This is a genomic window from Rhodomicrobium sp. R_RK_3 (assembly GCF_002198715.1).
Lineage (GTDB): Bacteria > Pseudomonadota > Alphaproteobacteria > Rhizobiales > Rhodomicrobiaceae > R-RK-3.
On record NZ_MWLK01000036.1, the window covers coordinates 115,344 to 226,918 of the forward strand.

Annotated in this window: 109 protein-coding genes, 1 tRNA gene and 1 pseudogene (2 of these 111 cut by a window edge); 54 read left to right on the forward strand and 57 right to left on the reverse strand. The window is 65.1% G+C overall.

The features are described from left to right. Together ssuC and ssuD are read right to left on the reverse strand one after the other, a co-directional pair. Positions 1-536: the 5' portion of an aliphatic sulfonate ABC transporter permease SsuC gene (ssuC, locus tag BLEFHOIH_RS22200; RefSeq protein ID WP_088348227.1), read on the reverse strand. 253 nt of this gene lie to the left of the window's left edge; only the first 536 of its 789 coding nucleotides appear in the window; its start codon is at positions 534-536; its stop codon lies beyond the left edge, outside the window. Next, a complete protein-coding gene (gene ssuD / locus BLEFHOIH_RS22205) occupies positions 533-1,708 on the reverse strand; it encodes an FMNH2-dependent alkanesulfonate monooxygenase (RefSeq protein ID WP_088348228.1) in 1,176 nt (391 codons plus the stop codon). Before ssuD ends, ssuC begins: the two co-directional genes overlap by 4 nt. A 217-nt stretch (positions 1,709-1,925) precedes the next feature. Between ssuD and BLEFHOIH_RS22210 the strand changes: the two genes are divergently transcribed. The 6 genes from BLEFHOIH_RS22210 to BLEFHOIH_RS22235 all read left to right on the forward strand — a co-directional run bounded on the left by BLEFHOIH_RS22210 (position 1,926) and on the right by BLEFHOIH_RS22235 (position 7,540). Further along, positions 1,926-2,921 carry an ABC transporter substrate-binding protein gene (locus tag BLEFHOIH_RS22210; protein WP_245297150.1) on the forward strand — a complete coding sequence of 332 codons (996 nt, stop codon included), beginning with the start codon at positions 1,926-1,928 and terminating at the stop codon, positions 2,919-2,921. Positions 2,922-2,927: 6 nt separating this feature from the next. Continuing rightward, positions 2,928-3,752, forward strand: coding sequence for an ABC transporter ATP-binding protein (locus BLEFHOIH_RS22215; protein ID WP_088348230.1), 825 nt, complete (start codon positions 2,928-2,930; stop codon positions 3,750-3,752). Beyond that, positions 3,745-4,563, forward strand: a complete 819-nt coding sequence (locus tag BLEFHOIH_RS22220; protein WP_088348231.1) for an ABC transporter permease — start codon at positions 3,745-3,747, stop codon at positions 4,561-4,563. Before BLEFHOIH_RS22215 ends, BLEFHOIH_RS22220 begins: the two co-directional genes overlap by 8 nt. 283 nt (positions 4,564-4,846) lie before the next feature. Then, positions 4,847-5,713 (forward strand): TauD/TfdA family dioxygenase, encoded by an 867-nt coding sequence (locus tag BLEFHOIH_RS22225; protein WP_088348475.1) that lies wholly within the window; start codon positions 4,847-4,849, stop codon positions 5,711-5,713. A gap of 8 nt (positions 5,714-5,721) precedes the next feature. Then, positions 5,722-7,131 carry an FAD/NAD(P)-binding protein gene (locus tag BLEFHOIH_RS22230; RefSeq protein ID WP_088348232.1) on the forward strand — a complete coding sequence of 470 codons (1,410 nt, stop codon included), beginning with the start codon at positions 5,722-5,724 and terminating at the stop codon, positions 7,129-7,131. Between the two features lie 109 nt (positions 7,132-7,240). Then, positions 7,241-7,540 (forward strand): hypothetical protein, encoded by a 300-nt coding sequence (locus BLEFHOIH_RS22235; RefSeq protein ID WP_088348233.1) that lies wholly within the window; start codon positions 7,241-7,243, stop codon positions 7,538-7,540. A 98-nt stretch (positions 7,541-7,638) separates the two neighbouring features. Here the strand turns inward: BLEFHOIH_RS22235 and typA are convergent, their stop codons facing one another. Continuing rightward, positions 7,639-9,456, reverse strand: a complete 1,818-nt coding sequence (gene typA, locus BLEFHOIH_RS22240; protein ID WP_088348234.1) for a translational GTPase TypA — start codon at positions 9,454-9,456, stop codon at positions 7,639-7,641. After that, positions 9,453-10,082, reverse strand: a complete 630-nt coding sequence (locus BLEFHOIH_RS22245) for a hypothetical protein (protein WP_125461861.1) — start codon at positions 10,080-10,082, stop codon at positions 9,453-9,455. Before BLEFHOIH_RS22245 ends, typA begins: the two co-directional genes overlap by 4 nt. A gap of 367 nt (positions 10,083-10,449) precedes the next feature. Between BLEFHOIH_RS22245 and BLEFHOIH_RS27580 the strand changes: the two genes are divergently transcribed. Then, on the forward strand, positions 10,450-10,917 hold the full coding sequence (locus tag BLEFHOIH_RS27580) for a papain-like cysteine protease family protein (protein WP_280950402.1): 468 nt from the start codon (positions 10,450-10,452) through the stop codon (positions 10,915-10,917). Between the two features lie 78 nt (positions 10,918-10,995). Here BLEFHOIH_RS27580 and BLEFHOIH_RS22255 read toward each other — a convergent pair whose 3' ends face one another. Both BLEFHOIH_RS22255 and BLEFHOIH_RS22260 read right to left on the reverse strand, forming a co-directional pair. Then, on the reverse strand, positions 10,996-11,349 hold the full coding sequence (locus BLEFHOIH_RS22255) for a DUF1428 domain-containing protein (protein WP_088348237.1): 354 nt from the start codon (positions 11,347-11,349) through the stop codon (positions 10,996-10,998). Between the two features lie 119 nt (positions 11,350-11,468). Further along, positions 11,469-12,965, reverse strand: a complete 1,497-nt coding sequence (locus BLEFHOIH_RS22260; RefSeq protein WP_088348238.1) for a diguanylate cyclase — start codon at positions 12,963-12,965, stop codon at positions 11,469-11,471. Between the two features lie 248 nt (positions 12,966-13,213). Between BLEFHOIH_RS22260 and BLEFHOIH_RS22265 the strand changes: the two genes are divergently transcribed. From BLEFHOIH_RS22265 to BLEFHOIH_RS22300, 8 genes are all read left to right on the forward strand, one after another. Further along, entirely contained in the window at positions 13,214-14,044 is an 831-nt protein-coding gene (locus BLEFHOIH_RS22265) for a DUF2059 domain-containing protein (protein ID WP_088348239.1), read from the forward strand. Between the two features lie 323 nt (positions 14,045-14,367). Next, complete coding sequence (locus BLEFHOIH_RS22270) at positions 14,368-15,351, forward strand: sulfate ABC transporter substrate-binding protein (RefSeq protein WP_210191752.1); 984 nt, start codon at positions 14,368-14,370, stop codon at positions 15,349-15,351. A 105-nt stretch (positions 15,352-15,456) separates the two neighbouring features. Further along, positions 15,457-16,023: an alpha/beta hydrolase gene (locus tag BLEFHOIH_RS22275; RefSeq protein ID WP_088348241.1), complete on the forward strand. Its 567-nt coding sequence runs from the start codon at positions 15,457-15,459 to the stop codon at positions 16,021-16,023. Positions 16,024-16,152: 129 nt separating this feature from the next. Beyond that, complete coding sequence (locus BLEFHOIH_RS22280; RefSeq protein ID WP_088348242.1) at positions 16,153-17,154, forward strand: sulfate ABC transporter substrate-binding protein; 1,002 nt, start codon at positions 16,153-16,155, stop codon at positions 17,152-17,154. 1 nt (position 17,155) lies between these two features. Then, positions 17,156-17,992, forward strand: coding sequence for a sulfate ABC transporter permease subunit CysT (cysT, locus tag BLEFHOIH_RS22285; RefSeq protein WP_088348243.1), 837 nt, complete (start codon positions 17,156-17,158; stop codon positions 17,990-17,992). Beyond that, positions 17,992-18,879 (forward strand): sulfate ABC transporter permease subunit CysW, encoded by an 888-nt coding sequence (gene cysW / locus BLEFHOIH_RS22290; protein WP_088348244.1) that lies wholly within the window; start codon positions 17,992-17,994, stop codon positions 18,877-18,879. Before cysT ends, cysW begins: the two co-directional genes overlap by 1 nt. A 103-nt stretch (positions 18,880-18,982) precedes the next feature. Further along, positions 18,983-20,080 (forward strand): sulfate ABC transporter ATP-binding protein, encoded by a 1,098-nt coding sequence (locus BLEFHOIH_RS22295; protein WP_088348245.1) that lies wholly within the window; start codon positions 18,983-18,985, stop codon positions 20,078-20,080. Beyond that, on the forward strand, positions 20,077-21,021 hold the full coding sequence (locus BLEFHOIH_RS22300) for a CysB family HTH-type transcriptional regulator (RefSeq protein ID WP_088348246.1): 945 nt from the start codon (positions 20,077-20,079) through the stop codon (positions 21,019-21,021). Before BLEFHOIH_RS22295 ends, BLEFHOIH_RS22300 begins: the two co-directional genes overlap by 4 nt. 103 nt (positions 21,022-21,124) lie before the next feature. On the opposite strand, the gene BLEFHOIH_RS22305 is transcribed toward BLEFHOIH_RS22300, so the two are convergent. Then, entirely contained in the window at positions 21,125-22,513 is a 1,389-nt protein-coding gene (locus BLEFHOIH_RS22305; protein ID WP_088348247.1) for an aminotransferase, read from the reverse strand. 398 nt (positions 22,514-22,911) lie between these two features. Here BLEFHOIH_RS22305 and BLEFHOIH_RS27440 point away from each other — a divergent pair. After that, a pseudogene (locus tag BLEFHOIH_RS27440) lies at positions 22,912-23,373 on the forward strand (DUF1499 domain-containing protein); the annotation flags it as partial. A 169-nt stretch (positions 23,374-23,542) separates the two neighbouring features. On the opposite strand, the gene BLEFHOIH_RS22315 reads toward BLEFHOIH_RS27440, so the two are convergent. Together BLEFHOIH_RS22315 and BLEFHOIH_RS22320 are read right to left on the reverse strand one after the other, a co-directional pair. After that, positions 23,543-24,469 carry an MBL fold metallo-hydrolase gene (locus BLEFHOIH_RS22315; RefSeq protein ID WP_088348249.1) on the reverse strand — a complete coding sequence of 309 codons (927 nt, stop codon included), beginning with the start codon at positions 24,467-24,469 and terminating at the stop codon, positions 23,543-23,545. Positions 24,470-24,654: 185 nt separating this feature from the next. Then, on the reverse strand, positions 24,655-25,245 hold the full coding sequence (locus BLEFHOIH_RS22320; RefSeq protein ID WP_245297151.1) for an XRE family transcriptional regulator: 591 nt from the start codon (positions 25,243-25,245) through the stop codon (positions 24,655-24,657). A 269-nt stretch (positions 25,246-25,514) separates the two neighbouring features. Here BLEFHOIH_RS22320 and BLEFHOIH_RS22325 point away from each other — a divergent pair, with 269 nt between their 5' ends. Genes BLEFHOIH_RS22325 through BLEFHOIH_RS22340 form a run of 4 tightly spaced genes read left to right on the forward strand, consistent with a single transcriptional unit; the run spans position 25,515 to position 28,342 of the window. Continuing rightward, positions 25,515-25,829: a 2Fe-2S iron-sulfur cluster-binding protein gene (locus BLEFHOIH_RS22325; protein ID WP_088348251.1), complete on the forward strand. Its 315-nt coding sequence runs from the start codon at positions 25,515-25,517 to the stop codon at positions 25,827-25,829. Between the two features lie 24 nt (positions 25,830-25,853). After that, positions 25,854-26,210, forward strand: coding sequence for a DUF2849 domain-containing protein (locus BLEFHOIH_RS22330; protein ID WP_088348252.1), 357 nt, complete (start codon positions 25,854-25,856; stop codon positions 26,208-26,210). Beyond that, entirely contained in the window at positions 26,197-27,852 is a 1,656-nt protein-coding gene (locus tag BLEFHOIH_RS22335; RefSeq protein ID WP_088348253.1) for a nitrite/sulfite reductase, read from the forward strand. Before BLEFHOIH_RS22330 ends, BLEFHOIH_RS22335 begins: the two co-directional genes overlap by 14 nt. Further along, entirely contained in the window at positions 27,839-28,342 is a 504-nt protein-coding gene (locus tag BLEFHOIH_RS22340) for a DUF934 domain-containing protein (protein WP_088348254.1), read from the forward strand. The genes BLEFHOIH_RS22335 and BLEFHOIH_RS22340 overlap by 14 nt, the downstream gene beginning before the upstream one ends. A 154-nt stretch (positions 28,343-28,496) precedes the next feature. Here the strand turns inward: BLEFHOIH_RS22340 and BLEFHOIH_RS22345 are convergent, their stop codons facing one another. Then, a complete protein-coding gene (locus BLEFHOIH_RS22345) occupies positions 28,497-29,276 on the reverse strand; it encodes a YdcF family protein (protein WP_088348255.1) in 780 nt (259 codons plus the stop codon). Between the two features lie 222 nt (positions 29,277-29,498). On the opposite strand from BLEFHOIH_RS22345, the gene BLEFHOIH_RS22350 reads away from it, so the two are divergent. The 3 genes from BLEFHOIH_RS22350 to BLEFHOIH_RS22360 all read left to right on the forward strand — a co-directional run bounded on the left by BLEFHOIH_RS22350 (position 29,499) and on the right by BLEFHOIH_RS22360 (position 31,525). Then, positions 29,499-29,918, forward strand: coding sequence for an Hsp20 family protein (locus BLEFHOIH_RS22350; protein ID WP_088348256.1), 420 nt, complete (start codon positions 29,499-29,501; stop codon positions 29,916-29,918). Positions 29,919-30,031: 113 nt separating this feature from the next. Continuing rightward, entirely contained in the window at positions 30,032-30,262 is a 231-nt protein-coding gene (locus BLEFHOIH_RS22355) for a DUF1150 domain-containing protein (protein ID WP_088348257.1), read from the forward strand. Positions 30,263-30,610: 348 nt separating this feature from the next. After that, entirely contained in the window at positions 30,611-31,525 is a 915-nt protein-coding gene (locus tag BLEFHOIH_RS22360) for an aliphatic sulfonate ABC transporter substrate-binding protein (protein WP_245297163.1), read from the forward strand. A gap of 88 nt (positions 31,526-31,613) precedes the next feature. Here the strand turns inward: BLEFHOIH_RS22360 and BLEFHOIH_RS22365 are convergent, their stop codons facing one another. Together BLEFHOIH_RS22365 and BLEFHOIH_RS22370 are read right to left on the reverse strand one after the other, a co-directional pair. Continuing rightward, the gene (locus BLEFHOIH_RS22365; RefSeq protein ID WP_088348259.1) at positions 31,614-33,146 is read right to left on the reverse strand and encodes a L,D-transpeptidase; all 1,533 of its coding nucleotides are present in this window, start codon (positions 33,144-33,146) and stop codon (positions 31,614-31,616) included. A 439-nt stretch (positions 33,147-33,585) separates the two neighbouring features. Beyond that, the gene (locus BLEFHOIH_RS22370) at positions 33,586-34,269 is read right to left on the reverse strand and encodes an alpha/beta hydrolase (RefSeq protein WP_088348260.1); all 684 of its coding nucleotides are present in this window, start codon (positions 34,267-34,269) and stop codon (positions 33,586-33,588) included. 268 nt (positions 34,270-34,537) lie between these two features. Here BLEFHOIH_RS22370 and BLEFHOIH_RS22375 point away from each other — a divergent pair, with 268 nt between their 5' ends. The 11 genes from BLEFHOIH_RS22375 to BLEFHOIH_RS22425 all read left to right on the forward strand — a co-directional run bounded on the left by BLEFHOIH_RS22375 (position 34,538) and on the right by BLEFHOIH_RS22425 (position 44,060). After that, a complete protein-coding gene (locus tag BLEFHOIH_RS22375) occupies positions 34,538-35,008 on the forward strand; it encodes an Rrf2 family transcriptional regulator (protein WP_088348261.1) in 471 nt (156 codons plus the stop codon). 3 nt (positions 35,009-35,011) lie between these two features. Next, a complete protein-coding gene (locus BLEFHOIH_RS22380; protein WP_088348262.1) occupies positions 35,012-36,160 on the forward strand; it encodes a cysteine desulfurase family protein in 1,149 nt (382 codons plus the stop codon). Positions 36,161-36,219: 59 nt separating this feature from the next. Beyond that, positions 36,220-37,692: a Fe-S cluster assembly protein SufB gene (gene sufB / locus BLEFHOIH_RS22385; protein WP_088348263.1), complete on the forward strand. Its 1,473-nt coding sequence runs from the start codon at positions 36,220-36,222 to the stop codon at positions 37,690-37,692. A 92-nt stretch (positions 37,693-37,784) separates the two neighbouring features. Next, complete coding sequence (locus BLEFHOIH_RS22390) at positions 37,785-38,141, forward strand: DUF559 domain-containing protein (RefSeq protein WP_088348264.1); 357 nt, start codon at positions 37,785-37,787, stop codon at positions 38,139-38,141. Between the two features lie 150 nt (positions 38,142-38,291). After that, the gene (locus BLEFHOIH_RS27445; RefSeq protein ID WP_088348265.1) at positions 38,292-38,609 is read left to right on the forward strand and encodes an antibiotic biosynthesis monooxygenase; all 318 of its coding nucleotides are present in this window, start codon (positions 38,292-38,294) and stop codon (positions 38,607-38,609) included. Positions 38,610-38,647: 38 nt separating this feature from the next. Continuing rightward, the gene (sufC, locus tag BLEFHOIH_RS22400) at positions 38,648-39,397 is read left to right on the forward strand and encodes a Fe-S cluster assembly ATPase SufC (RefSeq protein ID WP_088348266.1); all 750 of its coding nucleotides are present in this window, start codon (positions 38,648-38,650) and stop codon (positions 39,395-39,397) included. Positions 39,398-39,408: 11 nt separating this feature from the next. Continuing rightward, positions 39,409-40,767, forward strand: coding sequence for a Fe-S cluster assembly protein SufD (sufD, locus tag BLEFHOIH_RS22405; protein WP_125461862.1), 1,359 nt, complete (start codon positions 39,409-39,411; stop codon positions 40,765-40,767). A gap of 70 nt (positions 40,768-40,837) precedes the next feature. Then, positions 40,838-41,176: a rhodanese-like domain-containing protein gene (locus BLEFHOIH_RS22410; protein WP_170937332.1), complete on the forward strand. Its 339-nt coding sequence runs from the start codon at positions 40,838-40,840 to the stop codon at positions 41,174-41,176. Between the two features lie 11 nt (positions 41,177-41,187). After that, complete coding sequence (locus tag BLEFHOIH_RS22415) at positions 41,188-42,456, forward strand: cysteine desulfurase (protein WP_245297152.1); 1,269 nt, start codon at positions 41,188-41,190, stop codon at positions 42,454-42,456. 7 nt (positions 42,457-42,463) lie between these two features. Further along, entirely contained in the window at positions 42,464-42,883 is a 420-nt protein-coding gene (locus BLEFHOIH_RS22420; RefSeq protein ID WP_088348270.1) for an SUF system Fe-S cluster assembly protein, read from the forward strand. Between the two features lie 337 nt (positions 42,884-43,220). Further along, entirely contained in the window at positions 43,221-44,060 is an 840-nt protein-coding gene (locus BLEFHOIH_RS22425) for a PPK2 family polyphosphate kinase (RefSeq protein WP_088348271.1), read from the forward strand. A 28-nt stretch (positions 44,061-44,088) separates the two neighbouring features. On the opposite strand, the gene BLEFHOIH_RS22430 is transcribed toward BLEFHOIH_RS22425, so the two are convergent. The 4 genes from BLEFHOIH_RS22430 to argH all read right to left on the reverse strand — a co-directional run bounded on the left by BLEFHOIH_RS22430 (position 44,089) and on the right by argH (position 48,223). Continuing rightward, on the reverse strand, positions 44,089-45,381 hold the full coding sequence (locus tag BLEFHOIH_RS22430) for a HAMP domain-containing sensor histidine kinase (protein ID WP_088348272.1): 1,293 nt from the start codon (positions 45,379-45,381) through the stop codon (positions 44,089-44,091). After that, the gene (locus BLEFHOIH_RS22435; RefSeq protein ID WP_088348273.1) at positions 45,381-46,085 is read right to left on the reverse strand and encodes a response regulator transcription factor; all 705 of its coding nucleotides are present in this window, start codon (positions 46,083-46,085) and stop codon (positions 45,381-45,383) included. The genes BLEFHOIH_RS22430 and BLEFHOIH_RS22435 overlap by 1 nt, the downstream gene beginning before the upstream one ends. 380 nt (positions 46,086-46,465) lie before the next feature. Then, positions 46,466-46,672 (reverse strand): hypothetical protein, encoded by a 207-nt coding sequence (locus BLEFHOIH_RS22440; protein WP_125461863.1) that lies wholly within the window; start codon positions 46,670-46,672, stop codon positions 46,466-46,468. A 162-nt stretch (positions 46,673-46,834) separates the two neighbouring features. Continuing rightward, entirely contained in the window at positions 46,835-48,223 is a 1,389-nt protein-coding gene (gene argH, locus BLEFHOIH_RS22445) for an argininosuccinate lyase (protein WP_088348275.1), read from the reverse strand. Positions 48,224-48,248: 25 nt separating this feature from the next. Here argH and BLEFHOIH_RS22450 point away from each other — a divergent pair, with 25 nt between their 5' ends. From BLEFHOIH_RS22450 to BLEFHOIH_RS22475, 6 genes are all read left to right on the forward strand, one after another. After that, positions 48,249-48,902: a TlpA disulfide reductase family protein gene (locus BLEFHOIH_RS22450; protein WP_088348276.1), complete on the forward strand. Its 654-nt coding sequence runs from the start codon at positions 48,249-48,251 to the stop codon at positions 48,900-48,902. A gap of 3 nt (positions 48,903-48,905) precedes the next feature. Beyond that, positions 48,906-49,439, forward strand: a complete 534-nt coding sequence (locus BLEFHOIH_RS22455; RefSeq protein ID WP_088348277.1) for a metallophosphoesterase family protein — start codon at positions 48,906-48,908, stop codon at positions 49,437-49,439. 339 nt (positions 49,440-49,778) lie between these two features. After that, positions 49,779-50,492: a ribonuclease PH gene (gene rph / locus BLEFHOIH_RS22460; RefSeq protein WP_088348278.1), complete on the forward strand. Its 714-nt coding sequence runs from the start codon at positions 49,779-49,781 to the stop codon at positions 50,490-50,492. After that, positions 50,492-51,109, forward strand: a complete 618-nt coding sequence (gene rdgB / locus BLEFHOIH_RS22465) for an RdgB/HAM1 family non-canonical purine NTP pyrophosphatase (protein WP_088348279.1) — start codon at positions 50,492-50,494, stop codon at positions 51,107-51,109. The genes rph and rdgB overlap by 1 nt, the downstream gene beginning before the upstream one ends. A gap of 5 nt (positions 51,110-51,114) precedes the next feature. Beyond that, a complete protein-coding gene (gene hemW / locus BLEFHOIH_RS22470; RefSeq protein WP_088348280.1) occupies positions 51,115-52,302 on the forward strand; it encodes a radical SAM family heme chaperone HemW in 1,188 nt (395 codons plus the stop codon). A 276-nt stretch (positions 52,303-52,578) separates the two neighbouring features. Continuing rightward, positions 52,579-53,625 (forward strand): SGNH/GDSL hydrolase family protein, encoded by a 1,047-nt coding sequence (locus BLEFHOIH_RS22475; protein WP_170937333.1) that lies wholly within the window; start codon positions 52,579-52,581, stop codon positions 53,623-53,625. 302 nt (positions 53,626-53,927) lie between these two features. On the opposite strand, the gene BLEFHOIH_RS22480 is transcribed toward BLEFHOIH_RS22475, so the two are convergent. After that, positions 53,928-54,467, reverse strand: a complete 540-nt coding sequence (locus BLEFHOIH_RS22480) for a carbon monoxide dehydrogenase subunit G (protein WP_088348282.1) — start codon at positions 54,465-54,467, stop codon at positions 53,928-53,930. A gap of 93 nt (positions 54,468-54,560) precedes the next feature. After that, the gene (locus tag BLEFHOIH_RS22485; RefSeq protein WP_210191745.1) at positions 54,561-55,157 is read right to left on the reverse strand and encodes a flavin reductase family protein; all 597 of its coding nucleotides are present in this window, start codon (positions 55,155-55,157) and stop codon (positions 54,561-54,563) included. Between the two features lie 376 nt (positions 55,158-55,533). Here BLEFHOIH_RS22485 and BLEFHOIH_RS22490 point away from each other — a divergent pair, with 376 nt between their 5' ends. Continuing rightward, positions 55,534-56,985 carry an MFS transporter gene (locus BLEFHOIH_RS22490; RefSeq protein WP_088348284.1) on the forward strand — a complete coding sequence of 484 codons (1,452 nt, stop codon included), beginning with the start codon at positions 55,534-55,536 and terminating at the stop codon, positions 56,983-56,985. A 32-nt stretch (positions 56,986-57,017) separates the two neighbouring features. On the opposite strand, the gene BLEFHOIH_RS22495 is transcribed toward BLEFHOIH_RS22490, so the two are convergent. Further along, the gene (locus tag BLEFHOIH_RS22495) at positions 57,018-57,272 is read right to left on the reverse strand and encodes a hypothetical protein (protein WP_088348285.1); all 255 of its coding nucleotides are present in this window, start codon (positions 57,270-57,272) and stop codon (positions 57,018-57,020) included. A 148-nt stretch (positions 57,273-57,420) separates the two neighbouring features. Here BLEFHOIH_RS22495 and BLEFHOIH_RS22500 point away from each other — a divergent pair, with 148 nt between their 5' ends. Then, a complete protein-coding gene (locus BLEFHOIH_RS22500) occupies positions 57,421-58,545 on the forward strand; it encodes a DNA repair exonuclease (RefSeq protein ID WP_088348286.1) in 1,125 nt (374 codons plus the stop codon). A 4-nt stretch (positions 58,546-58,549) separates the two neighbouring features. Beyond that, entirely contained in the window at positions 58,550-61,180 is a 2,631-nt protein-coding gene (locus tag BLEFHOIH_RS22505; protein ID WP_170937334.1) for an AAA family ATPase, read from the forward strand. Positions 61,181-61,189: 9 nt separating this feature from the next. Here BLEFHOIH_RS22505 and rlmH read toward each other — a convergent pair whose 3' ends face one another. The 5 genes from rlmH to BLEFHOIH_RS22530 form a co-directional block, all read right to left on the reverse strand. Continuing rightward, positions 61,190-61,672, reverse strand: a complete 483-nt coding sequence (gene rlmH, locus BLEFHOIH_RS22510) for a 23S rRNA (pseudouridine(1915)-N(3))-methyltransferase RlmH (RefSeq protein ID WP_088348288.1) — start codon at positions 61,670-61,672, stop codon at positions 61,190-61,192. A gap of 61 nt (positions 61,673-61,733) precedes the next feature. After that, the gene (gene rsfS / locus BLEFHOIH_RS22515) at positions 61,734-62,144 is read right to left on the reverse strand and encodes a ribosome silencing factor (protein ID WP_088348289.1); all 411 of its coding nucleotides are present in this window, start codon (positions 62,142-62,144) and stop codon (positions 61,734-61,736) included. A 189-nt stretch (positions 62,145-62,333) separates the two neighbouring features. Next, positions 62,334-62,954: a nicotinate-nucleotide adenylyltransferase gene (locus tag BLEFHOIH_RS22520; RefSeq protein WP_088348290.1), complete on the reverse strand. Its 621-nt coding sequence runs from the start codon at positions 62,952-62,954 to the stop codon at positions 62,334-62,336. A gap of 13 nt (positions 62,955-62,967) precedes the next feature. Continuing rightward, positions 62,968-64,284: a histidinol dehydrogenase gene (gene hisD, locus BLEFHOIH_RS22525; protein WP_088348291.1), complete on the reverse strand. Its 1,317-nt coding sequence runs from the start codon at positions 64,282-64,284 to the stop codon at positions 62,968-62,970. Positions 64,285-64,289: 5 nt separating this feature from the next. Continuing rightward, positions 64,290-64,763, reverse strand: a complete 474-nt coding sequence (locus BLEFHOIH_RS22530) for a DUF2948 family protein (protein WP_088348292.1) — start codon at positions 64,761-64,763, stop codon at positions 64,290-64,292. Positions 64,764-64,919: 156 nt separating this feature from the next. Between BLEFHOIH_RS22530 and BLEFHOIH_RS22535 the strand changes: the two genes are divergently transcribed. Further along, positions 64,920-65,180, forward strand: coding sequence for a PepSY domain-containing protein (locus BLEFHOIH_RS22535; protein ID WP_088348293.1), 261 nt, complete (start codon positions 64,920-64,922; stop codon positions 65,178-65,180). 293 nt (positions 65,181-65,473) lie between these two features. On the opposite strand, the gene murA is transcribed toward BLEFHOIH_RS22535, so the two are convergent. Then, positions 65,474-66,763 carry a UDP-N-acetylglucosamine 1-carboxyvinyltransferase gene (gene murA, locus BLEFHOIH_RS22540; RefSeq protein ID WP_088348294.1) on the reverse strand — a complete coding sequence of 430 codons (1,290 nt, stop codon included), beginning with the start codon at positions 66,761-66,763 and terminating at the stop codon, positions 65,474-65,476. 110 nt (positions 66,764-66,873) lie between these two features. After that, entirely contained in the window at positions 66,874-67,023 is a 150-nt protein-coding gene (locus tag BLEFHOIH_RS26930; RefSeq protein WP_170937319.1) for a hypothetical protein, read from the reverse strand. A 674-nt stretch (positions 67,024-67,697) separates the two neighbouring features. Here BLEFHOIH_RS26930 and BLEFHOIH_RS22545 point away from each other — a divergent pair. Continuing rightward, positions 67,698-67,772, forward strand: a tRNA-Thr gene (locus tag BLEFHOIH_RS22545). Positions 67,773-67,830: 58 nt separating this feature from the next. Here the strand turns inward: BLEFHOIH_RS22545 and BLEFHOIH_RS22550 are convergent. Genes BLEFHOIH_RS22550 through BLEFHOIH_RS22560 form a run of 3 tightly spaced genes read right to left on the reverse strand, consistent with a single transcriptional unit; the run spans position 67,831 to position 69,925 of the window. After that, on the reverse strand, positions 67,831-68,490 hold the full coding sequence (locus BLEFHOIH_RS22550) for a response regulator transcription factor (protein WP_088348295.1): 660 nt from the start codon (positions 68,488-68,490) through the stop codon (positions 67,831-67,833). Next, complete coding sequence (locus tag BLEFHOIH_RS26935; RefSeq protein ID WP_245297164.1) at positions 68,490-69,149, reverse strand: histidine kinase; 660 nt, start codon at positions 69,147-69,149, stop codon at positions 68,490-68,492. The genes BLEFHOIH_RS22550 and BLEFHOIH_RS26935 overlap by 1 nt, the downstream gene beginning before the upstream one ends. Next, positions 69,125-69,925: a LapD/MoxY N-terminal periplasmic domain-containing protein gene (locus tag BLEFHOIH_RS22560; RefSeq protein WP_170937335.1), complete on the reverse strand. Its 801-nt coding sequence runs from the start codon at positions 69,923-69,925 to the stop codon at positions 69,125-69,127. The genes BLEFHOIH_RS26935 and BLEFHOIH_RS22560 overlap by 25 nt, the downstream gene beginning before the upstream one ends. Before the next feature lie 396 nt (positions 69,926-70,321). On the opposite strand from BLEFHOIH_RS22560, the gene BLEFHOIH_RS22565 reads away from it, so the two are divergent. Beyond that, positions 70,322-72,781: a TonB-dependent receptor gene (locus BLEFHOIH_RS22565; RefSeq protein ID WP_088348298.1), complete on the forward strand. Its 2,460-nt coding sequence runs from the start codon at positions 70,322-70,324 to the stop codon at positions 72,779-72,781. A gap of 207 nt (positions 72,782-72,988) precedes the next feature. On the opposite strand, the gene BLEFHOIH_RS22570 is transcribed toward BLEFHOIH_RS22565, so the two are convergent. The 14 genes from BLEFHOIH_RS22570 to BLEFHOIH_RS22635 all read right to left on the reverse strand — a co-directional run bounded on the left by BLEFHOIH_RS22570 (position 72,989) and on the right by BLEFHOIH_RS22635 (position 86,299). After that, positions 72,989-73,693 carry an energy transducer TonB gene (locus BLEFHOIH_RS22570; protein ID WP_088348299.1) on the reverse strand — a complete coding sequence of 235 codons (705 nt, stop codon included), beginning with the start codon at positions 73,691-73,693 and terminating at the stop codon, positions 72,989-72,991. 5 nt (positions 73,694-73,698) lie between these two features. After that, positions 73,699-74,154 (reverse strand): biopolymer transporter ExbD, encoded by a 456-nt coding sequence (locus BLEFHOIH_RS22575; protein WP_088348300.1) that lies wholly within the window; start codon positions 74,152-74,154, stop codon positions 73,699-73,701. A 12-nt stretch (positions 74,155-74,166) separates the two neighbouring features. Next, the gene (locus BLEFHOIH_RS22580) at positions 74,167-74,841 is read right to left on the reverse strand and encodes a MotA/TolQ/ExbB proton channel family protein (protein WP_088348301.1); all 675 of its coding nucleotides are present in this window, start codon (positions 74,839-74,841) and stop codon (positions 74,167-74,169) included. Positions 74,842-74,853: 12 nt separating this feature from the next. Next, entirely contained in the window at positions 74,854-75,297 is a 444-nt protein-coding gene (locus tag BLEFHOIH_RS22585) for a hypothetical protein (protein ID WP_088348302.1), read from the reverse strand. 125 nt (positions 75,298-75,422) lie between these two features. Next, entirely contained in the window at positions 75,423-76,910 is a 1,488-nt protein-coding gene (gene xylB, locus BLEFHOIH_RS22590) for a xylulokinase (protein WP_088348303.1), read from the reverse strand. A gap of 14 nt (positions 76,911-76,924) precedes the next feature. Further along, complete coding sequence (gene ugpC / locus BLEFHOIH_RS22595; RefSeq protein WP_088348304.1) at positions 76,925-78,013, reverse strand: sn-glycerol-3-phosphate ABC transporter ATP-binding protein UgpC; 1,089 nt, start codon at positions 78,011-78,013, stop codon at positions 76,925-76,927. Next, positions 78,013-79,626 (reverse strand): FGGY-family carbohydrate kinase, encoded by a 1,614-nt coding sequence (locus tag BLEFHOIH_RS22600; protein ID WP_088348305.1) that lies wholly within the window; start codon positions 79,624-79,626, stop codon positions 78,013-78,015. The genes ugpC and BLEFHOIH_RS22600 overlap by 1 nt, the downstream gene beginning before the upstream one ends. Beyond that, a complete protein-coding gene (locus BLEFHOIH_RS22605; RefSeq protein WP_088348476.1) occupies positions 79,623-80,597 on the reverse strand; it encodes a sugar-binding transcriptional regulator in 975 nt (324 codons plus the stop codon). Before BLEFHOIH_RS22605 ends, BLEFHOIH_RS22600 begins: the two co-directional genes overlap by 4 nt. 11 nt (positions 80,598-80,608) lie before the next feature. Then, positions 80,609-81,511, reverse strand: coding sequence for a TIM barrel protein (locus tag BLEFHOIH_RS22610; RefSeq protein ID WP_088348306.1), 903 nt, complete (start codon positions 81,509-81,511; stop codon positions 80,609-80,611). Further along, entirely contained in the window at positions 81,508-82,332 is an 825-nt protein-coding gene (locus BLEFHOIH_RS22615) for a carbohydrate ABC transporter permease (protein ID WP_088348307.1), read from the reverse strand. The genes BLEFHOIH_RS22610 and BLEFHOIH_RS22615 overlap by 4 nt, the downstream gene beginning before the upstream one ends. After that, positions 82,329-83,249 carry a sugar ABC transporter permease gene (locus tag BLEFHOIH_RS22620; RefSeq protein ID WP_088348308.1) on the reverse strand — a complete coding sequence of 307 codons (921 nt, stop codon included), beginning with the start codon at positions 83,247-83,249 and terminating at the stop codon, positions 82,329-82,331. The genes BLEFHOIH_RS22615 and BLEFHOIH_RS22620 overlap by 4 nt, the downstream gene beginning before the upstream one ends. A gap of 4 nt (positions 83,250-83,253) precedes the next feature. Beyond that, positions 83,254-83,805, reverse strand: a complete 552-nt coding sequence (locus tag BLEFHOIH_RS22625) for an SIS domain-containing protein (RefSeq protein WP_088348309.1) — start codon at positions 83,803-83,805, stop codon at positions 83,254-83,256. Between the two features lie 86 nt (positions 83,806-83,891). Continuing rightward, entirely contained in the window at positions 83,892-85,196 is a 1,305-nt protein-coding gene (locus BLEFHOIH_RS22630) for a sugar ABC transporter substrate-binding protein (protein WP_245297153.1), read from the reverse strand. A gap of 80 nt (positions 85,197-85,276) precedes the next feature. After that, the gene (locus tag BLEFHOIH_RS22635; RefSeq protein ID WP_088348477.1) at positions 85,277-86,299 is read right to left on the reverse strand and encodes an alcohol dehydrogenase catalytic domain-containing protein; all 1,023 of its coding nucleotides are present in this window, start codon (positions 86,297-86,299) and stop codon (positions 85,277-85,279) included. Positions 86,300-86,426: 127 nt separating this feature from the next. Here BLEFHOIH_RS22635 and BLEFHOIH_RS22640 point away from each other — a divergent pair, with 127 nt between their 5' ends. Then, positions 86,427-87,215 carry an inositol monophosphatase family protein gene (locus BLEFHOIH_RS22640; protein ID WP_088348478.1) on the forward strand — a complete coding sequence of 263 codons (789 nt, stop codon included), beginning with the start codon at positions 86,427-86,429 and terminating at the stop codon, positions 87,213-87,215. A gap of 24 nt (positions 87,216-87,239) precedes the next feature. Here the strand turns inward: BLEFHOIH_RS22640 and BLEFHOIH_RS22645 are convergent, their stop codons facing one another. The 8 genes from BLEFHOIH_RS22645 to BLEFHOIH_RS26440 form a co-directional block, all read right to left on the reverse strand. Then, positions 87,240-88,280: a hypothetical protein gene (locus BLEFHOIH_RS22645; protein WP_088348479.1), complete on the reverse strand. Its 1,041-nt coding sequence runs from the start codon at positions 88,278-88,280 to the stop codon at positions 87,240-87,242. Positions 88,281-88,294: 14 nt separating this feature from the next. Then, entirely contained in the window at positions 88,295-89,947 is a 1,653-nt protein-coding gene (locus BLEFHOIH_RS26435) for a hypothetical protein (protein WP_125461864.1), read from the reverse strand. A gap of 176 nt (positions 89,948-90,123) precedes the next feature. Beyond that, on the reverse strand, positions 90,124-91,011 hold the full coding sequence (rfbA, locus tag BLEFHOIH_RS22650) for a glucose-1-phosphate thymidylyltransferase RfbA (protein WP_088348311.1): 888 nt from the start codon (positions 91,009-91,011) through the stop codon (positions 90,124-90,126). Continuing rightward, on the reverse strand, positions 91,008-91,895 hold the full coding sequence (gene rfbD, locus BLEFHOIH_RS22655) for a dTDP-4-dehydrorhamnose reductase (RefSeq protein WP_088348312.1): 888 nt from the start codon (positions 91,893-91,895) through the stop codon (positions 91,008-91,010). The genes rfbA and rfbD overlap by 4 nt, the downstream gene beginning before the upstream one ends. A gap of 15 nt (positions 91,896-91,910) precedes the next feature. After that, the gene (rfbB, locus tag BLEFHOIH_RS22660) at positions 91,911-92,972 is read right to left on the reverse strand and encodes a dTDP-glucose 4,6-dehydratase (RefSeq protein ID WP_088348480.1); all 1,062 of its coding nucleotides are present in this window, start codon (positions 92,970-92,972) and stop codon (positions 91,911-91,913) included. Between the two features lie 66 nt (positions 92,973-93,038). Next, a complete protein-coding gene (gene rfbC, locus BLEFHOIH_RS22665; protein ID WP_088348313.1) occupies positions 93,039-93,656 on the reverse strand; it encodes a dTDP-4-dehydrorhamnose 3,5-epimerase in 618 nt (205 codons plus the stop codon). Continuing rightward, positions 93,607-94,578 carry a glycosyltransferase family 2 protein gene (locus tag BLEFHOIH_RS22670; protein ID WP_088348314.1) on the reverse strand — a complete coding sequence of 324 codons (972 nt, stop codon included), beginning with the start codon at positions 94,576-94,578 and terminating at the stop codon, positions 93,607-93,609. Before BLEFHOIH_RS22670 ends, rfbC begins: the two co-directional genes overlap by 50 nt. Next, on the reverse strand, positions 94,575-94,901 hold the full coding sequence (locus BLEFHOIH_RS26440; protein ID WP_125461865.1) for a hypothetical protein: 327 nt from the start codon (positions 94,899-94,901) through the stop codon (positions 94,575-94,577). The genes BLEFHOIH_RS22670 and BLEFHOIH_RS26440 overlap by 4 nt, the downstream gene beginning before the upstream one ends. A 490-nt stretch (positions 94,902-95,391) precedes the next feature. On the opposite strand from BLEFHOIH_RS26440, the gene BLEFHOIH_RS22675 reads away from it, so the two are divergent. Both BLEFHOIH_RS22675 and chrA read left to right on the forward strand, forming a co-directional pair. Then, complete coding sequence (locus tag BLEFHOIH_RS22675; protein ID WP_088348315.1) at positions 95,392-95,796, forward strand: hypothetical protein; 405 nt, start codon at positions 95,392-95,394, stop codon at positions 95,794-95,796. A 139-nt stretch (positions 95,797-95,935) separates the two neighbouring features. Beyond that, positions 95,936-97,270 carry a chromate efflux transporter gene (chrA, locus tag BLEFHOIH_RS22680; protein WP_088348316.1) on the forward strand — a complete coding sequence of 445 codons (1,335 nt, stop codon included), beginning with the start codon at positions 95,936-95,938 and terminating at the stop codon, positions 97,268-97,270. Between the two features lie 61 nt (positions 97,271-97,331). Here the strand turns inward: chrA and BLEFHOIH_RS22685 are convergent, their stop codons facing one another. From BLEFHOIH_RS22685 to BLEFHOIH_RS22695, 3 genes are all read right to left on the reverse strand, one after another. After that, on the reverse strand, positions 97,332-98,837 hold the full coding sequence (locus BLEFHOIH_RS22685; protein WP_088348317.1) for a tripartite tricarboxylate transporter permease: 1,506 nt from the start codon (positions 98,835-98,837) through the stop codon (positions 97,332-97,334). Position 98,838: 1 nt separating this feature from the next. After that, complete coding sequence (locus tag BLEFHOIH_RS22690; RefSeq protein ID WP_088348318.1) at positions 98,839-99,309, reverse strand: tripartite tricarboxylate transporter TctB family protein; 471 nt, start codon at positions 99,307-99,309, stop codon at positions 98,839-98,841. Positions 99,310-99,413: 104 nt separating this feature from the next. After that, a complete protein-coding gene (locus BLEFHOIH_RS22695) occupies positions 99,414-100,397 on the reverse strand; it encodes a tripartite tricarboxylate transporter substrate-binding protein (RefSeq protein ID WP_088348481.1) in 984 nt (327 codons plus the stop codon). Positions 100,398-100,900: 503 nt separating this feature from the next. Between BLEFHOIH_RS22695 and BLEFHOIH_RS22700 the strand changes: the two genes are divergently transcribed. After that, entirely contained in the window at positions 100,901-101,674 is a 774-nt protein-coding gene (locus BLEFHOIH_RS22700) for a ferredoxin--NADP reductase (RefSeq protein ID WP_088348319.1), read from the forward strand. A gap of 51 nt (positions 101,675-101,725) precedes the next feature. Here the strand turns inward: BLEFHOIH_RS22700 and BLEFHOIH_RS22705 are convergent. After that, positions 101,726-103,057: glycoside hydrolase family 3 N-terminal domain-containing protein (locus BLEFHOIH_RS22705; protein ID WP_210191747.1), on the reverse strand; the 1,332-nt coding region annotated here is incomplete at its 5' end. A 733-nt stretch (positions 103,058-103,790) separates the two neighbouring features. Here BLEFHOIH_RS22705 and BLEFHOIH_RS22710 point away from each other — a divergent pair. The 3 genes from BLEFHOIH_RS22710 (at position 103,791) to BLEFHOIH_RS22720 (ending at position 108,476) form a co-directional block, all read left to right on the forward strand. After that, positions 103,791-105,452 (forward strand): tetratricopeptide repeat protein, encoded by a 1,662-nt coding sequence (locus tag BLEFHOIH_RS22710; RefSeq protein ID WP_088348321.1) that lies wholly within the window; start codon positions 103,791-103,793, stop codon positions 105,450-105,452. A gap of 12 nt (positions 105,453-105,464) precedes the next feature. Continuing rightward, positions 105,465-106,541, forward strand: coding sequence for a poly(3-hydroxybutyrate) depolymerase (locus tag BLEFHOIH_RS22715; RefSeq protein WP_245297154.1), 1,077 nt, complete (start codon positions 105,465-105,467; stop codon positions 106,539-106,541). 345 nt (positions 106,542-106,886) lie between these two features. Beyond that, the gene (locus tag BLEFHOIH_RS22720; protein ID WP_088348322.1) at positions 106,887-108,476 is read left to right on the forward strand and encodes a 2-isopropylmalate synthase; all 1,590 of its coding nucleotides are present in this window, start codon (positions 106,887-106,889) and stop codon (positions 108,474-108,476) included. Between the two features lie 57 nt (positions 108,477-108,533). Here the strand turns inward: BLEFHOIH_RS22720 and BLEFHOIH_RS22725 are convergent, their stop codons facing one another. Beyond that, a complete protein-coding gene (locus tag BLEFHOIH_RS22725) occupies positions 108,534-109,271 on the reverse strand; it encodes an enoyl-CoA hydratase-related protein (protein WP_088348323.1) in 738 nt (245 codons plus the stop codon). Continuing rightward, positions 109,268-109,699 carry a MarR family transcriptional regulator gene (locus BLEFHOIH_RS22730; protein WP_088348324.1) on the reverse strand — a complete coding sequence of 144 codons (432 nt, stop codon included), beginning with the start codon at positions 109,697-109,699 and terminating at the stop codon, positions 109,268-109,270. The genes BLEFHOIH_RS22725 and BLEFHOIH_RS22730 overlap by 4 nt, the downstream gene beginning before the upstream one ends. A 206-nt stretch (positions 109,700-109,905) precedes the next feature. Between BLEFHOIH_RS22730 and BLEFHOIH_RS22735 the strand changes: the two genes are divergently transcribed. After that, positions 109,906-111,575, forward strand: the 5' end (the start) of a protein-coding gene (locus BLEFHOIH_RS22735; protein WP_088348325.1) for a hydantoinase B/oxoprolinase family protein. Its footprint extends 1,984 nt past the window's final position; 1,670 of the gene's 3,654 nt are visible here — the first part of the coding sequence; its start codon is at positions 109,906-109,908; its stop codon lies off the right edge, out of view.

Sequence of the window (111,575 nt, forward strand, 5' to 3'; positions counted from 1 at the left end):
GAGGGCAGCGCGCCGGGCAGGATCACCCGCCGGAACAGCGCCCAGTTCGACAGGCCGTAGACCCTCGCCATCTCGATCAGACCGGCATCGACGGTGCGGATGCCGTGGAAGGTGTTGAGGTAGATCGGGAAGGCGACGCCGATGGCGACCAGGAAGATTTTCGCCGTCTCGTCGATGCCGAACCACAGAATGACCAGCGGGATGATCGCCAGATGCGGCACGTTGCGCAGCATCTGCAGCGAAGAGTCGAGGAGGGTTTCGGCGGGTTTCGAGACGCCGTTCAGCACGCCGAGCAGGAAGCCGATGGTGCCGCCGATCAGCAAGCCTTCGAAGGCGCGCCAGGCGCTGATCGCCATATGGTGGAAGAGCAGCCCGCTCTTGGCGTTATCCCAGAAGGCGATGGCAACCGCGCTCGGCGCGGGCAGCAGGCGCGGCGTAATCAGCCCGAATTGCGCGGCGGCTTCCCAGACGATCAGCACCGCCACCGGGAAGGCCCAGGGCGCGAGGGTTCGGCCGATGGACCGCGTGACGCTCACGATTGCGCCCTCGCCTTTTCCTCCGGCCGGTAGTCATTGGCGATGGTCTCGCCGAATGGGCCGGTATTGACGGACGCCGCATCGCGTCGCTTGCCATGCGCCAGCGGCAGGAGCGGAAACACCAGTTCGGCGAAGCGGTAGGCTTCCTCCAGATGCGGATAGCCGGAGAGAATGAAGCTGTCGATGCCGAGCGCCATATATTCCTTGATACGCGCCGCGACCGTCTGCGGATCGCCGACCAGCGCCGTGCCCGCGCCCCCCCGCACCAGCCCGACGCCCGCCCAAAGGTTCGGACTGATTTCGAGCTTGTCGCGCCGCCCGCCATGCAGGGCCTGCATCCGCTGCTGGCCGACCGAATCCATGCGGTTGAAGATCGCCTGCGCCTGTTCGATGGTCTTGTCGTCGAGGTGCTTGATGAGAGCGTTCGCCGCCGCCCAAGCCTCGGCATTGGTCTCGCGCACGATCACGTGCAGGCGGATGCCATAGCTGAACCTGCGGCCCTTCGCCTTCGCCGCCGCGTCGGCGACAGCCAGCTTCTCGGCGACCTGCGCGGGCGGCTCGCCCCACGTCAGATATTTATCGACGGTCTCCGCCGCGACATCCATGCCAGCGCCGGACGAGCCGCCGAAATAGAGCGGGGGATGCGGCGTCTGTACCGGCTTGAACAGCAGGCGGCCATCCTCGATGCGGATGTGCTTGCCGGTGAAATTCACGGTCTCGCCGGCCAGCAGCGCCTTATAGACGGTGAGGAATTCATGGGTGACGGCATAGCGCTCGTCGTGAGGCAGGAAGACGCCGTCACCCTTGTTCTCGACCGGATCGCCCCCCGTGACGACATTGATCAAAAGCCGTCCATCAGAGATCCGGTCGAGAGTTGCCGTCATCCGTGCGGCGACCGAAGGAGATAACAATCCCGGGCGGATGGCGACAAGGTAGCGAAGCTGGCTGGTCAGCGGCGCCAGGGAGGAAGCCACCACCCAGCTATCTTCGCAGGAGCGCCCTGTCGGCAACAGGACGCCGTAGTAACCCAGATCGTCGGCAGCCTGCGCGATCTGCCTCAGATAGTTGAAGCTGACATCGCGTCCACCGGTCGAGGTGCCGAGATAGCGGCCGTCGCCATGCGTCGGGAGAAACCAGAGGACGTTCGCTTCATGCGCTGCCGGTATGGTCATTAGGAGCTTGCCTTCTCAATGGCACGAGTATTTCGAGGGTAGGTCTTGGCCTCGGCGGGACAAACCAAAAAGATCAGATAAGCTTATTCCCCCGGCTTTGCCCATTGCCGCTTCCGCTGATAAGCTTTCCATATTTTCTTCGTTCGCCCGGCCCCCGCGCCGGGCCGATACTGCCGCGCTGGCCGCTCAGGCCAGAACGCCGCGAAGGAGCACCCGCGTGAAACACCTCTCAAAAATCCTAGCCGCCGCGCTTATCTTCGCGGGCGCGGGCGCTGCCCATGCCGAGACGGCGCAATTGCGCATCGCGCAGCAATTCGGCGTCTCCTACCTCCCGGTGATCGTGGCCAAGGAAAAAGGGCTGATCGAGAAGGCGGTCGAGAAGGCCGGGCTGCCGGCGCCGAAGATCGAATGGCTGCAACTGAGCGGCGCGGCGGCCATGAACGAGGCGCTGATTTCAGGTTCGCTCGACTTCGCCTCCGCCGGCATCGCCCCGCTGATCACCACCTGGGCCAAAACCAAGGGCACGGCGAATGTGATCGGCGTCGCCGCGCTCGGCTCGGTGCCGAATGTGCTGACCAGTTCGAACCCTGACGTCAAGACCATCAAGGATTTCACCGACAAGGACCGCATCGCGCTGCCCGCCGTGAAGATCGGCTTCCAGCCGCAGGTGCTGCAAATGGCGGCCGAGAAGGCGTTCGGCCAGTTCGACAAGCTCGACTCGCTGACCGTCAGCATGCCGCATCCGGATGCGACGGCGGCGCTGCTGTCGGGCAAGTCCGAGATCACGGCGCATTTCACCTCGCCGCCCTTCGTGCAGCAGCAATTGAAGGACCCGCGCATCCATAAGGTGCTGAGCAGCTACGACGTGCTCGGCGGCCCGCATACGTTCAATGTCCTGTACACCACCGCCGCCTTCGCCGACGCCAATCCGAAGACCATCGCCGCCATCATCGCCGCGCTCGACGAGGCCAGCGCCTGGATCATCGCCAATCCGGCCGATGCGGCGCAGCTCTATATCAAGGCGGAAGGCTCGAAGCTGGCGCCCGATTTCGTCGAGGCGATCATCCGCGATCCCGACATCCGCTTCACCACCGTGCCGGAAAAGGCCGAGGCCTTCGCCGATTTCCAGTACCGCGTCGGCACCATCAAGGTGAAGCCGGCCTCCTGGAAGGATCTGTTCGTCGCCCCGCTGCATGACCGCGCCGGAAGCTGAGCGCCCATGACCCTCCAGCCGAGCCCATCGCAACAGCCGCGTCCCGCCCCGCCCGTGCTCTCGCTGGCGCATGTGACGCTGCGCTATGCGACGCCGAAGGGACCGGTGACGGCGGCCGAGGACATCTCCTTTAGCCTCGCGCAGGGCGAGCGGCTGGCGCTTGTCGGCCCGAGCGGCTGCGGGAAGTCCTCGCTGCTGAGGGCCATCGGCGGTTTTCTCGCGCCCGCCTCCGGCCGCATCACGCTGACCGGCGGCCGAACGGCGTCGCAGCCCGACGCGAGCCGGATGATGGTGTTCCAGGAATTCGAGCAATTGCTGCCCTGGCGCACCGTGCTGGGCAATGTGACCTTCGCGCTGAAGGTGGCGCGCAAGCTCGGACGCGCCGACGCGGAGCGGATCGCGCGCGACTGGCTCGGCCGGGTCGGGCTCGGCGCGTTCACCAATGCCTATCCGCATACGCTGTCGGGCGGCATGAAGCAGCGCGTCGCCATCGCCCGCGCCTTCGCGCTGGCACCGGAAATCCTCCTGATGGACGAGCCTTTCGCCGCGCTCGATGCCATCACCCGCCGCAAGATGCAGGACGAACTTCTCGGCCTGTGCAAGGAGACCGGCGCCACGCTGGTCTTCGTCACGCATGACATCGACGAGGCCGTCCGCATCGCCACGCGGATCATTGCGCTCAGCCCGCATCCCGGCCGTATCGCCGGGGAATTCGCGGCGGGCGGTGTTAGCCATGGCGCTGGCGGCGGCCCGGACGCGCTGGAGACGGCGATCAGGGCTGCGTTTTCGAAAGCCCCTCCCCTGCAGGTCCAGGAGGCGCAGCATGACTGAAACCCTCCTCGCTCCCGCCGAAACGCGCAGCCTCGCCAGCCTCGGCGATTATGGCTGGTTCCGCCGCGCCGTGATCCTGATCGCCCTCGCCGCGATCTGGGAAGGCTATGCGCGCTATCTCGGCAATGCGCTGCTGCTGCCGAGCTTCAGCGCCACCTTGCAGGCGCTCTATGAAGGCATCGCCAGCGGCGAACTGATCGCCCGCACCGCCGCGACGCTCACCGTGCTTGGCAAAGGCTATGCGCTCGGCATCCTCGTGTCGGCGGTGCTGGCGCTGTTCGCCATCACCAATCGCTGGGGCGGCGAATTGCTGAATGTGCTGACCGCCATGTTCAACCCGCTGCCGGCCGTCGCGCTGCTGCCGATCGCGCTGCTCTGGTTCGGCCTCGGCGAGCCGAGCCTTGTCTTCGTCATCATCCACGCCGTTACCTGGCCGCTCTCGCTGAACGTGCTGACCGGCTTCCGCGCCGTGCCGCCGACCCTGCGCATGGCCGGACGCAATCTCGGCCTCGGCGGCGTGCGTTTCGCCATCTTCATCCTGATCCCGGCAGCCTTCCCGTCGATCCTCGCTGGCCTCAAGATCGCCTGGGCCTTTGCCTGGCGCACGCTGATCGCGGCGGAGCTGGTGTTCGGCGTCGGATCGCGCTCGGGGGGCCTGGGCTGGTTCATCTACGTCAACCGCAACCAACTCGAAACCGCCAACGTTTTCGCAGGGTTGCTGGTCATCACGCTGATCGGCCTGATCGTCGAGAGCCTATTATTCCGCTCCATCACCCGCCTCACCGTCGAGCGCTGGGGCCAGCAGGACTAAGGGATCGCATGAGATGGAATCAGCGCCCGAATTGGCCGCAGCCCAGCCCTCTCCCTTGGGGAGAGGGTAACGCGCGTCAGCGTGCCGGGTGAGGGGTTGTTGATTTAACGGTGAGGCACGAACCCCTCACCCTAGCCCTCTCCCCAGGGAGAGGGGACTTGGCTGCGGATCGGGTCGGCGGTTTGAGCTGCCTCCGCCGAAACGGTGCGGAATAAGGGCGTTGCGTTCGTCAGCCCGCCCCGAATGGAAGAACGAGTCGTGACCTAGCCTTGGAGGACCATTGATGAGCTTTGAAATCCGCAATCTGGACGCACCGCTCGGCGCGGAAATCCTTGGCCTCGACCTGTCCGAAGTCCCGCATGAAGCCGAGCTCGGCCATATCCGGCAGGCGCTCGCCGAACGCGGCGTGCTGGTCTTCCGCGATCAGTCGCGGCTGACGCCGGAGGAGCACATCGCCTTCAGCCGAACGTTTGGTCCGCTGCAGATCCATATCCAACACCATTTCCACCATCCGCAGCACCCGGAAATCCTGGTCGTCTCCAATGTCGTCGAGAATGGGAAGCCGATCGGCCTCGCCGATGCCGGCCGCTATTGGCATTCCGACCTCTCCTATGTCGCCGAGCCGAGTCTGGGTTCGCTGCTGCACGCCCAGGAATTGCCGGACGAAGGCGGCGACACGCTGTTCGCCAATCAGGTCGCGGCCTACGAGTCGCTGCCGGCCGAACTGCGCGAGCGCATCGACGGCCTGCAGGCCGTACACAGCTACGAGGCGCGCAACAGGGCGCAGCAGGCGGTGTCGGGCGACAAGCGCCCCGGCCTGACCGAGGCCCAGCGCGCCAGCGTGCCGCCGGTTACGCATCCGGTGGTGCGCGTGCATCCAGAGAGCGGGCGCAAGGCGCTTTTCGTGAACGAGGGCTTCACCACCCATATCGTCGGCCTGCCGGAGGATGAAAGCCGGGCTCTGCTCGAGGAGCTGTTCACCGTCTCGGTCGCCGAGCGCTTCATCTATCGCCATCGCTGGCAGCCGCATGATCTCGTCTTCTGGGACAACCGCCAGACGGTGCATTTGGCGACGCCCTTCCCGCAGCACTACCGGCGCAAGCTCTACCGCACCACCGTGCAGGGCGATGTCCCCGCCGGGCCGAATTAGGCGCCGCCATGGGCGATCAGAAAACCATCGCGGTGATCGGCGGCGGCATGAGCGGCCTGATCTGCGCCATTCACCTGCTGCTGAAATCCTCCGGCGGCGGCCCGCGCGTCTTTCTGATCGAGCAGGGGACGGCTTTTGGCGTCGGCGCCGCCTATTCGACGCATAATGTCGACCATCTCCTGAATACCCGCGCCGCCAATATGAGCCCGTTCCCGGACCGCCCCGGCCATTTCCTGGAATGGCTGCGGATGCGGCCGGAGATCACGGCGGCGAGCGGCGCCTCCTTCGTCTCGCGCCGCCTCTATGGCGACTATCTGCAAAGCCTGTTGCGCGACGCCGCCTGCGGGCCGGACGCGGCGGGGCGGTTCTATCTGGTGCCGGACGAGGCGGTGCGGCTGGAGCGGGAGGGCGGCGGCTTCAAACTGCATTTGCGGGTCGGCAAGGTGCTGCCCGTGGATGCAGTGGTGCTGGCGACCGGCAATCCGCCGCCGCACCGGCCGAATATCCGGGCGGAGGCGTTTTTCGACAGCGCCCGCTATATCGACGATCCCTGGGACCCCGCCGCCTTCGACGCCGTCGAGCCCGGCGATGCGATCCTGATGCTCGGCACCGGCCTCACCATGATCGATGTCGTGCTGACGCTGAAGGCGCGCGGCCATGCCGGGCCATTGACGGCGCTGTCGCGGCGCGGGCTGCTGCCGCGCCGGCATGTGCTCCAAAGCCAGGCCGCTCAACTCGCCACGCCGGCGCTGCCGCCTCACTTGTCCGGCGCGCTGGCCAGCGTGCGGCGGGCCATTCGCGAGGCGGCCGGCAAAGGCGCGGGCTGGCAGGATGTGATGGACACGCTGCGCCCCGTCACTTCGGCCTATTGGCGGGATCTGCCGTTAAGCGCCAAGCGGCGCTTCCTGCGGCATTTGCGGCCCTGGTGGGGCGCGCATCGCCATCGCCTCGCCCCGCAAGTGGCCGACCGACTGGAGGCCCTCATCCGCGACCGCAGCCTGGCGGTGCGCCGGGGACGGCTGATCGAGATCAACCTCGACGAACGCTCCGGCGGCCCGCCGGTCTCCGCCGCCTGGGAGACGCCGCGTGGCAAGCGCCTGCATGGCATGAAGGTGCATCACGTCGTCAATTGCACCGGGCCGGGCGGCGATCCGACGCTGTCGCGATCCGAATTGCTGCGCGGACTGATCGCCTCGGGCCTTGCGCGGCCGGACCATCTTCGCCTCGGCCTCGATGTGGATGCCGGTGGGCGGCTGATCGCCCGCGACGGCGCGGTGGCCGATACGCTGTTCGCGCTCGGGCCGCCGACGCGCGGCATGTTCTGGGAATCCACCGCCGTTCCGGACATCCGCGACTATGCCGAGGCGGTGGCTGCTTCCGCGCTGCAAACGCTCGGCCGCGACGCGATCCCGGCCTGATCTGCCGCCCAGAACGATTTTCGCCTGTCGCCATCCCGCCCGTAATGCATTAATTTACGCGCGGTGAATTGCGCGCCGGTTTGTCCGGCCCTTGGGGGGAGTTGCGCAGATGGGCGTCTTCATCCGGATTTTGGTCCTGCTGATCGCAGGCATCGGCGCGGCGCAGGCGGGCGGCGAATGGCGCGGCGGCGAGGACGAGATCATCGCCGACGGTCCGGTCTCCTTCGCCAAGGGCTGCTATTGGCATCGCGGCGTACGCTATTGCAGCAGCTACTGCTATCTCGAAATCAACGGCAAGCGCTATTGCCACGAGCGCGAGAGCCAGGCCGTACCGCAGGGCCGCCTTTACAATCAGGAGCGCCCGACGGTCGAAGAGATCTACCGCCAGCCGCGCGGCTATTACCGATAGGACGAGCGCCTCCCCTGTACGATTGCGGCCTCAGCCTTTCAGGGAAGCCCTCTCCCCTCGGAGAGAGGGCTTAAATCTGTCGCCACGGAGCACCCGGATCAGCCGACCGCCAAGCGTTCGGCCTTCTTGCGCTCGTTCGGGTCGAGATGCAGCTTGCGCAGCCGGATCGACTGCGGGGTGATCTCCACCAGCTCGTCGTCCTGGATATAGGCGAGCGCGACTTCCAGCGTCATCTTCATCGGGGGCGTCAGCAAAATATTGTCGTCCCGGCCCGAGGCGCGGACGTTGGTCAGCTTCTTGCCCTTCAGCACGTTCACTTCCAGGTCGTTCGAGCGGGTGTGCTCGCCGATGATCATGCCCTGATAGACCTTGGTCTGCGGCGGGATCATCATCGGGCCGCGATCTTCCAGATTCCACAGTGCATAGGCGACCGCTTCGCCCTGGCCGTTGGAGATCAGCACGCCGGTGCGGCGGCCGGCGATCTCGCCCTTATAGGGCGCGTAGGCGTGAAACAGCCGGTTCATCACCGCCGTGCCGCGCGTATCGGACAGAAGCTCGCTCTGGTAGCCGATCAGACCGCGCGTCGGCACGTGGAACACCAGCCGCTGGCGTCCGCCGCCCGAAGGGCGCATCTCGATCAGGTCGGCCCGGCGCTCGCCGAGCTTCTGCACCACGGCGCCGGTATATTCCTCGTCGACGTCGATGATGACTTCCTCGATCGGCTCCAGCCGCTGGCCCGTCACCGGGTCGGACTGCATGACGACGCGCGGGCGCGACACCGTCAGCTCAAAGCCTTCGCGGCGCATGGTCTCGATCAGGATGGCGAGCTGCAACTCGCCGCGCCCTGCGACTTCGAAGGCGTCGATGTCGGCGGTCTGCGAGATCTTTAGGGCCACATTGCCCTCGGCCTCGCGCATCAGCCGGTCGCGAATGACGCGGCTCTGCACCTTGTCGCCCTCGAGGCCGGCGAGCGGGCCGTCATTGATGCGGAAGGTCATCGACAGGGTCGGCGGGTCGATCGGCTGGGCGTGGATGGCGGTCGTTACCTCCATCGCGCAAATCGTGTCGGCGACAGTCGCCTGCGCAAGCCCGGCAATGGCGACGATCTCGCCGGCGGATGCCTCCTCGACAGGCACGCGCTCCAGGCCGCGGAAGGCCAGCACCTTGGAGGCGCGGCCCTGCTCGATCAGCTTCCCCTCGCGCGACAGCGCCTTGATGCTCATGCTCGGCGTGATGCGGCCGGCGCTGATGCGCCCGGTCAGGATGCGGCCGAGATAGGGATCGGCCTCGATGGTGGTCGCCAGCATCTGGAAGGCGCCCTCGCCGGTCTGCGGCGGCGCGACATGCTTCAAAACCAGGTCGAACAGCGGCGCCATGCCCTCTTTCGGGCCGTCGGGCGACAGCGCCATCCAGCCTTCCTTGGCCGAGCCGTATAGAATCGGGAAGTCGAGCTGATGCTCATTGGCGTCAAGCGCGGCGAACAGATCGAAGACCTCGTTGATGACTTCGTCGTGGCGCTCGTCCGGCTTGTCGATCTTGTTGATGGCGACGATCGGGCGGAGGCCGACCTTCAGCGCCTTGGAGACCACGAATTTGGTCTGCGGCATCGGGCCTTCCGAGGCGTCGACCAGCACGATGGCGCCGTCGACCATGTTCAGGATGCGCTCGACCTCGCCGCCGAAATCGGCGTGGCCCGGCGTATCGACGATGTTGATGCGCGTGTCCTTCCACAACAGCGAAGTCACCTTCGCCAGAATGGTGATGCCGCGCTCGCGCTCGAGATCGTTGGAATCCATGGCGCGCTCAGCCACGCGCTGATTGTCCCGGAACGAGCCGGACTGGCGCAGCAAAACGTCGATCAAGGTGGTTTTGCCATGATCGACGTGGGCGATAATCGCAATATTTCTTAAATTCATGGGCTCTGTTGCTGTCCTGCAAGCGTGGCTTGCCGTTCCTTGCGTTTGAGGGCCTCGGGCGTGGCGCCGTCGCGCTTCTGTCGTTTCATGCGGTGGATGAGGATCGGCCGAGAGGGTTCCTCAAGGTCGAACTCATCGAGAAAATGCTCGCGGATTGCCAGAAAGGCCTCCCAGATCTCACCGCGCGCCTTGAAGCGTTGTTCAGCCGTCGGCGTGCCTTGGCGCGGATCGAGGCCCTCCATCACCACCCTTATATGGTGCAGAGACGAGTAAGGGTAAAGCCCAATCAGCTCTTCGGTCTCACCGACATTGCAATAAACGATGCGCATGGTGTCGATTGTTTCCGATAGTTGCCTTGCCGCGCGCAGATAATCCTCAAGCTCGGGCTTTTCGAGATGGCAATAATAGATCAGCTCGCCCTTGGTGCGGACGATGTCGTTCCATTGCTCGCGCAGGTTCTGCAGGAACGTCGTGCGCTTCTGGTAGACCGAGGCCATATAGGCCGCGATGACCGTCACGATCAACAGCGAGGTGTCGCGGATGACGTCGTAGACGCTGAGCGCCCACGCATTGCCTGAGAGCTTCGCCGCCAGCGTCAGGCCGATCAGCACGATCAGGCCGGTCATCACATAAGCCAAAATGCGGTTCTGCGTCTTCCGCGTCATACGCCCTCACCCCGTGCCAAAGCGCCCCAGGGGAGGGTTTAGGGGAGAGGGTGGGGGAGGTAAAGGGGTTTTGGCTGGGTGGCGATGGCGGTCCGGGCGCTTGCTGGATCTTCTCACGGAGCGGGTTTTGACTTAATATGTAGTATTAGTCAAAATATTACTCATAATGATCCCCGCTAAAGCGCAAAACGAAAATTATTATTTATATTCATGGAGTTTGATCATGTTCCAGTGCACGCGAATTATATTAAGTTGCATTTTGCTGCTGAGTGCCGGACGGGCGCATGCACAAGTTCCACCCCCGGTGGACATACCAATTCCGAATCTAATGCAGGAGACCCAGGTATGGTGTTGGGCAGCCGTCGCCCAACAAATTATCCATTTTGTACGCGGACCGGCGCAGACACCGGCTCGATGCGCGTTGGTCGCGATGGCAAATGGGGCTCATCCGCAATTTTGCTGCAACCAACGTAATCCCGCATGCGTACGAACCGGGTCCATACAGCAGATTAGCGCTTTGATAGGCCAATTTGGTGGACGATTCGCTGCCTATGCCCCTCCCGCCGATCCGATGACTGTCTATCAGACGCTTGCCTCGGGTAGGGCCATTATTCTTCATATCCGTTCCGGGATGAGCACGTCCCACGTAGTGGTGTTGCGTGGAATGTCATTCATATTCACGCCGCAAGGCATTCAGCCCGTGCTGCATATAAACGACCCACTTGCATACTACACGCAGCCAGTCCTGTTCGCGCAGCTTGCTCCTCTTTGGATCGAGGCGCTGGTCATCAACTGACGCGGCGACGAGGCTGAAAGCAGCCCCGGAGAGTGCAATCAGCCCTGTCCGGGGCCTGCTCGCGCGGCCGTGCCTCCCCTATCTCTCCACAATCACCTCGAACCCGCCATAGATCATGCGCTTGCCGTCGAACGGCATCGGGTTGACGCCTGGGGCCATGCGCGGGTCCTCCATGACGCGCTTCATGCCGGCATCGCGGGCGGCGCGGTCGGCCCAGAGCACCCAGGAGAACACCACCGTCTCGTCCTCCTTGCACTTCACGGCCAGCGGGAACGACGTCACCTCGCCGGGCGGCACGTCGTCGCCCCAGCATTCGACGACCTTCAGCGCGCCGTGATCCCGAAAGATCACCGCCGCGTCCTCGGCGTGCTTCTTGAAGATCGCTCTATTGGCGGTCGGAACGGCTACGACAAATCCATCGACATAGGTCATGAGAGGCGTCTCCTTTGCTGTGTGCCTGCCCCCAAGGACGCATCAGCCACCGCCCTGCCGACAAGGCCCCGCGCAAAAAAAGCGCCATGGTTGGAACCGCGGGAAGGCTCCGCCAACCGTCACGCCGCCTCGGCCTGCCCGGAGACGATCCGGTTCCGTCCGTCATGTTTCGCCTGATAGAGATTGCGGTCGGCGATATCCATCAATTGCTCGGCGGTCAGCTTGCCGCCGGGGTCCAGCACCGCGATGCCGCCGCTGATGCTCACCGACGATCCCGGCGCCGGGCTGACATGGGGTATCCGCAATTCGCGGATGGCGGCCTCGACCAGTTCGGCGGTCTGGCGCGCGCCGCCGAGATCGGTGTCGGGCAGCAGCATGGCGAATTCCTCGCCGCCATAGCGCGCGACCATGTCGTATGGGCGCCGGCAGCAGGATTGCAGCGCGGCCGCGATGTGCCGGAGGCAATCGTCGCCAGCCGGGTGTCCGTATTGGTCATTGAACGGCTTGAAGAAATCGACGTCGAAGAGCAGCAGGGCGAGCGGCCGCCCGTGCCGATGGGCGATGGCGAGGTGAATGGCGAGATTGGCGTCGAAGGCGCGCCGGTTCGGGATCTCGGTCAGCGCGTCCTGACGCGAGAGCTGCTCCAGCGCCGCATTGGCAGACCTGAGCTGAGTCGAGGCGTGCTCGAGCTGGGCGGTGCGCAATTGCACCCGCTGTTCGAGTTCGGCATTGAGGCTGGAGATTTCCGCGTCCCGGTGCTGGCGCACGACATCGAGATCGTGGAGCGTATTGGCGGTCCAGGCGACGGCGATGCTCATCAGCACCATGAGGGCGAGGCCGAATTCAGAATAGTACAGATCGCGCCGCTGTCCGGCGAGGCACAGCCAGCCGAGCGACAGCAGGATCAGCGGCAGCGCCGGAAGCAGCCTGCGGGCGACGATACCGCCCGCCGTGTCGCTGCCGGCGATGCGCGCGAAGCCATATTGGGTATCGGCCGCCCAAACCGCGAAGGAGAGGATAATGAAGGACAAGGCGGTGTTCAGCGCCATCGAATTGTAATTGCCGACCTGATAGAGCACCGCGACGCCATAGGCATAGCCGATTATGCCGAGCACCGAGATGAAGAGCACCGGCACCACGAGCCAATGCGTCCAATTCGCCGCCCAGGGCCTTCTGTCCCTGAACACCCATAGCGCGCTTCCCAGCAGCAGGAAGGCGAGCGCGGTGGCGGGCGACATCCGGCCGGGCGTCGCCCCGGTCTTCAGCGAGCCATGGTCGAGGAAAAGCAACTGGTCGATGCCGAAATCGAGGGTGAAGAGATATTCGGCGAGGCTCAGCGCGCCGAGCAGCACGACGAAGAGCGCAAGCCCCCGCGCGATGCGGAACGGTCGCGATCCCGGCTCCGAGCGATAGAGCAGCAGCAGGGCGACCGCCGCCGCCAGCCCGCCCACCGCCGTATTCACCTTCATGGTGACGAGGCCCGGCAGGACGCTCTTCAGCGTGGGAATGTCGAAGGTCCAGCCGAGGATCACCGCGCCGTTGATGCAGACGGCAAAGCCGATGGCGGCCCGGACAAACCGATCCATCCATTTGCGATAGTTTTTTCCTGGGGTCATGGACGCTTTCGGCGATCGACCGCGCAATATCGAACGCAGTCAAACCCTAGGCGATGCGACCTTCCCTGGGCCTTAAGCTGAAAGGGTGCATTGGATTGAACCTCTTAAGGCTTGCAGCCGCGGGTGAATATTTCGCCGCCCGCCCTTAGAGTTTCTTCACAGCTTGGGCCGAGTCTGCGTGGACTCTTGCCCCCAGACAGCGCGCGCACAGGCAAAAAGCCTACGCCAAGCCAAATGTGGAGTAAAACATGCCAGTGTTAAAGATTACGGCAATCATCATTGCTTCATGGCTGGCTCCGAATAGCGCGATTGCCTATAGCGCGCTGCAAAATCAGGAGCTGATCGACAAGTCCGGCCTGGCCGCAACCCTCAAAGAACTGCCCGGAGCGATGCAGTCGAGCGTCGGCGCGATGCGCCAGCAGGGGATGCAGATCGACCAGAAATTCGAGAAGGCCTGGACCGACGCGGCGCGAACGGCCTTCGGTCCGGAGCAATCGCTCGCCATCATCGATCAGGGCCTGCAGAAGCTGCTGACGCCGGAGGACAAGGCGGCGCTGCTGCAGCATTACAATTCACCGCTCGGCCGCCGGATCAGCGCGTTGGAGGTCAAGGCCGCCCAGCCGGGCGAGCAGGCCAAGGCGCAAGCCTATGCGCAGACGCTGCTGGCGGATCCCGGCAAGAACGCGGACCGGCTGGCGCTCTATCGGGCGATCGACAAAGCCAGCGGCGCCACCGCGACCGTCACCAACATTTCGATCAACATCGCGACCGCCATGACCACCGGCATGGCCAGCGCGACGCCCGGGCCGAAAGTCGATACGGGCGCGATCCGGGCCCAGATCGAAAAACAGCGCAGCGCGATGAGCCAGAAACTGGCGGCCGCGACGCTGGCCAGCATGGCCTATACCTATCGCGACCTGTCGGCCCAGGATCTCACCGCCTATCTTGCCTTTCTGAACAGTCCGGCGGGCAAGACGCTGAACGCGGGCGTCGGCACATTGCTCAACCAGGCGCTGGCCCTGCAGTCGGAGGATTTCGGGCGGCAGCTCGCGAAGAATCTCGGCCGCAAGGGCGTTTAGGGCGGGCCCCGTCTAAGCGGCCCCCAAACGATTACGCCTCGCGGTCAGGCGGCAAGGCTGCGGCAAGTCCAGACCCGAAACTGAAGACTGTCCGGCGGCTTTGCCACCCCGCCAATACCCGGAACCCGCCACCTGCCCCGCCGTTGACCGGGGCGCATCGGTTTGCGCCAAGCTCTGAGCGCGGCCGGCCCCCGCCCTGGAATAAGCTTATACGATCTTATTCGTTTGGGTCCGCGAGACCGCCACATAAGCTCAAACTGCTCATAACCGAACTGGAGCTAACAATGTTTCCAATGATTTTCCGGCGTGGCCTTGTCGGCGCGATGCTTCTCGCGAGCCTTGCAAGCCTGCCCGCCGCCGCGCAGACTGAAAAAGCGCTGCTCAATGTTTCCTACGACCCGACGCGCGAACTCTATGCCGACTTCAACAATGCCTTCAGCAAATATTGGAAGGAGAAGACCGGCGAAGTGGTCAAGATCAGCCAGTCGCATGGCGGATCGGGCAAGCAGGCGCGCACCATCATCGACGGGCTCGAAGCCGACGTCGCGACCCTGGCGCTCGCCTATGACATCGACGAGATCGCTGAACGGTCGGGCAAGCTCCCCAAGGATTGGCAGACCCGTCTGCCGAACAACAGTTCGCCCTACACCTCGACCATCGTTTTCCTGGTCCGCAAGGGCAACCCGAAGGGCATCAAGGATTGGAACGATCTGGCCAAGCCGGGCGTGTCCGTTATCACCCCGAACCCGAAGACGTCGGGCGGCGCGCGCTGGAACTATCTGGCGGCTTGGGGCTACGCGCTGAAGACCAATGGCGGCGACGAGGCCAAGGCCAAGGAATTCCTCGCGGCCATCTTCAAGAACGTGCCGGTGCTCGATAGCGGCGCGCGAGGCTCGACCACAACCTTCGTTCAGCGCGGTCTCGGCGATGTGCTGCTGGCCTGGGAGAACGAGGGCTTCCTGTCGATCAATGAATTCGGCCCCGATAAGTTCGAGGTCGTCGTCCCCTCGCTTTCGATCCTTGCCGAGCCGCCGGTGACGCTGGTCGACGAAGTCGCCAAGAAGCACGGCACGACCGACGTGGCGAAGGCCTATCTGGACTATCTCTACTCGCCCGAGGGCCAGAAGCTCGCCGCCAAGCATTATTACCGGCCGCGCAAGCCCGAGCTCGCCGACCCGGCCGACAATGCCCGCTTCCCGAATGTGACGCTCTTCACCATCGACGATGTCTTCGGCGGCTGGCAGAAGGCCCAGAAGACGCATTTCGCCGATGGCGGCACCTTCGACGAGATCTATCAGCCGAAATAACCGCCTCCCACATCGTCGTCGACGACCAGCGGTTAAACTGTGTGCCGTCTCTACCCAAAGCTCGGTGAGACGGCACATTTTTCCTGTCACGATGGGGGACCCGCCATGCAGCGAATCCTGATCCTCCCCGGCCTGCGCGGCAGCGGACCGCGCCATTGGCAGAGCTGGTTCGAAAAGCGCCTGACCCATTCCATCCGTGTCAACCAGCGCGACTGGAACACGCCCGATCTCCCCGTCTGGTCCGAGCGCGTGCGTCTCGAGATCGAACGCGCGCCCGGTCCCGTTCTGCTCGTCGCGCACAGTTTCGGCTGTCTCGCCGCCATCCACGCCAGCAGCCACGCGAGCACCCGCATTGCCGGTGCCATGCTGGTCGCCCCGGCCGATCCCAAAATGTTCGGCATCGAGCCGCAGGTGCCGAAAGACCCGCTCCGCTTCCCCGCCATCGTGGTCGCCAGCGAAACCGATTGCTGGATCAGCCTTGGCAAAGCCCGGTCTTTGGCGCAAAGCTGGGGCGCGGAATTCGTCAATGCGGGGGCCGCCGGACATATCAATGTCGCCTCCGGCCATGGGCGATGGCCGGAGGGGCTGGATATTCTGAAACGGCTGCAACATTCGGCCATGACCGGCGTTGTCCGCGCGCGGTCCGGAAATGCGGCTTTGATCTCGGGCTGAAGCCTGCCCGGATGCCGTCCTGCCCACCGTCCATTGCACGGACCGGAATATCGATAGAAGAATTTCTTCTTTAGAGGCCTGTCCGCCCTCACATAGCTTTAGTGGCGAAATTTTGGCAAAGAGGTGACAATGCTCTCGCGCGTATTCTCCTGGGCAGGCTTCGTGCTGGCCTTTGTTTTCCTCACGGCCTACACGGCCCTGGCGCAGACCACCATTCTGAACGTCTCCTATGACGTCTCGCGCGAGCTCTATAAGCAGATCAACCCGGCCTTCATCGACGCCTGGAAGGCCAAGACCGGCGAGACCGTCACCGTCAACCAGTCGCATGGCGGCTCCAGCAAGCAGGCCGCTTCCGTCGCGGAAGGGCTGGACGCAGACGTCATCACCATGAACCAGGCGCCGGACATCGATTTCCTGGCGGACAAGGGCCTCGTGGCGAAGGACTGGAAGTCGAAATTTCCCAATGACGCAGCGCCTTACACCTCGGTGTCGGTCTTCCTGGTGCGCAAGGGCAATCCGAAAGGCATCAAGGATTGGTCCGACCTCGCCAAGCCCGGCATCAGCGTCATCGTTCCCAATCCGAAGACCTCGGGCAATGGCCGCTACACCTATCTCGCCGCCTGGGGCTATGCGCTGGAAAATCTCGGCGGCGCCGATGCGGCCAAGGATTTCGTCAAGAAGCTATTCGGCAACGTGCCGGTGTTCGACGGTGGCGGCCGGGGTGCGACCACGACCTTCAGCCAGCGCGATGTCGGCGACGCGCTCGTCACCTTCGAGAACGAGGCGCGGCTGATCGCGGTCGAGTTCGGCGCGGACAAGTTCGATATCGTCTACCCCTCGCTGAGCGTCGAGGCGCCGGCGCCGGTCGCCATAAACGAGAAAGTTGTCGACAAGAAGAAGACCCGCGAAGTGGCAACCGCCTATCTCAACTTCTTGTATTCTCCTGAAGGTCAGGCCATCATTGCCAAGTACGATTTTCGTCCGCGCGACGAAGCCGTGCTGCGTGCCAATCAAGCAAAGTTCCCGCCGGTCAAGACGTTCGACGTCGAGAAGCTGATCGGCTCCTGGGCCGATGTGCGCAAGACGCATTTCGCGGATGGCGGGATCTACGACCAGATCTCGGTGAAGTAACATGGCGGCAGCCGCATCGCGGAGGGTGCTCCCCGGCTTCGGGCTGACCCTCGGCTATACCGTGGGCTATCTCTCCCTGATCGTGCTGATTCCGCTATCGGCCGCGCTGATCAAGACGTTCTCGCTGAGCTGGGAGCACTTTTGGCAGATCGTCACCGCGCCTCGCGTGGTGGCGTCCTACAAGCTCAGCTTCGGCACTTCGCTGCTGGCGGCGGCCATCAATTCCGTGTTCGGATTGATGCTGGCCTGGTCGCTGGTGCGCTACAGCTTCCCCGGCAAGCGCATCATCGACGCGCTTGTCGATCTGCCTTTCGCCCTGCCGACCGCCGTCGCGGGCATCGCGCTGACGGCGATCTATGCCGGCAATGGCTGGATCGGCCAGTTCACCGAGCCGCTCGGCCTGAAGATCGCCTTCACCCCGATCGGCATCCTGATCGCGCTCGTCTTCATCGGCCTGCCTTTCGTCGTGCGCACCGTCCAGCCGGTGCTGCAGGATCTCGAAGCCGAATATGAGGAAGCCGCCGCCAGCCTCGGCGCCAATCGCTGGCAGACTTTTACCCGCGTCGTCTTCCCGCTGCTGCTGCCGGCCCTGCTGACCGGCTTCGCGCTCGCCTTCGCGCGGGCGGTCGGCGAATATGGTTCGGTGATCTTCATCGCCGGCAATCTGCCGATGATCTCCGAAATCACCCCGCTCATCATCATCACCAAGCTGGAGCAATATGATTATGTCGGCGCGACGGCGGTGGCGACCGTGATGCTGTTCGTCTCCTTCGCGCTGCTGCTCGTCATCAACGGCCTGCAGGCCTGGACCTCGCGACGCATGGGGAGGGCCCGCTAATGGCCGGCGCCCTATCCAGTCTCGCCTTCGGCAGCGTTGGCGGTTCCGCCTTCGAGCGCCGCGCCGCGACGCGCGACCCCGCCTGGGTGAAATGGCTGATCCTCGGTCTGTCGCTGAGCTTCTTCGCCATCTTCATCCTGTTGCCGCTGATCGCCGTCTTCGTCGAGGCGCTGCGCAAGGGCTGGGGCACTTATATTACCGCGTTGAGCGAGCCTGACGCGCTGGCCGCCGTGCGCCTGACGCTGATCGCCGCCGCCATTGCCGTGCCGCTCAACCTGATCTTCGGCGTCTCCGCCGCCTGGGCGATCGCGAAATATCAGTTTCGCGGCAAGAATGCGCTAACCACGCTGATCGATTTACCGTTTTCCGTCTCGCCGGTCGTCGCGGGGCTGGTCTTCGTTCTGGTTTTCGGGGCGCAGGGCTGGTTCGGCAGTTGGCTCGGTGACCACAATATCCGCATCATCTTCGCGGTGCCCGGAATCGTGCTGGCGACCATCTTCGTCACCTTCCCCTTCGTTGCCCGCGAGCTGATCCCGCTTATGGAATCGCAAGGCCGCGAGGAGGAAGAGGCCGCCATCGTGCTCGGCGCCTCGGGCTTGCAGACATTTTGGCGCGTGACCTTGCCGAACATCAAATGGGGCTTACTTTACGGCGTGATCCTCTGCAATGCCCGGGCCATGGGAGAATTCGGCGCGGTTTCTGTGGTATCGGGCCATATCAGGGGACAAACCAACACTTTGCCGTTGCATGTGGAAATTGTGTATAATGAATATAATTTCGCGGCAGCCTTCGCCGTAGCTTCGCTCTTGGCGCTGCTCGCACTCTTTACCCTGATATTGAAGACGATCATTGAAGTGCGTGCCGCAAGTCAGGTCGCCAAAGCATGATCCGCAAAAATGGAAGCCGCTATTGCGGCGCGGGTCGTGCTCCAGATGAAAGTAGGAGCCGAGTTTGCGCTAGGAATGACGTCCAGGTTAAGAGAACGCACCAATGAGCATCGCGGTCAAGAACATCGAAAAATCATTCGGAAGCTTCCGCGCGCTCGACAATGTGTCGCTGGAATTTCCGACCGGTAAGCTGGTTGCTCTGCTCGGCCCGTCCGGCTGCGGCAAGACCACGCTTTTGCGCATCATCGCCGGCCTCGAATTCGCCGATGGCGGCCAGGTCATGCTCGACGGCGAGAACGCCTCCGACCGCAATGTGCGCGAGCGGCAGGTCGGCTTCGTCTTCCAGCATTACGCGCTGTTCCGCCATATGACGGTGTTCGAGAACGTCGCTTTCGGCCTGCGCGTCAGGAAGCGCCGCGACCGGCGCCCGGAGGCGGATATCCGCAAGCGCGTCAACGAATTGCTGGAACTGGTGCAGCTCGCATGGCTGCGCGACCACGTCCCCGCCCAACTCTCCGGAGGCCAGCGCCAGCGCATCGCCCTGGCGCGCGCGCTCGCGGTCGATCCGCGCGTGCTGCTGCTCGACGAGCCCTTCGGCGCGCTCGACGCCAAGGTGCGCAAGGAATTGCGCCGCTGGCTGCGCAAGCTGCATGAGGATCTGCATATCAGCTCGATCTTCGTGACCCACGACCAGGAAGAGGCGATGGAAGTCGCCGACGAGATCGTCGTCATGAACCAGGGCCGCGTCGAGCAGATCGGCAAGCCCGCCGACGTCTACGACAGGCCGGCGACGCCCTTCGTCTATGGCTTTCTCGGCGCCGCCAATGTGTTCGAGGGCCAAGTCGAGGGTTCGGACTTGCGCGTCGGCGAGGATTTGCTGCCGCTCGGCGGCAAGGAGGCGCCCGATGGCGCTACCTTCAAGGCGTTCAGCCGCCCGCATGAGATCGAGATCGAGCCGGACAGCCGCGACAGCCTCGGCGTGAAGGCGCGCATCAACCGCATCCTGAATGTCGGCGGCATGGCGCGGGTCGAACTGTCGGGTACGCAAGGCCGCAACGGCTCCACCGCGACGCATCTCTACGAGGTCGAGCTGCCGCGCGAACAGCTCGGCACGATGTCGCTCGAGGAGGGCCAGATCGTCCGCCTGCACGCGCCGCGTCTGGCGCTGTTCCCGTCCGCTCCGCCGGGCACGGTGCAATGAATTTCCAGCAGCTCCGGATCATCCGCGAAACCGTGAAGTGCAATTTCAACCTCACCGAGGTTGCCGCCGCGCTTTACACATCGCAATCCGGGGTCAGCAAGCACATCAAGGATCTGGAGGACGAACTCGGCATCGAGCTGTTCGTGCGGCGCGGCAAGCGCCTGCTCGGGCTCACCGAACCCGGCAAGGACCTCACCGCCATCGTCGACCGGATGCTGCTCGACGCCGCCAACATCAAGCGGCTCGCCCAGCAATTCGCCAACAGCCAGCGCGGCGAGCTGACCGTCGCCACCACCCACACCCAGGCGCGCTATGCGCTCCCCCCGGCGGTTGCGGCGTTCAAGAAACAGTTCCCCGAAGTGCGGCTGGTGCTGCACCAGGGCAGCCCGACCGAAATCGCCGCCATGCTGCTCGACGGCGAGGCCGCCATCGCCATCGCCACCGAATCGCTGATCGACAGCCCCGACATCCTGCCCTTTCCCTATTATTCCTGGCACCACGCCCTGGTCGTGCCGGAGGACCATCCGCTCACGCGGGCCGACCCGCTGACGCTGGAGGACATCGCGAAATGGCCGATCATCACCTATCACGAGGGCTTCACCGGCCGCAGCCATATCGACGAGAAATTCGCCGCGGCCGGCCTGTCGCCCGACATCGTCATGGCCGCGCTCGACGCCGACGTCATCAAGGCCTATGTCGAGCTTGGCATGGGGGTCGGCATCATGGCCTCGATGGCCTTCATCGCCGAGCGCGACAAGCCGCTGCGCCTGCTCGACTGCTCGCATCTGTTCGAGAAGCAGACCTCCCGCATCGCCGTCCGCCGCGGCCGCTACCTGCGCGGCTACGCCTATCGCTTCATCGAGCTGTGCGCGCCGAAGCTGACCGAGCAAGTCGTGCGCGGCGGCGCGGCCATCGACCGCGACGGAGAGGGCGACGAGTAGCGCGAGCCCATCGGCCTACGACGCAGTTTTCCGCAACGGTCACGGATCGGCACCCGGACGGCGGGCCGTCCGGGTGCCGGCGCGGGTAACCGCCTCCGGCGATCTACGCAACCTCCCGCAGCTTTTCCTGATGCACGAAGGCTTCGGTCCGCTCCAATGCGCGGTCCAGCCGGTCGAACAGCGCGTTGATCTCGCCGCCGTCGATGATCAGCGGCGGGCAGATGGCGAGCGTGTCGCCGAGGGCGCGCAGTATCAGGCCCTCCTGCTCGCAGAAATTCGCCAGCTTGGCGCCGACGCCCTGGCGCGGAGCGAATTGCCGCTTCGTCTCCTTATCCGCCACCAGTTCGACGCCGCCCAGCAGCCCGACGCCGCGCACCTCGCCGACCAGCGGATGATCGCGCAGCGCCTTCAGCCGGGTCTGGAAAATCTGCGCCACGGCGCGGACATGGGCGGGGATGTTGTCGCGCTGGTAGATTTCCACAGCTTTCACGCCGATCGCCGCCGACATCGGGTGGCCGGAATAGGTGAAGCCATGCGCGAACGTGCCGATCTTGCGGCTTTCGTCCAGCATCGCCTGATAGACATCCTCCGACACGGTGATGGCACCGAGCGGCGCATAGGCGGAGGTCAGCCCCTTGGCCATGGAGATGGTATCGGGCTGCAAATTGTAGGTCTGCGAGCCGAACATCTGCCCGGTGCGGCCAAAACCGCAGATCACCTCGTCGACGATGAACAGGATGTCGTATTTGGCCAGCACCTGCTGAATGGCGGCGAAATAGCCGGCGGGCGGCAGAATCACTCCGCCCGCGCCCTGCACCGGCTCGGCGATGAAGGCGGCGACCGTGTCCGGCCCTTCGAGTTGGATCATGCTGTCGAGTTCGCGCGCCAGCCGCTGTGAGAACGCCTCCTCGGTCTCCGACGGCAGCGCATCGCGGTAGTAATAGGGCGCGGTCAGATGCCGGGTCCAGGTGAAGGGCAGGTCGAAATCGAGATGGTTGTTCGGCAGGCCGGTCAGGCTGGCGGAGGCGAGCGTCACGCCGTGATAGGCGCGCTTGCGCGAGATGATCTTTTTCTTCTGCGTCAGGCCGCGCGCATTATTGTAGTACCATGCGAGCTTGATCTGGGTGTCGTTGGCCTCCGAGCCGGACGAGGTGAAGAAAATCTTTGAGGCGGGCGCGGGCGAAATCTCCTTCAGCTTTTCCGCCAGCTCGATGGCCGGGTCGTGGCTCTTGCCGCCGAACAGATGGCCGGATGCCAGCCGCGAAAGCTGCTTGTGGCCGGCCTCGATCAACTCTTGGTTGCCATAGCCGAGCGATGTGCACCACAGCCCGGCCATGCCCTCGATATAAGGCTTGCCGGCGGTGTCGTAGACATAGACGCCCTTGCCCGATTCCAGGATCAGCGGGCCGGTTTCGCGAAACGCCGCAAGGTTGGTGTAAGGGTGGATGAGAGTTTCGATATCGCGTGCGAGCGCATTCGCGCTGACCGTCATGGGGCAGGTCCTTCAATCCTGGCGCCGCAAGGCAGGCCCCCGCTTGAACATGGACTCACCGCGGGATTTGCGCCGGACGCCGATTTGCCCTTATTAACATAGGAATGGTAAAATAGCCCCCAAGCGGGAGAAGTGCGTTGCGGTATTATCTGCATGAATCGCGCAAGGCGGTCTGGAGTCAGCGGATCGCTCTGCTGTTTCTGGTGCTCTTCGCGATCACCTTCGGGCTGCATCGCGTCGGGGAGCTGCCGACGCCGGTGGCGATGAAGCTGTTCGGCTTCGCCGTTATCGGGGGTGTGATCGCGGTCGGGCTCGGGCTGATCGCGCTGGCCGCGATCTGGCGTGAGGGCTATACGGGCGCGGGCAAGGCGTTCGCCGGCGTGGTGTTCGGCTGCGTGATGCTGGCGGGGCCGATATGGTCGCTGCCGAGCCTGTTGGCGCTGCCGCGCATCCACGAAGTCAGCACCGACGTTCAAAGCCCGCCCGCCTTCGACAAGATCGCCGCGCTGCGCTCCGGCGCCGGCACCAATCTCGCCGCCTATCAGCGCGAGGAAGCCCCGCTCCAGGCCAAGGCCTATCCCGACATCAAGCCGCTGCCCGTCAACCGCCCCTCCGCCGACGCCTATACCGCCGTGCGCGAAGCGGTGAAGAAACTGGACTGGCGCATCGTCTCTGAGAACCCGCCGGTGCCCGGCAAGTCCGGCACCATCGAGGCGACCGACCGCTCGATGATCTTCGGCTTCACCGATGACGTGGTGATTCGCGTCTCCGGCGGCGGCAATTCGGCCAAGGTCGATGTGCGCTCGTCCGCCCGGCATGGCGATCACGATATGGGACGCAATGCGGAACGCGTGCGCGTGCTGTTCTCCGAGGTCAAGACGCGACTGAGCGCCCTCGACAAGACCGAGTCGATGGAGAAGGCCGTCGTGCTGCGCGATGCGCGCATGAAGAAGGCGCTGGAGAAGAAGGAGCGCGAGCGTCAGGAGGCCGAGCGCGAGGAGCGCCGCCGCCAGCTCCGCGCCGCTGCCCTCAGCCGCGAGCGTCAGATATCGAGTAGCGCGAATTCCGGCCAGGATGCGGGTCAGCAATCACCCGCCCAGTCGCGGCCAGCAACTCAAGATGCCCAAGCACAGAATAGGCGGCCGCGTCGCGCAAGGACTCCGCTAACGTTTCGTAAATTCTGGGAACAATTAGGTCAATAGTATCGAGCCCGTCGCGGATGCAGTCGAGGATCTGCTGCTCGCGCCAGCGCCGGTGCATGATGAAAGCCTTGACCAGACGCTGCGCCTGATCCACCCGGCCGCCGTGGCCGGGGAAATAGACGGTCTCCGGCCGCTGCAACAGCAGCTCCAGCGAGGCGATATAGTCGCCCATATTGCCTTCCGGTGGCGCGACGACCGTGGTGTTCCACCCCATGACGTGATCGCCGGAGAGCAGCGTCTCCGATCCGTTCAGGCCGAAGCTGAGATGATCCGGCGCATGGCCGGGCGTGAACACGGCTTCCAGCTCCCAATCCCCGCCCGCGATGCGCTCGCCGCCCTTTAGCGGCTGGTCGGGGATGAATTCGACATCGAGAATGTCGTCGCTTGTCGGGTGGAGCTTGGCGGCCTTGCGCGAGGCGGCGGTCGAGCCGAAGCCGAGCACGGGCGCGCCGGTCAGCTCGGCGAGTTTCGGCAGGCCGGCGGAATGGTCGCGATGCGTGTGGGTGAGGAAGATGTGCGAGACGCGCTCGCCGCGCTTGTCCAGCTCGGCAAAGATCGCCGCGCGGTGCGCCTCGTCATCAGGTCCGGGATCGATGAGCGCGACGCTGCCGGTGCCGACGAGATAGCTGTTGGTGCCCTTGTAGGTGAACGGGCCCGGATTGTTCGCCACCAGCCGCCGCAAGCCCGGCGCCACCAGCTCCGCGACCCCGTGCGTGAATTCGAACTCGCGCGAAAACGGCAATACGACGCTCATCTGAGGCTCCGGTTGGGGTGGCGGTCTCCGAAATCCCCGCGAAGGCGGGGATCCAGTACGCCGCAGCAATCGCGTTTAGGCGGTGCCAAATGACAAATGCCGCCCTTTACTGGATCCCCGCCTTCGCGGGGATTTCGGATAGATAAACTAGGTCGTGAAGGTCTGGTCCAGGTCCGATGCCGCAATTAAGCCGCGCCGCGATCCATGGACAGGCCTGCGGCGGCGATCGGGCCGAGCAGGTTCACCATCAGCGCCGTGACGGGCTCCGCGCCGTCATTGAGAATGCGGTGCGGACGGTCGCCGGCATAGCGCGCGGTCTCGCCGGTGGCGATGGTGAATGTCTCGCCGCCCGAGGTGACCGAAACCGTCCCGCGCAGTACGGTCAGATTCTCCACCGATCCCGGCGGGTGCGGCTCGCTCTCCAAAACGCCGCCCGGCTCGGCCTCGAAATAATACCATTGCACCAGCTCGACGCTCTTGATCCAGCCGATGATGCGCAGCCGACAGCGGCCGTCGTCGCTGAGCAGCACCGGCGTGCCGGAGGGGCCGAGCTTCTCGATCAAGGCCGGCGCCTCCTCGCCGCGCAGAATATCCTCGATCGGCGCATTCAGCGCCCGCGCCAGCTTGTAGAGCGTGCCGAGCGTCGGGTTGGTCTCGTTCTTCTCGATCTGCGAGATGATCGATTTCGCCACGCCCGATTGCTCGGACAAATCGCCGAGCGAATAATTATAGGCCCGTCTGAGCCGGTTGATCGTCTTGCCGAGCTTGGCCGCCATCTCAGGCGCCTCAGCCGCGGACGCTCCCTTTCGCATTGACATTTTTGTGCGATGACCTCATCTAGGAACTGTTCTATATAAAGAACGGATTGGTCGCCCGCACGGCGAAAAACGCGCATACACGCCGTGTTCAGAGCGCGGAACTGGGATGAATTTATCATCGGCGTTCGTTTCTGAAAACAAAATTCGGAAAACCTACCGCTCGCCGATGTGCTTGTTCCAGGATTGAACCTGTGTGCGCGAATTCTATCCGCCAAAAGGAGCCGCTCTTGGGTTCGCTTGTCGTCACCGACCGGAAGGGTTTGACCCGCGAAGTCGAAGCCGTCGAAGGCTGGCGGATTATGGAAATTCTGCGCGAGCATGGCCTCGGCATCGAGGGCACCTGCGGCGGCGCCTGTAGCTGCGCCACCTGCCACGTCATCATCGCCGACGATTGGGCCGGGCGCCTGCCGCCGCCCCGCGACGATGAGATCGATATGCTCGATACCGTGCCCGGCTTATATGACGGATCGCGTTTGGCCTGCCAACTCATCTGGGACGAGGACATGGACGGGCTGAGACTGACCATCGGTCAGCAATCGTAAAAATTTCCTGTGGGGAGTGGGTCAATGGCCAAGCGAGCCGAACTGCAAATCGTCACCGCAAATCACCTGCTCGAGGGTCACTCGGTGTTCCTCGGCGAGGACGGCTGGACGGCGGATCATCACGCCGCCCGCATCGCCGCGACGCCGGAAGAATCGGCGGAGCTGGAAGCGCTCGGTCGGGTGGACGAGGCGGGCAACATCGTCGTCGGCGTCTATCTGGTCGACGTGGCGCTTGACGCCAGCGGCGATCCCGAGCCAATTCACTACCGTGAAAAAATGCGGGTGCGCGCGATTCCGTCCTTCTGGCCGGATCCGGTAAAGGCACGTCCGCAGAGCTTGCGGCCGCGCGGCGACGGAGAGGCGCATCATGTATCGCTATGACGAGTTCGACACCCAATTTGTCCGCGAACGCGTCAGCCAATTTCGCGGACAGGTCGAACGGCGCCTCACCGGCGCGCTGAACGAGGACGAGTTCCGGCCGCTGCGGCTGATGAACGGCCTCTATCTGCAATTGCACGCCTATATGCTGCGCGTCGCCATTCCTTATGGCACGCTGTCGGCGCATCAGATGCGCCAGCTCGGCGCCATCGCCGATAAATACGACCGCGGCTACGGCCATTTCACCACCCGGCAGAACATCCAGTTCAACTGGCCCAAGCTGAAGGACGTGCCCGACATTCTCGACGATCTCGCCGATGTCGAGATGCACGCCATCCAGACCTCGGGCAATTGCATCCGCAATGTCACCGCCGACCCCTATGCGGGCGTCGCGGCCGACGAGATCGCCGATCCGCGCCCGACCGGCGAATTGCTGCGGCAATGGTCGAGCAACCACCCCGAGTTCTCATTCCTGCCGCGCAAGTTCAAGATCGCGCTGACCGGCGCGCGCGCGGACCGCGCGGTGATAAAATTCCACGATATCGGCCTGCGCCTCGTCGAGGGCGAGGGCGGCCAGCTCGGCTATGAGGTCTGGGCCGGCGGCGGTCTCGGCCGCACGCCGATGATCGGCATCAAGGTGCGCGATTTCGTGCCGACCGCCGATCTGTTGCGCTATGTCGAGGCGATCATGCGCGTCTACAACGCGGAAGGCCGCCGGGACAATAAGTACAAGGCGCGCATCAAGATCCTGATCCACGAAAAGGGCGGCGAGGATTTCCGCGCCGAGGTCGAGCAGGAATTTGCCCGCATCGCGCATGACCCGGCCGCGCCCGTCGAAAAGGAATTGGCGCGCATCCAGGCATTCTTCGCGCCGCCCGCCTATGAGGCGCTGCCCGCCGAGAGCGAGGCTCTGGCGAAGGCGAAGCTGGCCAATCCGAATTTCGCCCGCTGGGTGCGTGTGAACACGCGGGCGCATAAGGCGCCGGGCTATACCATCGCCGTCATCTCGCTGAAGCCGAAGGGCGGCGTGCCGGGCGATGCGACCGGCGACGAGATGCGCGTCATGGCCGACGCCGCCGACGCCTACAGCATGAGCGAATTGCGCGTCTCCGCCGAGCAGAACATCGTCTTGCCGAACGTGAAGGCGTCCGATTTGTTCGCGCTCTGGCAGATGCTGGACCGCGCCGGCCTCGCCTCCTCCAATGCCGAGCTGATTTCCGACGTCGTCTCCTGCCCCGGCATGGATTATTGCGCGCTGGCGACGGCCCGCTCGATCCCGATCGCGCAGGAGATCACCGAGCGCTTCGCCGAGCCCGTGCTGCAGGAGCAGATCGGCCCGATCCGCATCAAGATTTCCGGCTGCATCAATGCCTGCGGCCACCACCATGTCGGCGATATCGGCATCCTAGGCCTCGAAAAGACCGGCGCCGAAGCCTATCAGATCACGCTCGGCGGCGATCCGACCGAAAGCGCCGCTATCGGCGAGCGCTCCGGCCCCGGCTTTCCGGCGGAGGGCGTGGTCGATGCCATCGAGCGGCTGATCCACTTCTATCTCGGCCGCCGCGAAGACGGCGAGACCTTTAAGCAGACCTATCACCGCCTCGGCCATTCCGTGATGAAGGACGCGCTCTATGCCTCTCATTAAGGACGGCCATTTCGTCGCCGACGACTGGTCGCGGCCGGTCGAGGGTGAGCCGGCCGTGGCGGGCGCGAAACTGATCCTGGCCTTCGCTCGGCTGGAGGCGGAGGCCTCCGACTTGATCGAGGCGGGTCATGCGGTCGGCGTGGAGATCACCAACGACACCGATCCGGCGGCGCTGGAGCCGTGGTTCGACCGGCTGGCGCTGATCGTCGTGCCGTTCCCGAGGGCCGCCGACGGGCGCGGCTTTTCCATAGCGACGCGCCTGCGCCGCCTTGGCTATCGCGGCGAATTGCGCGCCAGCGGCCACCTGATCGCCGACCAGTACACGCTGGCCCGGAGCTGCGGCTTCGACACCGTGGAAATTTCCGACGCCCAGGCCGCCCGCCAGCCCGAGCCGCATTGGCTCGAAGCCGAGCACGCCATGAGCCTCGCCTATCAGCGCGGCTACGGCCCCTTGCGCAACATCCTCGGCGCCCGCTGGGCGGCGCAGTAGCTGGCACCTCCTTCCGTCGTCCCGGCCTTGAGCCGGGACCCAATCCCGCATCCGCGAGCCCTGCGGCAAGAGGAGAGGCGAGTAGGCCCCGGCTCTGACGGCCGGGGCGATGATGAGGGGTTTTCCGAATTCGCAGGCCCGGTGCAGGGGGCCGCTACCCCAGCCGCCCCGTCACCCAATAGGCCATCAAACCCATCCACTCCTTCGCTGCGAGATCAATCCGCCGCCACGCCGTCGAAGGGCGCGGCGAGAAGCGCAGCAGATCTTCCGGACCGCGCGTGCGGAAATCCACCGGCCACGGTTTGACATCGAACCCTTCGGCCCGGAAAACCGCCATGGCGCGCGGCATGTGGAAGGCCGAGGTCACCAGCAGCCAGCGCTCGCCCGGCTTCGGATCGACCAGCCGCTTCGCGAAAGCCGCATTCTCCGACGTCGTGCGCGAGGCAGGCTCCAGCGTGATCCGCGCCGGGTCGATGCCGATGCGGGTGAAGAAGCGCTTGGCGATCTCGGCCTCGCTGGAACTGGTGTAGATCAGCGCGCCGTCGCCGCCGGAGATGACGATACGCGCGGCCGGAAACCGGTAGGCCAGCGCCGCCGTCTCGGTCAGCCGCTCGGCGGCCTCGTTCAGGGCGATCTCGTCGCGCGTGCTGGAGACCAGCGCATCGATGACGCCGCCGAGCACGATGATGCCGTCGACCCGGTCCAGCGCGTCCATGCCGGGCCGCGTGTAAATCCGCTCCAAGCCGTACATCATCGCATTGGCGAGCGGCGACAATCCCGCCACGGCATAGATCAGCACCGTCGCCAGCAGCACCCGGATGCCGGCGCGCGTCCGGCCGCGCCAATAAAGCACGAAACCGAGCGCGAAAAGCAGAATCAGAAAGGTCGAGGGCTGCAGGAAATACCAGATCACTTTCGAGGCATAGAAGAACATCCGCAATCCTCTGGGCGCGCGCGCCTCACGCCCTTGGCGGGCAAATCCGCCAGCCGGGCCAGCCCCTTCTAATCCGGTGCGTGCGGTCTGCCAATCGCGGCCATCCGGAGCGTGTTCTTGAACGTGCCGCAGGCTCGCTTATATTTGCGGATAAGGTTCCGGAGTGCCTTCAGGGCTTCGGCGTGCCCGACAGGTTCAGGTCGCTTGGCAAAGGGCTTTGGGATGTCGCGTATTGTTAAAAATCCTCTGCTGTTGGGCTTTGAGGATGTCGAGCGGATGCTCGATCAGATTGCCAAGACCGCAGGCGACGGCTACCCGCCCTACAACATCGAAAGGCTGGCGCCGGAGGGTGGAAAAGGCGAGCGGATCCGCATCGTTTTAGCGGTCGCGGGATTCACGCGCGATCAGCTTGAAGTCACTGTCGAGGATAACCAACTGTCGATTCGAGGAAGACAGGAAAGCGACACGTCCCGCACCTACCTTCATCGAGGCATTGCAGCCCGCCAGTTTCAGCGCAGTTTCGTGCTCGCAGACGGATTGGCTGTCCTGTCGGCCGAACTCGAGAGCGGTTTGCTGGTTATCGACTTGATGCGGCCTGAGCCAAGCCGCCGCATCAGCAAGATCGAAATCCAAGATCGCTGATTTTGCTGTATACTCACTCTGTGAGCCCTATAGCGACGCGCCGGAATTCACGCCAATCAAGAGGGGAATCGACTATGTCCCATGAACAGCACTCCCTGGCAGCTCCTCTCGCCATGTCCGAAATTGAATTCGCGGCCCTGGGCGACGGAGAGATCGCCTATATCAAGACGCTCAGCCCCGAGGAGGCTCAGCATATCTATCCCCAGCTCGAGGGCTTGCCCGAAGGCATCACGATTTTCGCGGTCCATGCCGCTGACGGTACGCCGCTGGCGCTGACCGACACGCATTTCGCCGCCGTCGAGAACGCTAAGGAGCATGATCTCGAGCCGGTAAGCGTGCATTAGTCTTAAAATCGCATTCCGGCCGCGGGCGAGAGCCTGCGGCCCTTGGTCTCATCCTCGCGGTGAGCCAATAAGACCTTCCCCCATGCGCCGTCCCGGCGCCATTCGCTCTTTTCCGGCTTCCTGCTGCTCCCGCGATAGCCTCCGGCGCGACTGCCAGCGCGCCGAAGCGGAATAAGCTTATGCAAACTTCTTCGTTCGCGCGCCATGTCCGGCCTCCTACGCTTATTGGCCACTCGACCGCCATTCAGGAGTTGCCTGATGCCAGACAGAACGCGTGCCGCCGGCGCGAAGTCGCCGAGCAAATTCGAGCTCTTCCTGATCTATAGCGCGCTGATCGCCGCTTTCGCGATGGTGATCGGCATCATGGCGGCACGCGCCGCCGATAAGCCCGATGTAGTCCGCATCGGCTATCAGAAATCCTCGACCCTCATTACCGTGCTGAAGACCAGGGGCGACTTGGAAAAGGGCCTCGAAAAGCTCGGCGTCAAAGTGCAGTGGAGCGAGTTCTCCAGCGGCCTGCCGCTGCTCGAGGCGCTGAATGTCGGCGGCATCGACCTCTCCGCCGACGTTGCCGATACGGTGCCGGTCTTCGCACAGGCGGCAGGCGCCAAGCTGGTCTATGTCGCCCAGGAAGCGCCCTCCCCGACCGCCCAGGCCATCGTCGTGCCGGCGAATTCGCCGATCACCTCCGTCGCCGGGCTGAAGGGCAAGGAGATCGCCTTCGCCAAGGCCGCCGGCGTGCATTATCTGCTGATCAAGAGTCTCGAGCGCGCGGGCCTGAAATTCAGCGACATCGAGCCCGCCTATCTCGCCCCGGCGGATGCCCGCGCCGCCTTCGAGCGCGGCAGTGTCGATGCCTGGGTGGTGTGGGATCCGTTTCTGTCGGCGGTGCAGCGCCAGGCCAATGCCCGCATCCTCTCGGACGGCGCCGATCTCGCCCAATATCAGCGCTATTACCTCGCCTCGGACAGTTTTGCCAAGGCGCGACCGGACGTGCTGGCAGAAATCTTCGGCCAGATCCGGGCGACCGGCCAATGGGTGAAGGACAATCCCAAGGACGCAGCCGTCCTGCTGGCTCCGGTCTGGGGCCTGGACGCCGCTACCGTCGAGCAGGCCAACGGCCGCCGCAGCTATCAGGCGCGCGCCGTCACGGCGGAAAATCTCACCGAACAGCAAGAGATCGCCGACGCCTTCTTCAACGCCGGATTGCTGCCGAAGAAAGTCAACGCCACCGAAGTCAGCATCTGGCAGCCGGGGTCTTGAGGAGAGTAGGCTAGGGCGCGGCGATCCGCGCCCCGCTCTGCGGGGCAGCAAGACCAGGGCGACCCACGCAGCCCGTGCGCGGAAGCCTCTACCACCACCAGGGCTGTTGCACCGGTTCGCGGTATCGGCGGACGCGCTGACGCGGATTGCCCCGCTGGGAGCCGAAATTGCGCTCGAAAAAGAAGCCGAAGCCGTCGCCCTGATCGTCGCTTGCAATGAACGACTCGTTCGAGGGCCTGCGCGTGATGAACCCGCCCTGCGGCTGGTCGCTCAGCACCGCGACAAATTCGGTGCGATAGTTGGTCTCCGCGCTCAACGGCTCGTCGGAAATGACGATCGAGGATCGCGGCAATGCGGTCGGCGCGACGCGGTCAAGCACGTCCTGGGGAATGGTGATGCGGTCGAGCGCGTCTCTGGGATCGCCGCCATTGTCGATGCTGACGGCGGTCCAGCGCAGGCCCGAGCCGCTGCGCGCCATGGCGGTGAACACATGCGTGCCGATCCGCTGGCCTGGATCGCGGATGGTGACCGGGACTTCGATGCTGGTATCGAACACTTCGCCGCCGCCGTCCGGCGCCGGCTTATGGGTGTTGCGCCGCACGTAAAGCTTTTGCGTCGCGCGGCTGATATAAATCGAGACCGGTTCGAGCGCCAGCTTTGCTTCGTTCGCCGCCCTGATAGCGGCGGCCTTCCTGGTCTCGGCCGCCTTGGCGGCGTCCTTCGCGGCAGCGGCGGCGGCAGGCTTCGAGGGCGCCTCGGCCTTGGCGGTCTCGAGCTGCGCTCCCGCCTCCGCGGCCTTGGCGGCTGCCTTTTGCTTGCGATCCTCGGCGCCGGCCCTGGCTTGGTCGGTCTTGGCGGCGGCGACCGCCTTCTCGGCGCGTGCCAACTCGGCGTCGGCGCGGGCCTTGGCTTGTTCCAGCTTGCGCAGCGAGGCCGTGAGCGACGCGGTCTCGCGCGCCGCGATTGCCGCGGCCTTCTTCGCGTCCTCGGCTTCCTTGACCGCCTCGGCGGCTTTGCGGGCCAGCGGCTCGACACGCGCGGGAGCCGCCGCAAGCGCTTCCGCGTTCGGCTGCAAGAGCGCCGGATGGGAAATATCGACCGGCACGGCATCGTCCGGCGAAATGATGACCCGCATGCCGATCCGGGTGCGGTCGAAAAGCCTCTCGGCAAATCCGTAAGGCATGCGCACGCAGCCATGCGAGGCGGCATAGCCGGGCAGCGGCCCGCCATGCATCGCAATGCCGTTCCAGGTGATGCGCTGCATGTTCGGCATCTCGGCATCGTCATACATGGTCGAGCGGTGGTCCTTCTCCTTCTCGACGACGGCGAAAATGCCGGCCGGGGTCTCGCGGCCCCTGACGCCCGTCGACACCGGCGCACGCAGGATCCAGCCCTCCGCGTCATAGAGCGTGACGTGCTGCGTCTTGATCGACACGATCGCCATGATCGGCTCGCCCGCCGGGCGCGGCGCCGCTGCCTCTCTGAGCGGGGCAGGGCGTTTCTCGGCGGCGCCGGCGGCCGGCGCCGTCAATGCGCTCATCGCGCCGAGCGTCACAATGGCCGACGCCGCCAAACGCCGCAGCGCGGTCGTCGAACGCGCCTTGATGATCGGATTTTCCATGCCACATCCCTGTTGCATCGGCCGCCGCTCTTGCGGACGGTCAAGGTCGGCTCTCTGTCTCACGGCGTTCGCCCGCGAGTCCGTCACGGGCCCTGCTCACCCCAGTCGCGCGGGCGGCCGCGCGAGCGCCTCCGTTTAAACCAACCACGGCAGGATTAGATGCATGCGGCATGACGCCAAATCTGCCGGAAGCGCCGGGAGCAAGGATGGCGGTTGCAGGGCAGAAGCGGAAGTGCTGGGACGTCGGCGCTGGCTCCAAATTGCGTTGGGGTGGCGCTGACCGCCGATAGCGGCCCGGCTTCGACGGCGCGGCGACCTCGGCGGCAATAACATTACGCATCACACAGCTCCACACGTGACGCTACTCGATCTCGATTGACCGGCGGTTAAGGTCCGTTCCGCAAAGCGCCCGAAACTGAAAGCTCCGCTGAGCCGAAAATCAGCCGCCGCCTTTGCTCTTGCCGGGTGCGGGGAGACGGTAGGCGGGGTCGAGCCGGCGATCCAGATAGCCGTTCACCGAGCCCATCAGCTCGTCCACGCGGTCCTCGAAGAAGTGGTTCGCGCCCGGAATGGTGTCGTGGCTGATGACGATGCCCTTTTGCGTCTTCAGCTTGTCGACCAGCGTCTTCACCGCGTCCGGCGCGACGACGCGGTCCTCGGCGCCGTTGACCATCAGTCCGGATGAAGGGCAGGGCGCCAGGAAGCTAAAATCATACAGGTTCGCCGGCGGCGCGACCGCGATGAAGCCGTCGATTTCGGGGCGGCGCATCAGCAATTGCATGCCGATCCAGGAGCCGAACGACACGCCCGCGATCCAGCAGGAGCGCGCATCGGGGTTGTAGATCTGCAGCCAGTCGAGCGCGGTCGCGGCATCGGCCAGCTCGCCGGGCCCGTTGTCGAACAGGCCCTGGCTGCGCCCGACGCCGCGAAAGTTGAACCGCAGCACCGAAAAGCCCCGCTGCGCAAAGGCATAATAAAGCTGGTAGACGATCTGGTTGTTCATCGTCCCCCCAAATTGCGGGTGGGGATGCAATATCACCGCGATCGGGGCAAAATTGGCCGCTTCGTGATGGTAGCGCGCTTCGATGCGGCCTGCCGGGCCATTCAGGATCACTTCAGGCATATGGATTGCTTTTCATAAGCTGGCGTTCGGGGGGCGACGGCGAAAATTGCCTCAAGCGCGGGTGCGACGCCGAAAACCTAAGGGATATTTGCCGTGCAAATACTTGACTCCTGCAGTCGGGATTCCTATACATCATAGTACGAGTTTAGAATCGTTCGAAAGAACCTGTCACCCGCTGCAGGCAGTGCGTCGGCGTTTCATAGCACAAATGCCCCGCGCGCTCGCAAGCGCAATCCGCGTCGGACCGGCAGGTAAAGGGTAAATCGTCATGCAGCTCAACACAAAAGGTCGATATGCAGTGATGGCGATGGTCGATCTGGCCGAGAATGGCGCTCAATTGTCGGTGCCGCTCGCCGCGATTGCCGAGCGCCAGCACATTTCCATCGACTATCTCGAGCAGCTCTTCATGAAATTGCGCCGCGCCGGGCTGGTTAGTGCCGTGCGCGGTCCCAAGGGCGGTTACCGGCTCGCGCTGGCGCCGGCGCAGATTTCGATTGCCCAGATCATGCAGGCGGCGGATGAGCCGGTTCGGATGAACCGCTGTTCGGTCGAGGGCACGGACTGGTGCCTCGGAACGAAGCGCTGCGCCACGCACGATCTCTGGCAGGCGCTCGGCAGCCATATCAGCGAATTTCTCGACGCGGTCAGCCTGCAGGCGGTGGTCGACGGCACGCTCGCCGTCCCGCCCGCGCAGAAGACGGACGGCGTGACGGTCGTGCAGAGCGTGGTGGCCGAATAGACCATGCGCAGCTATCTCGACCATAATGCAACTTCGCCGCTGCGCCCCGAAGCGCGGGACGCGATGCTGGCGGCGCTGGCGCTGCCGGGCAATGCGTCCTCCGTGCATGCGGAGGGACGCGCTGCGCGAATGATGGTCGAGGACGCGCGCGAGAAGGTCGCCGCGCTTGCGGGCTGCCCGCCGCGCCAGGTGGTGTTCACCGGCGGCGGCACGGAGGCCAATGTCACGGCGCTGTCGCCGGATTGGCTGACGGGCGACGGGCCGGGGCGGCTGTTCGTCTCGGCCATCGAGCACGCCTCGGTCATTCGGGGCGGCCGGTTTGCACTGAATGAGGTCGAGACGCTGCCAGTCGACAGCAACGGTGTCATCGATCTCGACGCCGCGCGCGAGGCATTCGCCTCCTGGCACAAGATTTCGGGAGGCGCGCCCTTTCTCGTCTCGCTGATGCTGGCGAACAACGAGACGGGCGCCGTTCAGCCGGTCGCGCAAATGGCGGAGCGCGTTCATGAATTCGGCGGTCTGCTGCATAGCGACGCGGTGCAGGCGCTCGGCAAGCTCCGGGTTGAAGAATTGGCCGCGGGGGCCGATCTCATAAGTGTATCCGCTCATAAGTTCGGTGGCCCCAAAGGCGCCGGCGCGCTGATCGTGAAGCGCGAGGGCCTTCCCGTCGCGGCGATGCTCAGGGGCGGCGGCCAGGAGCGCGGCTATCGGGCCGGGACGGAGAATATCGCTGCTATCGCCGGTTTCGGCGCCGCCGCCGAGCTTTCGCTCGCCGGGTGGGACCAGATCGAAGCGCTGCGCGACCGTCTGGAGGCGCAAGTCGCTGAAATCGCATCCGGTCTGACGGTGTTTTCGCAAGACGCGCCGCGCCTGCCGAATACGAGCTGCCTGGCTGTGGCCGGCCTCGCTGCGGAGACGCTGCTGATCGGCCTCGATCTCGAAGGCATCGCGGTAAGCGCCGGTTCCGCCTGTTCCTCCGGCAAGGTCGCGCGCAGCCATGTGCTGGACGCGATGGGCGTCGGCCCGGAACTGGGCGCGGGCGCGATCCGCGTAAGCCTCGGATGGAGTACGACGGAAAACGACATTGAACGGTTCATTGCGGCCTGGACGCGGCTCTACGGCAAATTTGCCGAGCGGCGGCAGGCAGCGTAAGGCCGGCGGGCGGCGAAACTGGGCCCGCTGGCTATCGAGTTGAATGGAGAAGTGAGACAATGGTGGCAGATGTCGAGACGATCGAGCGCGTCAGCGAAATCGACGTCGATAAGTACAAATACGGGTTCACGACCGATATCGAGTCCGTCCGGGCGCCGAAGGGGCTGAACGAGGACACGGTTCGCTATATTTCCGCCCGCAAGGGCGAGCCGGAATGGCTGCTGGAATGGCGCCTCGCCGCCTATCGCCGCTGGGTGACGCTGACCGAGCCGACCTGGGCCAAGGTGCACTACCCCAAGATCGACTTCCAGAACCTCTATTACTATTCCGCGCCTAAATCGACCGAAGGGCCGAAAAGCCTCGACGAGGTCGATCCGGAACTGTTGCGCACCTATGAGCGCCTCGGCATTCCCCTGCGCGAGCAGGAATTGCTGGCGGGCGTGCAGCAGAAGTCGCGCGTCGCGGTCGATGCGGTGTTCGACAGCGTATCTGTCGTCACGACCTTCAAGAAGGAGCTGGCCAAGGCCGGCGTCATCTTCTGCTCGATCTCCGAGGCGGTGCGGGACCATCCCGAACTGGTGCGCAAATATCTCGGCTCGGTCGTGCCGATCACCGACAATTATTACGCGACGATGAATTCGGCGGTCTATTCCGACGGCTCTTTCGTCTATATCCCCGAGGGCGTCCGCTGCCCGATGGAACTGTCCACCTATTTCCGCATCAATGCGGAGAATACCGGCCAGTTCGAGCGCACGCTGATCATCGCCGACAAGGGCTCCTATGTGAGTTACCTGGAAGGCTGCACCGCGCCGATGCGCGACGAGAACCAGTTGCACGCGGCCGTCGTGGAGCTGATCGCGCTCGACGATGCCGAGATCAAATATTCGACGGTGCAGAACTGGTACCCGGGCGACAAGGACGGCAAGGGCGGCATTTACAATTTCGTCACCAAGCGCGGCGACTGCCGAGGCAAGAACTCCAAGATTTCCTGGACCCAGGTCGAAACCGGCTCGGCCATCACCTGGAAGTACCCGAGCTGCATCCTGCGCGGCGACGGCTCACGCGGCGAGTTCTATTCCATCGCCATCTCGAACGGCTTCCAGCAGGTCGACAGCGGCACCAAGATGATCCATCTCGGCAAGAACACGTCGAGCCGCATCATCGCCAAGGGCATTGCGGCGGGCCGGTCGGACAACACCTATCGGGGCCTCGTCTCGGCGCACCGCAAGGCGTCCGGCGCGCGCAACTTCACGCAATGCGACAGCCTGCTCATCGGCGACAAATGCGGCGCGCATACCGTGCCCTATATCGAGACCAAGAACGCTTCGGCCCAGTTCGAGCACGAGGCGACGACCTCGAAGATCTCCGACGACCAGATGTTCTACGTGATGTCGCGCGGTCTGTCGCAGGAAGAGGCGGTGGCGCTGATCGTCAACGGCTTCGTCCGCGACGTGCTCCAGCAACTGCCGATGGAGTTTCTGGCCGAGACGCAGAAGCTGATCGGCATCTCGCTGGATGGCAGCGTCGGCTGATGACGACAAGGCAGGCGCTGAATAGCCCTCTCCCATGGGGAGAGGGCGCCGCGAAGCGGCGGGTGAGGGGGTAAGGAGTCGAGGCTCTATCGATGGCGTCTGTTTCGACCGCGCGAAAACTTCGGAGCCGGCAGACGGACGCCGAACAGAAGCTTTGGCTCCAACTTCGAGGCCGCCGTCTGGATGGACTGAAGTTCCGCAGGCAAGCCCCCGTCGCGGGGTTCATCGCGGACTTTATGTGTGAGGACGTGAGGCTGGTCATCGAAGTCGACGGTGGTCAGCACGCGGACCGAGAGGTACGGGATCTGGAGCGGACGCAGACTTTGGAATATGCCGGGTTTGCGGTGATCCGCTTTTGGAACAATGAGGTTTTGACGATTATGGACGGGGTGTTGCAGCGCATTCTGGAAGCCGCCGCTGAGGCGCGGAGTTCCACGGAGAGTTTGTAACCCCTCACCCTGTCCCTCTCCCACTGGGAGAGGGGACGAAGCTGCGATGGCCGTAACGGGATTTGAAGGCTGCGATCTGATGCGAAGTGGAAAACGGCAATATACGGTTCGTGCAGGCATACGGGCAGGCATGATCTCGGGGTGGCCGTCATGATCCTGCGCATCTGGCACGGCTGGACCACGCCGAAAAACGCCGACACTTACGAGGCGCTGCTGAAGACCGAGATCTTTCCCGGCATCGCGGCTAAGGACATTGCCGGATATCGCGGCATCGACCTTCTGCGGCGGGATCTGGGCGACGAGGTCGAGTTCATCACCATGATGCGCTTCGAAAGCCTTCAGTCGGTGAGGGATTTCGTCGGCGAGGATTTCGAACGGGCCTATGTGCCCGACAAGGCGCGCGCGGTGCTCGCACGGTTCGACGAGCACTCGCAACATTATGAACTGCGGGACACGCAAACAATTTAAGCGGCCCGAACACACGAGTTGGAGAACAGGGGCATTCGATGCTTGAGATAAGAAACCTGCACGCCGAAATCGACGGCAAGGAAATTTTGCGCGGTCTCGACCTGACCGTCCCGAAGGGCGAAATTCACGCCATCATGGGACCGAACGGCTCCGGCAAGTCGACGCTGGCCTATATCCTGGCCGGCAAGGACGATTACGAAGTCACCGAAGGCACGGTGACCTGGAACGGCGAGAACCTTCTGGAAATGGACCCGGACGAGCGCGCCAAGGCCGGCGTGTTCCTGGCCTTCCAATATCCGATGGAGATTCCGGGCGTCGCCTCCATGACTTTCCTGCGCACGGCGATCAATGCCCATCGCAAGTCGCGCGGCGAGGCGGAACTGACCACGCCCGAATTCATCCGCCTGGTGAAGGACAAGGCCGAGACGCTGAACATCTCGATGGACATGCTGAAGCGGCCGGTGAATGTCGGCTTCTCCGGCGGCGAGAAGAAGCGGCACGAAATCCTGCAGATGGCGCTGCTGCAACCCTCGCTCTGCGTGCTCGACGAGACCGATTCCGGCCTCGACATCGACGCGGTGCGCATCGTCTCCGAGGGCGTCAACGCGCTGCGCTCGCCGGAGCGCGCCTTCCTGATGATCACCCATTATCAGCGCCTGCTCGACTATATCGTGCCGGACAAAGTGCATGTGATGTCGGCCGGCCGCATCGTCCGCTCGGGCGGCAAGGATCTGGCGCTGGAACTCGAAAAGTCCGGTTACGCCGGCTATGGCGCAGACGCCGCGTAAGGGAGAGTGCCGTGAATATTCCAGCCTTGAATGTCGAAGCGGCGGCCGACCCCCGCAGCCAGGACGCCAGCAGCCAGCTCGTCGCGCAATTCGCGCGCGCGAGCGCCAGTCTGCCGGGGGCGGGCAATGCGCAGATCGACGATCTGCGCGAGGACGCGATTGCAGAATTCGCCGTCGCGGGCCTGCCCAACCGCCGCGTCGAGCAATGGAAATACACCGACCTGCGCCGGATGATGAGCGAGGCTTACCCGCCCGCATCGGCCAAGTCGAAGCCGGCGCTGACCGCCGCACAGGTCGAAGCCGCGCTCGGCGAAGCGGCCGGCATCGACGCCGTGAAGCTGGTCTTCGTCAACGGCGCGCTGCGGCATGAGCTGTCCGATGTCAACGGGCTGCCCGCGGGCGTGTCGCTGACGACGCTCGCCGAGGCGCTGAAATCGCATGACGCGTGGGTGCTCGCCGTGCTCGGCCGCACCAACCCGCAGGCCGGCGAGACCGTCACCCTGCTCAACACCGCCTTCATGTCCGACGGCGTCGTGCTGCGGCTCGAGCCGGGCGCCAAGCTCGACCGGCCGGTGCATCTGATCCATGTCACGGCGGGCGACACGCCGCTCGCCGCCACGCTGCGCAATATCGTCGTCGCCGGCGAAGGCTCTGAGGCCGCGTTCATCGAGAGCTACGTCTCGGCGGGCGCGACGCCGGCACAGCTCAACGTCGTCACCGAACTCAGCGTCGGGCCCGGCGCGAAGCTGCGGCATTACAAGCTCTCCGGCGAGAACAAGCGGACGCAGCACCTGTCGAGCGCCATGGTCGAGCTGTCGGAAGGCGCCGATTACCTCGCGGTGAATTTCGCTGACGGCACCGAGCTCGCCCGGCATCAGACCTTCCTGAAATATGCCGGCAAGGGCGCGCGCGCGCATTTCTACGGCACCCAGCTCCTCGTCGAACGCCAGCATTGCGATATGACGCTGATCGTCAATCACGACGCCGTCGGCTGCGAGAGCCGCGAGCATGTGAAGGCCGTGCTGGCGGACCATGCCCAGGGCGTTTTTCAGGCCAAGGTCATCGTGCAGCCGGGCGCGCAGCAGACCGACGGCCGCCAGATGGCGCAGGCGCTTTTGCTCTCCGACAATGCCGAGTTCGACGCCAAGCCGGAGCTGGAAATCTACGCCGACGACGTGAAGTGCAATCACGGCGCGACGTCGGGCGCGCTCGACGACGACCTGATGTTCTACCTGCGCGCGCGCGGCATCCCGGAAATCGAGGCGCGCTCGCTGCTGATTCAGGCCTTCATCGGCGAAGTGCTGGACCAGGTCGAGCATGAGGGCCTGCGTGACGCACTGTCGGCTCGCGCGGCGCGCTGGCTGGCTTAGCACCATTGTCATCCCCGCCTTCGCGGGAATGACAAGAAGGAAGCGTCGGACGGGCAGGGACGAGACAGGCATGAGCGGATCGCAGGCATGTCCCGAGCTTTCGGTGGATGAAGTCGCCGAGCTGATCGCGGGCGGCGATGTCGTGGTGATCGACGCCAACCCGCGGCGGCGCTGGTCGAGCGGCCACCTGCCCGGCGCGATCAATCTCGACCCGTCGTCCTTCGGTGAGGCCGACATCCCGGCCAGCAAGGACACCGTGCTGGTTTTCTACTGCTCCGAGGCGGGCGGGGCGGCGAGCCGCTACGCGGCACAGAAGGCGGCAAAGCTCGGATTTGCCCATGTATTCACCATGCCGGCCGGTCTCAAGGGCTGGATGGCCGCCGGTCACCGCGCCATGGCGGGGCGATAAGGAGTTTGGCAATGGCTGCTGACAGAACGATGGCGCATGGCGGGGGCCGGCTCGAATTGCCGCCCTTCGACGTCGACAAGATCCGCCAGGATTTCCCGATCCTGTCGCGCGAGATCTACGGCAAGAAGCTGGTCTATCTCGACAACGCCGCCTCGGCGCAGAAGCCGCGCGTCGTGCTCGACGCGTTGCAGCGCGCCTATGGCGAGGATTATTCCAACGTCCATCGCGGCCTGCATTTCCTCGCCAACGCCTCGACCGACAATTACGAGGGCGGGCGCAAGGCTGCCGCGCGCTTCCTGAACGCGCCCTCCGACCACGATATCGTCTTCACCAAGAACGCCACCGAGGCGATCAATCTCGTCGCGACCTCCTTCGGCGGTATGCGTATCGGCGCGGGCGATGAAATCGTGCTGTCGATCATGGAGCACCATTCCAACATCGTGCCCTGGCATTTCCACCGCGAGCGCCATGGGGCGGTGCTGAAATGGGTGCCGGTGACGGATGAGGGCGAATTCCGCATCGAGGATTTCGAGGCCGCTTTGTCGCCGCGCACCAAGATGGTGGCGATCACTCATATGTCGAACGTGCTGGGCACGGTCGTGCCGGTGAAGGAGGTCGTGCGCATCGCCCATGAGCGCGGCATCCCGGTGCTGATCGACGGCAGCCAGGGCGCCGTGCACCTGCCGGTCGACGTGCAGGACATCGATTGCGATTTCTACGTCTTCACCGGCCACAAGGTCTACGGCCCGTCCGGCATCGGCGTGCTCTACGGCAAGTCCGAGCATCTTAAGGTCATGCCCCCCTACCAGGGCGGCGGCGAGATGATCGAGACGGTGACGCTGGATAACGTGACCTATGGCGTGCCGCCGCACCGCTTTGAGGCCGGGACGCCGCCGATCGCGGAAGCCGCCGGGCTGCACGCCGCGCTCGACTATATGGCAAGCGTCGGCAAGGAGGCCATCGCGGCGCATGAGGCCGATCTGCTCGCCTACGCGCAGGAGCGGCTCGGCAGCATGAACTCGGTGCAGATTTTTGGCCGCGCGCCGGGCAAGGGCGCCATCGTCGCCTTCGCCGTCAAGGGCGCGCACGCGCATGACGTCGCCACCATCCTCGACCGCTCCGGCGTCGCGGTCCGGGCGGGCACCCATTGCGCCGAGCCCTTGCTGGCAAAGTTCGGCGTGACCTCGACATGCCGCGCCTCCTTCGCCATGTATAATACGCGCGACGACGTGGACGCGCTGGCCGAGGCCCTGATCAAGGCCCAGAGTTTCTTTTCGTGAGGCGCGGATGACCCAGGATTTCGAAAATTTCGACCAGAAGCCCGTCGAGGACGACGCGGTGCTCGCGCCCGAGCCGGTGACGCCGTCGCCCGCCGAAGGCTCCGCGCTGCCGCCCGAAGAGCTGGAGCGGCTGAGCGAGGGCATCATCGCCGCGCTGAAAACGGTCCACGACCCGGAAATCCCCGCCGACATCTACGAACTCGGCCTGATCTACAAGGTCGATGTCGACGACGAGCGCAACGTCACCATCGACATGACGCTGACCACGGTCGGCTGCCCGGTCGCCGGCGAGATGCCGGGATGGGTGGAGAACGCCGTTTCCGCCGTCGAGGGCGTCAAGGGCGTCACCGTCAACCTGACCTTCGACCCGCCCTGGGACATGTCCCGCATGTCGGAAGAAGCCCGCATCGCGCTGGGGATGTTCTAGGCCGGATCCGTTCATCAACACGGATAGGCGCGCCCCTCTCCATGATCCGCAGCCGGACTCCCTCTCCCTTGGGAGAGGGCGGGGGTGAGGGGTTCGTGAGTCAATTGAGAGTCCGCCACCCCTCACCCGGCACACTTCGCGCGCTACCCTCTCCCCTCGGAGAGGGTTGGGCTGCGGAGACTTGGCTGGCCGAGAAACGCCCTCCCCGGTTCAATCTCGTGCGATCCCGCGCTCGTCACGGCGTTCCTGTTGCGGATGCTCAACCTGCCCGCTAAACATGACGACGAATTACAATCTCCAGTAGTGCGTCTCAGCAAACCCGAAGGACTGGTCGCAGATGAACTATGCCAAAGCGTTCCGGGTCGCGGCTGCAACGGCAACGCGCCTCAGCGACATCGATCCTGAGGCCCCCAAAGGCGAGACGCGCGAGGCCGCCGAGGAGGAGACCCAGCGCAACCTCAAGCGGCTCGGCAAGTCGCAATACCTGCTTTATGCCGACGCCGCGCGCTCGCTGTTGGTGGTGCTCCAGGGCATGGACGCCGCCGGCAAGGACGGCGCGATCCGCAGCATCTTCTCCGGCTTCGACCCGCAGGGCACCTCGGTCACCAGCTTCAAGGAGCCGAGCCACGCCGAGCTCGCCCATGATTTCCTCTGGCGCGTGCATGCCGCAGCCCCGGCAAAGGGCGAGATCGCCATCTTCAACCGCTCGCAATACGAGGATGTGCTGATCGCACGGGTGCGCAAGCTGGTGCCCGAGGCGGTCTGGTCGGCCCGATACGCCCAGATCAATGCATTCGAGGCACTGCTCGCCGCCAGCGGCACCCAGATCCTGAAATTCTACCTGCATATCAGCCCGCAGGAGCAACTCAATCGCTTCAAGGACCGGCTCGACGACCCCGACCGGCAATGGAAGATCAGCGAAAGCGACTACACCGAGCGCGCCTTCTGGCCCGAATATATCGCCGCCTATGAGGACGTCTTCGCCAAGACCAGCACCAAGACCGCGCCCTGGTACATCATCCCCGCCAACAAGAAATGGTATCGCAACCGGGTGATCGCGCAGATTACCGCCGATACGCTGGAGCGCATGGATCTGGTGACGCCGAAACCGCAGGTGGATATCGACGCGATACGCCGCCAATATCACGCCGAGGCCGCGAAGAACAGCAAGCGCTGAGCCGCGCGGCCAGAGCGACGCCCGCCCCTCAACCGTTCAACGGCAGGCGCACGCGAAAACAGGCGCCGCCTTGCGGGTTGGGCAGGCAGACGACGCTTCCCCCATGCCTCGCCGCGATCTGGCGCACCAGCGCCAGTCCCAGCCCGGTGCCGCCGACGCTCTCCGGCACTTCCTTCAGGCGATAGAACGGCTCGAATATCCGCTCGCGCTCGGCTTCCGGCACGCCGGGGCCACGGTCGCAGACGGTGACCTGAACATCGGCGCCGGAGCGGCCGGCAGTCACGGTGATCGGCTCGCCGCCACCATAGCGCAGGGCATTTTCGAGCAGATTGCGGAACAGCCGGTGCAGCAGCCGCGCGTCGGCGCCGATCAGCGGCAAGGGCGGCCCCTCGACGCTCAGCTCCGCCCCGAAGGCGGCGCATTCCTCGGCCACCAGCCCGACCAGATCGACCGGTTCGCGCTTCAGATCCTGCGCACCGCCGGCATCCAGCCGGCTCGCCAGCAACACCTCCTCGACCAGCGCGTCGAGTTCCTCGATGTTGCGCGCGATCTCGGCCCGCGCCGCCGCCGATGCGCCGCCAGCATCGATGCCCTCGATGGCCATGCGCAGCCGGGCGAGCGGCGAGCGCAGCTCATGCGAGGCGTTGGCCAGCAGCGCCTTATGCGCCGCCAGCAGTCGCTCGATGCGCGCCGCCGAGGCGTTGAAGGTCTCGGCCAGCTTGGCCACCTCGTCGCCGCCCGCGATCTGGACGCGCGCCGACAGATCGCCGCCGCCGAAGGCTGCGACGCCCCGCTGCAGCCGCTCCAGTTTGCGGGTGAGTTGGCGCACCACCGGATAGGCGCAAATCCCGACCGCGAGGCCGATGCCGAGCAGCGCCGCCAGCCAGCGCCAATGCCGGATCCAGTGGAATTCCATGCGCGGCCGCAGCACGAGGATGCGCCGCCCATCCGGCAGGCCGACCGACACGGCCCGCCCCCAGCGCTGCCAGACCGCATTCTTGCCGTCGCCGGGCGCCATGCGTTTCAGCACCCATTGCGGGATTTCGCCGGCCGTCGCGATCACCTCGCCGCTGGGCGAAGTCAGCATGAGGCTGAAGCCGGTGCGCTCGTGCCAGAAGGTCAGTTCCTTGGCGAGAAAGGCGGCGTCGCGGTCGGCGGGGAGCAGGCGTTCGGCGATGGCGGCGCTCATTTCCGGCCAGGGACGGCGGTCGTCGTCATCGTCGAGGGCGCGGAGCAGAACGCCGGCGAGCCCGGCCAGCAGGGCGAAGACCAGCAGGCTGCCAATCACGGCGAGATAGATGCGGAAATAGAGCCGTCCCATCAGGTCTGCGCCTTGGCGAAGACGTAGCCCGCGCCGCGTACGGTGAGGATGCGGCGCGGCCGGCGCGGATCGTCCTCGATCAGCGCGCGCAGCCGGGCGATATGGACGTCGATGGAGCGGTCGAGCGAGGGGTCATAGGGCGCATGGTCGGCGCGCACCAGTTCGGCGAGGCTTTCGCGCGACAGCACCCGGCCGGCGCGCTCGGCCAGCGCCAGCAGCAGGTCGAACTGATAGGAGGTGAAGCTTCTCTCGGCGCCGTCAAGACGGACGGCGCGGCTGCCCGGATCGATTTCGAGCCGGCCGAAGCGCAGCGTCTCCGGCGCGCCGGGCGCCGCCTTGCCTCGCCGCAGCACGACGCGGATGCGCGCCAGCAATTCGCGCGGCTCGAACGGCTTCGAGATGTAGTCCTCCGCCCCGATTTCGAGGCCGATTACCCGGTCCATCGGATCACCGCGCGCCGTCAGCATGATGACGGGCACGCCTTGGGAGCCGGCATGGGCGCGCATCTGGGCGAACAGCTCGAGACCATCGGCGTCGGGCAGCATCAGGTCGAGCAGCACGAGGTCGTATTGCGCGCGCTGCAGCGCCTTCAGGCCGGCCGCGCCGTCCGCCGCATGGGCGATCTCGAACTGATGGCGGCGCAAATAGTCGGCGACCATCGCCGCGAGCCGCTGATCGTCGTCGATGAGCAAAATGCTGGGCATGGCGTGCACCACGATGTTCCGCCTCCCATCCTTGCCCCGCTTTTGCCTTCGATGCCAGCCCGTTGGGGTGCGCTTCTCAGAGCGAGATCATTCGGCGGGAGGCTGCGCGCCGCTCCTTGCGGCAAGCCCAACGGTCTTCGAGGGAAGATGGGAGTCCGGCAGCGCCTCGGTCCGAGGGCGTCATTTGCGCAATCTGGCTTCCCGCATGGCGTTGGCGCGGCGCGCCGGGTGCGTGAGAGTTTAGCAGAGTATCGGAAAGGGCGTCCAGGCGGCGGATCTCGCGACAGTCGCGCGATCGGATGGGCCGGCGGTTGTGACCGCGCGGCCCTCACCCTGACGTATTAGGGAAGCCGCGCGGCGGCTAGCCCCGCGCCATGCCTTTAGCGCAGCAGGCCGTCCAGCACGAACGGCCGGTGTTCCTGCGGTTCCGCCGGTTTCTTTTCGGCTTTGCTGTCGCTGCCGAAGACATTGTGCTTCTTCTTTGCCGGGGTCGTGACCTCGGCATCCGGCGGCGGCTCAAGCACGCCGCGCTTCCCGCAAGCGGACAGCGCCAGCGTCGCGAAGGCCAGGACAGTCATCAGTTTCAAGCTGCGGCTCATCAAATCCCCCAACCCACCCAAAAACGCGACCGGCTCCCTGGAGCCGCCCCCGCTCTGGTCTCTGCCTGCCGCACGGCACGGTTTCCCACCCATACCGGCCGTGCTTGAGCCTCATATTGAAAAGGCGAAATCGGACTTTTCTTAGCGCGATTAGCCGCGCGCATCCAGTCGATTCAGCCAGCGCCTTGCCGCGGCGGCGACATTTTCGGGCGCTGTGCCCCCAAAGCTGCGCCGGCTGGCGACCGAGTTTTCCACACCCAGCACCGAAAAAACGCTGTTGCCGATGCGCGGCTCGACGCCCTGCATTTCGGCCAGGCTGAGCGCTTCCAGGCCGACGCCCTTGCCCTCCGCCAGCTTGACGATGCGCCCGGTGACGTGATGGGCGTCGCGGAACGGCATGCCGAGTTCGCGCACCAGCCAATCGGCGAGGTCGGTGGCGGTGGAATAGCCACGGCCCGCTGCCAGCTTCATCCGCTCGGCATTGACTTCGAGGTCGCCGACCATGCCGGTCATGGCGGCGAGCATCAGGGAGAGCGTGTCGAGCGCGTCGAAAGCCTGCTCCTTGTCCTCCTGCATGTCCTTGGAATAGGCGAGCGGCAGGCCCTTCATGACGAGCGTGAGCGCGGTGAACGCGCCCGCCACGCGGCCTATTTTGGCCCGCACCAGCTCGGCGGCGTCCGGATTGCGCTTCTGCGGCATGATCGAGGAGCCGGTGGTGAATTTGTCGCTGAGGCGGACGAAAGCGAAATCCGCCGAGCACCAGATCACGATTTCCTCGGCCAGCCGCGACAGATGCGTGGCGCAGATCGTGCTCGCCGCCAGCACTTCCAGTACGAAGTCGCGGGCCGACACGGCGTCGAGCGAATTGGCCATCGGCCGGTCGAATCCGAGCGCCGAAGCCGTCGCGTCGCGGTCGATGGGGAACGAGGTGCCGGCCAGGGCGGCGGCGCCGAGCGGCAATTCGTTGAGGCGCGAGCGGGCGTCGGCGAAGCGGCTGCGGTCGCGGGCCAGCATTTCCACGTATGCGAGGCAATGATGGCCGAATGTCACCGGCTGCGCCGTCTGCAAATGGGTGAAGCCGGGCATCACCGTCGCGGCGTGGCTCGCGGCTTTTTTGGCTAGAGCCCGCTGCAATCCGGCAAGCTGGCCCTCCAGGTGATCGACCGCATCGCGCACATAGAGCCGGAAATCGGTCGCCACCTGATCGTTGCGCGAGCGGGCCGTGTGCAGGCGCCCGGCAGCATCGCCGATCAGCTCTTTCAGCCGCTGCTCGATATTGAGGTGGATATCCTCCAGCGCGCGGGAGAAACTGAACGTGCCGCCGTCGATCTCCGCCTTGATCGCGCCGAGCCCCTTGACGATGGCATCCGCGTCGGCCTGGGCGATGATGCCTTGCTTGGCGAGCATGTTGGCATGGGCGACGGAACCCATTATGTCTTGGGCGTAGAGGCGGCGGTCGAAGGCGATGGAGGCGTTGATTTCCTCCATGATTTCGGCGGGACCGGACGCGAACCGGCCGCCCCACATTGTATTTGTCATGGCGCAGGATACAGCGGTTTGAGACATGGCTGAGGACGAAAACACCGGCGCGACAGAGGGTTCGGCGCACAGGCGCTATGCCCCTCTCTATATCCTTACCGCAGGGCTGGCGGCAATCGCTGGTTTTGCCTCGGTCGCGCTGGTGGAATTGTGGCGCACCGAAATGGCGGTGATCAGCACGCCGCAGGCGGGGGCGCAGAGCGAAGCCGGGGGAGGTATGCACCGGCTGGTGCGTCTGGCCGAGCCGCAGACTTTGCCCGCCTTCGCCTTCAGCGACGATGAGGGCCGGGAGCGGGCGCTTTCAGAATGGAAGGGCAAGGTCGTCCTGCTCAACCTCTGGGCGACCTGGTGCGCACCCTGCAAGGTCGAAATGCCCAGCCTCGACCGGCTGCAGGCCAAGCTCGGCGGCGCCGATTTCGCGGTCGTGCCGATCAGCCTCGACCGCTCCGGCCCGGACAAGCCGCGCGCTTTTCTCGCCTCGAACGACCTCACCAATCTCGATCTTTTCACCGACAGCAAGAACACGCTCATGCAGTCTTTGCGCGTTCAGGGTTTGCCGTTGACCGTCATTCTCGACCGCGAGGGCCGGGAGATCGCCCGCCTCGCCGGTCCGGCGGAATGGGACTCGCCCGAAGCCGAAGCCGTCATCCGCGGGGCCATCGCGCGGGGCGGCAGCTAGCGCATGGCGGTCTTTTTCACCTCCGACACCCATTTCGGCCATCAGGCGATCATCCACCTGAAGAAGCGCGGCTTTGCCTCCGCCTCCGAGATGGACGAATCGCTGATCGCCAATTGGAACGCCGTCGTCGGGCCGGGCGACACCGTCTATCACCTGGGCGATTTCTCCTATCGCAACACGCGCTCGGGCGCGGACTATCTGGACGCGCTGAACGGCACCATCCATCTGATCGAGGGCAATCACGACCAGGAGATGCTGAAGCAGGATGCCGCCCGCTTCGCTTCGATCAGCCAGATTTCGGTGATCGAGCCGCACGGGCAATTGATCGTGCTCTGCCACTATCCGATGCGGGAGTGGGACCGGGCCTGGCGCGGCTCCTGGCATTTATTCGGCCATGTGCATGGACGGCTGGATTCCGAGCCGCTGGGCTACAGCCTCGATGTCGGCGTCGATTCGCACGACTTCCGCCCCTGGAGTTTTGGGGAGATCGCCGAGCTGTTCGCGACGCGGGACAATCCCTTCACCGACCGCCGGTAAGCGTGGGGCTCGTCCTTAACCCACCTCCGCGATGACGTGAAGCTCTCCCACCTCGTCATCCCCGACACCGCGCAGCGGTGGGCCGGGACCCAATCATCTATACGCGGGCACTTCGGCAAGAGGAGAAGCGAGTAGGCCCCTGCGGCCGGGGCGACGAGATGTGGCAGGCGCGCGCGTTGACGACGCTAATCGCCCCCTCTCCGCCGGCGCCTCCAATCACTCCCAGGAGTGCCCTCGGCCCATCCAAAATCCGCGTGGATCGGAGCGAACAAGAGTTGCCCCGCCCGGCGCGGTTGCGTAGTGTGGCCAACCTTTCAACGGCTTTGCGGGCTTTTCGGAATGCGACCGTCCAAACGCGAAAACGACACCCTGCGGCCGGTCGCTCTCGAGCGCGCCGTGTCGCTCCATGCCGAAGGCTCCTGCCTGATCAAATTCGGCAACACCCATGTGCTCTGCACCGCTTCCGTCGAGGACCGGCTGCCGCCGTGGCTGAAGGGCCAGGGACGCGGCTGGGTCACCGCCGAATATGGCATGCTGCCGCGCGCCACCACCGAGCGCACGCGGCGCGAATCGACCGTCGGCCATCCGTCCGGCCGGACGCAGGAGATTCAGCGGCTGATCGGCCGTTCGCTGCGCGCGGTCGTCGACCTGCAGGCGCTCGGCGAGCACCAGATCACCGTCGATTGCGACGTCATCCAGGCCGATGGCGGCACCCGCACCGCCTCGATCACCGGCGGCTGGGTCGCCCTGCATGACTGCCTGCAGTGGATGCAGGCGCGCGACATGATCCGCGGCAACGTCCTGAAGGACCATGTCGCCGCCATTTCTTGCGGCATCTATAAGGGCCAGCCGGTGCTCGACATCGACTATGCCGAGGATTCCGATGCCGACGCCGACAGCAATTTCGTCATGACCGGCAAGGGCGGCATCGTCGAGATCCAGGCGACCGCCGAGAAGGAGGCATTTTCCGAAGAGCGTTTCGGCGAATTGCTGGCGCTGGCGAAGAAGGGCATTCGCGAGCTCATCAGCCTGCAAAAGCTGACGGTCGGCTGATGGTGCGGCCGCTCACGCAGGGCGACAAGCTCGTCATCGCCAGCCACAATAAAGGCAAGGTGGTGGAGTTCCGCGACCTGTTGGCGCCGATGCGCATTGCCTTGGTGTCGTCCGGCGAGCTGGGCCTGCCCGAGCCGGAGGAGACCGGCGACAGTTTTGCCGCCAATGCGCTGTTGAAAGCCGAGGCGACGGCAACGGCGTCCGGCCTGCCCTCGCTCGCCGACGATTCGGGCATCGAGATCGAGGCGCTTGACGGCGCGCCGGGCATCTATTCGGCGCGCTGGGCCGGCGAAAGCCGCGATTTCGGCGCGGCGATGCGCCGTGTCGAGGAGCAGCTCAGAAATATCGGGGCGCTGACGCCAGCGCCGCGCGCCAATTTCGCCTGCGTGCTCTGCTTCGCCACGCCGGACGGCGAGTCCCAATATTTCGAAGGCAAGGTTTTCGGCCATCTGACCTTCCCGCCGCGCGGCGAAAACGGCTTCGGCTATGACCCGATCTTCGTCCCCGACGGCCACCTGCTGACCTTCGGCCAAATGGCGGCCGAGGACAAACATCGCATTTCGCATCGCGCCATCGCCTTCGAAGCCTTTGCGAAAGGCTTGCTGCCGCGCATATAAGGCTGATGGACGCTTTCGGCATCTACATCCACTGGCCCTATTGCGCCGCCAAATGCCCCTATTGCGATTTCAACTCGCATGTGAGGCGCGAGGTGGGCGAGGAGCGCTATCTCTCCGCCGTGCTGCGCGAGCTGGACTATTACGCCGGGCTGACGCCGGGGCGGCGCGTGTCGAGCATCTTTTTCGGCGGCGGCACGCCCTCGCTAATGCAGCCCGCGACGACCGCGCGGATTCTCGATGCCGTCGCCGGGCTTTGGCCGGTCGAGCCGGATGCGGAGATCACGCTCGAAGCCAATCCGTCGAGCGTCGAGGCGGAGCGCTTCGCCGGCTATCGCCTCGCAGGCGTCAACCGCGTCTCGCTCGGCGTACAGTCCCTGCGCGACGACCAGCTCCGCTTTCTCGGCCGCCTGCATGATGTCGCCGAAGCGCGGCGGGCCATCGCCATCGCCCATGACCATTTCGACCGCGTCTCCTTCGACCTGATCTACGCGCGGCCCAACCAGACGCCGGAGGAATGGCGCGCCGAACTGGGCGAAGCGCTGGCGCTCGCCGCCGGGCATCTGTCGCTGTATCAGCTCACCATCGAGCCTGGGACGGCGTTCTACAAGCTGCATGAGGCGGGCAAGCTGCGGGTGCCGCTCGGCGATGACGCCGCCGCGCTTTACGAGCTGACGCAGGAGATCTGCGAGGCGGCGGGTCTGCCGGCCTATGAGATTTCCAACCACGCCCGCCCCGGCGAGGAAGCTCGGCACAACATGCTCTACTGGCGCTACGGCGAATATGCCGGCATCGGCCCCGGCGCGCATGGGCGCATCGAAGGTCCCGCCGGACGCCTCGCCCTGTCCGCCGAGCGCGATCCCGCCGCCTGGGCCGCGCAGGTCGAGCGCGACGGGCATGGCCTCGTCCAGCACGATGCGCTCGGTCGGCTGGAGCAGGCCGAGGAAATGCTGCTGATGGGCCTGCGCACTTCGGAGGGCATTTCGCCCGGCCGCCTGCGCGCCCGCACCGGCTACGGCATCCCCGCCGAGGCGATTGGCCCGCTCATGCAGGATGGCCTGCTGCTGGCCGGCACGCCCGAAGGCCGCATCGTCGCCACCGCCCAGGGCCGCCTCGTCCTCAATGCCCTCATCGAAGACCTCGCCCGGCATCTCGCGCCGCAGGACAGGCTCGCCGCGGCGATCGAAGCGGCTTGACGGGTCCGAAACGGCGCTCCCGGCACCGTGTTCGCGGCGGCGCGCGAGGCCCGGTCGCGGGGATTTACCTATCTACCTCTATTGCCTTTCTTGCCCGTTATTCATTGTGCATGCTATCCGGGACATTCACCGGATTCAGTGAAATCACTCACTCTTTCGCTGTGTCCATGGGCCGAAATCGCCGTGCGGGCCGTCGCATCGGACGTTTCGCGTGGTTTGCGCAAGAGGAACAGGCCGTTGCCGCGAGTAGCCCGGGCCGTGAGGCATTTCGCCGTTTTGTCCGCCTTCGTTCTCAGCAGCTTCGCGGCTCTCGTCGCGTCCAGCCCGCCCGGCCATGCCCTGGACACGACCGGCATCCGGTTCATCGGCCGTTTCGATCATTCCGACCCCAAGGGCGTCCGTTTCGGCTGGCCGGGCAGCGCCATTGAATTCAGCTTTCTCGGCACGACACTGTCGGCCGAGTTCTTCGATGCCGGCAGCAACAGCTATGTCGTCGATGTCGATGGCGTCATCTCGCGCCTCAATCTGCGCGAGGGCCAGGCGACCTATGTGCTGGCCAAGGGACTGCCCTCTGGCTCGCACCGGGTCAAGATCGTGCGCCGGACGGAGGGCTTCTTCGCCCCGACCACCTTTCTCGGCGCCACCACCGACGGCGAATTCATCACCACGGCATCGGAACGGAAGCGCATCCTCGTCATCGGCGACGCCATCGCGGCCGGATACGGCATCGAGGGAAAGAGCGTCGACTGCCCTTTTTCCGCCGACACCGAAAACCAGTATCTGACCTTCCCGGCCGTGGCGGCCCGCAGCTTCGACGCCGATGTCACCACGCTGGCCTGGTCCGGCTACGGCATCGTCCGCAATTATAGCGGCGGCCGCGAGACGCTGCTCTCGATCATGGACCGGACCATTCCCAACGATCCGAACGCGCCGCGCGCCGCGCCGGAAAATCCCCATGTCATCATCGTCCATGTCGGCACCAGCGATTTCGTCGACGCCAGCTCGGGCAAGGCGTTCCGCCCCGTCTATGACGGCCTGCTGAAACGCCTGCGCGCGCAAAATCCCGACGCCATGATCTATGCCGCGATGGGGCCGATGCTGTCGGACGAGCTGCTCGAGGACGCCTCCAGAACCATCGAGGCCGCGGTCCAGGCGCGCAAGGCCGCCGGTGACGCCAAGATCGCCTTCATCCAGTTCCTGCTCCCCGGCCGCGACCATCGCGGCTGCCACTGGCACCCCAATGTCGAAGGCCACCGCCGCATGGCCGACATCCTGATCAAGAAAATGGAGGAGAACCTGTCCTGGAAGCGGGTGACTCAATGAGAGGCCCGCCGGGGCGCAAGCGCCACCGGCAATCCGGCTTCGCGGAAATGTAAAGCGGGATGGGCTCAAGGGCCTCGGCACAGAGCGCCGAGAAGATTCTCAGCCGCCGAATCCGCCGCAACCCAGCCCTCTCCCATGGGGAGAGGGTGGCGAGCGAAGCGCGCCGGGTGAGGGGGTAATGCCTCTCCGTGTGGCGAGGTCCGTCGTACCGACAGGTATTACCCCCTCACCCTAAACCTCTCCCCATGGGAGAGGGAGTCCGGCTGCGGCTTGGATTAGGGCTTCCGCCCAATAAACCCGCGCTAGACCAGCAGCAGATAAAGCAGCATCGCGGCCAGCACGGCGCCCCCGGCGATCCACGCCCAGAGCGGCACCACCATGATGGGCTTTTCCGGCGGTTCTTCCCCGCCGAGGATTTTCTCGAAACGGTCGAAAAACTGGCCCGCCATCATATTCGCCGTGGACTCCACCAGCCGCGAGCCGATCTGCGCCAGCTTGCCGGCGATCTGCGCATCGGCGGTCCAGCTCAGCCTGGTGCCGCCCGCCGCCGGCTCCAGCCGGACCTTGGCGCTGCCCTTGGCGCTTCCCGCCGCGCCGCCCGAGCCTTCGCCCGATAGCGTATAGCCGTTCGGCGGATCGAGCTCCGACAGCCGCACGACGCCCTGGAAGCGGGCCTGCACCGGCCCGATCCGGCTCGCCACCGTCGCCCGATAGCCGCCGCTGGGGATCGCTTCAAAACTCTCGCAGCCGGGGATGGATTGCCGCAGCACCTCCGGGTCGTTGAGCGCCTGCCAGACCTTGGCCTGCGGCAGCGGCAGGATTTTTTCGCCGGTCAGTTTCATGAGACGTATCCTCGCCTGTTCAGTCGCCGCCCTCCGCGCCGCAGCATACCGCTATACGACTGATCGTTATATATTTTCCGCCCCGCCGCGCCGTCATCCCGGCCGTGTCAGCTCCCATTGTTCGGCAACGGTCGCATAATCATTATAGCCGCAGCGGGCTATGGTCTGCGCCTTCACCGCGTCGAAGCGCCCATCGCGCAGATAGTCGTCTTTGATATGGGTCGCGACGACCTGGCCGATGGTCAGATAGTTGCCGGTCGCGCGGCCATCCACATCCGACAGCTCGATAATCTGCACCAGCTTGCATTCGAGCGCCGCCGGGCTCTCGCCGACGAAGGGCGGCCGCACCAGGCGCGACGGCGCCATGGTCAGCTCGGCATAATCGAACTCATTGTCGCCGTCGGCAAGCTTGGCGGAAGACATGTTCATCTGCCGCGCGAGCGGCAGCGTGGCCAGGCTATAGGTGAACTCGCCGGTCGCCTGCGCATTGCGGACGCTGTGCTTCAGCCCGTCGCTGGAAAAGGCGATCAGATTCGGCCGCGAATTGATGGCGTTGAAGAAGGAATAGGGCGCGAGATTGACGCGGCCCTCGGCATCGATGCTGCCGATCCAGCCGATCGGGCGCGGCGCGATGATGGCCTTGAACGGGTCGAAAGGCAGTCCGTGCGGTTCATCGGCGGTGTAAAACAAGGCGCGTCCCCCAGGCCTTCGACATTTCGAATACATTAGCGAAAATCGCCAGTTTGTGTGAACGGTTTTGGCGATTCCCCTAGAGCGGGATGAGTAAAGTGGGTACCGGTTTACCGCTCGTCATCCCGCGCTAAATGTAGGAACTGGATCACTGTTCGTGATCTCGCGGCGCGAGCGTTACGCCGCTCCGCCCAGCCAGGACGAGGGCCGAACCGGCCCGCGCGCAATGCCACCTAAGCTGGTGCGCATGGCCGCATTGCCGCACCATGGTTGCCAAGCGCCTGCTTGCGGCGCTAACGTGCCCCGCGCTCGCCCCATCCGGCCCGCCGCCCTCCGCCGTCCATCCGGCTTCGCAAGGACATCTCCCTTGAGCGCCATGCCGTCCCGCATTCTCGTACCGATGATCGTCGCCTGCGCGCTGTTCATGGAGAACATGGACTCTACCGTGCTGGCGACCTCGCTGCCCGCCATCGCCCGCGACCTCAATGAAGACCCGATCGCGCTGAAACTGGCGCTGACCAGCTATCTGCTCTCGCTCGCCGTCTTCATCCCGGCCAGCGGCTGGGTGGCCGACCGTTTCGGGGCCAAGACGGTGTTCCGGCTGGCGCTGGTGATCTTCATGACCGGCTCGGCGACCTGCGGTTTCGCCAGCGGCCTCGGCGATTTCGTCGTCTCACGCATCGTGCAGGGCATCGGCGGCGCGATGATGGTGCCGGTCGGGCGGCTGGTGATCCTGCGCTCGGTGCCGAAGGACCAACTCGTCTCGGCGCTGGCCTGGTTCACCATTCCGGCGATGATCGGGCCGATCGCGGGACCGCCGCTCGGCGGCTTCATCACCACCTATTTCGACTGGCGCTGGATCTTCTACATCAACATCCCCATCGGCCTGCTGGGCCTCGTGCTGGTGACGCGCTATATCGAAGATATTCGCGAGGTGCAGACCGCCCCGCTCGACTGGCGCGGCCTGATCCTGCTCGGCGTCGGCCTGTCCGGGCTGGTCTTCGGCCTTGCCGTGATCGGCCAGAGCCTGGTGCCGTTCTGGCTGGCGGTCGGCATGGTCGCCGTGGGCCTCGTCTTCTGCGGGCTGTATTGGCGGCACGCGGCGCACACCGCGCATCCGCTGCTCAATCTCGGCCTGATGCGGCTGCCGACCTTCCGGGCGAGCGTCATCGGCGGCAGCACCTTCCGCGTCGGCATCGGCGCGACGGCCTTCCTGCTGCCGCTGCTGTTCCAGATCGGCTTCGGCCTGTCGGCCTTCGCCTCGGGCCTCCTGACCTTCGTTTCGGCGGTCGGCGCCTTCGCCATGAAATTCGCCGCGCCGCCGATCCTGAAGCGCTTCGGTTTCCGCCAGGTGCTGCTTGCCAATGCGATCATCGGCTCCAGCTTCGTCGCGGTCTGCGCGCTGTTCACGCCCGCGACGCCGCATGTCATCATCCTGGCGGTGCTGCTGGCCGGCGGCTTCTTCCGCTCGCTGCAATTCACCGCCGTCAATTCACTCGCCTTCGCCGACGTCGCCGCGCCGTCGATGAGCCAGGCGACGAGCTTTTCCAGCGCGGCGCAGCAATTGTCGATCTCGCTCGGCGTCGCGGTGGCGGCGCTGGCGTTGGAGGCGGGGCAAGTCATTCGCGGCGATTTCGAGATCCGCTCGGCCGATTTTGTCGTGGCCTTCGTGGTGGTGGGCGCCATCGGGGCGCTGTCGGCCTTGTCCTTCCGCACCCTGTCGCCCGACGCCGGGGCCGAGCTGACCGGCCGCCTCACCGTCGCGGCCGATGAACAGCCCTCGAGCCAGCCGCCCCAGCCTACGCCGACATCCACGCCGGGCCAGTGAGGGGGACGATAGAGCCGAGATTGGCGGCGGGATCAGATGCCGGTGCGGCCGAGACGCTTTTCGAGGCGCTCGACGCGGCGGGAAAGCCGCCCGGCCGTGCCTTCGAGCCGCGCGCATTGCTCGGTCAGCCCGGCCGCGATCCGCTCGAAATCGGCTCTGAGCGCCGCGATCTCGCTTTCCAGCGCATTGTTGCGGGTCAGCATATCGAGCATGGCGTCGACAACCTTCGCCTGGTTGCCTTCGGGACGGGGGTAAGTCTCGCGCTGATCGCGGGCGGGGTCCGACATTGCATCAGCATATCAGTGCATGGGCAGGGCACAGGGCTTGACTGCCGGTTGCCTTAATCCGGGGTGAAAATCGGCGCGGCCTCCGCATCTATCCACCGCCCGGCCGGCCCGGTTGCGAATCGCTGCCGCTTCGGGGCAGAGTCGCAAGATGGGGTTTCGTTTCATACACACGGCGGATTGGCAGCTCGGCAAGCCTTTCGGCAATTTTCCGGGCGATGTCGGCGCCGAATTGCGGCTGCAGCGTATCCGCACCGTCCAGCGCATCGCCGAACTGGCGCAGGAGCGCGCGGCTGACGCGGTGCTGGTCGCGGGCGATGTCTTCGACAGCAACGAGGTCGCAGACCGCACCATTGTCAGGACGCTCGAAGCGCTCAAAGCCTTCGCCGGGACCTGGGTCTTCCTGCCGGGCAATCACGACGCCGCGCTCGCCCATAGCGTCTGGACGCGGATGCGCGACATGGGCGTGCCGGACAATGTCGTCATCGCCGATGAGCCCGAGCCGCTCGATCGCTGGGGCGGCTCGGCCATCGTGCTGCCGGCACCGCTGCGCCGCCGACGCGAGGCGCTCGACCAGACCGAATGGTTCGACGGCGCCGCGACGCCGGACAATGCCATCCGCATCGGCCTCGCCCATGGCAGCGTCGCCAACCGGCTGCCGGGCGCGGCCGAGGCCTCCAACGAAATCCCCGAGGACCGCGCTGCGCGGGCCGGGCTCGACTATCTCGCCCTGGGCGACTGGCACGGCGCGCTGAACATCGCGGCGCGAAGCTGGTATTCCGGCACGCCGGAGCCCGACCGGCACAAGGCCAACCAATCCGGCTTCGTCCACCTCGTCGAGATCGCCGCGCCGCGCGCGCCCGAGCGCATCGAAACGCTCGGCGTCGGGCATTATTGCTGGCTGCGGCGCGAGGTCGAGATGATCGACGGCACCTGCAACGCCGCGCTCGAAGCGCTCGCCGCCCTTAGCGACGACCACCGCCGCTGCGTCATCCAGCTCGATCTGTCCGGCACGGTCAGCCTTGCCGAACGGCACCGGCTCGAACGCGAATTGACGCTCTGGGAAGCCAAGCTCCACCATCTCGACGTCGATGACCGCGCTTTGCTGGACGAGCCGACCTCCGACGATCTGGATGCCATCGACACGGCCGGCTTCGTGCGCCTCGCCGTCGAGCGGCTGCGCGCCAAGATGCAGGACCCCAACGATCCCGAGACCGGCGCGGCGCGCATGGCGCTGCGGATGATGTATCTCGACCATGTCGGGCAGGGGAATTGATGCGATGCAGATCCGCCGCATCGAGATCCGCGATTTCCGCAAGCTCAGCCATGTGCTGATCGAAAACCTCGAGGACGGGCTGAACGTGCTCGTCGGCGACAATGAGGCGGGCAAGTCCACGCTGCTCGCCGCCCTGCGCGCGGTGCTGTTCGAGCGGCACAGGGTCAGCGGCGACGTGGCGGCGCGGATGCAGCCTTATGGGCAATCGGTGCGGCCGGAAGTCGCCATCGAGTTCGATCTGGGCGGCAAGAGCTGGAAATTGCGCAAGGCCTTCTGCCAGAAGCCGGAGGCGGAGCTGATCGGCCCCGGCGAGCGCGCCACCGGCGATGCCGTCGAGGAGCGGCTGGCCGAGCTGTTCGGCTTCAATCCGCCGGGGCGCGGCCAGTCGAAGCCCGAGGAGCATCAAGGCATTTACGGCTTGCTCTGGGTGGAGCAGGGCGGCTCGCATCGCTCGCTCGGCGTCGGCGCGGGGCGCAACATGATCGCCTCGGCGCTGGAGCTGGAGGTCGGCGAAGTCGTCGGCGGCGAGCGCGGGCGGGCCCTTCTAGCCGCCGCCGAGGAGCGCCGCAACGGCTTTTGGGACAAGCGCGGCAATCCGCGCGGCGATTATAAGGCGCTCCGCGACGAGGTCGCCGCGCTGGAGGCGCGCCAGGGCGATTTGACCGCGCAGCTTGCCGACTATGACGAGAAGATCGCCGCGCTGGAGAAGAAGAGCGAGGCGCTTGCCCGCTACGGGCGCGAGGATCATCACGGCAAGGCGATGCTGTCGGTCGAGGCGGCGAAGGCGGCGGTGCAGCGGTCGGAGAAGCTGGACGCGGCTGTGAAGAGCGCGGCCGAGCGGCTGGACCGGCTGCGGCTGGAGCGCGATGCCGCCGCCGAGCGCAAGGACGCACGCGAAAAACTGGCGGCGGCGGTCGAGGCGGCGCGCAAGGCGGTCGCGGCGGCGCAATCCGAGGCCGACGATCGGCGGGCGCTTTTGGCAAGGCATGAGGCGGCAGCGGCAGGCGCGGAGGCCAATTTCGCAGAGGCACGGAAGGCGCGACAGCAGGCCGACGACCGCGTCCGCGCCATGGAGCAGGCGATCGCCCACGCCCAGGCCGCTGCTTTGCTGCGCGACCTCGATGAGCGGCTGACCGCCGCCGAGAACGCCGAGGCCAAGCGGCGCGAGCACACCGCCGCCGCCGAGGCCATCACCATCCGCAAGCCCGACATCGCCGCGCTGGAAAAGCTGCAAAGCGAGTCCGACCGCGCCCGGCTGCAGCTCGAGGCGGCGAGCGTGCGGATCGCGTTTGAGCCGGAAGGCGCGCGCGGCGTCAGCGTCGATGGCGAGGCGCATGATGCGGGCGAGCCGCTGCGGCTGTCGCGCGACGCGGTGCTGGAATTGCAAGGTTATGGACGTTTGCGGATCCACCCGGGCGGCGGCGTCGAAGCGCTGCGGCAGGCGGCGGATGCGGCAGCCGCAAGCCTCAAGGACCGGCTGGCAAAACTCGGCTTCGCCGATCTTGCCGCCGCGCGCGAGGCTTTGGCGCGCGGCGTCTCGGCGCGCCAGGAGGCCGATGCCTTGGCGAAAACCATCGCCGCGCTTGCCCCGCAAGGTCTCGATGTGCTGCGGCAATCGGTCGAGAGCCAGCGCAATCTCGCCGAGCGCCCGCTGACGGAAATGGCCGCCGCGATCACCGAGGCGTCGGACGCCAGGCTCGCCGAACTCATCGCCGCCCAGCGCAAGGCGCTGAAGGCCGAGCAGAGCGCCGAAACCGCGCTGGCATCGGCGCGGACTGGGAAGGAGGAGGCCGGGCGCGAAGCGGCCACCCTCGCCGAGCGCTCCGCCGCCGCCCAGCGCCGGCAAGAGGCCAGCGTCCAGGATCTGACGGCGGCGCGCGCGCAGGCCGGCGACAAGGATCTGCTCGACGCCCTCGCGGCGGCGACGGACGCCGCAGGGCTCGCGGAAAAGCAGCACGCCGAGGCGAAAGCCGCGCTCGACGCCGCCGAACCCGACGCCGTGCTGCTCGAACTCCAGCGCGCCGAGCGGGCCGAGCGCGCCATCCGCACCGACATCGACAGCCTCACCCGCGATAAGCGCGACATCGAAATCGAGCTGAAGGCGCTCGGCCGCGACGGCCTTGGCGAGCAACTCGCCGAGATCACCGGCCAGCGTGACGCGGCGGCCTCGCGCATCGCCGCCCTGCACGCCGAAGCCGCCGCCGCCCGCCTGCTGCACGACACGCTCGCCGAGGCCCAGCGCGAGACCAAGGACCGCTGGCTCGGCCCCGTCCGCGAGCGGGTGAAGCCCTATCTGAAGCTGATCCAGCCCGACAGCGACATCGTGCTGAACGAGGACACGCTGGAAATCGAGCATTTCGTCCGCAAGGGCGTCCGGGAGCCGTTCCACTCGCTCAGCGTCGGCGCGCGCGAGCAGGTCGCGGTGATCGCCCGGCTGGCGCTGGCCGACATCCTGCGCGCCTCGGGCCAGCCTTCCGCCATCATCCTGGACGACGCGCTGGTGAACACCGACGAGGGCCGTCTGGAGCGGATGCATCTGGTGCTGCAGAAGGCCGCGCAAGCGCTGCAAGTCCTTGTCCTGACCTGCCGGGAGCGCGATTTCCTGCAGCTCGGCGCGCCGATCAAGCGTATTTGAGCGATCGCGCTAAACCCGGTGATAGGGATGGCCGGCGAGGATCGAGGCGGCGCGGTAAAGCTGTTCGGCGAGAACGGCGCGGGCGAGGCCGTGCGGCAGGGTCATGCGGCCGAACGACAAGGTCAGCGCGGCCTCGGCGGCAAGATCGGGCGCGAGCCCGTCAGGACCGCCGATGATGAGGCATAGATTGCGGATGCCATTGTCGCGCGCGCTGGCGAGAAATTGCGCGAACTCCGCGCTGCCGAGCGTCTTGCCGCGTTCGTCCAGCGCCACGATGCGCGCGCCTTCGGGGATCTTCTTGCGCAGCTCGGCAGCCTCGGCGGCCTTGCGCTCGGGGGCGGAGCGCGCCTTGCTCTCGATCAGCTCGGTAATGGCGACGCCGCCGAAACCGAGCGGCGCGCCGGTCTGCTGGAAGCGCTGGAGATAGCGCTCGACGATGCCGCGCTCGGCATCCTCCTTGAGGCGCCCGACGCACAGAATATGCAGCTTCATGCGGACGGCCCGGCAAAGCAGACCCTCCGGACGGCGGAGGCCCGTCTCTCGAGAAGCGGCGTTAGACGGCGACCGGATCGGTCGGACGGTCGGCCGACCACATCTTCTCGAGATTGTAGAACTGGCGCACTTCCGGCCGGAAGATATGGACGATGACGTCGCCGGCGTCGATCAGCACCCAGTCGCAATGCGGCATGCCTTCGACCCGGAGGCCGCCGACACCATCGGCTTTGAGCTTGTCGCGCAATTGATCGGCGATCGCGCCGACATGCCGCTGCGACCGCCCGGACGCAATCACCATGGTGTCGCCGATCGACGTCTTGCCGTGAAGGTCGATGGAGACAACATCTTCAGCTTTTGCATCGGAAAGGGAGTCGAGCACAGTCGTTAGGATGGACGCCGCGCCCTGGTCTTTCCCCAGCCGCGCGGATTTTGGCTTGCCACGGAGGGCCGCCCCTGTCGAGGTGTGCATTATCAGTTCAGTTTCCTTCCGTCATGGACAACCGGCCAGATCCGGCAAGGGCCGGAAACAAGCCGCTACGGATCTCGCTTCCGCAGAACTCTCCCAACATCGCCGAATGTGCGCCATTCGACTTGTTTTTTCAAGTTTGACCTGCGCCGAGCATTTAAAAATATTTGAATGCAAGACCGGAACTTAAGGTCAAATGCCACGTTTTTTGGCGTTGCCCGCTTTGCGGATCGCGGTCGAGGACAGGTCGGAGAGCGGCAAGGTGAGATAGATCCAGGCCGGCGGTTGCGCCAGGGCGAGACCGGCGGCGGCGCTTTCCGGCAGGCGCGCGCTGGCAAAACGCCGGGCAGCAGGCGCCGCGAGCGCGCTGTTGCGGGCGCCGGGGCGGTCGAGCACCAGGATCGGGATCGCGCCGAACAGGCCGGTCCAGTCGCGCCAAAGGTGGAACTGGGCCAGATTGTCGCCGCCCATGATCCAGACGAAATGTACGCCCGGATAGCGCTTTTGCAGAAAATGCACCGTGTCGATGGCGTAGGGCGTCGGCAGCGCCGCCTCGAAATCGGTCACGACGATATCGGGATGCACGGCCAGAGTGCGCGCCTGCGCCACCCGCTCCGGCAGGCTCGCAAGATCGCCCGGGCGCTTCAGCGGATTGCCGGGCGTCACCATCCACCACAGCCGGTCGAGCCCCAGCCGCCGCAGCGCCGTCAGGCTGATATGCAGATGCCCTTCATGCGCCGGGTTGAACGAGCCGCCGAGCAGCCCGACGCGCATTCCGGGCAGGGCGAGCGGCGGCCTGGCGTCGCTGGGCATGGCGGGGCCTGGGTCAGGAGGCGGGCTGATCGGTGTCGCTCATGCCGAGGCGGATGGCGATCGAGCGGCGATGCGCGTCAAAACCCTCCACGCTGGCAAGCGTCATGGCCGCGGGGCCGAGCGCCGCTAGGCTGCGCTCGGTCAGCCGCAAGATCGAACTCCGCTTCATGAAATCCAGCACGCTGAGGCCGGAGGAGAACCGCGCCGAGCGCGCCGTCGGCAGCACGTGATTGGGGCCGGCGACATAATCGCCGATGGCCTCGGGCGTCATGCGGCCGAGAAAGATCGAGCCGGCATTGCGGATCTTGCCCAGCATTTCGTCGGCATCCTCGATCTCGAGTTCGAGATGCTCGGGGGCGATGCGGTCGACCAGGGCGGGCGCCTGATCGAAATTCCGCACCAGGATGACCGCGCCATTGTCGCGCCAGCTCGCCCCGGCGATGGCCGCGCGGGGCAGCCTTGCAAGCTGCTGCGTCACGGCGGCCTCGACCGCGTCGGCAAAGCCCGCATCGTCGGTGATGAGGATCGCCTGCGCCGCCTCGTCATGCTCGGCCTGCGCCAGCAAGTCGGCCGCGACCCAGCGCGGATCGCTCGCTTTGTCCGCCACGATCAGCACTTCCGAGGGTCCGGCGATCATGTCGATGCCGACGGTGCCGAACACCTGCCGCTTGGCGGCGGCGACATAGGCGTTGCCCGGCCCCATAATTTTCGCGACGGGGCGGATGCTCTCGGTGCCGAAGGCGAGCGCGGCGATCGCCTGCGCCCCGCCGACCGGATAGATCTCGTCCACTCCGGCCAGGCTTGCAGCGGCCAGCACCAGCGGATTGATCGCACCGCCGAGCGCCGGCACGCACATGGCGATGCGCGGCACGCCGGCAACCTTGGCCGGAATGGCGTTCATCAGCACGGAGCTCGGATAGCTGCCCTGCCCGCCCGGCACATAGATGCCGGCGGCTTCGACGGCGGTCCAGCGATGGCCCATCTCCGCGCCGCAACTGTCGGTATAGAGGTCGTCGGCGGGGAGCTGGCGGCGGTGATAGGCCTCGATCCGCTCGGCGGCGAAGCGCATAGCGTGCAGATCGTCCTCATTGGCGGCGGCGACGGCAGCGTCGATCTCATCGGCGCTGAGGCGGATTTTCTCTGGGCTGAGCTCCAGCTTGTCGAAGCGGCGCGTGTAATCGATCAGCGCCGCGTCGCCCCGCTCGCGTACATCGCGGATGATCTCGCGCGCCGCCTCGTCCACATCCTCCGACTGCTCGCGCTTGGCGCCCAGAAACTCGGCGAACCGGCTCTCGAAATCGGGATCGTCAATGATCAATCTGCGCGCCATGGCTGTCAGCTCGCTGCCTCGGTGTCGTTATTGCCGTCGTCGGGATGTTCGGGTTTGCGGCGGGTCTTCCAGATCGGGCCGAGATCGCGCAGCTCCGCCTCGATGCAGTCGACATGCAGCCTGACCGCGCCGCCGCCCGCGAAGAACAAGGTCACGTAGCCGCTCGGCAGCGTCGCCGCCTCGAATTTCACGGCGAGCAGTTCCAGCGCGTCGCCCTTGTTGTCGAGCGACAATTGCCGGAATTGGGCGTTCATCACCTTTTCGAAGCGCAGGGCCGCGCGCCGGCGCTCATATCCGCCGCCATTGGCCGTGCGCTTCTCGGTGGCGCTCACCCAGTCGAAGCGGTTGACGATCGCCGCGAAGCGCCGCTCCTGCGGGATGAACGCCATGTCCTCGACCAGCAGAACGGCATCCTGCAGATGAGCGGACATGATGGTCAAATCCTCATCGTCGAGCGCGATCAGTTTCAGGAGTTCCATGGGTCAAGCCGCCAGCGCTTTTTTGTTTTGTGAGAATGCATAGCAATATGCGGCCTCGCCCGCAAATCTCAAGGTGCCGCCGTCCCGCCTAACGCCGGGCTAAGGAACAATGCCGCCCGTCCGCAGCTTGATCGTCTTTGCAAGGAGGATATCGCCATGCTGTTCAGAACCGCCGCAATTGCAGCCCTTATCCTGGCTTCGCCGCCCGCGGCCTCGGCGGCCGACCGCGCGCCGACCCCGGAGGAACGCACCGCCATCGAAAACGCCTTGAAGGGACAGGGGTTTACCGCTTGGCGAGGAATTGAGTTCGATGACGGCAAATGGGAGGTCGACGGCGCCGTGCATGCGGACGGCAAGGAATACCAGGTCGACCTCGCGCCCTCGACCTACGCCATCGTGAAGAAGGAGCGCGACTGAGAGGATCGGCGGGCCTTACGGCTGTCCGCTCCCTTGGCGGGCGCGGATACCGCTTTTTTGTCGTCCCAGCCAAAAGCGGGGATCCAGCAAAGGGCAATGATTGCCGTTGGGCATTGCCGTAAACGCGGTTGCTGCGGCGTACCGGGTTCCCGCTTTGGCGGGAATGACAAGTTTATCTTGACGGCGGGCCGCTGCGACCTGAACAGATCACGCGCCGGCAACGCGTTTGCGGAAAGGCGAGCGGGCCCCGGCTCTCCGGCCGGGGCGACGGGATTAAGATTGAGTGTAGCCGCTCAGCCTTGAATGCGCTCGATCTGGGCGCCGCAATTGCTGAGCTTTTCTTCCAGGTGCTCGAAGCCGCGATCGAGATGATAGACGCGATTGATCGTCGTCTCGCCCTCCGCGATCAGGCCGCCGATCACCAGCGACACCGAGGCGCGCAAATCGGTCGCCATCACTTCGGCGCCGCGCAACTGCTTGACGCCGCGCACGAAAGCCGTGTCGCCCTGGATGCGGATGTCGGCGCCGAGCCGGGTCAGCTCGGAGACATGCATGAAGCGGTTCTCGAAGATGGTCTCGCGGATCTTCGACTCGCCCGACGAGACCGCCATCAGCGCCATGAGCTGCGCCTGGAGGTCGGTCGGGAAGCCCGGGAACGGGTTGGTCTCGACCTCGACCGGCGCGATGCCGGCGCCGTTGCGCGACACCTGCACGCCGCGATTGGTCTCGGTGATCTTCACCCCGGCCTGGCGCAGCACGTTGAAGGCTTCCTGCAGCAGGTCGGCGCGCGCGCCTTCGAGCAGCACGTCGCCGCCCGCCGCCGCGACGGCCATGGCATAGGTGCCGGTCTCGATGCGGTCGGGCAGCACCGAATGCAGCGCGCCTTCGAGATAATCGACGCCCTGGATGCGCAAGGTCGGCGTGTCGATGCCCTCGATGCGCGCGCCCATCTTGAGCAGGCAGGCGGCCAGATCGCCGACTTCGGGCTCGCAGGCGGCGTTCTCGATCACCGTCTCGCCCTTGGCCAGCACGGCAGCCATCAGCACGTTGTGCGTCGCCCCGACCGAGACTTTCGGGAATTGGATGCGCCCGCCACGCAAACCCTTCGGCGCCTTGGCGACGACATAACCGCCGGACAATTCCATCTCCGCGCCGAGCTGCTGCAAGCCCATCAGATGCAGATCGACCGGTCGCGTGCCGATGGCGCAGCCGCCCGGCAGCGACACCGTCGCCTCGCCATAGCGCGCCAGGAGCGGCCCGAGCACCCAGAAACTGGCCCGCATCCGCCGCACCATGTCGTAGGGTGCGCGCGTATCGACGATGTCGCGCGCGGTCAGGTGGAAGGTCTCGCCGATATGGCCGCCATTATTGGCCCGCTTGCCGTCGACGGCGCAGTCGACGCCGTGATTGCGCAGGATGCGCGCGAGCAGATTGGTGTCGGCCAGATTGGGGACGTTCTTGAGGGTCAGCGTGTCGGAGGTCAGCAGGCTGGCGATCATCAGCGGCAGCGCCGCGTTCTTTGCGCCGCTGATCGGAATGACGCCGTTGAGAGGCTGGCCGCCCTGGATGCGAATTTGGTCCATGAATGATGCCGCCGGTGGGGTTTGGGCTCGAAATGAGCGATTTTATTAAGGTTTAGACGAGCACTTAGGGCGGCGCAAGGGCACGGGCTGCGCGACGGGCGAAGGGCTGCTCAGCGTTCTTCGGGCTTCGGCTTGGCGGGCGCGGAGGAGCGCGCGCGGGCCTGCGCCTTGCGCTTCTTTAAATTCTCGCGCAATTCCGCTGCCAGACGTGCCTCACGTTCCTTACGTGCCGCCTGCTTGCCTGTCGCTTCGTCGTTCAAAGTGATTCGCGCCCCAGCCCGAAAATGAGGATAAGCCAAGGCACGCGCCCCTACCAGCCGCTTCCTTACCCCGCCTCCCGCGAGAAAAACCCCTGTCGCGTAAGAAAGTTCACGGGGAGAAATCGCGAGCGATTTGAATGGGTTCGGAACCGCCGGCGCAGGCCGTTGCCGGAAATACTCGCCTCGCCAAAATATCTTTCCAGTAGAACAACGCATGGCAGGTGCCCCAGAACCGCCATCTTTTGCACCACATAGTTATTGTCAGAAATGAAATAGGCGTGGCTTTAGGAGTTCGGTCCCTGCCACGCCCAGTTTGTGCCGAAGCACTATATAATTCCTCGCAAAATATATGGGCGAGGCTCCGCAGATGTCTCTATGTCTTTAAGTATCTATGTGTGTTGTAAATTTTTGCATCGACAATCCAGAATATACCCGGTCGAAAGTCGGGTCTCATCTCCCATTTGGGATAGGAGACTCGTTTGAGACCAATGATGTGGCCACATTGCCTTAGGTGAAATTACTCAGGGCGTGATGGGTGTGTCACGTCCAGTGGCGTTTTCGCCACGGCGCCGCCCTCCAAGCCCCGACTTTCGGCCGGTCCGCCGCCTGCGGACCCTTGCGCATTCGCGGGTCCCGTGGCACATTCCGCGCCGTCGCCCATGGCCGACCGGCACGCCGCAGTAGCTCAGTGGTAGAGCGCACCCTTGGTAAGGGTGAGGTCGGGAGTTCAATCCTCCCCTGCGGCACCAGATAAACCTCCCGACAAATCAACGAGTCAGGCGAGCGGCAGCTCCCCGGACCGGCCATTTAATCCGGTTCGCCTGCGTGCATCGGCGCCTTCGCAGGCGCGCTCGACAGATATTCGATCGACATGCGGATGAGTTCGGGCAGCGTGCCGGCGCCGAGTTTGAGCTTCAATTGCGAGCAGGTATTGGCGACCGTCTTGTAGCTGACGCCGAGTTCCTCGGCAATCTGCGCGTAGGCCTTGCCGTCGGCGACTAGGGCGAGCGTTTGCAATTCACGTTGCGTCATCCGCTCCTTCGAGCCGCTTTCGCCGAGCATCGCCACTTGCAGCGCGACGCGCGGGCTCAGGAAGGGCAGGCCGCGGCGGACGGCGCTCAGGGCCTCGATGAACTCCTCCGGGGCGGTGTCCTTGAGCAGATAGCCGGTCGCCCCGGCGTCGAGGGCGCGGCGGATGATGACAGCGTCGCTATGCATGCTGAAGACCAGGATCGGCGTGCGGCGGTCGCGGGCGCGGATGCGGCCGATCAGCGTCAGGCCGGCGAGGCCCTTGCCCTGAATGGTCAGGTCGAGGACGAGGACGCGCGGATGCTTGCGGTGATAGAGACGGTAGGCGGAGGCGAGGTCGCTCGCCTCGTGGATCTCGGCGAAACCGGCCTCCTCGAGCACCGTGCGGCAGCCCTGCAGCACGATGGGATGGTCATCGATCAAGAGCACGGAGGCCATCAGTGCGTCCTCTCGTGCCCGGCGGGCAGCACGATGTCGAGACAGGTGCCGCCGGCCGCCGCCGCCGTGATCGAGACGCTGCCGCCGAGCGCGTGGACGCGCTCCTTGATGCCGGTCAGCCCCATGCCCACCGCCCTTCCCGGCGCGAGGCCGACGCCATCGTCGCGCAGCGTCAGCCGCACCGTGCCGGGACCGCCTTCGATGCGCAGCGCAACCGATCTTGCCTGGGCGTGGCGCACGATATTGGTCAGCCCCTCCTGCAGGCAGCGATAGAGCGTGAGATCGACGCAATCGCCATAGCTGTTCGCCAGATGCACCGGCTCGAAGGCGATGTCCGGCGCGCCATCGTGCTTTTCGAACTCCGTGACCAGCGCGGCCAGCAGTTCGGCGAGCGGGATGTCGCCGAGCGCGATGGGGCGGAGCCGTTCGAGCAGGCGCCGGTTCAGCGTCTGAACCCGGCCGGCGATTTCGGTGAGGATCTGGACACGGCTTCGGACGCGCCCAGCGCTGTCCTCGGGAAGGTCCGAGGCCAGCCGGGTGAGGACGGCCATATTGGCCTTCAGGCCGAACAGGCAGGGGCCGAGTTCGTCATGCAGCTCGTGGGCGATCAGGCGGCGCTCGTCTTCCTCGGCGGTCAGCAGCCGCTGGTTGAGGCGGATGTTTTCGGCCTGCGCCGTGCCGAGCGGGCAAGATCGGCGAGTTCGCGCGCCTTCGGCTCGGCCAGCCGGTGGCGGAAATGGCCGTGTTCGAGCTGGCGCAGCCCGTCCGAAAGCGCCGAGAGCGGGGTCAGCACGCGGCCGAAGGCAAAATAGAGCACCAGGATGACGGCGAGATCGACGAGGATTCCGACCACGGCAAGGTCGGACATGTCCGACCATACTTCGGCGATCTCGTCCTCCGGCTCGCCGGTCACCAGCACCGTGCCGATGCGCCGCCCCCCTGACATGACCGGGATTTCGCGGCTGAGATCATCGACCCGCACCATCGAGGCAAACCAGCGCGGGGCCGCCGCTTCATGTCGCCTCGCTTCACCGCGCGGCGAATGCTCCTGCCAGATCGGCGTGCCGCCGGCGGTGGCTATCAGCAGTTGCACATGCCGCATCGGGCCGATGCGGCCCGGCAGATCCTCCAGCCACAGGCCGCCCGGTATGGCGCGGTCGAAATTGTCGATGCTGGCGCGGACAAAACGCTCCGCCATGGCGACCGAGGCGGCGATTTCCGCTTCCGTTGCGCGCTTGGCGTTGAACAGGACCAGGGAGGCGGTGGCGATGGCCGCGACCAGATTGATCAGGATGAAGGTCGCCAGCACCTGCCAGCGCAGCGAACGGCCGCGCCACAGCGAGGGCATGGCGGCGACGCCCCACCCGGATTTCCCGGCGCCGGCGCGATGAGCGCGCCACGCTTGCGCGCCGCCCGGCAGGTCGATCGCTGGCATGGTGTCCTCGCCTCCCCCTGGCCGGGCCCGTGCTCGAATTGCGCACACGCTGCGAAATTCGCGTGCGCGGATCGATCTTGCCCCGATTTCACCCGGCGGCGCTACTCGCCGTTCGGGAACTTTTGGCAATCCTATTTGGAAAAAGTGCCGTGGCGCGGGCTTCGCCGCACGGGATAGGCTCGCCAGAATCGATGGGCGCGCTGCGAATGCGGAGCGTGGTCTTTGCATGATTGGGGCGAAGTCAAAAAACGACTGTGGAGATCATAGGCGCCGGGCCGGCGACATCGCGCTGCGGTCTGCATTGTTTTCAGTGAAATAGCCTCGCCAGGCTGCGAGGCCGCAAAACGAACGATCCAAGGGAAAAACCGACAGCGGAACACTGGGATGGGGGGACGAATGAAACGCAGCATCTCTTGCGATGCGGCCGCGTGTGCGGCTATCGGCATCGCGGCATTATGCTTTGCGTCCGAGGGGCGGGCGCAGCAATCGCAGACGGGAGCCGGGCAGCTTCCGCCGGTGAACATCATCCAGGATCAGCCGAAGCCGAAAAAATCGGTCGCGAAGAAGAAACCGCGGGCGCGGCAGCAGCCGCCGCAGGCCGCGCCCGCCGCTGTCGCCGAGGAGCCCGCCGAAGCCGGGCCGGGGGCGGACGGCGATCTCGTCAAGATGTCGCCGGTCGCGGGCAGCGAGCTGCCGCTGGACAAAGTGCCCGGTGCGGTCGGCCGCGTCACCCCCGGGGATGTCGAGCGCAGCGGTGCCGTCACCATAGAGCAGGCACTGCAGCAGACCGTGCCCGGCATCATCCTCAGCGACCTGCAGGGCAGCGAATTCCAGACCGACGTGCAATATCGCGGCTTCGTCGCCTCGCCGGTCAACGGCTCGCCGCAGGGGCTGGCCGTCTACCAGAACGGCGTCCGCATCAACGAAGTGTTCGGCGACACCGTCAATTGGGACATGATCCCGACCGTGGCGATCAGCGACATCAGCGTGGTCAGCGGCAATCCGGTCTTCGGCCTCAACGCCATCGGCGGCGCCATCAGTCTGACCATGAAGGACGGCTTCAGCTTCCACGGCGTCGAGTCCGACACCCGCTTCGGCTCCTATGGGCGCAAGCAGGAATCGCTGCAGGGCGGCGTGCAGTCGGGCAATGTCGCGGCCTATATCGCGCTCGAAGGCATCGAGGATGACGGCTTCCGCGATTTCTCGCCCTCGCGGTTGCGCCGCCTGTATGGCGATGTCGGGGTGAGGAACCGCGACAGCGAATTCCATGTCAACGTCACCGCCGCCAGCAATTTCTTCGGCGTCGCCGCGCCCTCGCCGGTCGAGCTGCTGGACCAGGACTGGTCGAAAACCTTCACCACGCCGCAGACCACCAAGAACGACATGGCGATGGTCTCCGCCAACGGCACGGTGGCGGTCACGCCGACGCTCAGCGTCTCCGGCGTCGCCTATCTGCGCCGCTTCCGGCAGAAGCATGTCGACGGCAACGTCTCCGACGTCGAGCCGTGCGACGATGCGGAGGGTTTTCTCTGCCTCGACGACGAACAGCTCGTCGACGGCGGCGGCAATCCCATCACAAATCCGTTCGGCGAGGACGAGACCATCGGCTCGATCGACCGCACCTCGGTGGATGCCAAGAGCATCGGCGCCTCGCTGCAGGCGACCAGCAAGGCGCCGCTCTTCGGCCATGGCAATCAGTTCGTCGTCGGCGTCAGCGCCGATCACGGCAAGGTCACCTCAACCTCGAACAGCGAGCTCGGCAGCATCGATCTCAGCAATTTCGTGGTGAGCGGCCTCGGCATCTTCCCGCAAGGACCGGAGGGCATTGTGCCGGTCGGACTGAACACCACGACCGATTATCTGGGCCTGTATTTCTCCAACACCTTCGATGTGACCTCGGCGCTGTCCCTCACCGCAGGCGGGCGCTTCAACTACGCCAATCTCGATCTCAAGGACAAGCTCGGCAATAATGACGACCTGACCGGCGAGCACACCTACACGCGCTTCAATCCGATGGCGGGCCTGACCTATAGACTCAGCCCGACCTTGTCGCTCTATGGCAGCTATTCGGAGGCCAATCGCGCCCCGACGCCGGCCGAACTTGCCTGCTCCGACCCTGAAGCGCCGTGCCTTCTGGAGAATTTCCTCGTCTCCGACCCGGAGCTGAAACAGGTCGTCTCGCACACCTGGGAAGCGGGTCTGCGCGGCAATGCCGGCGTGCCCAATACCGGCGGCCGCATCGACTGGAGCCTGGGCGTCTTCCGGACGCTCAACACCAATGACATCATCAATGTCGCCAGCGACATTGCCGGGCGAGGCTTCTTCCAGAATGCCGGCGACACGCTGCGCCAGGGTATCGAGGCGGGCGTCGCCTATCGCTCGCCGCGCCTGTCGCTTTTCGCCAACTACGCCTATACGGACGCAACCTTTCAAGACGATCTGCTGCTGTCCTCGCCCAGCAACCCGCAGGCGGACGAGGATGGCGACATCCAGGTGCGCAAGGGCGATCACCTGACGGCGATACCTGCGCACCGCCTGAAGCTGGGGGCGGACTACATGCTGACGCAGGCCTGGCGGATCGGCGCCGACATGGTGTTCTCGAGCGATCAGTTCTTCGTCGGCGACGAGGGCAACGACAACGCCAAGCTGGCGAGCTATGCGGTGTTCAATCTGCACACTTCCTACGAGCTGACCAAGAACGTGCAGATCTACGGCATCATCAACAACGTCTTCGACAATGAATACGCCACTTACGGCACCTATTTCGAAGCCGATGACGTGGGACTGGAAGACCCGCGCACCATCACCCCCGCCCAGCCGCTCTCGGCCTATGCGGGGCTAAAGGTGAAGTTTTAGCGGCAGCGGGTTTCCTCGCGGGGCGCTTGCTCCGCTTAACCTCTCCCAAGGGAGAGGTCGTGCCGCGAAGCGGCGCGGGTGAGGGGTTGGTGCCTCTCGGTGAAACCGCAACCCCTCACCCCAACCCTCTCCCCCGGGAGAAGGAGTCAGGCCGAAATTCAAATTGATGCAGAGATTTACGGCGTCGTCGGCGTAATTGCGGTACCGTCAGCGGACGATGAAGTTAAAGGGCACGGAGAACGTCAGCGGGCGCGCGGCGACGATTTCCGGGGGGACCGGCGGCAAGGGCGAGGCCCGGTCCACCGAGGCCAGCGCGGCATTGTCCAGCATCGCCGAGCCTGAACTGGTCTCGATCTCGCGGGAGATCACCCGGCCGGAGGGCTCCATCGAGAACCGCACCACGGCGACTCCGGCGCGGCGGGTGGCGGGCTTGGCCTTGTGGCGCTCGAAGGCGCGGCTGACGCGGCCGAAATAGGCCGAGAGCGCCGTCGACAATCCGCCCGATTGCCCCGACGAGGCCGCCTGCTGCTGGACCTGCGCAGCCGAAGCCGCGATCTGTGCGGGCTTGACCTCCTCCACCGGCTCCGGCTCGACCTCCTTGGCGGCGACGGTGGTCTCATCGCTCTCGGCGGCCGTCGCGATGGCGGGCGGAGCGTCTTCCTTGATCTCTTCGGGCTGCTCGCTGGCCGCCCGCACCACGGGCAAGGCGGCGTCCGCGTCCGCGACCGTCTCCGCGGCGTCGCCGAAGGTGACGATGTTCTCGATGCCGACGCCCTGCTCGAGCATGAACGGGTCCGAGCCCGTCCCGGCATCGATGGCCGGCGAACCGCGCAATTCGGCGACGAGCAGCCACGCCACGGTCACATGCGCGGCGGCGGACAACACCCAGGCACCGAGGCGGATCGCGTCCATGCCGGTTACTTTTCCCCGGCGCCGCCGCCCGGCAGCGCGTGCGACAGCAGCGAGATCCGGTGATAGCCGCCCTCGCCGACCCGGCCGAGGATTTCCATGATGTCGCCATACGGGCTTTTGCGGTCGGCTCGGACATAGACGACATTGTCGCCCTCCTGCGCTCTCAGCGCCGCCAGCCGGCCGACGAAGCCCTCGCGCGGCACCAGCTCGTCGCGGATGTAGAGCTGCTGGTCGCCGGTCAGCGTCACCACCATCGGCTTGCGCGGCTGGCTGATCCGGGTGGCGCTGGTCTGCGGCAGTTCGACGGGCACGCCCGCGATCATCAGCGGCGCGGCCACCATGAAGATCACCAGCAGCACCAGCATGACGTCGACGAAAGGCGTGATGTTGATCTCCGCCATCGGCCGGTAGGCCGCGTCGTCCTCGTCCGCATTCGGGCTGCTCGGCAAGGAGATGGCCATCCCGTCGTCCTCCTACGCGGCTTTCGCGACGTCCCGCTTCTTCGACCAGTGGCGCGCCAGACTAGCCACGGCGACGCCGATGCGCTCGGCGGCGCGGCCGAGGCTGGCGGAGATCTGATTGTAGGCGATCACCGCCGGGATCGCCGCGACGAGGCCGACCGCCGTGGCGAACAGCGCCTCGGCGATGCCGGGCGCGACCACCGCGAGGCTGGTGTCCTTGGCCTGCGCGATGGCGGAGAAGCTGTGCATGATGCCCCAGACCGTGCCGAACAGCCCGATGAAGGGCGCCGTCGCGCCGACCGTAGCCAGAAAGGCCAGTCCGCTTTCGGCGCGGCGTAGCTCCTGCTTGGCGCGCAGGCGCATCGCCCGCTCGAGCCGCTGCTGATATTCCGCCCGGCTGCCCTCCTCGCCGCGATCCTCCTGGCTGGCCGCCGCCCAAAGCAGGCCGGCCAGCGAGCCGGCCTCGAAATTCGGCGCGCCCGGCGCGGCGGCAACGGCTTCCAGCTTCCGCATCTTGCTCCGCAAGCGCGCGAGACGGATGAATTTTTCCAGGATCAGCGCCCAGCTCGCGATGGAGCAGAACACCAGGATGCCGACGACGATCTGCACCACCGGATCGGCGTGGCGCAACAGCTCGATCACTGAAAAGCCGCCGCCTGAGGCCTCGATACCGGATGCTGGGTTCACGGTGAATCCTCGCTATTTGGTGAACGGGACGGGCGACAGGGAGCGCACTTCAAGGCGATCCAGGCAGTGCTCGACCGCGCCGCTTTCGGCACGGCACTCCGCCATCTCGTTGATCAGGATGCTGCCCGCGCGGTTGCAGGGCGTGTCGTCGATGCTGAAGATTTTCACGCTGCGCTTGCGCGGCTTGACCGGCGCGAGATCGAGAACGAAGCGCTTGCCGATGACGCCATCGGGGCGGAACACGACCAAGTCCAGCTTGAAGGCCGAGAAGGCGAATTCGGCCCGGTTCTCGATCACCATATAGGCCCGGCACCCCTTATCGCCCGGCTCCAGCTTGTTCAGCTCCAGCGAGATGTCGGCCGGCTCGCCGGCCATCGCCCCGGCGCCGGCCGCCATGTTCAGCGCCAGCGCGAGGACATTCAGAGTCAGTGCGCGATGTCGGCCTTGCTGCGGCATTGGACGCCTCGTAAGGAGCGGCGCGGGAACGGCCTGGGGCCGCATGGGGCATAGCCAGCTTTATCATGCAAACCCGGGCCGGCCAACGGCGCGCTCTTCCAAGGTGCGTTGACTTCCCGGCAAGGTCAGGCACCGTCCGGCCGAGCCGGCGCGGGGACGTAGAGCGCCTGCATCCGGCGGCGCCGCTCGGCGAGCAGCGGCGCGCCGGAGGCAGCGGGCGCAAAACGGCGTCGCACCTCTGGCTTGAAGCACACGTCCGCTTCCGAGCCGCCCGCCGCCAGCATCGCCAGGCGCGCCGCGCCGAAGGCCGAGCCGACCTCCGCCCCGAGCGGCAGATCGAGCGTCAGGCCGGTGACATTGCTGATCAATTGCCCCCAGAAGGCGCTGCGCGAGCCGCCGCCGACCAGCATGCAGGACTTTGGCCCGGCACCCGCTTCCACCAGCACGTCGAGACAGTCGGCGAGCGCGAAGGCGACGCCCTCCAGCACGGCATAGCCGAGCGCGTCCGCGCCATGCTCGACGGTGAGGCCGGCGAAATGCGCGGTGGCGAGCGGATCGTTGTGCGGCGTGCGCTCGCCGGTGAGGTAGGGGAGGAAGACCGGGGCATGGGCGACGCGGGCCGGGTCGGCCGCAAAGAGATCGGCGCGGGCGATGAACCCGGCGATGTCGTCCGAATGGCCGGTGAGCGCGGCGGCCCAGTTCAGCGACAGCCCGGCGGAGAGCACCACCGCCATGCCGTGCCAGCGGCCGGGCAGCGCGTGGCAGAAGCCGTGCAGGGCGCGCCGGGGCAGCGCTACCGGCTTGTCCGTCGCGGAGAAGACCACGCCCGAGGTGCCGAGCGAAAGGAAGCCGTCGCCGTCTCGCGTCGCGCCAATCCCGACGGCGGAGGAGGCATTGTCGCCGCCGCCGCCCGCGATGGGGATCTGGCGGCTGTCGAGGCCCCAGGCGGTGGCCAGTTCCGGCGACAGCATGGCGGAAATGTCCGAGCCCTCGACGAGACGCGGCATCTGCGCCTCGGTGAGGCCACAGGCGGCAAGCAAAGTGTTGTCCCAGCGGCGCGCTGCGATGTCCATCCAGAGCGTTCCAGCGGAGTCGGACATGTCCGACACATAGGCGCCGGACAGGCGGTAGCGGACATAATCCTTCGGCAGCAGGATCATCGCCGTGCGAGCGAAAATCTCCGGCTCGTGCTTGGCGACCCACAGCAGTTTCGGCGCGGTAAAGCCCGGCATGGCAAGGTTCGAGGCGCGCTGGTGAAAATCGGGGACTCGCGCCGTCAGCTCCACGCATTCGGCCTGCGAACGGCCGTCATTCCAGAGGATGCAGGGGCGAAGCACCTCGCCGCCTTGGCCGAGCAAGGTCGCGCCATGTTGCTGGCCGGAGAGGCCGATCGCCTGCAATTGTCCCCAACCGTCCGCAGCCGCTTTGCGTATGGCCTCGACGGCGGCGAGCGTCGCCTGCCACCAGCTTTCCGGGTCCTGCTCGGACCAGAGCGGATGCGGGCGGAGCACGGCGATCGGCTGCGACGCTTCGGCCAGGATGCGCTGGCTCTCGTCGATGAGCACGGCCTTGATCGACGACGTGCCGATGTCGATGCCCAGGTAGCTCGTCATATCCCCTCCCCCATTCAGACGGCCAGGCCATCCTTGTCGAACAGATAGATGCGTCCGCCGCCGAGCCCCACGCTGAGCCGTTCGCCCGGTTGCACCGGAGGCCGCCCATTGGCGATCATCGCGATGACCGGCGCATCCGGGGCGCTGGCATGGATCTGCGTCGAGCCGCCAAGATTTTCCGCAAGTTCAGCCGTCAGTTCTAGGATCGGCTGGGCTGCGCCGAGCGTCAAATTGTCGGGCCTGAGACCCACCGTCACCGGCGCGCCGACCTCAAGCTTCGCCGCCGCCGGCGCCGGCGCGACGAGACTGCCGCCAGTAAAGGCACGGCTGGCCAGCGTGACGCTGCCGGGGCCTACGGCTGTCACCGTCGCCGGGATCAGGTTCATGCGCGGCGAGCCGATGAAGCCCGCAACGAAGAGGTTTGCCGGGTGATCGTACAGCTCGGTCGGCGAGCCGATCTGTTCGACCAGCCCCGCGCGCAGCACCACGATGCGGTCGGCCAGGGTCATCGCCTCGACCTGATCATGCGTGACATAGACCATGGTGACGCCGAGCGCGCGGTGCAGCTTGGCGATCTCGACGCGCATCTGCGTCCGCAGTTCGGCGTCGAGGTTGGAGAGCGGCTCGTCGAACAGGAACAGTTTTGGGTGCCGCACGATGGCGCGACCGATGGCGACGCGCTGGCGCTGGCCGCCGGAGAGCTCGCGCGGCTTGCGCTTCAGCAGCGGCTCGATCTGGAGGATGCGGGCCGCCTCGTTCACCCGCTCGGTGACCCCGGCATTGCCCATCTTTGCCATGCGCAGGCCGAAGGCGATGTTCTCGAACACGCTCATATGCGGGTAGAGCGCGTAGGACTGGAACACCATCGACACTTCGCGGTCGGCCGGGGCGACGCCGGTGACGACGCGGCCGTCGATGGAAATGTCGCCGTCGCTGACCTCTTCGAGGCCCGCGATCATGCGCAGAAGCGTCGACTTTCCGCAGCCGGACGGGCCGACGAAGACGACGAACTCGCCCTTGGCCGCCTCCAGGCTGACGCCGTGGATGACGTCGATCGAGCCGTAGCGCTTGACGACAGTGTCGAGTTTCAGGAAGGGCTTCATCAGAAGGCTCCGGCTGGGCTGGACGATGCGTGAGCGTCGAGCCGCTTCGCCTCTGTCTCGATTTCGTTGCGGGTGGAGAAGAGTTTTAGGTAGATGCCATAGGCGATGTCGTGCGCCGCGGCCCATGTCGGATCGGCGGCTTGCGCGGTTTGGGTGGGTGCCATGGCTTCGAGAGCGGCGAACAGGTCGGGGTAGAGGCCGGCGGCGGTTGCCGCGACCATCGCCGTGCCGAGCAGCACCGGCTCGCTGGTTTGCGAGGTGACGAGTTGCGCGCCGAGCGCGTCGCGGTAGAGGCGGACGAGCAGCGGGTTTTTCAGGTGCCCGCCGGAGAGGCTGACGCGGTCGATGGCGTAGCCGTGCCGGTTCAGGTGCTCGATCACATGGCGGCTTTGCAGGGCAAGGGCGCGGGCGGTGGCGAAATAATGCTCCAGGAAGGCGCGGTGGCTGGTTTCCAGGCCGATGCCGGTGAGCAGCGCGCGCGCCTTGCCGTCGCCGAGCGGGGCGCGATTGCCGAGCCAGTCCGGCACGATGTGACGCCGCGCGCCGAAGGCCGGGCCTTCGGCATCCATCAGCGCCAGGATTTCGTTGGCTGTGCGGGCGTGGAGGTCCGCCGAGGCCGGGCCGGGGCTGGCGGGTTGATGGTTCAGCGCCATGTCGAGCGCCGCACCGGAAATGCTTTGCCCGGCCTCGTGCATCCAATAGCCGGGGAAGACCGCGTCCTTGAACGGTCCCCAGACGCCGGAAATCCGCCGCTCGTCGCGCGCCCAGGCCATATAGCTGGTCGAGGTGCCTCCGATCAGCGCCAGGGTGCGGTTGACGTCGCGCAGGTACTCGCCGCCGAGAACGCCGAGCGCGCCCGCTTCGGCGTCGATCAGGCTGATGCCGACCGGTACGCCGGGTTCGAGACCCATCGAGGCTGCGGCTTCGGCGGAGAGCGGCCCGTGCACCTCGCCGACGCGGCCCGGCGGTTCGGAGAGCTGGCCGAGCGTGAGCAATTCGGGAATGCCCAGCTTTGCCAGCAGCGCGCGCCGCCATGGGTCGGTATCATCAGGCAGATAGGGAAACTTGCAGGCCAGCCCGCACACCGAATGGCGGTCGACGCCCGTCGCGCGCCGGGCGATCTCATCGGCGAGGTCGCGCACCGCCGTAACCCTCGCCCAGGCCTGCGGGCGATGCCGCTTCAGCCACAGGATCTTCGGCAGATACATTTCCGGCGAGACGGTCCCGCCGACATAATCCAGATAGCGGTCGCCGCTCGCGCCAATCTCCTCGGCCTCCGCCTCGCCGCGATGGTCCATCCAGCAGATCACATCCGCATCGCCGTCGAGCGGGCGCGCGCCGTCCGCTTCGAAATAGGTCGAGGACGTTGCGTCGATGGCGATGCCGGCGATGCGCGCGCCGGGCGCGGCGGCAAGCACGTCCCGCGTCGCGGCGCAGACCGCCGCCCAGATGTCATCCATCCGGTAAACAGCGTGATCGTCGAGCGGGTGCATCAGCTCGAACCCCGCGCTCCTCGCCGCGATCAGCGTCCCGCGCGCATCGAACAGCCCCGCCCGCGCCGACAGCGTGCCGACATCGATGGCCAGGAGATGGGGCGCGGTCCGGGCGCTCATTGCAGCAGTGCTTCGGCGACGGCTTCGTCGGTGACGAGCCGCCGGATGTAGCGGGCGTTGAGGATGGCGCGGATGATCACCAACTTGCCCATCCCGCCCGAGGCCAGGATCGACACCGGATAAATCTTCAGCTCCTGCGGGCTGAGCGCCATCACGCGCTGGTTCAGCGGATGATCGACGGGGCGGCCATATTCGTCGAGGAAGGTGCCGAGAATGTCGCCGATGGCCCCCGCCGCGCGCAGATCCGGCAGGCTTTCGGCCACGATATGCGTGCTCGCCAGCAGCGACCGGCTGGAGAGATCGCCGCAGGACAGGATCGCGACATTGGCTTCGCGGGCGCGCCGCATCACGTCGGCGAGGCCGTAATGAGTGAGCAGCGTCGAGCGGCTCTCGACCGACGGGCAATAAATGGGAGCCGCCACGTAATAGCACTCCGCGCCGATCAGCCGGGCGAATTCGGTCGCGACTTCGAAGGTGTTGGTGCCCGAGCCGCGCGTCAGGCCGCCCATCAGCGACGTCACCCAGCTCGCCGGACGCCGCTGCGCCCGCATCCGCCGCGCCGCCTCGCGCAAGGTGCGGCCCCAGCCGACGCCGAGGCCGATGCCGTCCTGCAAGAGCGGCTCCAGCATGAGGCCGGCCGCCTCGCCGATCACCTGCTGCTGCGTGTCCGGGTCGGGGACGCTGGGGACGACGGAGACGTCGTCGAGGGCGAAGCGGGCCTTCAGCTTTTCCTCCAGCGCGACGCAGGAGGCGAGCGGCATCTTGATCTCGATCCGGACCAGCCCCTCCGCGCGCGCCTGCCCGACGATCTTGTTGACGCGCAGGCGGGTGAGGCCGAGCCGGTCGGCGATCTCCTGCTGCGTCAGGCCGCCGACATAGTAGTACCAGACTGCGCGCGTCTGCAGCTGCGCCTCGCTCCGGTCCTCGGCGGTTGCGGCGGCCGGCGGGGTCTTGGCGTTGGTGTCCTCCACGATGCGCGGCCTCAAGCGAATGCGGGTTTGAGCAGGGCGATCGAACGGGCGACCGCGTCGAGGATCGAAGCGTCGTCGCGCTCGAAGGGATAGAAAACCTCCAGGAAAACTGGCCGGTCTTCAAGCCCCAGGCTGCGCTGCAAGGCGGCGACCTCGGCGGGGTCCACCCGGCCGGCGTGGCTGAAATCCCAATGGCGGTCCAGTTGGAAGTCGGTCTGCTGGATGTGGACGGCGCCGATCCTCGGCCCGAGCGCCTGATACCAGCGCTCCATGCGGGCATTCTCGACGCCGTAGAGCGGCTCGACCGTGCCGTGGCCCCAGTCGAGGCAGAACGTCCACGGCACTTTCGAAGAGGCGGTGTCCTCGGCCATGCGGACAGCCTGCTCCGGCGTCCACGGCCATTCGCGGCGCATCGGCGTCGGCTCGACGAGCAGCTCCGTCAGCCCCGCATCCGCCGCCGCCTCGCCGAGCCGCAGCATTCGGGCGATGAGATCGTGATAGTCGGCGTCGGACAGGCTGTCTGCCTCGTGCCCGTCGACGCGCGAGGCGATGGCCCCGAGCGGACCGCCGACGCGGGTGATCCCGGCGGAGGCCGCGAAGCGGTAGGCGCGCTTCAGCCAGTCCTCGGCGACGTCGCGCAGGCGCGGCTCCGGGTGCAGCAATTGATTGAAGGTATAATGCGCCAGACCGATGAAGGCGCTGTGGATGACGATGCCCTGCCCGTCTGCGTGGCGGCGCATATCGCGCGCGAGATCGTCGAGGATGTCATCCGGCCATGTCGGGTCGACGAGGTCGAAGCTGAACTGCACGAAGTCCAGGCCCAGCCGGTCGCGCACGATCTCGGTCCAGAGCGTGGGCGTAACCCAGCGCTTGATGCAGAAGGACAGGTTGATGCCGAGCGGAATGGCCGTCATTTCGTCGCGCCCATCGTGAGGCCGCGCACCATGTGCCGGCTGACCACCAACGCGAACAGCGTCACCGGCAATACGATGACGGTGCCCGTCGCCATGATCTTGCCCCAGGGCAGTTCATAGCCGGACATGAAATTGGTCGCCACGACCGGCGCGGTCTTCAGCGATTGGCTGGTGATGAGGACGAGCGCGTAGAGCAGCTCGTTCCAGGAGAAGATGAAGGCGAAGATCGCCGAGACCGCGACGCCGGGAATGCCGAGCGGCAAATAGATGCGCCAGAAAATGTCGAACTGGGTGGCGCCTTCCAGCCGGGCGGATTGTTCGAGGTCGCGCGGGATCGAGCGGAACTGATCGGTGCAGATCCAGACCACGATGGGCAGGTTGAAGGTGAGATAGACCAGGATCAGCACCCAATAGGTGTTCAGCAATCCGACCTGCCGCGAGAGCACGTAGACCGGCAGCGCCAGCACGATCGGGCTGACCATGCGGTTGGAGATGAACCAGAACCAGAGGTCCGCCTTGCCGCGAAACTCGAAGCGGGCGAGCGCGTAGGCGGCGGGCGTGCCTAGGAGCACCGACAGGAATGTTGTCGCCGAGGCGACGATCAGCGAGTTGAGGACGGCACCGGTGACGGCCTGATCGGCGAAGATGGCCTGATAGTTCGACAGCGTCGGCCGGAAGAACCAGACGGGGGGCGAGGCCAGCAGGTCGGTCTGGTCCTTGAGGCTGGACGAGACCATCCAGTAGAAGGGGAACAGCGCGAAGGCGAGCACGACCAGCAGGCCGAAGGCGTGCAGCAGCGATCTGGCGTTGACGCGGCTCATGCTTCGATCTCCCGGTAGAAGATGCGGATGTAGATCCGGCTGAGGACGATGGTGAGCACAAGCAGCATCACCGCCTGCGCCGAGGCGAGCCCAAGATCGAAGACCTTGAAGCCGACGCGCTGCACATAGATCGATACGAGGTCCGTCGCCGCGCCCGGGCCGCCGCGCGTCATGACGAACACCATGTCGAAGAGCTTTAGCACGTCGGCCGAGCGCAGGATGAGCACGGCGGTCAGGCCGGGCAGGAGATAGGGGAGCTGCACATAGCGCAGCAGCGCCCAGTGGCTCTTGGTCTCCAGCCGCGCCGCCTCCTCGATATCGACAGGCACCATCGACAGCCCGGCAAGGAAGATCAGCGCCACGAACGGCGTCCATTGCCAGATGTCCATCACCACGATGGCGATGAAGGCGCCGGTCGGATTGCCGAGCCAGTCCGACGAGCTGATGCCGACCCAGCCCATGAACTGGTTGGCGACGCCGAAATCGCGGTTGAAGATCAGCCGCCCGATCAGTCCGACCACGGCATATGTGGTGGCGAGCGGCACGACGAGCGAGACGCGGGTCAGCGTGCGCAAAAAGCCCCAGCCGGGGCGGTGCAGCATCAGCGCAATGGCCATGCCGAGCACGATCTGGATGGGGACCACGGTGAGGTAGAACTGGCCGGTCAGCAGCAGGCTGTCCCAAAAGGTGCGGTCGGAGAGGACGGTCAGGTAATTGTCGAAGCCGATGAAGGGGAAGCCGTCGAGCATGTCGCTGCGGCGGGTGATGTTGTAGCGGCGGAACGAGGTCGCCAGCGCGAACAGCGTCGGGTAGATACCGACGACCAGCAGCGCGAAGACGGCGGGCGCCAGGAACCAGAACGGCGTCCAGCGGCCATAGCCGAGATGATGCCGCCGCGTCGGTTTCGCCTCGCTCATCGGCTCATTCCAAATTCGTATGGTTGGCGCGCATGGCTTCGGGCGTGATGCCCAGCCGGTCACGCAGCATCAGGATCATCACCTCGAACAGGATGTATTGCGCGCCCTCATAGAGCGATCCCATCGGCAGGACGGAGACCGTTGCGCCGCCATCGTCGGCCATGGTCTGGGCGGGGATGGGCAGCACGACGTCGGCGGCCTTGGCGCAAGCACCGTCCGGCTGCGCGGTGACGAGCAGCGTTCGTGCGCCGTCCCTGGCGGCGACGCCCATCAGCGCATCGACGGTTGAGAAATAGCCGGGGCCGGCGGAGACGATCAGCAGGTCGCCCGTGCCCAGATGCGGCGTCGTCATGTCGCCGACCATGGCGGCCTTAAGCCCCAGATGGAAGAGCCGCATGGCGAGCCCCTTGATCTGCAAGCCCTCGCGGCCGACGCCATAGAGCGCGATGCGGTTGGCTGCGGCAATCTCCGCAACCGCGCGCTCGACCTGTGACTGGTCGATGCGGTCGAACACCCGGGTCAGATCGGCGAGCGCGGCATGATAGAGGCTGGACATGGATGGTCCCCCGGAAGAAAAGCCAGCCATCCGGCCGCGCCCTTTCGAGCCCGGCCGGATGGCATTCATACGGGCGGCGGGCGCGGCTACTGCCGCAGTTCCTTCTTGCCGTCGTAATAGCCTTCCTTCTTGAGGATGTCTTCCATGCGGGTGCTGATCTGCTTGGCGCCCTCCTCGGTCGTCACCTCGTTCAGCTGCATCTTGGTGCCCCATTCCGCGATCACCTCGGAGATCGCCGGCCACGCCGGGAACCGCGGACGGAATTCCGGCACGCCCTTCTGCCAGGAGGCGACCATCGGCTCGACGAACTTATACTTGGCCTTGATGTCGGGCTGCTCGTAGATCGACATACGGCCCGAGACGCCGCCGGCCTCGACATAGGGGCGCGCGATCTCTTCCGACGTCGCCCACTGGATGAAGATCCAGGAGGCCTTCTTCTGGGCTTCGGTCGCCTGCGAGGCGACGGCCAGCGAGAAGCCGCCGAGCGCGGGCAGGCGGCCCGCCGGTCCAGCCGGTTCCGGTGCGACGGCGAGGCAATCGCCGAGCTTGGAGGTGGCGGGATCGGTGAGCGTGCCGTAGAAGGCCGACCATTCGGTGATCATCGAGACCTGGCCCTGCGCCAGCGCGTTGACCGCTTCGGAATGGTCATAGGAGACGATGCCGGGGGGCATCGACTTGGCCAGGTCCTGGCGGAATTTCAGGCCGGCCTGGCTCTGCGGCGACAGCAGATTCGACTTGAAATTCTTGTCGAGCAGCGAGCCGCCGAACGGCCAGAGCACGCGCATGAAACTGTCGCAGGACTGGGTTTCGCCGCGCAGCGATTGCAGGGCGTAGCCGTACTGCTTCTTGTCCGCGATGGTGAGTTTTGGGGCGTAAACGTCCTTCAGCTCGGCCCAGGTCGCCGGCGGCTTGTCGAAGCCCGCCTCCTTCAGCTGGCACTGGTTGTAGAACAGCAGGCCCGAATAATTGTCGAAGGGCAGGCCGTAGACCTTGCCGCCCCAGGAGCCGAAGGCGTCCAGCAGCAGCGGGAAAAAACCCTTCAGATTGAGGCCCGGATCGGTGATCGCCGCGTCGGCGCTGAGCTTTTCGATCGGCTCGATCCAGCCGTTCTCGGCGAACTCGCCGATCCAGACAAGATCGACCAGCGCCAGGGTCAAATCGCCCTTGGCATTGAAGTTGAGCACCTGCTTCTCGCGGGTGTTTTCGTAGGGCGCGATCTCGTAATTGACCTTGATGCCGGTCTTCTTCTCGAATTCCGGCAACAGCTTGATGATGGCGCGATAGCCCGGCCGGTCCAGGAAGATGACGTTGATCTGCTCGCCCTTGAATGGGGCGGCGGCCTTGGCGATGTCCCATTCGGCTTGGACCGGACTTGTGATCGGCCCGAGCATACTGGCTGCGAGCGCACATGCGCCCAGTATGGATGTGAGTTGTTTTTTCATGTTTCCTCCCATTGTGCCAAATGGAATGCTCAACCCCCATTTGGGTAGATCAGCACCTTTGTGTATCCAGGTGCATTATTGGCGAGCGCTTGGAATGCGCCCGGCGTCTCTTCCAGGCCGATGCGGTGCGTCACCATCGAGGCGACGTCGACCTTGCCTGATTTCACCAGCGCGATGGCGCGCGGATAGACCTCTCCCATGCGCCGCGCGAATTTGATCTTGAGGCCCCGCCGCCGGACATCGGCGGCGTTCAGATGATAGACGTCGCCATCGGGAATGCCGACCAGCACGACACGTCCGCCGATCCGCGTGGCGCTGACGGCGTCACGGAAGCCGTTCGGCGAATTGGTGGCTTCGATGACCAGCGTGCAGCCGCCCGAGGACCATTCGACGATCTCGGCGACCGAGCTGCCCGCTTTCGCCGCGCCGAGCTTTTCCGCCATGGCCCGCCGGTGCGGCATCGGTTCGGCGACCAGGATTTCGCCCGCACCCGCGGCTTTCAGCACTTCGATCAGCAGCAATCCAATCGGCCCTGCTCCGACCACGGCGACGCGCTCGAGCAGGCGCGGCTTGGCCAGATCGACGGCGTGAATGGCGACGCCCAGCGGCTCGAGCATGACCGCCTGCAGCGGATCGAAGCCCGCCGGAAGCGGCACGATCTGCGATCTCGGCACCCAGAGCTGCGATGTCATCGCCCCGTTAAACGGCGGCGCTCCAATGAATTCGACATTGGGGCAGAGATTGGGGTGGCCCTCATGGCACCATTCGCAGCGGCCGCATGCCTTGTTCGGATCGACCGCGACCAGCGTGCCGCGCGGCAATTCCAGCGCGTCCAGGTCCTCGGTGAGGTAGCCGCCGAACTCATGGCCCGGCACGAAGGGCTCCCGGATCAGGGCGGCGCCGATGCCGCCATCCTTGTAATAATGCAGGTCGCTGCCGCACAGGCCGACCGCCGCCACGTCGAGCAGGATTTCGTCCGCCCTGCCTTCCGTCAGGTTGAAGGGCGCGACGCGCGCGTCCATCGGACCGTGGATATAGACGGCTTGGCTCAAGCGGCCCACCTTGTGTACCGGATCGGGACGGCCAGCTTACAAATGCATTAATATGTAGTCAACATATGAGATTTTAGTTTTTCATATGTATCGGCGCCGAAGCCGCCTCAAGCAAGGACCGACAAACGTGAATGACACCGATATCGACGCCCGCCTCGAAGCCGCGACCCGCATCGCCAAGACCGCGGGCGAGCTGGCGCTCGGCTATTTCCTGGCCCGCGACCAGCTCGCCATCACCCACAAGGCCGCGCAGGACCGCGTTTCCGAAGCCGACCGCGCCGTCGAGACGCTGATCCGCGACGCGATCCTCGCCGACTTCCCCGAGGATGCGCTGATGGGCGAGGAGCACGGCGACACCACTGGCCGCTCGGCTTTCCTGTGGGTCATCGACCCCATCGACGGCACCACGCCGTTCCTGTCCGGCTTGGCGGACTGGTGCGTGTCGATCGCGGTGGCGGTCGCGGGCGAGCCGGTGATCGGCGTCATCGAGGCGCCGCGCCATCGCGAGACCTGGATTGCAGCGCGGGGGCGCGGCGCGACCGTGAACGGGGTAAAGCTGAGAGTCGACCCGGAGGCCGACCTGACCAGCGGCATGTTTGCCTTCGGCGGCAGCCTGCGCTGCGACGCCGCCGAAACCGGCGGCTTCATCACCCGGCTGATGCAATCGGGCTGCATCGCCTTCCACAACGGCTCCGGCGCGCTGATGACCGCCTATGTCGCCGCCGGCCGCCTGGTCGGCTATTACGACGCTCATATCAACGCCTGGGATTGCTTTGCCGGCCTCGTGATGGTGGCGGAAGCCGGCGGCGTCGCGACATTCGGCGGCGCGGACCGCCTCCAACGCGGCGGCCCCTTGCTGGCTGGCGCACCGCGGGCCTTTACGGCCGCGCGGACGCTGGTTGATGGGTTGGGGTGATGTTGGTTTAGTGGCCAAGCAGGCTTAGGCAGCAAGTTTCCGGTGATTTTTACGCAGCCACGTATAGAAGCTCGACTTGGTCACCTCAAACGGGTTTTGGTAAGTTGACTGAAGCTCCGGGGACGAACGATACAGGACGCGCGCTTGTTTGTGGATCGGACGCTGATTGCTAAAATGTCCGTAATGCCAGTACCCATCCGGAATTTGAGCTTCTGAAAACTCGTCAACGGCACGCTTATACCAGGACCAAATTTCGTAAACCTCGACATTGTCTCCCGCATAGCGACGTGTCATCGCATCACCAATGGGGCCTAGTTTTGTGAAATGGTAAAAGCGGAGCGGCTTACCGTTTACCAGGATATCGCCTGAGGCCGGGATCGAAATTCGGCGGCGGCTAAGATTCCAGCTCGCTACGTTGTAGCCTGGATCGCGGACTACTTTGACGCCATCAAACATAGCGGGGACGTGGTCGCACCACTTTTGATCTACAAACAAGCCTCTTGCCTTGTCGTCATAGCAGAATTGGCGCAGGCGTTCGTCCCACCAATCCGCAAAGGCCAGACCGTTTGCGTCATTATTTACGGCCAAAAAACCAAGGTTGTAGATTCCATGGATTAAAGAACCTATTTCGTTGTCCTTGATAGCTTGTACTGTGTCGTCTGGCTCCAACTGGTGGGGTGTCAGCAAAATAGAATCATTGTCGAGCCATTCCACCATCGGGGTTAACGGGGCCAGAACTGCGATGTCCGGATCGAGATAAAAGACCTTCTTCGCTCCACGGTTCAACAAGCTGCGTAATACCGGGCCTTTTACAGCCGTGCATACCTCGACAACGTCATGTTTAAATAACCACGCTTGCACCGCCTCGATCGGTAAATCGTGCGCCCAAATCACCTCGTCAAAAAAGTCTTCGGCCTCGATACGGAAATTGAATCCCGGCGGCGGCAAATCAGTAACGCAAACCACCATCCACCAGTCCGGATGATAGCGTTTCACGCTAGAAGCCAAAACGCGTGCTTTTGCGAGGTAGCTGAACGAGATGCTTGTAAAGCAATGAACGGTCATGAACAGAATGATCCTCAAGCAACAAGATCGGCCGTCATATTTCGATGAACTAGCTCATAACGCGGACGGTTTCGTCGCAAGCGATCTCTCACTTCACGAACTAGAGAACCATCCGTAAAAGCCTTTCTAAGTGCCTTTTCATCTCCAAAAACCATACCGCAATTATGGTCCCGGACCATGGCGGCAATATTGCCTGAGCTTTCGAGCGTTAATATAAACGCCCCCCCGGTAAGAGCTTCAAATGCCGTAAAATTGTAGGTCTCCGGCCAAAGGGAACAAAGCATAGCAATATCGATACGTTTCGATCTTACAGCAGCGGACATGGCCGCCCAATCTCCCGACGAAATTGTCACAGGTGTAAATGCTATCCCTGGAGGGGCTTCCCGGGACTTCGCTTTGCCGAGGTGATGAAAAGAGAAATCAGGGTGGCCCACCAACTCGCGGGCAACTTCCGCGAATACGGACCAGCCTTTGTGGAGCATTGGAAGACCTAAATAGCCTATATTGAGCCGAGAGCCATCTTGTGCGTTTAGACCTACAGATGGGGGCTGTCCAACTCCGGGCTCACTTGTTTGATGGAGTTCACAGTGTTCTTGGATTAGAGCGACACTGAAGGCCAAGTCACTTGCGCGTTGCCAAAGGTCCAAGGCAGACCGGGACGGAGCTACCACGGTGAACGGTATCTCCGAGAAAAGAGCCCGCAGCCGATTGAGATGCAACGTCCGGTGGCGACCAACATGGCAGATGCCGCAACCCGCAGATTCTGGCGGCGGTGCGCCACATGGGCTAACGGTATTCCGCATTAACGTGTACGCAGGGCAGAGTGAGAAGTAGTCGTGCAGCCAGAAGAACGCCCGCTCCGGTGCGCATGCATGATAAAGTCGAGCTGTTATCTCAGTGGAATGACCGAGCAAGCTATGCACGGCCATGAAAAACCGGCCACCTTTGCCGGTCACAGCGGTGATGTCCTCAAGAAGGTCCCGAGCTAAAATGTGCCCGAACCACTCCCCGTTGAGGGTCACGCCAAATTCAAAGTTTGATAGCATTTCCTGCGGCGCAAGGGCGGAGACCGACCGGGCCGGATAGAGGTGGATATAAGCAGTATTTCGGTTTAGGAACGCAGCCTCTTCAATCAAAAGGCAGAGCTGCAACCCACCCACGTTCGTGCGGTAATTGTCGTGGCTCAAGGCTAGCACGCCGGCCCCGTCGGATTTTGAAAGAGCGATATTCAAGGCCGCTATAAAGTTCGACCGGTTAATCGGCTGCCGTTTTACGGGCCGATGGATGGAGTCAGCAATCTGCAATTCAAAAGGCCGAAGGTTCACCAGCATATTGGCACGAAAGCCGATCGGATGGTCAAAACCGTAGCTGGGCCGCCGTCGGGAATAGTCTAGCCCATCATGCGCCATCTCTTGCAAGACTTGGCGGACGTTGCCTCCGTTCAGTAACACGGCCCGTTTGTTTGCCGATTTTCGAAATTTGTACAGTCTCTGCGCTGGGAATACCCAATACTGCTGAGCAAGCACCCGTAAACAAAGGTAAAGAATCCAATTCGGCAGATCGCGGCCAGACTTCGGGCGCTTTGCTTTGATGATTGAAGCGCGGGGCGTCTCAATACCAATAGGGCGATCTACAGGAGGGTGGGCGTCTCCCATAGCTTTTGCCATGCGCCGGCGCATACGCGCGGAGAAAGACTCGGGCAAGATCGGAGCGATGCTCAGCATTAAACGACTAGTTTGACGCTTCCAATGGCGTCTCAAATGTCGCGCGGGCATAGGATTGGAGCGATCAATTTCGACCATAAGAGGAAACCTCTCAAATAAGCAATGGATCTAGATTTTGGCTATATGTCGTAAATACCGACGCTCGGATAAAGTATTCGACGTAAATATTCACCGTAATCAGTCTTGCGATGCTTGTCCGCGTGCCGCTCCAGCGCCGCATCGTTGATGAAGCCCTTCTCCCAGGCGATCTCCTCCAGGCAGGCGATCTTCAGGCCCTGACGCGCCTCCATGGTCTGTACGAACTGGCTGGCGTTGAGCAGAGCGTCATGGGTGCCGGTGTCCAGCCAGGCGTAGCCCCGGCCCATGCGCTCGACATGCAGGTCGCCCCGCCGCAGATAGGCGCTGTTGACGTCCGTGATCTCCAATTCGCCGCGCGCGGACGGACGAATGCCGCCGGCAATCCCGATCACGTCATTGTCGTAGAAATAGAGACCGGTCACGGCATAGTTCGAACGTGGCTGCGCCGGCTTCTCCTCGATGCTTTCGACGCGGCCCGCGGCGTCGAACGCCGCGACTCCATAGCGTTCAGGGTCGGAAACCCGGTAGGCGAAGATCGTCGCGCCGGTCTCGCGCTGGCCGGCATTCGCTAGAAGGTCCTGGAGGCCATGGCCGTAAAAGATGTTGTCGCCAAGGATCAGCGCGACGCGGTCGCCGCCGATGAAATCGCGGCCGATTATGAACGCCTGGGCGAGGCCGTCGGGACGCGGTTGCGGCGCGTAGCGGAGCGAGAGGCCCCATTGCGAGCCGTCGCCGAGCAGTTCCTGAAACATCGGAAGGTGCCGCGGCGTGGAGATCACCAGAATCTCCGTGATCCCGGCGAGCATCAGCACCGAGAGCGGATAGTAGATCATCGGCTTGTCGTAGACCGGCAATTGCTGCTTCGACAGCGCACCCGTGACCGGGTAGAGCCTCGAGCCGCTTCCTCCGGCGAGTATGATGCCTTTCATGCGTCGGCGCTTTCATGCAATCGTGCCAGGACGCCGGTCATGGCGGCCTCCCAGGCAACGGGATGGATCTCGAACAGCCTTTCGATTTTCGCGCAGTCCAGGACCGAGTTGCGCGGCCGCAGCGCGGGCGTCGGATAGTCCCGTGACGGCACGCGCTCGATGGCTGGAATATGGGCGAGACGCGCCTCGGGCGAGGCAAAGATCGCCTCGGCGAAATCCGCCCAGTTAGCGGTGCCCGCACCGGCATAATGGTAGGTGCCCCACGGCGCCGGGCCGTCCACCCGGGCGATCCTGTCAGCCACCCGCCAGATGCAGTCCGCCAGATCGTGCGCCGAAGTCGGGCAGCCGGTCTGGTCGGCCACAATGCGCAGCCGGTCGCACTCGCGGGCGAGGCGCAGCATGGTCTTCAGGAAGTTGGTGCCATGGGCGCTGAACAGCCAGGACGTCCGCAGGATGACGCTTGCCGGCTGCGCGGCGAAGATCGCCCGCTCGCCGGCAAGCTTGCTCTCGCCGTAGACATTGATCGGCGCGGTGCCGTCGTCCTCGACATAGGGGCGCGGGCTTGCGCCATCGAAGACGTAATCTGTCGAAACATGGATCAGCGGGATGCCGCAAGCGGCGGCGTGAGCGGCAAGCCGGGAGGGTCCAACCGCATTCAATGCGAAGGCTGCCTCCCGGTCGCTTTCGGCCTTGTCCACCGCGGTATAGGCGGCAGCATTGATGATGATATCCGGCGCCCTCTCGGTCAGCGCGCCGAAATCGGCGGCCGGGCTTGCAAGGTCGAACGCCTCGCGGCCGAGGCATTCCAGCGCGACGCCGGCCGGGACCGAATCCGCCAGGCTTCTGGCGAGCTGGCCAGCTTGACCGATGACAATGGCACGCATGAGCGATCTCCGTCCTTAGCCCGCGGCCCGCTGGGGTTCGTCCAAGACGCCGCGTCGCTCCCGGGCGGAAATCGGCCGCCACCACGCTTCATGCGCCAGATACCAGTCGAGGGTCGCCGCCAGTCCGGTTTCGAAATCCACCGTCGGCGTCCAGCCCAACTCGTCACGGATCTTGCCGGCATCGACCGCATAGCGCAGATCGTGTCCGGGCCGGTCCGGGACGAAGCGCATCAGCCGGTCGTGCGGGGCTCGATCGGGAAAGCGCGCGTCCATCAGGCGGCAGACCGCCGCAACGACGTCGATATTCCGCCGCTCTGACATTCCACCGATATTGTACGTCTCGCCCGGCCGCCCCCTCGTCAAGACCTCCCAAAGCGCCCGCGCATGATCCTCGACATGCAGCCAATCCCGGATATTGCGGCCTTCGCCATAGACCGGCAGCGGCTCTTGGCGGAAGGCATTCAGGATCATCACCGGGATGAGTTTTTCCGGAAATTGCCAGGGTCCATAATTGTTCGAGCAATTGGTGATGACGACCGGCAGGCCGAACGTCTCGCCCCATGCCCGCACCAGATGGTCCGAGCCGGCCTTGGAAGCGGAATAAGGCGAGCGCGGCCGATATGGCGTTTCCTCGGTAAATCCTGGCGCAGCCGTGTCGAGCGAGCCGTAGACTTCATCGGTCGACACGTGATGAAAGCGGAACCGGCGCTGCGGCAGCGGGCCGAGCGCCGACCAATAGCGCCGCGCCGCCTCGAGCAACGTATAGGTGCCCACCAAATTTGTATTGATGAAGGCGAGCGGTCCATCGATCGAGCGGTCGACATGGCTCTCTGCGGCCAAATGCATGACAGCGTCGGGCGCGAAATCCGCAAATGCATGCTTCAGCGCGGCGCCATCGCAAATATCGGCCTGAAGGAAGCTGTACTGCCCGCTCGTCTCGACATCCTCCAGCGCCTCGGGTGTTGCGGCGTAGGTCAGCTTGTCGACATTCAGCACCGCCGCTCCGTTGGCGCGGACGGCATGGCGGATCGCCGCCGAGCCGATGAACCCGCATCCGCCAGTTACCAATAGTCGCATATCGCCCCCAAAAGCCGCAGCACCCGCGTCGAGCGCGGCGGCGCCCCATTCCATATGCATCCAGCGTCAAACGAACAGATGTTCGGCCTGTGCGAGCGCCGGCAGCCCCATGTCCTTGTGCGACAAGGTCGCTTCCGCCGCGCTCCCCAGACCCCAGTCGATGCCCAGCGCCGGGTCGGCCCAGAAGATCCCGTGCTCGTGACCGGCGGCGTAATAAGCGGTGACCTTGTAGGCCACGAGCGTGCCCGGCTCGAGAGTAACGAAGCCATGGGCGAAACCGGCCGGCACCAGCAATGCCCGCCCATTCGACGCGCTCAGTTCGGCGGATATGTGCCGGCCGAAAGTCGGCGAACTTTTCCGGATATCGACGGCCACATCCAGAATGCGTCCGCGCAGCACGCGAACGAGCTTGTCCTGAGCGAAAGGCTCGGTCTGGTAATGCAGACCACGCACAGTCCCTGTCTTTTCTGAGAACGAGCTGTTGTCCTGGACGAAGGTCAGGTCGATGCCGTTCTCCTCAAATATCCGTTGGCTGTAGGTTTCGCAGAACCAGCCGCGCGTATCCTCGAATCGGGGCGGTTGGATAAGAATTACTTCCGGCAATGCGAGCGACGTGAATCGCCACGTCCTGCCTTCAGAAAGGTCGCGCGCGCCGCTTGAGGATGGCTTCGAGCTCGTACTCATAATAATCTGCGATCTTGTCCAATGTTGTGTTGAAATCGATCAGTCCAAGCCGGGCCCGCGCATTGACTCCGAGAAGCCAGAATTGCGCACCGAGCGAGTTTCGATCAGGCCGCATTCGGCGGAGCCATCGTCTCGTCCGGTTGGCCGCTTTGAGCACGGCCGCGCGTTTGTGGCTGGCGGTCAGCAGACCGGCATTGCGCTGCGTGATCCGGATGGTTTGTTGGAGCGTCAGCGCATCGTTCGCGGTGAGCTGGTTGGCCACGCCCTTGAGATTGAAGCAGACCGGCTCGTTGATCCAGGCCAGCGGCAGCCGGCTGACTATCGGAAACCACAGCGCCAAATCCTGGCATGAAACGAGATCGACAGGCAGAGGCAGCGCATCCTTCAGAGCGTCCGCCCGGCAGATCGACATGGACGGCGTGAAGTTCATCCCCCGGATCAAGTACATCACCCCATCCGGATGCACATTCGTCGCCGCCGGCTGCTTGATGCGCAGAGAAAGCTGCTCGGCCGTCAGGGGAGCGGGGCCATACACGATGGCCCGGCCATACGCCACCCCGGCGCCGGTCTCGGTCGCGATATCGATGAGGCGGCGCGTCGAGCCAGCAATCAACGGATCGTCGCTGTCGCAAAAACGCACCCATTTTCCGCGGACCTTGGCGGCGATGCCGTTAACGGTCGGGAAGATGCCCTGGTTTTCCTGCCGCCAGTAAACGACCTCCCGATGCGATTGGGCAAAGGCCGCGCAGATCCCCTCCGAACCGTCGCTGGACCCGTCATCGACAAGAACGACTTCACCGCCGACTGCCTGGGATTCGCGCCAGACGCTGTCGAGTACGGCGGGGAGGTAGGCCGCCTTATTGTATGACGTAACCAGGAATGAGACCGGAATTTCCGGCGCTTGCGTCGAAACTGGGGTCATTCCGCAGCCTCCGGTCCTCTGCGGGCGGCTGCCAGCCGTGCAACTTCCTGGTAGAGCGGAGAAAACTTCGCCTGCAACCAGGCCGGGTTATTGCGCGCACTGCAATAACCGTGCTGCAGAATCTGATCGATTCCACTATCATATTGTGCCATCAGTGCGCCCCTGGTCGCCCCTGAAATAAAACGCTGGTGCACGCCGGGCACACCGAAAGACGAGGCAATCAAGGCACTTCCCACTCGGAACGAGCAGGCCGCAACGCGGCCCGTCTGATGATGCTGAACCAATCTAATAGTTATAATTTCTATCTGCACCGGATATTGCAAGCTATCTTTCGTGTCAAGATAGTAAGTCGTAGGCTTTCCTCACCACACATCGCCGATTGTGAATTCACGAGACCAATTTCATTGAGGGCGCCACGTTATGGCAATTTGATTGTGTTAGATTTACTTGTGATGTTTAGATCTTTGGTGGCATTTGCACCAAAAACACCGGTTCCGTGATTCAGAATTCACTTGAATATATAGATACTTTAAGTGCTTAGCGACGGGAGGCAGTACCAGGGTGCGTCATAATTGCACGCTCACTTTGCTTCAAACGTCTCGGAGTGTGAAATCAGCCGGCAATCGCGGATTGCCCTATAGCCGGCGACATAATCTTCACAAAGTGCAAAAGTGCGGAAGCCCACGGATTATGAAGCTTACAATACTCATTACTACAACTCATACGCAAGTGATGGCGCGTATTGGCGTCGTTACGTCCCCGCGATACGAATCTTTTGCTTCATATGTAAAATCATTGACCAGGGAGTGAACCATGCGAGCTCGCGTTTATTCCGTCGACGATGTCAGGCTGACGATCTTCAGGAGCAAGCCCGCGCAGATCGTGGTCATCGCGATGGGCAGGGCGGCCTCGACAGGGTGGACCGACGCGGAGTTGAACCCGTTTATGTATGTCATGCCGCCCCGCGACGGCATTCTGGACCTCGATTTTTCTGCCGAAAGCCCCCGGCCGGGCACGATCGTCCTGCCCATCCTCACGCCGATCGCGGCAACGCTTTGGATGCCGGTGCCCAATTGGGTGAGGGGCGTCCGCGTCCACGCGGCGACCAATAGCAAGGAATCGGGCCGGAATATCGAAGCGCTCGATGTCGAGGAGCCGAAGATCAAAGGGGGCGACTCGGTGCCCTGGCCATGGGCTGCGGGCGCTGCCGCCCAATAGCAAAAAGCATCGCGCGGAGGGCCGCCCCAGCAGCGGCCCTCACCTTGTACCAAAGTTGACTCGCTGTGCGTCTCCTTGCATCGTCACCCCAGGGCTCGCGCTGTGATCGCGCCCCTCCATGCGGCAAGGATGGACGCGCATGCCTGTCTCCACGGAAACCGTGCTCTCGGACGTCACGGCAGCATCGCCGCGGCCCCAACCTCCATTCGGCCAGGCGCTCGCCACCTGGGCCAAGGTCGGCCTGCTCTCCTTCGGCGGCCCCACGGCGCAGATCGCCCTGATGCACCGCGTCGTCGTGGACGAGAAGAAATGGCTGAGCGAGCCGCTCTTTCTCAATGCACTCAGCTTCTGCATGTTGCTGCCGGGGCCGGAGGCGATGCAGCTTGCGACCTATATGGGCTGGCGGCTGCACGGTCTGGCCGGAGGCCTCGCGGCGGGGCTCTTATTCGTCGCTCCGGGCGCGCTCGTCGTGCTCGCTTTGTCGATGATCTACGCGGTGTTCGGACAGGTGCCGCTGGTCGAGGCGGTGTTTTTCGGCATCAAGGCGGCGGTGCTGGTGATCGTCATCGAAGCGCTGCTGCGGATCGCGCGACGCGCGCTGACCGGCTCCGCGCATTGGGCCATCGCGGCGCTCTCCTTCGTGGCGATCTTCTTCCTGGCGCTGCCCTTTCCGCTGATCGTCGCGGCGGCGGCGCTGTTCGGCTTCCTCCGCGCCCCCGCCGGACCGGCCACTCTGGATATTGCTTCGCCCGGCCCGGCCAACCTCCGCCGCACTCTCCGCACCATCCTCGTCGGGCTGACGGTGTGGCTCGCGCCGCTCTTCGCGCTCACCGCCGTTTTCGGGCGGGAGCACATGGTCTCGCAACTGGCCTGGTTCTTCTCAAAGCTCGCGGTGGTGACTTTCGGCGGCGCCTACGCGGTGCTTGCCTATATGGGCCAGGATGTCGTGGTGCGGCATGGCTGGCTCGAGGCCGGGCAGATGCTGGACGGCCTCGGCCTTGCCGAGACGACGCCCGGCCCGCTGATCTTGGTGACCGAATTCGTCGGCTTTCTCGCCATGTGGCGGGCGGGCGGCGAGGCGGCCTGGGCGATGGGCCTGCTCGGCGCGGCCGTTGCGCTGTGGGCGACCTTCGTGCCTTGCTTCCTGTGGATTTTCGCCGGCGCGCCCTATGTCGATTGGATCAACGCCCAGCCGCGTCTGCGCGGGGCGCTGGCCGCGATCACGGCGGCTGTGGTCGGCGTCATCGCCAATCTCGCGCTCTGGTTTGGGCTGCATGTGTTTTTCCGCGAGGTCCGGCTGACCGAGGCCGGCATCCTGCATTTATGGACGCCGGACCTCGCCAGTCTGGATTGGCGCGTCGTCGCGCTCGCCTCGGTGAGCAGCGTTTTGCTGCTTCGCCTGCATTGGGGCATTCCAGCCGTGCTCGCCGTCGTGGCGGCGCTCGGTGTCGCCCTCCGCGCCGGCGGCTTTTAGAGCGGGCTGATAAGCGGGACACCGGTTCCCGCTTTCCTCGGCCCGCTCCGAGCGAGGCCGATCAATCGTCCTCGACGAAGACCTGTTCGCGCTTCTTCGCCACCGACGGCAGGAACACCACGACCAGCGCCGCGACCGACAAGAGCAGCAGCGTCAGGCTGATCGGCCGGTTGAGGAAGATCATCGGGTCGCCGCGCGAAATGATCATGGCGCGGCGAAGATGTTCCTCCAGCATCGGCCCGAGCACGAAGCCCAGCAGCAGCGGCGCCGGCTCGCAGCCGAGCCTGTAGAACAGGTAGCCGATGCCGCCGAAGATGGCGACCGAGTACATGTCGAAGATGTTGGTGTTGATGCTGTATACGCCGATGGCCGAGAAGGCCATGATCGCCGGGAACATCAGGTAATACGGCACGCGCAGCACCCGCACCCACAGCCCGACCAGCGGCAGGTTGAGCACCACCAGCATCAGATTGCCGAGCCACATCGAGGCGATGATGCCCCAGAACAGCTCCGGCCGCTCCGCCGCGACGTTCGGACCCGGCACGATGCCCTGGATGATGAAGGCGCCGATCATCAGCGCCATCACCGGGTTGGCCGGAATGCCGAGCGTCAGCATCGGGATGAACGAAGTCTGGGCGGCCGCATTGTTGGCGCTTTCCGGTCCGGCGACGCCTTCGATGGCACCATGGCCGAAACGCTCCGGCGTGCTGGAGACCTTCTTCTCCAGCGTATAGGCGGCGAAGGAGGCGAGCACGGCGCCGCCGCCCGGCAGAATGCCGAGCGCCGACCCGAGCAGCGTGCCGCGCACGATCGGCGCCGCCATGGCCTTCAGGTCCTCGCGCGTCGGCATCAGGTTGGTGACGACGGTGGTGACGACTTCGCGCGTCCGCTCGGTTTCCAGATTACGCAGGATCTCCGCTATGCCGAAGACGCCCACGGCGACGGCGACGAAATTGATGCCGTCGGCCAATTCCAGGTAGCCCATCGTCATGCGCGGCGCGCCGGTATAGATGTCGGTGCCGACGAGACCGAGCAGCAGCCCGATCACGATCATGGCCAGCGCCTTCAGGATCGAGCCATGCGCCAGGGCGACCGAGGTAATCAGCGCCAGCACCATCAGCGAGAAATATTCGGGTGAGCCGAATTTCAGCGCGATGACGGTGAGCGGCGGCGCGGCGGCGGCGATGACGAAGGTGGCGAAGGTTCCAGCGACGAAGGAGCCGATGGCGGCCGTGGCGAGCGCGGGACCGGCACGGCCCTGGCGTGCCATCTGATAGCCGTCGATGGTGGTCACGGCCGAGGAGGACTCGCCCGGCAGGTTGATGAGAACCGCCGTGGTCGATCCGCCATATTGGGCGCCGTAATAGATGCCGGCCAGCATGATCAGCGAGGAGACCGGCTCCAGACTGTAGGTGATCGGCAGCAGCATGGCGATGGTGGCGGTCGGCCCCAGGCCGGGCAGGACGCCGATCAGTGTGCCGAGCAGCGTACCGATGAAGCAGTAGAACAGATTGCCCGGCTGCAGCGCCGTGGCCATTCCAATGCTGAGATTGTGGATGAGATCCATGCTAATTCCCCAGCCCGACGACGTTCATCCAAGGGCCGAAAAGCTGGATCGGCGTACCGAGGCCCCAGGAGAAGATCGCGACGCAAAAAAACACCAGGCCGGCGGTCAGGACGATCGCCAATGGCAACGACATCCGATAGCTGGCGAATGAGGTGATGAAGCAGATGATGGCCAGCGCCGGCACCAGCCCGAGGCCCTGGATGGTCGCGCCGAAAACGATCGGCCCCAGCAGGATGAAGAACATGCCGCGCCACGGCACCGGCCCCCAGGGCTCGTCTTCGGTGGAGATCGCGTGGAACAGGATGGCGATACCCAGAATAACCAGCGCGCAGGCGAGAACCAGCGGGAAGTAGCCGGGTCCCATCTTGGTGTTGGTCCCAATATCGAGCGCCAGATAGTTATGCAGCCCGAATGCAAGGCCGAGCAAGATGAACAATGCTCCGGCCGCAGCGTCCTTGGTGTTGAATTTCATTGCATTGGCTCTAAGGGGAGGGAACGGTCCCGGTCGGCCTCACCGGCGGTGGGATTGCGAAAGAGGCGGCTCGATGCCGCCTCTCTCCAGTTTCTTCGTCGGAGTCAGTCGGCGTAGACGCCGGCCGCTTTGATCACCGGCTCCCAGCGGGTGATCTCGGATTCCAGCTTTGTCTTCAGCGCGGGGCCAGTCGCCTCTTCGGCGGTCGAGGGCACGGTGCCGAGTTCGGCGAAGCGAGCCTTGACGTTTTCGTCCGCCAGCGCCTTCTGCAGCGCGGCGGTCAGCTTGTCGAGGATGTCCTTCGGCGTGCCCTTCGGCGCATAGACGCCGTGCCAGATGCCGACTTCAAACCCCTTCAGGCCGGCTTCGGCAGCCGTCGGCACGTCCGGCAGAGCGGCGAGGCGCGCCGGGCTGGTCGTGGCGTAAGCCTTGATCTTGCCGCCCTTGATCTGGTTGGTGGTGTTGGTGGTCTGGTCGCACATGATGTCGACCTGGCCGCCGAGCAGGTCGGTCATGGCGGGGCCGGTGCCCTTATAGGGGACGGTCGTCACCTGCGTTTCGACGGCGCTCTGGAACAGCATGCCGCAAAGATGCGACGCGGCGCCGATGCCGGCATTGGCGTAGGTCACCTTCTCCTTGTTCGCCTTCACATAGTCGATGAGGCTCTTCAGATCGGTGGCTTCGAGATTGGCGCGGCCAACCAGCGTCATCGGCACTTCCGTGACGAGGCCGACATATTCGAACGCGTTCAGCGTGTCATAGGGCAGCTTGCGATACAGGGTCGCGCTGGTGGCCATGCCGATGTGGTGCAGCAGGATGGTGTAGCCGTCGGGCGCGGCCTTGGCCACGCGCGCCGCACCGAGCGTGCCACCGGCGCCGCCGACATTTTCGACCACGACTTGCTGGCCGAGTTCCTTGCTCATCACTTCCGCGACGAGACGCGTCACGGTATCGGTCGGACCGCCTGCCGAGAACGGCACGACGACGGTTATGGGGCGGGTGGGATAGGTCTGCGCCCACGCTGCGGCCGTGGTCGCGGCGACGAGGCCGGCGACTGTGGCTGCGCGTCGGGCAAGCTTGAAGATCATGAACTCCTCCATCTCATTATCAGCAGGCAATCCGGGCCGGTAACGTCCAATTCCGGGGTGTCGTTGTCAATAGAGAACTAGACGCGCCAAGCTGATTCGCGGCTATTGGCCCAAAGCTTAAGCCTTTAGTCGCAAGATGTGACATTCCGTCAGCGGATTATGGTTAGTCCTTGGAACCGCTTAGGGAATGTTTTTGCGCGCTCGGAGAAAATGCTTTCGCGCCGGAGCTGGGTAGCGGCCGCGCGCCGCATGTTTCTGGCTCGAGGCTAGAGAGCGTGCAGACTATCGGGCGTGTACGGAAATCCGTCAGCCGGGGAGGTCGCAATGCCGGTCGGGCGACGCTGCCGCCGCGGGCGCGCGCGACCCGTCGCATCGAGGGAACCGGGGCCCCGGTGGCCAGGTTTTTGCATGGCTGGCGTGCTGGGCGCCTGCGGGTTTGATTTTTGTGGGCAGGCACGCTAAGCGTGCTTGCGATTTATGGACAGGATGCGACGGACAGACATATGAGCAATTTCACGCAGGAAACCGTTCTCTCGGTTCGCCACTGGACTGACAGCCTGTTCAGCTTCACCGCCACCCGCAGCCCCTCCTTCCGCTTCGCCAATGGCCAGTTCACCATGATGGGGCTCGAAGTCGACGGCAAGCCGCTGACGCGCGCCTATTCCATGGTCAGCACCAATTACGACGAGAAGCTGGAATTCTTCAGCATCAAGGTGCCGGACGGCCCGCTGACCTCGCGGCTTCAGCACATCCGCGAAGGCGACCGCATCCTCGTAAGCAAGAAGCCGGTCGGCACGCTGATCCTCGACAATCTGACGCCCGGCCGCACGCTCTATCTGTTCAGCACCGGCACCGGCCTCGCCCCCTTCATGAGCATCATCCGCGATCCCGACACATTTGAGAAATTCGGCAAGGTGGTGCTGGTGCATGGCTGCCGCCAGGTCGCCGAGTTGGCCTATGGCGAGACCATCACGCAAGCGCTGCCGAACGATGAATTCCTTGGCGAGTTGATCCGCGACAACCTCGTCTATTACCCGACCGTCACACGCGAGCCCTTCCACAATCGCGGCCGGGTGACGGATCTGGTGGCGTCTGGGCAATTGTTCACGGATATCGGTCTGCCGGGCCTCGATGTCGCCGAGGACCGGGTCATGCTCTGCGGCAGCCCGCAAATGCTGGACGATATGCGCGCGCTGCTCGGGGAGCGCGGCTTCACCGAAGGCTCGAGCGGCAAGCCCGCCGAGTTCGTCGTCGAGAAAGCCTTCGTCGAGCGCTGAGGCCGGGGCCTCGCAGCGCCGGAGTCATCGGCAGAACCCCACCATGCGCATCTATTGCGCCGGCCCGGGCGCGGTGTCGTTGCCGCCTCTCTTAGCGGCGGCGAGGGCCTGCGCGGCCGGGCTCAGCTTCTGCTTCAGGGCGATGATCCGGTCGTAGGAGGCCTGCAACTTGTCGCGGCTGATCGCCCCGCTCGCGACGGCGCGCGCGATGATCGCGGCGATCCTGTCTGGCAGGTCCGCGCCGGCGGCATTGCGCTGGCCGATCAGCAGCACGTCGTTGCCCGCCTTGATCGCCCGGAGCACGCGGTCCTCCAGCGGATAGCGAGCGGTGATGGCGGCCAGTTCCAGGTCGTCGCTGAGCACGACACCGTCGAAGCCGATCTCCGTGCGCAGCCGCTTGACCGCCTTCTCGGACAGCGATGCGGGCAGGCCCGGCTCATCGGAAAAGCCGGAATGGGTGAGATGCCCCATCATCACCATGTCGGCGCTCTCGCTGGCGACCAGCTCGCGGTAAGGCTCCAATTCGGCCGCCGACCAATGCGCCTCGATGTCGGCGGGCGCGTCCTGGGCGTCGCGGTCGGCGCTGCCGAAGCCGGGGAAATGTTTCAGCGCGGTCAGCAGCCCGATATCGTGATGCGCGATGCGGAAGGCTTTGGCGAAAGCCGCCACATGCTTGGGCTGCGCGCCATAGCTGCGCCGCTTGACGGCGATGGCCGGGTTGGCCTCGTTCTGGCGCAGATCGACTACCGGCCCGAGATTGAGGTTGAAACCGTAGCCGCCCAGCTCGGAGGCCATCGTCTGGTAGACGCTATAGGCGATGAGCGGATCGTTGGTCTCGCCGAGATCGCTGGCGGAGGGGTAGCTGCGGAAGCCGTGGTCGGCCGCCATGGCCTGGGCGACGCCGCCCTCCTGCTCGACGGCGAGGAAGGGCACGGTCGCGGCCTTGGTGCGGCGCAGGGCGTTCATCAATTTCGTCAACTGTCCGGGCGAGACGACATTGCGCGGCGCGATGACCACGCCGCCGATTCGGCCGGACTCGATCTGGGCAACGATCTGCTTTGTCGCCGCCTCGTCCGGCGCGGTGCCGTCGAAGCCGACGATCAGCATCTGTCCGGCGAATTTGGCGATCAGCGGGTCCGGCTTCTGTTCCGGCGTGGGCGGCGGCGATGCCTCGGGAACCGCCATGCTAAGCATAACCGGCGCGGGCTCCACCGGAGCCACGGCGGGCGCGGGCGGCGGCAATGTGGCGGCGACGGGTACGGTCTGAGCGGGTGCGGGCGCGGCTTCGCGCGGCGGCGTCGGCACGGCCACGGGCGCCGCCTCGCGTAGCGCTACGGGCGTTGCCGGCGGCATCGCGTGCGCGGCGTCGCGGACGGGCGCGGGNGCGGGCGGCGTTGCGGCGGCGGCCTGAGCGGCGGGCGCGGCAGGACCGACCGGAGCGCGCACGGCCCGCATCGGTACAGGCGGTACCTTGTCCTTCTCCGGCTCGTCGCGGGACGCATTGCGCTTATCGTCACGACGCGACCGGCTCGAATCGTCCTGACCGGCGGCCTGGCGCTGGCCGGAGCCGGTGGCGCCGGTCGTCTGTGGACTCTGTGACGAGTTGGAGGATTGGGCCGCCGATGTCGACGCCGACGGCTCGCGCCGGGGGCGCGCCGTGGCATTGCCCTGCGGCTGGGCGGGCTCCTCGATGGCATGCACCTCAGGCCATTTCAGATCGCCGCCGATATTGGTGTATTCCGATGACGCGGACTGCGCGGATGCCCCCGAGGCCCCGAACGCGACGCTTACAACGAGCGTGACGGCATAGAGTGTCGATCTCAAAACGTCCGCCCTCCAACCTGGCCTGGCAGCCAAAATGCCCCCCACCTGTCTCGCCCCCGCGCCCAAGGCCATTTGACTATGACCTATTCTTAGCGCACGCTCCGTTATCGGCCGTGATTTTTTTGCCGCAAACATTCACCGCCGGGCATCATTGGTTCTGCCCGCTTTTTTTCCGGAAGCTGTGTCTTTTCCCATCGTGCCGAAAATGTGCGCGGCGGATTGTGTATTTTGGCCACGGAATTTTAGCACTATAGACGATAGCCTCGCACAGCGCATGTAGGGAAATATATCGATGCATCCCCGTATTCTCTTGGCCGGCCTCATCGTTGCAATGGTGCAACCCTCGCTCGCCGCGACGGATACCGCTCTGCTGCGGCTGCAAGAAGGCGCGGCGGCCCTGATGCGGGGCAATTTCGACCAGGCCATCACCTCCTACGACCAGGCGCTGAAGGAACCGGACCTGCCGAGCGCCCGCCTCGCCGGCATTTATAATGACCGCGGCGTCGCCAATTGGCGGCTGGGGCGCCACGAGCCGGCGCTGGCGGATTTCAACAAATCGATCGAGCTCTATAACGGCTCGGCGGCGACCTACAACAACCGCGCCAACGTCTATAACGACATGGCCCGCTATTCCGAAGCCATCGCCGATCTCGACCGGGCGATCGCGCTGGCCCCGGCCTATGGCGCCGCCTACAACAATCGCGGCAATGCCCGTTTCCAGCTCGGCCGCCATGAAGAGGCGCTGGCCGATTACCGCCGCGCCATCGAGCTGATGCCGACCAATGCCGTGCCTTATAATGGCCGCGCCCAGGCGCAGGAAATGCTCGGCCAGCCCTATGCGGGCCTGCGCTTCATCACCCGCGCCATTTCGCTGAACGGCAAATATACCGCCGCCTATCGCAACCGCGCGCTGATCCTGCAGCATTTGCAGCGCGACGAGGATGCGCTCGCCGATTATGAGCGGCTGATCACGCTCGCCCCGGAAGACCCCGAGCTTTATGTCGGGCGCGGCCAAGTGCATCTGCAGCAGAAGAAGATCCAACCGGCGATCAAGGATTTCTCCAAGGCCATCGAACTCGATCCGCAGAACGCGCAGGCCTTCGCTGGGCGGGGCGCGGCGCATGCCGAGCTGAAGCGGCCGGACCTCGCCATCGCCGATTTCGACCAGGCCATCAATCTCGACCCGAAACTGGCCGAAGCCTATTACCGCCGCGCCGACGCGCTGTTCCGCTCCGGCAATGCCGACCGCGCCGAGGCCGATCTGGTCACCGCCTTGGGGCTGAAGCCGAATTACGCCGAGGTCTACAAGCTGCGCGGCGAGATGGCCGAGGCCAAGGCCGACCCGCAAGGCGCCATAGCCGCCTATAAGCAGGCCGCCGAATTCGATCCCTTCCTCGAAGGCGTCGCCGAGCCGCTGAAGAAGCTGACCGGGAGCGATGAGAAAACCGCCAAGCCGCTCGGCGACATCGTCAAGGGCTGGGAGATCGTCAGCCCATCCAAGGGCCGCTTTGTGGCTTTGAACCCGGCCTATCCGCAGCTCAAGGTGCTGCTCGAAATGCACGGCCCCGGCCAGCCCGAGATCCTCGACTGGACCGCACTCTCCGAGGGCTTGCGCGGCTTCGGCCTGCTCCGTTACGCGGGCGGGTCGCTGCCGGCCTCGTCCTCGGATGCGGGACGGCACGAACTTGTGGCCATCGTCGATCTGCGCAAGAATATGGTCGTCTCGATCGAGCCGCATATCGCGGGCGAGGCCAAGGCGAAATGGGACTGGTCGCCGACCGGTGTCGTCGTCACCGATGCCGAAGGCGTCATCAGCGCGCATGAGCTGCGCCCGGCCCCGAAGCCGAAACCTGTACCCGTTGCCCAGGACCGCCCCTGGTATGAGGACAGCCGGGGGGGCGGCGGAGGCGGCGGACATCGGTCGCGTGGTCTGTTCGACTGGCTGTTCAGATAGCAAGAGGCTGCCATGGCTGCGCCTGCCCGTCGCGGCACCTTCCGGGCCGCGGCCCTTTTCGTTTTCTCGCTCCTATCTCTGAGGCCGTCCCTGGCCGAGCCCTTGCCGGGCGTCAGCGCCGACCTGATGCGCACTTCGGTGTCGGGATTGTCGTCCGGCGCCTATATGGCCGGGCAGTTCCAGGTCGCCTATTCGCAAATCGTCATCGGCGCCGGGCTGGTGGCGGGCGGTCCCTATGGCTGCGCCGACACGCCGGGCACGGAACTCAACCCGTTCTGGTTGGTGGTGCTGAGCTGGAACCTCGCCCGCGCCGAAAATAAATGCATGGAGGACGGCTGGTTCTTCTCCACCGTGCCGGACCCGAAGGACCTGCTCGCCCGCGCCAAGCGCCTGGAGGAGGAAGGCCGTATCGATCCCCTCAAGAGCCTTGCGCAGGACAAGCTCTATCTGTTTTCCAGCCGCAAGGACGACACCATCGAATCCGGCGTCGTCGAGGCGGCAGCCGAGTTTTACCGCCGCGCCGGCATCCAGGCGGCCAACACCGATTTCGTCATCCATGACAAGGCTGCGCACGCGTTTCTGACCGAGTCGCAAGGGCTTGCCTGCGGCACGACGGGCACGCCCTTCATCAATGATTGCGACTACGATCAGGCCGGCGCCATCCTCGAGCGGCTGATGGGGCCGCTCAAGCCGGCGGGCGAGGCCGTCGAGGCCCATTTCCAGCGCTTCGAGCAGCGCCCCTTCCTCGACCGGCTGCCAGATGCCGATTTCGACGATGAGGGCCTCGTCTACATCCCCGCCGAATGCCGAACGCAGGGCGGCTGCGCGGTGCATATCGTCTTCCACGGCTGCAAGCAGGGCCTCGCCGCCATCGGCGAGCAGTTCGTCAAGGGTTCCGGCTATGCGCGTTGGGCGGAGACCAACCGCATCATTCTGCTGTTCCCCCAGGTGAAGCCCGGCCCTCTCAATCCCAATGGCTGCTGGGATTGGTGGGGCTTTACCGGCCGCGAATTCCTGGAACGTCAGGCACCGCAAATGCGCGGCGTCCGCCGAATGCTGGAGCGCCTGACCGAGGCGCCTTCGCCGTAAGCGCCCGGCCGACCGCGGCGTTTTGACCAGCCATCGCGGCAATGAGACTTGCGCGCCCGCCCGGTGATCCGTTACAAGGGATTAACTTATCTCGGCGACACTTCAGTCGATGGCGGCAGTGACCAACGATCGCAACAGGCATGACGAGACCGGAACGGGCGCTTTCGCTGCCCGCGCCATTCGCTTGCCCGCGTCCGCCGCCCGCAATTCGCTTGCGCTCCTGCTCCTTATTCGCCCCTGAGCGCCGTCTGGCTGCGGCTGGGCGCTTAGGGGTTCGAGCTTGCTGACGATGCGCAACAGTCCCGGCCCACAACCGACCCGCCGGACGCGAATAAGGATTTTGCCATGACCACCGAAGCGAATGAGCCCGAAGCCGCGCGCGTAAACCGCGACGCCGATAACCGCGTCTTCATCTTCGACACCACCTTGCGCGACGGCGAGCAATCGCCCGGCGCCTCGATGACGCTGGAAGAGAAGATCCAGGTCGCCGAACTTTTGGACGAAATGGGCGTCGACATTATCGAGGCAGGCTTCCCGATCGCCTCGAACGGCGATTTCCAGGCGGTGTCCGAGATCAGCAAGACGGTGCAGAAGGCCGTCGTCTGCGGCTTGGCCCGCGCCGGGCTGAAGGACATCGACCGGGCCGGCGAAGCGTTGAAGGATGCAAAGCGCCCGCGCATCCATACGTTCATCGGCACCTCGCCCTTGCACCGGCAATATCAGCTCAACATGGACCAGGAGCAGGTCTATGAGGCCGTCGTCGCCTCGGTGACGCGGGCCCGCTCGTATACGGATGACGTCGAATGGTCGGCGATGGATGCGACCCGCACCGAGCCCGAATATTTGCGCCGCGTCGTCGAGGCCGCGATCAAGGCAGGCGCGACCACCATCAACATCCCCGATACGGTCGGCTATACGACGCCGGAAGAATTTTATACCCTCATCAAGATGCTGCGCGAAGAGGTGCCGGGCGGCGATGGCGTGATCTTCTCGACCCATTGCCACAATGATCTCGGCTTGGCGGTCGCCAATTCGCTGGCGGGCCTGCGCGCCGGCGCCCGGCAGATCGAATGCACCATCAACGGCCTCGGCGAGCGGGCCGGCAACGCCGCGCTGGAAGAAGTCGTGATGGCTATCAACACCCGCAACGACGTGCTGCCCTATTGGACCGGCGTCGATTCCCGTTATATCGCCCGCGCCTCGAAGCTGGTCTCTGCCGTCTCGGCGTTTCCGGTGCAGTACAACAAGGCCATCGTCGGCAAGAATGCCTTCGCGCATGAAAGCGGCATCCACCAGGACGGCGTACTGAAGAACGCCCAGACCTACGAAATCATGACGCCGGAAAGCGTCGGCCTGAAAGAATCGTCGCTGGTGATGGGCAAGCATTCCGGCCGCCACGCCTTGCGCGAAAAGCTGCGCGAGATGGGCTATGAGCTGGGCGACAACGCCTTCGAGGCCGCCTTCCAGAGCATGAAAGACCTCGCCGACAAGAAGAAGCATGTGTTCGACGAGGACCTGGAAGCCATCGTCGACCAGAACGTCGCCACAGCGCATGACCGCATCAAGGTCTTGTCGCTGACCGTCATCGCCGGCACCGGCGGCCCGCAGCGCGCCACGATCACGCTCGACATCGACGGCCAGCACCACACCGCCGAGCGCACCGGCGACGGCCCGGTCGATGCCACCTTCAAGGCCATCCAGTCGCTGTTCCCGCACGAGGCGCGGCTCCAGCTCTATCAGGTGCACGCCGTCACCGAGGGCACCGATGCGCAGGCGGAGGTCAGCGTCCGGCTCGAAGAGGCGGGCAAGACGGTGACCGGGCGCGGTTCCGACACCGACACGATGGTCGCCTCGGCGCGTGCCTATATCAGCGCGCTCAACAAACTGATGACCCGCCGCGAAAAGAATGCTCCCGGCGCGATGATGGCGATTTAAGGCGGATAGCAGACTGCGGATCGGGCGGCGTCTACCGCCCCCGATCCGAGATCATCATCACCGCTTGAAAAACGCCTCGAAGGCCGCGCGGGCTTCCGGCGAGCGCAGCCGGTCGTTGAAATGCGCGCCCTCCACCTGCATCCGCGCGCCGATCGCCTCGACATCGCGCAGCAGCTTCTTCGTAATCCGCATCGCCTCGGCCGGGCGCAGGCACACCTCGCGCGCCAGCTTGCGCGCCCGCGCCTCAACCTCTTCGCGCGGGGCGGCTTCCGTCGCGAGGCCGGCTTGCGCCGCTTCCGTACCGCTCATCGGCTGGCCGAGCGCCAGCATCATGAAGGCCCGCGCATGGCCGATCCGCGCCGGCAGCAGCAGCGAGGATGCCGCCTCCGGCGTCAGCCCGAGGGCGGTGAACGGCGTGCTCAGCCGCGCCTCCTCCGCCATGATGACGATGTCGCAATGCAAGAGCATGGTCGCGCCGACGCCGACGCCATTGCCGGTGACGGCCGCAATCAGCGGCTTCTCCGCCGTGGCGATGGCGCGCAGGAACCGCTCGACGTGGCGCGGCTCGCCGCCCGTGGCGATGGCCGCGAAATCGGACAGGTCGTTGCCGGCGGTGAACATGTCGCCCTCGGCGGTGAAGAGTATCGCCTTGGTCTCGGCGTCCTTCTGGGCGGCCTCCAGCGCGTCGGCAGCGATGCCGTACATGGCGTTGGTCAGCGCGTTCTTCTTCGCCGGACGGTTGAAGCGGATCTCGACGACGCCGTCTTCACGCTTCACCAGAATGTCTTCGCTCATCGGGTTTCCTCCATCTCGATCAATCGTTGCAGCCAGCCCGTCACCACGGCGAATTGCTCATCGCTCAGCCCCGCCGCCATCCGCGCATTGAACGCCTGCGCCCGCGCCGCCGCCTCGCGCCGCACCTTCCGGCCGCGCTCCGACAGCGCCAGCATGGCATAGCGGGAATCATTTGGCGTCGTTTGCCGGACAATCAAACCGGCCTTCTCCAACCGCTGCGCGAAGGCCGAAGCCGCCGACTGGGCGATCCGCAGGCGCGTCGCCATGTCATTGACGCTGATCGCGCCCTCGGCCGGAATGGCGAACAGTGCGCCGGTCTGCGCACCGGTAATGTCGAGATCGCGCAAACCCGCATCCGCCGCCGCTGTCGCCCGCCGGTAGGCGAGAGAGAGGAGCCAGAACAGCCGTTTGTCGGGGGGCGTGACCATGGCGCCAGCATAACGCAATTCGATCGCAAGTGATACATCGCTACAGATGGAACGCAGGCCCGCGACAACACACCCCGCGTTTATGCCTCATCAAGGGCGGCGAACAGTGGCATTATCCGGCGCAACTCCAGGCCGCAGCACTATAATCGCCGGTCAGGGGCCGCCCCCGGGAGGCAAGCCCGAGCGCCATTGAGACGGATGAGCAGATGACAGAGCGCCTTTGGAATTTCTGGGTCGATCGCGGCGGCACCTTTACCGACGTGATCGGATCGGCGCCCGACGGCTCGCTGCACTCCGCCAAGCTGCTCTCCGAAAACCCCGGTGCCTATCGCGACGCCGCCGTGCAGGGCATCCGGCAATTGCTCGGCCTCGCGCCCGGCGAGCGCATCGCCAAGGGCAGCATCGGCGAAGTCCGCATGGGCACGACCGTCGCCACAAACGCGCTGCTCGAGCGGCGCGGCGAGCCGACCGCCCTCATCATCACCAAGGGCTTTCGCGACGCGCTGCGCATTGGCTATCAGGCGCGGGCGGATATTTTCGCCAAGATGATCGTCAAGCCGGACCAGCTTTACGACCGCGTCGTCGAAATCGGCGAGCGCATCCTGGCCGACGGCACCGTGGAGCAGGCGCTCGACCCGGAAGAGGCGCGGCAGGCGCTCGCCGCCATCGAGGCGGAAGGCTTCAAGTCGGTCGCCATCGTCTTCATGCACGCATATCGCTATCCGCAGCACGAGGAGGCGGTGGCGCAGATCGCGCGCGGCATGGCCTTCCCGCAAGTCTCCGTCAGCCATGAGACCAGCCCGCTGGTCAAGCTGGTCGGGCGCGGCGACACCACCGTGGTCGATGCCTATCTCTCGCCGATCCTGCGCCGCTACGTCGCCCAGGTCGAGGAGGAGCTGGAGGCCGAGCGCACGGGGGCGCGGGTGAAATTCATGATGTCGTCGGGCGGGCTGACGGCGGCAAAACTGTTCCAGGGCAAGGACGCGATCCTGTCGGGTCCGGCGGGCGGCGTGGTGGCGATGGCGCGGACCGGCGCCGCCGCCGGCTTCGACAAGGTGATCGGCTTCGACATGGGCGGCACCTCGACGGACGTCGCCCATTTTGACGGCGTCTATGAGCGGACGCTGGAAACAGAGGTCGCCGGCGTCAGGATGCGCTCGCCGATGATGCTGATCCACACCGTGGCGGCGGGCGGCGGCTCGATCCTGCATTATGACGGCGCGCGCTTCCGCGTCGGCCCGGATTCGGCGGGCGCCAATCCGGGACCGGCCTGCTACCGCCAGGGCGGCCCGCTCGCCGTCACCGACGCCAATGCCATGGTCGGCAAGCTGATCCCCGATTTCTTCCCGCCGATCTTCGGTCCCGGCCAGGATCAGCCGCTCGACACCGAAATCGTGCGCGAAAAATTCAAGCAACTGGCCGAGGATATCGGCGACGGGCGCTCGGCCGAAGAGGTCGCCGACGGCTTCCTCAAGATCGCCGTCGCCAACATGGCCGAGGCGATCAAGAAAATCTCGGTGCAGCGCGGTTATGACGTGACGCGCTATGTGCTCAACGCCTTCGGCGGCGCGAGCGGCCAGCATGCCTGCCAGGTGGCGGACGCGCTCTCCATCAAGAAAGTGCTGATCCATCCGTTTTCCGGCCTGCTCTCCGCCTATGGCATGGGGCTCGCCGACGTCCGCGCCGTGCGGCAAAAGGCGCTCGAGGTTCCGCTTGATGACGCGGCGCTGGCCGATATCGGCGCAATCGCTGCAGAGCTCGGCCACGATACCCGCAAGGAAATCCGCAACCAGTACATTGCCGACGCCCATGTGACCGCGCATGTCACCGCCCATATCCGCTATGCCGGCACCGACACGACGCTCGACGTGCCCGC

Bases quoted from the DNA above. Each gene is read 5' to 3' on its own strand.
- ssuD (WP_088348228.1), bottom strand. From the start codon at position 1,708: ATGACCATACCGGCAGCGCATGAAGCGAACGTCCTCTGGTTTCTCCCG.
- BLEFHOIH_RS22215 (WP_088348230.1), top strand. From the start codon at position 2,928: ATGACCCTCCAGCCGAGCCCATCGCAACAGCCGCGTCCCGCCCCGCCC.
- BLEFHOIH_RS22220 (WP_088348231.1), top strand. From the start codon at position 3,745: ATGACTGAAACCCTCCTCGCTCCCGCCGAAACGCGCAGCCTCGCCAGC.
- BLEFHOIH_RS22225 (WP_088348475.1), top strand. From the start codon at position 4,847: ATGAGCTTTGAAATCCGCAATCTGGACGCACCGCTCGGCGCGGAAATC.
- BLEFHOIH_RS22230 (WP_088348232.1), top strand. From the start codon at position 5,722: ATGGGCGATCAGAAAACCATCGCGGTGATCGGCGGCGGCATGAGCGGC.
- BLEFHOIH_RS22235 (WP_088348233.1), top strand. From the start codon at position 7,241: ATGGGCGTCTTCATCCGGATTTTGGTCCTGCTGATCGCAGGCATCGGC.
- typA (WP_088348234.1), bottom strand. From the start codon at position 9,456: ATGAATTTAAGAAATATTGCGATTATCGCCCACGTCGATCATGGCAAA.
- BLEFHOIH_RS22245 (WP_125461861.1), bottom strand. From the start codon at position 10,082: ATGACCGGCCTGATCGTGCTGATCGGCCTGACGCTGGCGGCGAAGCTC.
- BLEFHOIH_RS27580 (WP_280950402.1), top strand. From the start codon at position 10,450: ATGCAGGAGACCCAGGTATGGTGTTGGGCAGCCGTCGCCCAACAAATT.
- BLEFHOIH_RS22255 (WP_088348237.1), bottom strand. From the start codon at position 11,349: ATGACCTATGTCGATGGATTTGTCGTAGCCGTTCCGACCGCCAATAGA.
- BLEFHOIH_RS22260 (WP_088348238.1), bottom strand. From the start codon at position 12,965: ATGACCCCAGGAAAAAACTATCGCAAATGGATGGATCGGTTTGTCCGG.
- BLEFHOIH_RS22265 (WP_088348239.1), top strand. From the start codon at position 13,214: ATGCCAGTGTTAAAGATTACGGCAATCATCATTGCTTCATGGCTGGCT.
- BLEFHOIH_RS22270 (WP_210191752.1), top strand. From the start codon at position 14,368: ATGCTTCTCGCGAGCCTTGCAAGCCTGCCCGCCGCCGCGCAGACTGAA.
- BLEFHOIH_RS22275 (WP_088348241.1), top strand. From the start codon at position 15,457: ATGCAGCGAATCCTGATCCTCCCCGGCCTGCGCGGCAGCGGACCGCGC.
- BLEFHOIH_RS22280 (WP_088348242.1), top strand. From the start codon at position 16,153: ATGCTCTCGCGCGTATTCTCCTGGGCAGGCTTCGTGCTGGCCTTTGTT.
- cysT (WP_088348243.1), top strand. From the start codon at position 17,156: ATGGCGGCAGCCGCATCGCGGAGGGTGCTCCCCGGCTTCGGGCTGACC.
- cysW (WP_088348244.1), top strand. From the start codon at position 17,992: ATGGCCGGCGCCCTATCCAGTCTCGCCTTCGGCAGCGTTGGCGGTTCC.
- BLEFHOIH_RS22295 (WP_088348245.1), top strand. From the start codon at position 18,983: ATGAGCATCGCGGTCAAGAACATCGAAAAATCATTCGGAAGCTTCCGC.
- BLEFHOIH_RS22300 (WP_088348246.1), top strand. From the start codon at position 20,077: ATGAATTTCCAGCAGCTCCGGATCATCCGCGAAACCGTGAAGTGCAAT.
- BLEFHOIH_RS22305 (WP_088348247.1), bottom strand. From the start codon at position 22,513: ATGACGGTCAGCGCGAATGCGCTCGCACGCGATATCGAAACTCTCATC.
- BLEFHOIH_RS22315 (WP_088348249.1), bottom strand. From the start codon at position 24,469: ATGAGCGTCGTATTGCCGTTTTCGCGCGAGTTCGAATTCACGCACGGG.
- BLEFHOIH_RS22320 (WP_245297151.1), bottom strand. From the start codon at position 25,245: ATGGCGGCCAAGCTCGGCAAGACGATCAACCGGCTCAGACGGGCCTAT.
- BLEFHOIH_RS22330 (WP_088348252.1), top strand. From the start codon at position 25,854: ATGGCCAAGCGAGCCGAACTGCAAATCGTCACCGCAAATCACCTGCTC.
- BLEFHOIH_RS22335 (WP_088348253.1), top strand. From the start codon at position 26,197: ATGTATCGCTATGACGAGTTCGACACCCAATTTGTCCGCGAACGCGTC.
- BLEFHOIH_RS22340 (WP_088348254.1), top strand. From the start codon at position 27,839: ATGCCTCTCATTAAGGACGGCCATTTCGTCGCCGACGACTGGTCGCGG.
- BLEFHOIH_RS22345 (WP_088348255.1), bottom strand. From the start codon at position 29,276: ATGTTCTTCTATGCCTCGAAAGTGATCTGGTATTTCCTGCAGCCCTCG.
- BLEFHOIH_RS22350 (WP_088348256.1), top strand. From the start codon at position 29,499: ATGTCGCGTATTGTTAAAAATCCTCTGCTGTTGGGCTTTGAGGATGTC.
- BLEFHOIH_RS22355 (WP_088348257.1), top strand. From the start codon at position 30,032: ATGTCCGAAATTGAATTCGCGGCCCTGGGCGACGGAGAGATCGCCTAT.
- BLEFHOIH_RS22360 (WP_245297163.1), top strand. From the start codon at position 30,611: ATGGTGATCGGCATCATGGCGGCACGCGCCGCCGATAAGCCCGATGTA.
- BLEFHOIH_RS22365 (WP_088348259.1), bottom strand. From the start codon at position 33,146: ATGGAAAATCCGATCATCAAGGCGCGTTCGACGACCGCGCTGCGGCGT.
- BLEFHOIH_RS22370 (WP_088348260.1), bottom strand. From the start codon at position 34,269: ATGCCTGAAGTGATCCTGAATGGCCCGGCAGGCCGCATCGAAGCGCGC.
- BLEFHOIH_RS22375 (WP_088348261.1), top strand. From the start codon at position 34,538: ATGCAGCTCAACACAAAAGGTCGATATGCAGTGATGGCGATGGTCGAT.
- BLEFHOIH_RS22380 (WP_088348262.1), top strand. From the start codon at position 35,012: ATGCGCAGCTATCTCGACCATAATGCAACTTCGCCGCTGCGCCCCGAA.
- sufB (WP_088348263.1), top strand. From the start codon at position 36,220: ATGGTGGCAGATGTCGAGACGATCGAGCGCGTCAGCGAAATCGACGTC.
- BLEFHOIH_RS22390 (WP_088348264.1), top strand. From the start codon at position 37,785: ATGGCGTCTGTTTCGACCGCGCGAAAACTTCGGAGCCGGCAGACGGAC.
- BLEFHOIH_RS27445 (WP_088348265.1), top strand. From the start codon at position 38,292: ATGATCCTGCGCATCTGGCACGGCTGGACCACGCCGAAAAACGCCGAC.
- sufC (WP_088348266.1), top strand. From the start codon at position 38,648: ATGCTTGAGATAAGAAACCTGCACGCCGAAATCGACGGCAAGGAAATT.
- BLEFHOIH_RS22410 (WP_170937332.1), top strand. From the start codon at position 40,838: ATGAGCGGATCGCAGGCATGTCCCGAGCTTTCGGTGGATGAAGTCGCC.
- BLEFHOIH_RS22415 (WP_245297152.1), top strand. From the start codon at position 41,188: ATGGCTGCTGACAGAACGATGGCGCATGGCGGGGGCCGGCTCGAATTG.
- BLEFHOIH_RS22420 (WP_088348270.1), top strand. From the start codon at position 42,464: ATGACCCAGGATTTCGAAAATTTCGACCAGAAGCCCGTCGAGGACGAC.
- BLEFHOIH_RS22425 (WP_088348271.1), top strand. From the start codon at position 43,221: ATGAACTATGCCAAAGCGTTCCGGGTCGCGGCTGCAACGGCAACGCGC.
- BLEFHOIH_RS22430 (WP_088348272.1), bottom strand. From the start codon at position 45,381: ATGGGACGGCTCTATTTCCGCATCTATCTCGCCGTGATTGGCAGCCTG.
- BLEFHOIH_RS22435 (WP_088348273.1), bottom strand. From the start codon at position 46,085: ATGCCCAGCATTTTGCTCATCGACGACGATCAGCGGCTCGCGGCGATG.
- argH (WP_088348275.1), bottom strand. From the start codon at position 48,223: ATGACAAATACAATGTGGGGCGGCCGGTTCGCGTCCGGTCCCGCCGAA.
- BLEFHOIH_RS22450 (WP_088348276.1), top strand. From the start codon at position 48,249: ATGGCTGAGGACGAAAACACCGGCGCGACAGAGGGTTCGGCGCACAGG.
- BLEFHOIH_RS22455 (WP_088348277.1), top strand. From the start codon at position 48,906: ATGGCGGTCTTTTTCACCTCCGACACCCATTTCGGCCATCAGGCGATC.
- rph (WP_088348278.1), top strand. From the start codon at position 49,779: ATGCGACCGTCCAAACGCGAAAACGACACCCTGCGGCCGGTCGCTCTC.
- rdgB (WP_088348279.1), top strand. From the start codon at position 50,492: ATGGTGCGGCCGCTCACGCAGGGCGACAAGCTCGTCATCGCCAGCCAC.
- hemW (WP_088348280.1), top strand. From the start codon at position 51,115: ATGGACGCTTTCGGCATCTACATCCACTGGCCCTATTGCGCCGCCAAA.
- BLEFHOIH_RS22480 (WP_088348282.1), bottom strand. From the start codon at position 54,467: ATGAAACTGACCGGCGAAAAAATCCTGCCGCTGCCGCAGGCCAAGGTC.
- BLEFHOIH_RS22490 (WP_088348284.1), top strand. From the start codon at position 55,534: ATGCCGTCCCGCATTCTCGTACCGATGATCGTCGCCTGCGCGCTGTTC.
- BLEFHOIH_RS22495 (WP_088348285.1), bottom strand. From the start codon at position 57,272: ATGTCGGACCCCGCCCGCGATCAGCGCGAGACTTACCCCCGTCCCGAA.
- BLEFHOIH_RS22500 (WP_088348286.1), top strand. From the start codon at position 57,421: ATGGGGTTTCGTTTCATACACACGGCGGATTGGCAGCTCGGCAAGCCT.
- BLEFHOIH_RS22505 (WP_170937334.1), top strand. From the start codon at position 58,550: ATGCAGATCCGCCGCATCGAGATCCGCGATTTCCGCAAGCTCAGCCAT.
- rlmH (WP_088348288.1), bottom strand. From the start codon at position 61,672: ATGAAGCTGCATATTCTGTGCGTCGGGCGCCTCAAGGAGGATGCCGAG.
- rsfS (WP_088348289.1), bottom strand. From the start codon at position 62,144: ATGCACACCTCGACAGGGGCGGCCCTCCGTGGCAAGCCAAAATCCGCG.
- BLEFHOIH_RS22520 (WP_088348290.1), bottom strand. From the start codon at position 62,954: ATGCCCAGCGACGCCAGGCCGCCGCTCGCCCTGCCCGGAATGCGCGTC.
- hisD (WP_088348291.1), bottom strand. From the start codon at position 64,284: ATGGCGCGCAGATTGATCATTGACGATCCCGATTTCGAGAGCCGGTTC.
- BLEFHOIH_RS22530 (WP_088348292.1), bottom strand. From the start codon at position 64,763: ATGGAACTCCTGAAACTGATCGCGCTCGACGATGAGGATTTGACCATC.
- BLEFHOIH_RS22535 (WP_088348293.1), top strand. From the start codon at position 64,920: ATGCTGTTCAGAACCGCCGCAATTGCAGCCCTTATCCTGGCTTCGCCG.
- murA (WP_088348294.1), bottom strand. From the start codon at position 66,763: ATGGACCAAATTCGCATCCAGGGCGGCCAGCCTCTCAACGGCGTCATT.
- BLEFHOIH_RS22550 (WP_088348295.1), bottom strand. From the start codon at position 68,490: ATGGCCTCCGTGCTCTTGATCGATGACCATCCCATCGTGCTGCAGGGC.
- BLEFHOIH_RS22560 (WP_170937335.1), bottom strand. From the start codon at position 69,925: ATGCCAGCGATCGACCTGCCGGGCGGCGCGCAAGCGTGGCGCGCTCAT.
- BLEFHOIH_RS22565 (WP_088348298.1), top strand. From the start codon at position 70,322: ATGAAACGCAGCATCTCTTGCGATGCGGCCGCGTGTGCGGCTATCGGC.
- BLEFHOIH_RS22570 (WP_088348299.1), bottom strand. From the start codon at position 73,693: ATGGACGCGATCCGCCTCGGTGCCTGGGTGTTGTCCGCCGCCGCGCAT.
- BLEFHOIH_RS22575 (WP_088348300.1), bottom strand. From the start codon at position 74,154: ATGGCCATCTCCTTGCCGAGCAGCCCGAATGCGGACGAGGACGACGCG.
- BLEFHOIH_RS22585 (WP_088348302.1), bottom strand. From the start codon at position 75,297: ATGCCGCAGCAAGGCCGACATCGCGCACTGACTCTGAATGTCCTCGCG.
- xylB (WP_088348303.1), bottom strand. From the start codon at position 76,910: ATGACGAGCTACCTGGGCATCGACATCGGCACGTCGTCGATCAAGGCC.
- ugpC (WP_088348304.1), bottom strand. From the start codon at position 78,013: ATGAAGCCCTTCCTGAAACTCGACACTGTCGTCAAGCGCTACGGCTCG.
- BLEFHOIH_RS22600 (WP_088348305.1), bottom strand. From the start codon at position 79,626: ATGAGCGCCCGGACCGCGCCCCATCTCCTGGCCATCGATGTCGGCACG.
- BLEFHOIH_RS22610 (WP_088348306.1), bottom strand. From the start codon at position 81,511: ATGACGGCCATTCCGCTCGGCATCAACCTGTCCTTCTGCATCAAGCGC.
- BLEFHOIH_RS22615 (WP_088348307.1), bottom strand. From the start codon at position 82,332: ATGAGCCGCGTCAACGCCAGATCGCTGCTGCACGCCTTCGGCCTGCTG.
- BLEFHOIH_RS22620 (WP_088348308.1), bottom strand. From the start codon at position 83,249: ATGAGCGAGGCGAAACCGACGCGGCGGCATCATCTCGGCTATGGCCGC.
- BLEFHOIH_RS22625 (WP_088348309.1), bottom strand. From the start codon at position 83,805: ATGTCCAGCCTCTATCATGCCGCGCTCGCCGATCTGACCCGGGTGTTC.
- BLEFHOIH_RS22630 (WP_245297153.1), bottom strand. From the start codon at position 85,196: ATGCTCGGGCCGATCACAAGTCCGGTCCAAGCCGAATGGGACATCGCC.
- BLEFHOIH_RS22645 (WP_088348479.1), bottom strand. From the start codon at position 88,280: ATGACCGTTCATTGCTTTACAAGCATCTCGTTCAGCTACCTCGCAAAA.
- BLEFHOIH_RS26435 (WP_125461864.1), bottom strand. From the start codon at position 89,947: ATGGCAAAAGCTATGGGAGACGCCCACCCTCCTGTAGATCGCCCTATT.
- rfbA (WP_088348311.1), bottom strand. From the start codon at position 91,011: ATGAAAGGCATCATACTCGCCGGAGGAAGCGGCTCGAGGCTCTACCCG.
- rfbD (WP_088348312.1), bottom strand. From the start codon at position 91,895: ATGCGTGCCATTGTCATCGGTCAAGCTGGCCAGCTCGCCAGAAGCCTG.
- rfbB (WP_088348480.1), bottom strand. From the start codon at position 92,972: ATGCGACTATTGGTAACTGGCGGATGCGGGTTCATCGGCTCGGCGGCG.
- rfbC (WP_088348313.1), bottom strand. From the start codon at position 93,656: ATGAGTACGAGCTCGAAGCCATCCTCAAGCGGCGCGCGCGACCTTTCT.
- BLEFHOIH_RS22670 (WP_088348314.1), bottom strand. From the start codon at position 94,578: ATGACCCCAGTTTCGACGCAAGCGCCGGAAATTCCGGTCTCATTCCTG.
- BLEFHOIH_RS22675 (WP_088348315.1), top strand. From the start codon at position 95,392: ATGCGAGCTCGCGTTTATTCCGTCGACGATGTCAGGCTGACGATCTTC.
- chrA (WP_088348316.1), top strand. From the start codon at position 95,936: ATGCCTGTCTCCACGGAAACCGTGCTCTCGGACGTCACGGCAGCATCG.
- BLEFHOIH_RS22685 (WP_088348317.1), bottom strand. From the start codon at position 98,837: ATGGATCTCATCCACAATCTCAGCATTGGAATGGCCACGGCGCTGCAG.
- BLEFHOIH_RS22690 (WP_088348318.1), bottom strand. From the start codon at position 99,309: ATGAAATTCAACACCAAGGACGCTGCGGCCGGAGCATTGTTCATCTTG.
- BLEFHOIH_RS22695 (WP_088348481.1), bottom strand. From the start codon at position 100,397: ATGATCTTCAAGCTTGCCCGACGCGCAGCCACAGTCGCCGGCCTCGTC.
- BLEFHOIH_RS22700 (WP_088348319.1), top strand. From the start codon at position 100,901: ATGAGCAATTTCACGCAGGAAACCGTTCTCTCGGTTCGCCACTGGACT.
- BLEFHOIH_RS22710 (WP_088348321.1), top strand. From the start codon at position 103,791: ATGCATCCCCGTATTCTCTTGGCCGGCCTCATCGTTGCAATGGTGCAA.
- BLEFHOIH_RS22715 (WP_245297154.1), top strand. From the start codon at position 105,465: ATGGCTGCGCCTGCCCGTCGCGGCACCTTCCGGGCCGCGGCCCTTTTC.
- BLEFHOIH_RS22720 (WP_088348322.1), top strand. From the start codon at position 106,887: ATGACCACCGAAGCGAATGAGCCCGAAGCCGCGCGCGTAAACCGCGAC.
- BLEFHOIH_RS22725 (WP_088348323.1), bottom strand. From the start codon at position 109,271: ATGAGCGAAGACATTCTGGTGAAGCGTGAAGACGGCGTCGTCGAGATC.
- BLEFHOIH_RS22730 (WP_088348324.1), bottom strand. From the start codon at position 109,699: ATGGTCACGCCCCCCGACAAACGGCTGTTCTGGCTCCTCTCTCTCGCC.